Here is a 114,036-nt window from a genome sequence, read left to right as displayed (position 1 = left end):
AGCGCGGGCTACAACTTCGTGCGCTGGTTCGCGGCGGCCGCCGCGCCCTACCTCGCGCCGAAGATCGAGGAGTGGACCGACCTGCGCATGCCGTTCGTGGTGGCGGCGGTCACGGCCGTCCTCGGCGCCCTGGTGGTCGTCGTACGGCGCCGGGCCCTCACCCACCGGGCCGAGGAGCTCGAGCCGCGGCACGCGAGCGAGGACGGGGTGGCCGTCTTCGCCAACTGACGCCTCGCGGGCCCCGGTTGGTGAGCTTGCTCACCCGGTGGGCGCGGAACCGTTCAGTCCAGCGGGACGGACCTGCGGGAGGGATCCCGCAGGTCCGTCCCGTTCGTCAGCCAGCGCTCCTGGAGGGCCTGGGCGCCGTGCACGCGCTTCCAGGCGGCCTCGTTCGGCGTCATCGGCAGCAGGGGCAGGAAGCGCACCGGGTCCATCGGCGCGTCGAGTTCGAGGTCCTCGACCAGGCCGCCCGGCTCGGCCACCAGCACCGAGGTGAACGGAGCCCCGGGCCACAGCGGCCCGCCCACGTCGAGGGAGGCACCGGGAGCCACGACCAGACCTTCGACCTGCGGGGACGCACCGAGCACGGCGAGCGGGCGGAGCACCTTGTCGGTGTCGGCGCCGGCGCCCGCGCGCACCGAGAGGACCAGCTCGGCGCGCGGGCCCGCGACCGGGTCGGCGACCATCGCCGTGGGGTCCGTCATGGGGTGCGCGGACATGCCGAGGGTGGCGTACCGGACGATGTCCCCCTCGTGGAAGCGGAGCACCTCGATGCGGTCGGTGCCGAGGAAGGTGACCGCCGCGCGCGCGTCCGGCTCGCCCAGCGCGGTGCGCAACCGGGCCTCGACCAGAGGAAGAACATCAGCCATGCGGCGAGCATAGAACTCGTCAGTGCCGGGCAAAGCAGCGCCTTGACACTTCGGACGACTGCTACTCTTGCCCGGTGGTTCGGGGCAGCACGTGTAAGCGTCGCGATCTAGCCCCGACGCCGATGGAACTCCCTTACGAGGGACCGGCCGGAGGAGGTGGGGCTGTCATGGATCGAAGTCGACCGTGCAGTACCACTCGCTCTTCCGCCCGCTGAATAGCCGATCTCGCTCTGGCTGGCTGCCACCCCTCACGTTCGCGTGTGCGTGCCTGGCGCATCTCCCCGGAAGAGCACTTCGTTTCGTTTCACCCGATCTGTCTGATCTGCATCAGAAGTCGAATCCAGCAGCGAAGCCCCTCACCGCGACGGAGCGGTGCTCCCCGCTTTGTGGACGTGCCAAACATTCGCAGCACGGACGTCCTCATTCCGGGTAGTTCCACCCGTCGGCGGAAGGCCTCGCCGCCCGATGCGAAGGAGCCTGCCCATGTCGATGATCCGCGACCTGCGCGCCGTCGTCCGCCCGTCCCGTCCCTCGCTGCGCAAGAGCGCCGTACGCCCGGACGGCGGCACCTACGACACCACGCGCGACCCCGCGACCCCGTCGGCCGTGGTCGACTGCGCGGTCTACCGCGACGGCGCCCGCGTCGAGACCGACGCCCCGCTGGCCCCGCAGGACGCGATGCGCCGGGTGCGGCGCGACGGCGGCTTCGTCTGGATCGGCCTGCACGAGCCGACGGAGGCCGAATTCGCGGGCATCGCCTCGGAGTTCGGGCTGCACCCGCTGGCCGTCGAGGACGCCGTCCAGGCCCACCAGCGGCCCAAGCTGGAGCGCTACGACGACTCGCTGTTCACCGTGTTCAAGACGGTCCACTACGTCGAGCACGACGAACTCACCGCCACCAGCGAGGTCGTGGAGACCGGCGAGGTCATGTGCTTCACCGGGCGGGACTTCTTCATCACCGTCCGGCACGGCGGACAGGGCTCCCTGCGCGCGCTGCGCCACCGCCTCCAGGACGACCCCGAGCTGCTCGCCAAGGGCCCGTCGGCCGTGCTGCACGCCATCGCCGACCACGTGGTCGACGGCTACATCGCGGTCGCCGACGCCCTCCAGGACGACATCGACGCCGTGGAGACGGACGTCTTCTCACCCGGCCGCAAGGGCACCCCGCGCGGCACCGACGCCGGGCGCATCTACCAACTCAAGCGCGAGATCCTGGAGTTCAAGCGCGCGGTGTCGCCGCTGCTGCGGCCCATGCAGCTGCTGAGCGAGCGGCCGATGCGGCTGGTCGACCCCGACATCCAGAAGTACTTCCGCGACGTCGCCGACCACCTCGCGCGCGTGCAGGAGCAGGTCGTCGGCTTCGACGAGCTGCTGAACTCCATCCTCCAGGCCAACCTCGCGCAGGCGTCCGTCGCGCAGAACGAGGACATGCGCAAGATCACGTCCTGGGCCGCCATCATCGCCGTACCGACGATGGTGTGCGGGGTCTACGGCATGAACTTCGAGCACATGCCCGAGCTGCACTGGCGCTACGGCTACCCCGTGATCATGTCCTTCACGGTGGCCATCTGCCTGGGCATCCACCGCACCCTCAAGCGCAACGGCTGGCTGTAGGGCCGCCTGGATAGGCTGGGGCCATGACCAACGAGCTGCTCGACCAGGCCCTCGTCGAGGAGGCCACCAAGAAGTCCGGCCTCGTCTGGGTCCGGCCCGAGGGCGCCGCGGCCGCGCGTGCGCTGTGGCACGTGTGGCACGAGGGCGCGGCGTGCCTGGTCGGCGACGGGCCCGGCGAGCAGCCGCTGTCCGGGCTGGCCGACGGCGGACGGGCCGAGGTGACCGTGCGCAGCAAGGACAAGGGCGGCCGGCTGGTCTCCTGGACCGCGCGGGTCGTCCAGCTCGCACCCGGCGGCGAGGCCTGGGACGCTGCGGTCGCCGAGCTCAAGGGGAAGCGGCTCAACGCTCCCGACGGCGAGGCGATGACCGGACGCTGGGCCCGGGAGTGCCGCGTCCTGCGCCTGGAGCCGACGGGCACCACGCTGCCACTGCCCGAGGACAGCCTGGCCGCCGTTCCGGCACCCACCCCGGCCACGACCCGCCGGCCGGCCCCGGCGGGGCTGCCACGGCTGCTGGCGCGGCGCAGGAAGCGGACGTAGCCCCTCCCCTGCCCGCGGGGCGGGCGGCACGCGGGCCGAGGTCCGGTCAGGAGGTCGGCAGTTGGTGGCCGTAGTCCACCGTCTCGCCCTCGGCCGGTTCCGCCAGCGCGAAGTCCTCGCCCCAGGCCGAGAAGGTCAGCGTGCCCGCGCCGCCCGCGCGCACCAGGCGCAGCGGGTACGGCAGGCCCTTCAGGGACACGTCCAGGGTGCCGCCGGAGCCCTTGTCGCCCGTGATGCGGATGGTGCGCACGCCGCCCTGCTCGTGGTGGCCGTCCTTCGCCAGCGTGCCGTGCAGGGTGAGCAGACCGTCGAGGAGGACGTCCTTGTCCGTGAACCCGCTGAACTTCTTGTACGAGGGGTCACCCGTCGGCACCTTCACGTACTTGCCGTCGAGCTTGTCCGCGGCGGCCGCGTCGGTGCCCTGGTCGTCGCCCTTGCCGTCCGCGTGCTTCCAGAAGCCCGCGTCGGCCTTCAGGTACAGCTGCTCGCCGATCCGCAGCAGCTGGAAGGTGGCCCCCTGGGAGGTGACCGAGCCGGTGCCGCCGCCGGACTTCAGGCGCATGTCGAGCCGGTACGTGCGGCCGCTGGTGACCACCGTCCCCGCCAGCCGCACCGCGTCGGCCGAGCCGGCGGCCGCCTTGGTCCTCGCCTGGATCCGCTCGGCCGGCAGCTTGCCGACCCCGTTGGTGCCCGCGTCCGGGTCCTCGCTGCACCCCGTCACCAGCGGGCCTGCCGCGACCAGGACGCACACGGCGCCCAGTGCGGTCCGACGGGTACGGCCGTGGCGCATCGCAGTCACAGACGCAGCTGCCTTTCCATGGGGATCTCCTCAGCGGCGTACGGCAGCGTACCGGGGTCGCGGGGCCCCGACGGAGCCGGTCCGTCCGGACCCCTCACCAGGGCGTATCCGATCGGGACGGGCTAGCCTGAAGCCCGCACGAACGGGCAATTGGGATAACGGCCCCCTCGTCCGCACCCGCCCCCTCACCCCCTCCCGCACCCGGCCCCCGTCCCCACCGCCCCACCCCGCCCCCGCACCCCGGCAAGCGAAGGAAGCATCGTCATGGCAGCCGGCGCCCCCCGGATCTTCGTCTCGCACCTCTCCGGTGTCGCCGTCTTCGACCCGACCGGCGACCAGGTGGGACGGGTGCGCGACCTGGTCGTCATGCTGCGCGTCGGTCGCCGGCCGCCCAGGGTGCTCGGGCTGGTCGTCGAACTGGCCACGCGCCGCCGGATCTTCCTGCCCATGACCCGGGTGACCGGCATCGAGTCCGGCCAGGTCATCACCACCGGCGTGCTCAACGTCCGCCGCTTCGAGCAACGGCCCACGGAACGCCTGGTCTTCGGCGAGCTGCTGGACCGGCGCGTGACCCTCGCCGACACCGGCGAGGAGGTCACCGTGCTCGACCTGTCGGTGCAGCAACTGCCCGCCCGCCGGGACTGGGAGATCGACCGGGTGTTCGTGCGCAAGGGCCGCAAGGGCGGCGCCTTCCGCCGCGCCAAGGGCGAGACGCTGACCGTGGAGTGGTCGGCCGTCACCGGCTTCTCCGTGGACGAGCACGGACAGGGCGCGGAGAACCTGCTCGCCACCTTCGAGCAGCTGCGCCCCGCCGACCTGGCCAACGTCCTGCACCACCTGTCCCCCAAGCGGCGCGCCGAGGTCGCCGCGGCCCTCGACGACGACCGGCTGGCCGACGTCCTGGAGGAGCTGCCGGAGGACGACCAGATCGAGATCCTCGGCAAGCTGAAGGAGGAGCGCGCGGCGGACGTCCTGGAGGCCATGGACCCGGACGACGCGGCCGACCTGCTCGCCGAGCTGCCGGAGGCCGACAAGGAGCGGCTGCTGAGCCTGATGCAGCCCGACGACGCGGCCGACATGCGGCGCCTGATGTCGTACGAGGAGCACACGGCCGGCGGTCTGATGACGACCGAGCCGATCGTGCTGCGCCCGGACGCCACCGTCGCCGACGCCCTGGCACGGGTGCGCAACCGCGACCTGTCCCCCGCGCTCGCCGCCCAGGTCTACGTGTGCAGGCCGCCCGACGAGACGCCGACCGGCAAGTACCTCGGCACCGTGCACTTCCAGCGGCTGCTGCGGGACCCGCCGTACACCCTGGTCGGCTCGATCATCGACGACGACCTCCAGCCGCTGGACCCGGACGCGGCCTTGCCCGTCGTCGCCGGGTTCTTCGCGACGTACGACATGGTCGCGGCGCCCGTCGTCGACGAGGCGGGCTCGCTGCTGGGCGCGGTGACGGTGGACGACGTGCTGGACCACATGCTGCCGGAGGACTGGCGGGAGACGGAGTTCCATCTGGAGGAGGAACCCGCGGACACCGGGGACGCCACGGACACCGGGGACGGCACGGATGCGCGGGACGCTGCTGACGCCGCCGGCGCGGCAGCCGAGGAGGAGAGGGTCGGCGTGGAGCGCGCCGACGGGCGTGGCGAAGGGGGTGGTCCGCGTGGTGCCTGAGCGCGAGGGCGGGCGCGAGGGGCGCGCGACGGCGTCCGGCGGCCGCGAGCGTGCGCCGTCCGGGGCGACCGCCACCACGCGGCCGCGGGCCCGGCTGGACCAGCCGCGTCCGCCGCGGCGGCGGCTGGTGCCCGAGTGGGACCCCGAGGCGTTCGGGCGGCTCTCGGAGCGCATCGCGCGCTTCCTGGGCACGGGACGGTTCATCGTCTGGATGACGGTGGTGATCATCCTGTGGGTCGTGTGGAACGTGTCCGCACCGCAGGCCCTGCGCTTCGACCAGTACCCTTTCATCTTCCTGACGCTGATGCTGTCCCTGCAGGCGTCCTACGCGGCGCCGCTCATCCTGCTCGCGCAGAACCGGCAGGACGACCGCGACCGGGTCAACCTCGAACAGGACCGCAAGCAGAACGAGCGGTCGATCGCGGACACCGAGTACCTCACCCGCGAGATCGCCGCCCTGCGCATCGGACTGGGCGAGGTGGCGACGCGCGACTGGATGCGCTCGGAACTGCAGGACCTGCTGAAGGAGCTGGAGGACCGGCGCGACGGTCACGGACGTGCCGTATTCCCGGCAGAACGGTCGGCCGTACGTGACGCAGACGACCGCTGAGGGGCATCCCTAAGGCCCCTCCGGTCGCCGTACCATCGTCCCTATGGCTAGCGAAGACGCGGTGCGCGAAGCACTGGCGACGGTGAACGACCCCGAGATCAACCGGCCCATCACCGAACTCGGGATGGTCAAATCGGTGGAGATCGGTGCGGACGGGGCGGTCGCGGTCACCGTGTACCTGACGGTCTCCGGCTGCCCCATGCGCGACACGATCACCCGGCGCGTGACCGAGGCGGTCTCCCGCGTCGAGGGCGTCACCGGCGTCGACGTCACGCTCGACGTGATGAGCGACGAGCAGCGCAAGGAGCTGGCGACGGCCCTGCGCGGCGGCCAGACCGAGCGCGAGGTGCCCTTCGCCAAGCCCGGCAGCCTCACCCGCGTCTACGCGGTCGCCTCCGGCAAGGGCGGCGTCGGCAAGTCCTCGGTCACGGTGAACCTGGCGGCGGCCATGGCGGCCGACGGCCTGAAGGTGGGCGTCGTCGACGCCGACATCTACGGCCACTCGGTGCCGCGGATGCTGGGCGCCGACGGCCGCCCGACCCAGGTCGAGAACATGATCATGCCGCCGTCGGCGAACGGCGTGAAGGTCATCTCGATCGGCATGTTCACCCCGGGCAACGCGCCGGTCGTCTGGCGCGGCCCGATGCTGCACCGCGCGCTCCAGCAGTTCCTGGCGGACGTGTACTGGGGCGACCTGGACGTGCTGCTCCTGGACCTGCCGCCCGGCACCGGCGACATCGCGATCTCCGTGGCGCAGCTCGTCCCGAACGCCGAGATCCTGGTCGTCACGACGCCCCAGCAGGCGGCGGCCGAGGTGGCCGAGCGGGCCGGTTCCATCGCCGTGCAGACCCACCAGAAGATCGTCGGCGTGGTCGAGAACATGTCGGGCCTGCCCTGTCCGCACTGCGGCGAGATGGTCGACGTCTTCGGCACGGGCGGCGGCCAGACGGTCGCCGACGGCCTCACCCGCACCACGGGCGCCACGGTCCCGGTCCTCGGCAGCATCCCCATCGACGTCCGCCTGCGCGAGGGCGGCGACGAGGGGAAGCCGGTCGTCCTGACCGACCCGGACAGCCCGGCGGGCTCGGCCCTGCGCGGCATCGCGGGCAAGCTGGGCGGCCGCCAGCGCGGCCTGTCGGGGCTGTCGTTGGGGATCACCCCGAAGAACAAGTTCTAGCCGCCACGCGCTGCGGCCGACGAAGGGGCGCCGGGATCGACCGGCGCCCCTTTTTCGCTTCTTCCCGCTTCTCCTGCGTCTTCCCGCGCTGTCCGGCCCCTCAGGCGTACGACGTGATGTCCTTGATCATCGCGAAGCCGAGGCCGTACGCGCTCATGCCCCGTCCGTACGCCCCCACGTGTACGCCCTCCTGCGTGGATCCGGCGAGCACCCAGCCGAACTCGGACTCGCGGTAGTGGAACGGCGTCGGCACCCCGTCCACCGGCAGCGAGAGCGTGGACCACTCCGGGCCGCCGAGGTCGTCGGCCAGTTCCCACGCCGTCTCCGTCTGCTGGTCCAGCCAGTCGTCCCGCAGGCTGTGGTCCATCTGGCCGGGCCAGGTGTAGGACAGCAGCCCCACGCCCGCCAGCCAGGCCGCCGACGACACGGTCGTGGCCTCCAGCAGGCCCGTGCCGTCCGCGCTGCGCCGGGACGGGTTCGCCGCGACGGTCACGACCACCGCGAACTTCCCCCGGTCCTCGCCCGCCGTCTCGTGGCGCACCGAGGGCTCGTCGCCGTGTCCGACGGACCCGTGCTCGACGGCACCGTCGGCCGCCGTCCCCACCTGCATCAGCCAGCGCGGCCCCGTGAAGGCCTCGTCGAGGCCGTACCAGGGGAAGGGCGCCTCGAGGTAGCCGTCGACCGTGCGCCGGGCGGAGGGGACGTGCTGTGCGCCCTCCGCGGCCGGCGCCTGTGCGACTGCCCGACTCGTCGTCTCCATGTGCCCCGACGCCTCCTTGCTCCGGGCGGACCGGTCCGGCCCGCCCCCCTTCGGGCGGCTCTACTCCTTGAAGTACGGTCCGCACAACAACTCGGCAGCATATCCACCTCGCCCCGGACAGCCGGGAAAGCGCCCGGCGCGTGGGCCTTCCGGATGCCCGCTGCGGGCCGTGCGAGGGGTCCCGGGGGTATGAAACGCGTCACGTACGCCCCCTGACCCGGCGTCCGGGAGGGGGCGTACGAGGGAAGCGCGCGGGTGCGGGCGGCGCGGCCGGTGGTGCCGGGCGGCGTCAGGTGGCGTCGGGGTCGAACGCCGGACGCTCGTCGCGGCCCGGGTCCTCGGGCTTCTTCGACATGTCGATGCGGCCGCCTGCGGGGCCGGGGGTGCCGGCGGCGCCGGGGTCTGAGTCCCGGCTGTGCACGGCGTCCGTGACCTCGGCCATCTCCTTCTTCAGGTCGAAGCCGTTGCGGATCTCCTTCAGCCCCAGCTCGTCGTTCTCCAGCTGCTTGCGCAGGAACGTCTTGGGGTTGAGGTCCTCGAACTCGAAGTCCTTGAACTCCGGCCCGAGTTCCTGCCGGATGTCGTGCTTGGCGCTCTCGGAGAACTCACGGATCTTCCGGATCGTGCGCATCACGTCCTGGATGACCTTGGGGAGCTTGTCCGGACCGAAGACGAGCACGGCCAGGACGACGATCGTCACCAGCTCGAGCGGTCCTATGTCATTGAACACCTGAAGCTCCTTGCGAAGTCCGCGGTCCTCGGCCCTCGGGGTGTGCTGCGGGTCGTCCGTGGGTCCGGGCCGGGTCCACGGTACCTGTCGCACCTGTCCGACCGGTACCGCCCCGTGGGCTCCGCGTGCGCCGGTCCCGACGGTTTTCCGCGTTGTTTGCCCCGGGGGCCGTGTTCCGACCACCGGCCTGTGGGATTGCTGTCACTTCGAGGAGCCCAGGACCAGCGAGAGGGTCCGCTGCGCGCCGTCGCGTTCGACGGTGAGCTCCAGGCGGTCGCCGGGGCGGTGGGCGCGGGTCCTGACGATCAGTTCCTCACCCGAGTGGACGCGCTGCCCGTCGACCTCGGTGATGACGTCACCGGCGCGCAGACCGGCCCGGGCACCGGGGCCGCCCGGGGTGACCGGGGAGGCGTCGCCGTCGGCGGCGGTGCCGACGCGGGCGCCGTCGCCGGACCAGCCCATGTCGAGGGTGATCCCGATGACCGGGTGGGTCGCGCGACCGGTGTTGATCAGCTCCTCGGCGACGCGCTTGCCCTGGTTCACGGGGATGGCGAAACCCAGCCCGATGGACCCCGCCTGGCCCGTGTCCGTGCCGGTGCCGGCCCCGGCCGACCGGATGGCGGAGTTGATGCCGATGACCCGGCCCCGGCGGTCCAGCAGGGGGCCGCCGGAGTTGCCGGGGTTGATGGGCGCGTCGGTCTGCAGGGCGTCCACGTACGACACGTCGCTCGCGTCGGCGCCGTCGCCGCCGGCGGTGATGGGCCGCTCCTTGGCGCTGATGATGCCCGAGGTGACCGTGCCCTCCAGGTCGAAGGGGGCGCCGATGGCGACGACGGGGTCGCCGACCCGGACCTCGTCGGAGTTGCCCAGCGGCAGGGGGGTGAGGCCCTTGACCCCGGTGACCCGGACGACGGCGAGGTCGTAGCCGCTGTCCCGGCCGACGACCTTGGCCGTGGCGGTCTGGCCGCCGTTGAAGACCACCGTTATGGCGCCGTCGCCGCCGGCGGGCTGGACGACGTGGTTGTTGGTGAGGATGTGGCCCTGCGTGTCGAGCACGAAGCCGGTGCCGGTGCCGGACTCCGCGCTGCCGGTGACGTGCAGGGTCACCACGCTGGGCAGGGCCCGCGCGGCGATCCCCGCGACGCTGTCGGGGGCGCGTCCGCTGGGCGCGGCGCTGGGCTGCGGCAGCTCGACCGCGCCGATACCGCCGTTGCGCTCCAGCTGCGCCCCGACGACACCCCCGGCGAGCCCGGAGACCAGTGCGAGCAGCAGCGCCCCGCCGACCAGCCCCCGCCGCACCCGCCTGCGCCGCTGCACGTCACTGACCACTCCGGCCCCGGCCTGCTGGAGGGGCCCAGCGGCAGCCTTGGCCCAGGGGTCGTAGCGGTGCCAGGGGTCGACGGGGGGTGCGGGAGGGTCGGACGGGGAGGCGGGGCCGGGGGCTGCGGGTGACCCGGACGGGGAGGTGGGGCTGGGCGCAGCGAGGGGCTCGGACCCGGAGGCCGGCGCCACGGGAGGCTCGGACGCGGAGGCCGGTGCCACGAGGCACTCGGACCCGGAGGCCGGTGCCGCGAAGGGCTCGGACGCGGAGGCGGGCCCAGGCACCGCGGGAGCCTCGGCCGGAAAGGTGGGCCCCGGGGCCGCTACGGCGGTGTCTCCCGCGTCCGCGGCCACGGCGGCGCCCGCCGGGTGCTGGACCGGCGGTGCGGGCGCCCAGGGCCCCGGCCGGCCGTAGGGCGGGGTGCTGTAGGCGTCGGGGTCGTGGAGGGGCTTGGGCCGCGCGGGGTCGGGCTGCGGGCCGGACGGGCGCTGCGGCCGAGCCTGTGCCCGGGGCTGCGGCTCGGGAAGCGCGAAGTCCTCGTCCGCGCCGGCGGCGCTCCCGCCGCCCTCCTCGGGCCGCGCCAGTTCGAAGTCCCCCGCGTCCCCGCCCTCGTCATCACCCGCGCGGGCGTCGCGGATCCCCGTGCCCCCCGCCCGCTCGCCGCCCACCGGCTCGCCGCTCTCCCCCTGCTCGGGTCCGTTGCGCCGCTCGCCCTCGTCCATGCTCTCCCCGCAGCCGGCCGCGGCGGCGCTCCTCGGGGCGGTGGCCGCGGCTAGTCGACAGCCGACTCCGCGCCCGGCCGGAACGGCGTGGGCGCGGTCCACCGTGGATTACATCAGGTCCGCGGGGTCAGCGCGCGGTCCGCGCGGAGGCGGGCGGCGCCGCACCGGGGGGCGCGGAGCCCGCGAACGACGAGGAGGGCGCCGAGGGCACCGAGGGCGCCGGGGACGGCACGTCGGGGCCGACGGTCGCGGCGAACAGGTCGGACGACGCCGGCTGCGGGGCGGGCGTCCAGGACGCGAGCGTGACGGGTGCGGCCACGCCCAGCGGGCGTATCAGCGGGGACATGGCCGCCGCGCCGGCCACCACGGGCGTGGTGAACCGCTGCCGGGGGGTCGACGGGGCCGGCACACCGGGGAGCAGTGGCGCGGACACCTCGGTCGGGGCGACCGGGGTGTCGCCGAGCAGGCCCTGCCCGGTCTGCGCGAACAGCGGGCCGGGGCCGCGGCGGCGCTGGCCCTCGGGGGCCGTGGCCGTGCCGGACGCGGTGGTGCGGGCCGGTGTGACGTTGCTGCCGGCGCCGGGGCCGCCGCGGCTGTCCGCGGTCGTGTCGAAGGGGCTGCCGCCGGTCATGCCGCCCAGGGCGATCGCGGCCAGCGAGACCGCTCCGGCGGCCACGAAGGCGATGCGCATCCCCCGGGAGCGCTCGGTCTCGCCGCGGCCCACGGGGTGGATGCGGAAGCCGCGCTCGCCGGGGTCGGGGCCCAGCACGGAGCCCTGGTCGCGCGCCGGGGCGTAGGCGAGGTCGAAGGGTTCGCCCCGTCTCACCCCGAACACCCCGAGGGCCGGGGAGGAGCCGGCGCCGGGGAGGCGGGCGCCGATCCCTCCCCCGCCGAACGGCGTGCCGTCGCCGTCCGGGTCACTGCCCGCGGGGAGGCCCTGGAGGCGGGCCAGGAAGCTCTCGGAGGGCGCCGGCGGGGCGACGGCCGCGAAGACGTCCTTCAGACGGCGCTGCGCGTCCACCTCCGCCTTGCACTTCGGGCAGGTGGCCACGTGCGCCAGTACGCGCTCGCGCGCGTCATGACCGAGCTCGCCGTCCACCAGGGCGGAGAGTCGGTCTCCCAGGTGCTGCTCTGCGAGGTGTCCCTCGGCAGGGTCGGGCCGTGTTCCACTCACGCGGGCGCGCCCCCTCCCCTCAGAGCGGGCACGCGGGGCACGAAGGAGCGGCGCCCGGCGCGGGCCTCGGGCGAGCGGTGCGCGAGGGCCTTGCGCAGCTGGGAGCGCCCGCGGTGGATCCGCGAGCGGACCGTGCCGAGCTTGACGCCGAGGGTCGCCGCGATCTCCTCGTAGGACAGGCCCTCGATGTCGCACAGGACGACGGCCGCGCGGAACTCGGGCGCGAGGGTGTCGAGGGCCTGCTGGACGTCGGCGTCGAAGTGCGCGTCGTTGAAGACCTGCTGCGGGGTCGGCTCCTTGCTGGCGAGCCGCTCGGCGGCGTCCTCGCCCAGGGCGTCGAAGCGGATGCGCTGCTTGCGGCGGACCATGTCCAGGAAGAGGTTGGTGGTGATCCGGTGCAGCCAGCCCTCGAAGGTGCCGGGCGAGTAGGTCGACAGGGAGCGGAAGACCCGGACGAAGACCTCCTGCGTGAGGTCCTCGGCGTCGTGCTGGTTGCCCGTCAGCCGGTAGGCGAGGCGGTAGACACGGGCGCTGTGCGTGCTGACGATCTCCTCCCAGGTGGGCGGAGTCCAGGCCTGCCCGTCCGCGTCGGTGGCGAAGGTCGCGGTCGGGATCCTGCCGGAGGCAGGGCCGGCGGGGCCGGCGGCGTGGCTCGGGTCAGCAGCGGTGTCGGTCACGGATCTCGGCCTGCCCGCCGATCCGAGGAGGCGCCTCAACGCTCCCCCGCGATCCACAGGCGTGGCCGCACCTCCCCTGTCAGCTCTGGTGGTGTCCAGCGGAGCCCCTACCATAGCCACCTCGCCCGTTAGGACCGGATAAGCGGTTTTACGAGAATTTGATCTGGGCTGACACGGCTCATGCGGCTGCGTCAGCAGTTGCTCGCCGGCCCGCTCCTCGTCGTGATCCAACTGTGTCCCCCCGCGGTCGTTCCCACCCCTTCAAACGCCCGGTCCCATCTGCGGGTTCCCGACGCCAACGGATACAGTCACGCCGAGGCAACCGCGGGGACAGGAGAGGGTCATTACCGGCAACCGGCAGACGAGCTGGGCGTTCGCCGACGCCTATGTCGCCGAGGACGACGCGCTGCGCTGGGCCCGCGACCGGGCCCGTGAGGCAGGGCTGCGCTCGGTGACGCCCAGCACGGGCGCCGCGCTGCGTCTGCTCGCCGCCTCCGTGGACGCCAAGGCCGTCGCGGAGATCGGTACGGGCACCGGGGTCTCCGGCATCCACCTGCTGCACGGGATGCGCCCGGACGGCGTGCTGACGACCGTGGACCCCGAGCCGGAGCACCAGCAGTTCGCCCGGCAGGCGTTCCGCGCCTCGGGCTTCGCCAGCAACCGGTCCCGCTTCATCCCGGGCCGCGCCCTGGACGTGCTGCCCCGTCTCGCCGACGCCGGCTACGACCTCGTCTTCTGCGACGGCGACCGGCTGGAGCTCCTGGACTACCTCGCTGAATCGTTGCGCCTGCTGCGGCCGGGCGGCCTCGTGGTGTTCGAGGGCGTGTTCGCCAACGGGCGCACGGTGGACTCGGGGCCGCAGCCCACCGAGGTCATACGCATCCGGGAGCTGCTGCGCACGGTGCGCGAGAGCCAGGAGCTGGTGCCGTCGCTGCTGCCGGTCGGCGACGGGCTGCTGTGCGCGGTCAAGCGCTGAGCCCTCCCCCGGAAAACACAACCGCCCCGGCAGCACACTGGCTGCCGGGGCGGATGAGGGTCGAAAGGGTTGAAGGCGTATGGTCGCGTCGCTCGCGCGTCAGCCGACGACCTTCTTGAGGGCGTCGCCGAGGGCGTCGGCCTCGTCCGGCGTCAGCTCGACGACGAGCCGACCGCCGCCTTCGAGCGGAACGCGCATGACGATGCCCCGCCCCTCCTTGGTCACCTCGAGCGGGCCGTCGCCCGTCCGCGGCTTCATGGCCGCCATGCTCGTTCCCCTTCCTGAAACCAGCTCATCGTCAAAGCCGACGGCCCCTGAAGGGGGGCACGCGCAGTCCAGCGGGACCCGCGACACCGGCATCGAACACATTGCTTCCCAGCCATTATCCCGCATCTCAGGACCCGATGACCAACATCGGTCGGCATCGCTTGGGCAACGCGCGCGAGCAAAACCACCCAATTCGGCGATGTGACTGCGATACTGCGCACCCGGCGCCGGGATACGCCGTTCGAGAACGGGTGCCGTTCGTCCAGTCCTCCCGTCACCCCTCCTTTGACGCAGCTCACACGCACGCTCCGGTCCCCGGGCCGGGAACTCCGTCATGCTGTCCTTCAGACGACGACGTACTGAGCGGTACGTCAGTGCCGCCACACGGAGGGACTCCCATGGCCGACACCGTGCTCCACGAGGTGAGCGACGGACTCGCGACGATCACCCTGAACCGCCCCGAGGCGATGAACGCGCTGAACGTCGCGGCCAAGGTGGCCCTGCGGGACGCGCTGCGCTCCGCCGCGGAGGACAGCTCCGTACGGGCCGTGCTGCTGACCGCGGCCGGGGACCGGGCGTTCTGCGTGGGCCAGGACCTCAAGGAGCACATCGGGCTGCTGGCGGCCGACCGGGAGTCCGGGTCGGGGCAGACGATGAGCACGGTGCGCGAGCACTACAACCCGATCGTGCGGGCCCTGACCGAGATGGCCAAGCCCGTGGTCGCGGCGGTGAACGGCGTGGCCGCCGGGGCCGGGTTCGGCTTCGCGCTCGCCGCGGACTACCGGGTGGTCGCGGACACGGCGGCCTTCACCACCTCGTTCGCGGGGGTGGCCCTGACCGCCGACTCGGGCGTCTCCTGGACCCTGCCCCGGGTGGTGGGTCCCTCGCGCGCGACCGACCTGCTGCTGTTCCCGCGCTCGATCACGGCGCAGGAGGCGTACGAGCTGGGCATCGCCAACCGGCTGGTGCCGGCCGCGGAGCTGCGCGCGGAGGCCGAGAAGGTCGCACGGAAGCTGGCCGAGGGGCCGACGGTGGCGTACGCGGCGCTGAAGGAGTCGGTGCGCTTCGGCCTGTCGCACTCCCTCTCCGAGACGCTGGAGAAGGAGGACGAGCTGCAGACGCGGGCCGGGCGGTCCGAGGACCACGCGATCGCCGTCCAGGCCTTCGTGAACAAGGAGAAGCCGAAGTACCTGGGCCGGTAGGCCCTCCCCGCGGGCGTCGCTAGCGGCGCCCGCGGGCCACGCAGGTCTCCAGGTGGTCGTCCACCAGGCCGCAGGCCTGCATCAGGGCGTAGGCCGTGGTGGGGCCGACGAAGCGCAGGCCGCGCTTCTTCAGGGCCTTGGACAGGGCCGTGGACTCCGGGGTGATCGCGGGGACGTCCGCCAGGGTCTTCGGGGCCGGGCGGCCCGCGGGGTCGGGCGCGTGGGACCAGATCAGCTCGTCGAGCTCGCCCGGCGCCCAGTCGGCGAGCACGCGCGCGTTGGCGAGCGTGGCGTCGATCTTGGCGCCGTTGCGGATGATGCCCGGGTCGGCGAGGAGCCGCGCGCGGTCCTCGTCGGTGAAGCCGGCCACCGCCTCGATCTTGAAGTCGGCGAAGGCGGCGCGGAACCCGGCGCGGCGGCGCAGGATCGTGATCCAGGACAGGCCGGACTGGAACGCCTCCAGGCTGACCCGCTCGAACAGGGCGTCGTCGCCGTGGACCGGGCGGCCCCACTCCTCGTCGTGGTACGTCACGTAGTCGGGCGCGGACAGCGCCCACGGGCAGCGGGCCGCGCCGTCCGGGCCGGTCAGGGCGGCTCCCTCGCTCACCGGTCCTCCTGCGGGGCGGTCTTCTCGGTGGACACGACGGGTGCGGCGTGGGCCGCCGGGGCCTGCGCGCCCGCGAGGGCGGACTCCAGGTCGGCGATCCGGGCGTCCCGCTCGGCGAGTTCCGCGGCGAGGCGGTTGAGGGCGTCGTCGACGTCCGCCATGCGGTAGCCGCGGGCGGCGAGCGGGAAGCGCAGGGCGTCGACGTCCGCACGGGTGACCGGGCGGTCGGGGGGCAGCGGGTCGTGCAGCCGCTGCGGCGCGCTCTCCGGCAGCGGGCCGCTGCCCTCGCCGCCGCCCACCACGGCGAGGGTGACCGCGGCGACCACGACGGCGAGCGCGACGACCAGGAAGAAGAACATAACCATCGGTGCGTCCCCACGCTCGGTTGCTCGAACGATGTGTCCGAAGACGGAAGTCTTGAGGGTCCGATCGTGCCATGCGGGTGTGACGGTTAGGGTCGCAGGCGGCGGAAGTCAGGCACGTACCGGGAGAGGTCACAGCGGATGCTCAGGCTGGGCAGGCGGGAATTCGGCACCCACGAGCCGGTCGTCATGGCCATCGTGAACCGGACGCCGGACTCCTTCTACGACCGGGGTGCCACGTTCCACGACGAGCCGGCCCTCGCGCGCGTGGAGCAGGCCGTGGCGGAGGGCGCGGCGATCATCGACATCGGCGGGGTGAAGGCCGGGCCGGGCGAGGAGGTCTCCGCCGAGGAGGAGGCGCGGCGCACCGTCGGCTTCGTGGCGGAGGTGCGGCGCAGGTTCCCGGACGTGGTGATCAGCGTGGACACCTGGCGGGCGTCGGTCGGGGAGGCGGTCTGCGAGGCCGGGGCGGACCTGCTGAACGACGCGTGGGGCGGGGTGGACCCGGGCCTCGCCGAGGTCGCCGCGCGCCACGGCGTGGGGCTGGTGTGCACGCACGCGGGGGGCGCCGAGCCGCGGACCCGGCCGCACCGGGTGACGTACGACGACGTCATGGCCGACGTCCTGCGGGTGACCGTGGAGCTGGCCGAGCGGGCGGTGGCCCTCGGGGTGCCGCGGGAGTCCGTGCTGATCGACCCCGGGCACGACTTCGGGAAGAACACCCGGCACAGCCTGGAGGCGACGCGCCGGCTCGGCGAGATGGTGGAGACCGGCTGGCCGGTGCTGGTGTCGCTGTCGAACAAGGACTTCGTCGGGGAGACGCTGGACCGGCCGGTGAAGGAGCGGGTGATCGGGACGCTGGCGACCACGGCGGTGTCGGCGTGGCTGGGCGCCCAGGTGTACCGGGTGCACGAGGTGGCCGAGACCCGGCAGGTGCTGGACATGGTGGCGTCGATCGCGGGCCACCGGGCACCGGCCGTGGCCCGCCGCGGCCTGGCCTGAGCCGCGGCGGGGACGAGCGAGGCGGACCCCTAGCGGCCCGCCTCCTTGGAGACCAGGGCCACCGCCTCTTCCACGTCGTCCGTGAGGTGGAAGAGCAGCAGGTCCTTGTCCGAGGCCTTGCCCTGGGCGATCAGGGTGTTCTTCAGCCAGTCCACCAGCCCGCCCCAGTAGGCGCTGCCGAACAGCACGATCGGGAAGCGGGTGACCTTCTGGGTCTGGACGAGGGTCAGCGCCTCGAAGAGCTCGTCGAGCGTGCCGAGTCCGCCGGGCAGGACCACGAAGCCCTGCGCGTACTTGACGAACATCATCTTGCGCACGAAGAAGTAGCGGAAGTTGAGCCCGATGTCGACGTAGGGGTTGAGCCCCTGCTCGAAGGGGAGCTCGATGCCGAGGCCCACGGAGGTGCCGCCGGCCTCGGAGGCGCCCTTGTTGGCGGCCTCCATGGCGCCGGGCCCGCCGCCGGTGATCACGGCCCAGCCGGCCTCGACCAGCCCCCGGCCGAGGCGGACGCCGGCCTCGTACTCCGGTGAGTCGGCCGGGGTCCGTGCGGAGCCGAACACACTGATCGCGGGCGGGAGTTCGGCGAGCGTGCCGAAGCCCTCGATGAACTCCGACTGGATGCGCAGGACGCGCCAGGGGTCGGTGTGCACCCAGTCGGTGGGGGCGCGCTCGTCCAGCAGCCGCTGGTCCGTCGTACTGGCGGTCACCTGGCCCCGCCGTCGGAGGACCGGTCCGAGGCGCTGCTCGTCCGGCGGCTGCTTCTTCCCCTCGGGATTGCCGGTAGGCATGTCCGCTCCCTCCGCTTTCGGGGTCTCCCCGCCCTGCGCCGAAGCCGACGGACGGGGAAGGCTGTTCCGCCCCAGCGTAGATCGCACCGGGTTACGGGCGGGGGACTTCGGCGTGTCGGGCCCGGACCCCGGTCAGCCAGTGCCGCAGGCGCTCCTCCGCGGCGAGGATCTTGGCCGTGTCGACGCGTTCGTCCCGCTTGTGCGCCAGGTGCGGGTTGCCGGGGCCGTAGTTGACCGCCGGAATGCCGAGCGCGGAGAAGCGGGAGACGTCCGTCCAGCCGAACTTGGGCTGCGGGGTGCCGCCGACGGCCTCGATGAACGCGGCCGCGGCCGGGTGGGACAGGCCTGGCAGCGCGCCGGGGCTGTGGTCGTCGACGGTGAACTCCTCGACGCCGCAGTCGGCGAAGACCTCGCGCACGTGCCGGACGGCCTCCTCCTCGCTGCGGTCGGGCGCGTAGCGGAAGTTGACGGTGACGACGCACTCGTCCGGGATGACGTTGCCGGCCACGCCGCCGGAGATGCCGACGGCGTTGAGGCCCTCGCGGTACTCCAGTCCGTCGATGACGGGCCGGCGCGGCTCGTAGGAGGCGAGGCGGGCGAGGATCGGGGCGGCGGCGTGGACGGCGTTGGAGCCCATCCAGCCGCGCGCGGAGTGGGCGCGCTCGCCCTGGGTGCGCAGCTTGACCCGCAGGGTGCCCTGGCAGCCGCCCTCCACCTGGCCGTCGGAGGGTTCGAGGAGCACCGCGAAGTCGCCGGCCAGCCACTCGGGACGGGCCTCGGCGACGTGCCGCAGGCCGTTCAGCTCGGCGGCGACCTCCTCGTTGTCGTAGAAGACGAAGGTCAGGTCGCGGTCGGGGGCGGGGACGGTGGCCGCGATGCGCAGCTGGACGGCGACGCCGGACTTCATGTCGCAGGTGCCGCAGCCCCACAGCACGCCGTCCTCGTCGAGCCGCGAGGGGACGTTGTCCGCGATGGGGACGGTGTCGATGTGGCCGGCGAGGATGACCCGCTGCGCACGGCCCAGCGTGGTGCGGGCGATCACGTTGTTGCCGTACCGGTCGACCGTGAGGTGCGGCAGGGCGCGCAGGGCGGCCTCGATCGCGTCCGCGAGCGGCTTCTCGGTGCCGCTCTCCGACGGGAAGTCGACGAGCCGCGCGGTGAGGGCGGCGGCGTCCAGCGTGAGGTCAAGCGGGGTGTCGGCCATGCCGCCGACCCTAACGCGCGGCGCGGTCGCCGTGCCGTCCCACCTGCCTCCGGGGACTCCTCCGTTTCCGTACTCTCCAGTACCTTGTACGCGTGCCAGCGCCGTCCCCCTCCTCCCAGCGTCGTGGCCGCCCCCTCCGGTTCGGGGCGGGCCTGGTCGTCCTGCTCGCCGTCGCGGGGTACCTCGTGGTGCAGTACGTCACCGCCGGTACCGGCGCCCCCGGGTGCAGAGTCGTTTCGAACAGCGGGAACGCGTCGTACGAGTTCACCCCGGAGCAGGCGGTGAACGCGGCCACGATCTCCGCCGTCGGCACCGACCGGGGCATGCCCGAGCGCGCCGTGACCATCGCGCTCGCCACCGCCCTGCAGGAGTCCGGCCTGCGCAACCTCGCGCACGGCGACCGGGATTCGCTGGGCCTGTTCCAGCAGCGGCCCTCACAGGGCTGGGGCACCGCGCGGCAGGTCACCGACCCGGCGTACGCGGCGAACGCCTTCTACGCGCACCTGGCGAAGGTCCCGGACTACACCGAGCTGCCCCTGACCGTCGCCGCGCAGCGCGTACAGCGCAGCGGCTTCCCGGAGGCGTACGCCAAGCACGAGCCGGACGCCATGCTGCTGGCCGCCGCGCTCACCGGGCGGTCGGCGGCCAGCCTGACCTGCGCGGGCCGCCCGGGGGCGACGACGGCCACCGGTCCGGACGCGGTACGGGCCGCGCTGGTGCGGGACTTCGGGCGCGCGGTGGTCCAGCAGGCGGGCGCCGAGGTCGACCCTGCCGGGGACGTGTCCCCGGCGCCCTCGGCGCGGGCGGACGGACCCCGCGCGCACGGCGGCGGGCGGACGGTGACCCTTCCGGTGACCGCGGGGACCGGCGGCGACGGGCGCGGCATGCGGGAGCGGGGCTGGCAGCTGGCCCACTGGGCGGTGGCCAACGCCTCGGCGCTGCACATCGAACGGGTGTCGTACGCCGGACGGGAGTGGGTCGCCGGGAACACCGACAGCCGGTGGCGCACGACCGGGGGCAACGAGGCGAGCGGGACCGGTGGGGCGCGGGGTTCGGGCGCCGACTCGGTGCGGATCGTCACCGGCGCCTAGGGGGTGTCTTGTCGATCAGGCCGGATCAGGGAGCGGCGTCTGGCGCCGTGCATCGCAAGGCGGAGGAGGGCGGCGATGTGGAGCGGTGGGGGCCCCTCCCGCTCGAGCGGAGCCGAGAGCGGGGGAAACCGACGACAACGCGGCGAGGTGCGGCGCCAGACGCCGCGAGCCCGGCGTGATCGGCAAGACACCCCCTAGGGCGGGCCCCGGGGACCCGTGCAGGCGTGCGGACCGTCCCCCGGCGGGGTGCCGGCGGGCGTTCTCCCGGCACTCCCGCGGAGTATTTCCCGGCCGGGCACCCGCGAACCCCGAATCCCTTGCGGGCAAAGGGCCGCGGGGGTTCGGCGGACTTTCACACCGGATGCCCTTTGTCCCTTTTTATCCGCAGGCGATAATGCGACGCATTGCCAACTCTTTACGTCGCCCGTCCGCAACTTCGCGGGGAGTCGAGCGGTAGTCACGGCGCACGACTCACCGTTTTCTCCCGTCGAAGGAGCATTATGTCCCTCCCCCTGACCCGTCGGATCGCCCGTGCCGCGCTGCTCGTCGCTGCGGGAGCGGCCGCCGGGGTCGGTGCGGCCGGTTCCGCCAGCGCGGCACCGGACCTGCCCGCGACGCCGAACCTGGGCGGGCTGACCGCGCTGGACGCGGCGAGCGCCGGCAACACGGTGGACGGAGCGGCGCAGAACGTCACCGGGCTCGCCGGCGACACCGGCAGCAAGGCCGTGAAGCAGGCGGTGCCGGCCGTCGGCAAGACGGGCGGCAAGGCCGTGAAGAAGGCGGCCCCGGCCGCGCAGAAGGCGGCCGGCGAGGCCGCCGGGTCCGCGGGCGAGGTCCTCGGCGACACCGCGTCCGGCGCCACCAAGGGCGGCCTGCCCACCGACGCCCTCACCCACGGCGGGCTGCCCGGTGCGGGCACGCTGCCGGTGCAGGGCCTGCCGCTCGGCTGATCCGCGGCGGCCGCGGCCGATGACGACGGGGCCCGGGGGACGTCTCCCCCGGGCCCCGTCGCGCGTCCTGCCGCCGGGCCGCGCGTCCTACCGTCCGACCAGGCGGGCGGTGGCGGCGCCGACCCGCTCGTCCGTCGCCGTCAGGGCCACGCGGACGAACCGCTCGCCCGCCGGGCCGTAGAAGTCGCCCGGGGCCACGAGGATGCCCAGGTCCGCGAGGTGGTCGACGGTGGCCCAGCAGGACTCGTCCCGGGTGGCCCACAGGTACAGGCTGGCCTCGCTGTGCTCGATGCGGAAGCCGTGGGCGAGGAGCGCCTCGCGCAGGGCGGTGCGGCGGGCGGCGTAGCGCTCGCGCTGCTCGTGCACGTGGGTGTCGTCGGACAGGGCCGCGACGACGGCCGCCTGGGTGGGCGCCGAGGTCATCATGCCGCCGTGCTTGCGGATCTCCAGCAGCGGGCCGAGCACGGCCGGGTCGCCCACCAGGAACGCGGCCCGGTAACCGGCCAGGTTCGAGCGCTTGGAGAGCGAGTGGACGGCCACGAGGCCGTCGTGGGAGCCGCCGTTGACGTCGGGGTGCAGCACGGAGACCGGGTCGGCCTCCCAGCCCAGCTCGAGGTAGCACTCGTCGGAGACCACCAGCACCCCGTGTTCCCGGGCCCAGGCCACCGTCCGGGTCAGCTCCTCCTTGCCCAGCACCCGGCCCGTGGGGTTGGACGGGGAGTTGAGCCACAGCAGCTTCAGGCCGGCCGGGTCGAGCTCCGTCGGGTCGTCGTAGGCGACGTACTCGGCGCGGGCCAGGCGCGCGCCGACCTCGTACGTCGGGTAGGCCAGCCGCGGGTGGGCCACCGTGTCGCCGGGGCCGAGGCCCAGCTGGGTCGGGAGCCAGGCGACCAGTTCCTTGGAGCCCACGATCGGCAGGACGTGCCGGTGGGTGACGCCGCGGGCGCCCAGGCGGCGCTCCGCCCAGCCCGTGATCGCGTCGCGCAGCGCCGGGGTGCCCCAGACCGTCGGGTAGCCCGGGGAGTCCGCGGCGTCGACGAGCGCCTTCTGGATCAGGTCGGGGACCGGGTCGACGGGCGTGCCGACGGAGAGGTCGACGATGCCGTCGTGGTGCGCGGCGGCCTTCTTCTTGTAGGGCTCGAGCTTGTCCCAGGGGAAGGTCGGAAGGCGGTCGGAGACTGCGGACACGGGGATCTGGCTCACTTTCTGGTACGGCACCGGTGCGCCGCCGGACGGCGCCGGTACGGCAAACGCCTCGGTCCCGTGCGGCGGGCTGATCGCGGGGGATCAGGCCGTACGGGACCGAGGCGGCGCCGGATGCGGACCGCTGACGCGGTGTTACTCGGCCTGGGGCGGCAGCGCGGCGACGAACGGGTGGTCCCGCTCGATCAGGCCGAGCTTGCTGGCGCCGCCCGGGGAGCCGAGGTCGTCGAAGAACTCGACGTTCGCCTTGTAGTAGTCCTTCCACTCCTCCGGCACGTCGTCCTCGTAGAAGATCGCCTCGACCGGGCAGACCGGCTCACAGGCACCGCAGTCGACGCATTCGTCCGGGTGGATGTACAAGGACCGCTGGCCCTCGTAGATGCAGTCGACCGGGCACTCCTCGATGCACGCCTTGTCCTTCACGTCGACACAAGGCTGCGCGATGACGTAGGTCACGCTGTCGTTCCTCCTCGATAGGGCGCTGGCGGGCCTCCCACAGGCTCCGCCGCCTGGCGCGCGGGAGCGCGGCGTCGTCGATGCCCGCCCCTAGTATCTCCGTTCCTGGGCATGATCCGAACAGGAGGGGTGGACCGACCTGTGGAAATCTCGGCCGCCGGGCGCCTCGAAGTCCGCATCACCGCCGCTGACGTGGGCAAACGTGTCTCCGTTCGGCGGCTGAACGACGAGGGCGCCGAGGGCGCGAAATTCACCGACACGGTGGGTGTTCTCACATCATGGAACGACGGTGTGCTGGTGATCACACGCCGGGACGGGGAGGGGGTCCGCATCCCGGAACGTTCGCTGGTCGCCGGGAAGGTCGTCCCGGCCGCCCCGGCGCGTCGCCGGGGACCCGCCGCCTCCTACGAGGAGCTGGCGCGGGTCTCCGCGCGCGCCTGGCCGCCGGTGGAGCGCGAGCGGCTCGGGGACTGGGAGCTGCGGGCCGCCTCCGGGTTCACCCGGCGGGCCAACTCGGTGCTGCCATTGGGCGATCCCGGGCTGCCGCTGGACGGGGCGCTGGACGCCGTGCGGCGGTGGTACGGCGCGCGCGGGCTGCCCGCCTACGTGCAGACCGCGACCGGCGCCGAGGGCACCCAGGAGCTGCTGTGCGCGGAACTGGAGCGGCGCGGGTGGGTGCGCGAGGTGACGGCCGAGCTGTGGGTCGGGGCCCTGGCACCGGTGGCCGACACGGGTGACGCTGGGGGTGTCGTGCTGTCCCGGACGGCCGACGAGGCCTGGCTGTCGCGCTACGGGCGCAAGGGGGTGAGCGAGGTGGCGCTGCGGGTACTGGGCGGTGGGCCCTCGGTGTGGTTCGCCTCGGTGCCGGGCGCCGGGGGCGCCGCGCCGGCCGCGATCGGGCGGTGCGTCGTGGACGGGCGGTGGGCCGGGTTCGCCGCGGTCGAGGTCGACCCGGCGCACCGGCGCCGCGGTCTGGCCACGGCGGTGATGGCCGCGCTGGCCGGGCGGGCCCTCCAGGAGGGCGCCTCGGCGGCCTGGCTCCAGGTCGAGACGGACAACGCCGGGGCGCGGGCGCTGTACGACCGGACGGGCTTCGCCGCGCACCACGCCTACCACCACTACCGGGAGCCCGGTCATGCACTCCCCTGAGCCGCCGTCGCCCGAGCGCGCCGCGGAGCTGCGGCGCCGGTTCGCCGACGAGGCGCGGTCCGAACGGCCCGACCTGTCCGTGCTGTGCCTGCTGATCGGCGCGCAGGCCGACGGGACGCTGGACGACGCCGGCCTGGACGCGGCCCAGCTGGAGCTGGACCGGCTGGCCGGTGAGGTGCCGTTCCGGCCGGGCGGTCCGCGCTCCTGGGCGGCGGCCCTGCGGGACCTGCTCGGCGAGCGGTACGGGTACCGGGGTTCCGCCGCGGACTACCAGCGGCTGGAGTCGTCGCTGCTGCACTCGGTGCTGCTGCGGCGGCGGGGCCTGCCGATCCTGCTGTCGGTGGTGTGGCTGGAGGTCGCCCGGCGGGCCGGGGCCCCGGTGTACGGGGTCGCGCTGCCCGGCCACTTCGTCGTGGGGTTCGGGCCGCAGGAGGAGCAGGTGCTGGCCGACCCGTTCGACGGGGGCCGGGTGCTGTCCGGGGCGGACGCGGACGTGCTGGTGGTCGGGGCGACGGGGGCGCCGCTGGAGCCGTCGATGCTGGTGCCCGCCGCGCCGCTGGAGGTGGTGCTGCGGGTGCTGAACAACATCCGGGCGTGGGCGGCGGCCCGGCCCGAGCGCTCGGACGTGGCGCTGTGGGCGGTGGAGCTGGCGCTGCTGGTGCCGTCGCACCCGGCCCGCCTGCGGTACGAGCGGGGGCAGTTGCTGGTGCAGCGGGGCGCCTTCGTCACGGGCGCCGAGGAGATGGAGGAGTACGCGCAGCTGGTCGAGGTGGTGGACGAGGGTCTGGCGGACCGGGTGCGGACGGAGGCGCTGGCGGCGCGGGCGCTGATGAACTGAGCGGCGCGCCCGTCCGCGGCCGGCCGGCGCCGTGCGCCTCCGCGGCGCGCGGGCCCGCCCGCGTTCGCCCGGCGGGCTACAGCCAGCCCTTCTCCCGCGCTATGCGGACCGCCTCGGCGCGGTTGCGGGCCCCGAGCTTCTGGATCGCCGTGGACAGGTAGTTGCGGACCGTGCCCTGGGACAGGTGCAGGGACGCGGCCAGTTCGGCGTTGGTGGAGCCGTCCGCCGCCGCGCGCAGCACCTCGCGCTCGCGGTCGGTCAGCGGGTTGGCGCCCTCGGCGAGGGCGGCCGCGGCCAGGGTGGGGTCGATGACGCGTTCGCCGGCCAGCACCTTGCGCACGGCCTGGGCGAGTTCGGCGGCGGGGGCGTCCTTGACCAGGAAGGCGTCGGCGCCGGACTCCATCGCGCTGCGCAGGTAGCCGGGGCGGCCGAAGGTGGTGAGCACGACCAGTTTCAACGCGGGGAACTCGCGGTGCAGTTGCGCGGCCGCCTCGATGCCCGTCGCGCCCGGCATCTCGATGTCCAGCAGGGCCACGTCCAGGTCGTGCTCCCGCGCCGCCGCGAGGACCTCGTCACCGCGGGCCACCTGGGCGACCACCTCGATGTCGTCCTCCAGGCCGAGCAGCGCGGCGAGCGCCTCGCGGACCATCGACTGGTCCTCCGCCAGCAGGACCTTGATCGTGCGCGTCATGGGGCGGATCCTACGCGCGCCGCGCTCCCCGCCGGGACGCGGGCGACGACCCGGAAGCCCTTCCGGGCCCCGCCCGCCTCCAGGGTGCCGCCCGCCTTCTCCAGGCGCTCGGTGAGGCCCGTGAGGCCGTTCCCGGGACCGGTGCCCGAGCCGCCGGAGCCGTCGTCCTCGACGGACAGCTCCAGCACCGGCCCGTCCAGGGTCTGGCGCCGGACCAGTCCGACCACGCAGCGGCGGGCCCCGCTGTGCCGCACGACGTTGGTGACCGCCTCGCGCAGCGCCCAGGCGAGGGCGGACTCGCTGTGCTCGGGGACGCCGTCGAGGTCGGGTTCGACGGGGAGTTCGGGGGTGACCCCGGCCGCGGTCAGGGCGACCTGCGCACCGGCGAGTTCGGTGGCGAGGCGGGCGCGCCGGTAGCCGGTGACGGCCTCGCGCACGTCCACCAGGGCCTGCCGGCTGACCTGTTCGATGTCGGCGACCTGCTGGGCCGCCTTGTCGGGGTGGTCGGGGAGCATCCGGCCCGCCAGCTCGCTCTTGAGCGTGATCAGGGACAGGGAGTGGCCCAGCAGGTCGTGCAGGTCCCGGGCCAGCCGCAGCCGCTCCTCGTTGGCGGCGAGGTGGGCGACGGTGGCGCGGGCCTCGCGCAACTCGATGGTGGTCCGGATCAGTTCGCGCACGCCGGTCATGGAGAACCCGGCCAGCAGCGCCGGCAGCAGCAGCCCGGCCAGGTACTCCGTGCCGTCGGGCACGACCAGGGCGAGCCCGGTCAGCAGCAGGGAGGTGCCGGGGACGGTCCAGCGGGCGTACCGCATCGGCAGGGCGGCGCCGGAGGCCACGGAGACGTACACGAACAGCACCAGCCACTCCCGGCCCAGCGTGAGGCTGAGCAGGGCGGACTGGGCGGCGAGGACGGCCAGCGAGGCCAGCACCACCGTGTTGGTCTCCCCGCGCCCGGCGCGGAAGACCAGCGCGAAGTACCAGGCCACGAAGGCCAGCAGGCCCAGTGCGCCGAGGACGCGGACCGGGTCGGAGTGACCGCCGTGCAGCAGGTCGCTCACGGGTGCGCTGAGGTAGGCGAGCCAGATGCCCGTCCACAGCAGCTTCATCACGCGCTGCCTGTGGTTCTGCGGGCGCTGCCCGATGCCGATGCCGCTCACGCCTTCAGCGTGTCCTTCCGGTACAGCCAGGCCGCGCCGCCCGTGAACAGCACGAAGAACGCGGCGAGGAGGGCGATGTCCGTCATGTGCGGGGCCCGGCTCTGTTCGATGGCCTGCCCCAGGGCAGCGTATGCGTGCGTGGGCACCCACCTGGTGATGTCCTGGAGCCAGCCCGGGAAGGTCGTGGTGGGCATCCACAGGCCGCCCAGGATGGACAGGCCGAAGTACGTGATCATGGTGATCGGGCGGACCGCGTCGCCGCTGGCGAGGTAGCCGAGCGCCACGCCGAGCGCGGCGAAGACCAGGCTGCCCGCCCAGATCGACCCGGTGAGCGCGAGCCACTGCCAGGCGTCCAGCCGTACGTCCTTGACGGTCGCGGCGACCGCGAACACCACCACGATGGACGGCAGGCTCACCACGGCCGCGCTCGCGGTCTTCGCGAGGACGTAGCCGCGGCCCGGCAGGGTGGTCAGCCGCAGCTGCCGCACCCAGCCGCTCTCGCGCTCCTTGGCGATGCGCTCGCTGTTGCCCATCAGGACGGCCGTCAGGGCGCCGAAGGAGGCCATCGAGACCATCATGTAGGTCGGGAGGGTCAGGCCCGTCCCGTCGATCTTCTCCGTGGCGTCGGCGCTGCCCGCGATCAGCAGGAACAGCACGGACGGGTAGATCACCGAGAAGAACAGGAACTTGCGGTTGCGCAGGGCGCGGGTCAGCTCCAGCTTGATCAGGCTGTTCACTTCTGCTTCGCCTCCTCGGCGGCGGTGATGGCGACGAAGGCCTGCTCCAGACCGAGCCCGGCGACCTCGAGGTTGCGGGGGTAGAGGCCGAGGCCGTAGACGGCGTGGACGGTCGCGTCCGCGTCGGAGGACTGGATGCGGACCGTGTGGGGCCCGGGGCCCGCGGCGGGGCCGCCGTGGGACACCGTCAGGGAGGTCAGGAACGGCAGTTCGCGCAGGGCGGCCTCGTCGACGGCGCCCTCGAGGTCGAAGGAGACGCGGCGCGCGCCCGCCTTGGCCTTGATCTCGGCGGCGGTGCCGTCGGCGAGCAGCCGGCCCCGGTGCAGCACCAGCACCCGGTCGGCGACCGCGTCGGCCTCCTCCAGGTAGTGGGTCGCGAACAGCACAGTGCGGCCCTGCTCGGCCTGTTCGCGCATGGTGGCCCAGAACGCCTGGCGGGTGGTCACGTCCATGCCGGTGGTCGGCTCGTCCAGGACGATCAGGTCGCTGTCCCCCGCGGTGGCGAGCGCGAAGCGGACCCGCTGCGCCTGGCCGCCGGAGAGCTTGTCGACCTTGCGGTCGGCGATCTGCGCGACGCCGGCCCGGGCGAGGACGTCGGACACGGGGTGGGGCCGCGGGTGCAGGGCGCAGGCGAGCCGGACCAGTTCGCCGACCGTCACCTCGTCCATCAGCCCGCCGCTCTGCAGCATGGCGCCCACCCGCCCGGCGACGATCGCCTCGCGGGGGCTGGTGCCGAAGACGCGCACCGTGCCGGTGTCGGCGGGGCGCAGTCCGAGGAGCAGGTCGAGGGTGGTGGACTTGCCGGCGCCGTTCGGGCCGAGCAGCGCCACGGTCTCCCCGGGGTGCAGGGTGAGGCTCAGTCCGTCGACGGCGCGTACGTCGCCGTAATGCTTCGTCACCTGGTCGAAGGCGACCGCGGGCCGTGCCGTGTCCCCCGTCGCCGCCGTGGTCGCCTGTGTCGTCGTCATGCGGCCATCGTGGCCGGGCGGGGCGGTGGCCCGGCAGTGTCGGCGGTCCTGACCACCGCATGACAGATGTCATGCGGTGGTCGGGGACGGACCGCCGGTCAGCTCGGGTCGGTCTCGATGACCGCGACCCGGTCGGTGGTGCTCTTCAGCGCCGGGCGCAGGGCGCTGATCACGTCCTGGACCGTGACGGGCGTCTTCTGCCCGGTGCCCCGGGTGATGAGCACGCCGTCGAAGGTGCTGCCGTACAGCTCCTTCAGGGCGGCCTCGTCGTAGCTGTCGACGAGCTTGCCGTTGACCGCCTTGACCCGGAGGAACTTCCACAGGGACTTCTCGGGGCTGAAGGCGATCTCGTGCGGGCCGCTCTTGACCGTGACCTTCGCGGACATCGCCGGCTCGGCGAACTCCTTCATCATGCGGTCGACCTCGGCGTTGGACACCGTCGGCTGCTTGCTGGTGGTCGGGACCCGCACGGTGGTGGGGGCACCGGTCTCCACCTGGGTGCGGTAGGCCTCCTCGACCGCCGTGGCGGCCCGCGTGGTGTCGATGCCCTGGCCGGCCTTGCCGTAGACGGGGACGGCCTTGCCCGACTCGAACGTGATCGTGCCGTCGCTCGCGCTGCCGGCGCCGCCCGCGGCGGTCGCCAGGGCCGCGTCGAGCTTCTCCTCGTCGACCGGCATCTCCGGCTCGACCACGCGCTTCTGGCCGAACAGCGTGCCGATCACGGAGACCGGGTTGTAGTCGCTGCGGGCCGCGTCGTCCACGGTGGCCTGCAGGTCGAACTGGAGGCCCGCCTGGTCCGGCTTGAGGGTGACCGTCTGCCCGTCGACGGACAGCTTCAGGGCCTGGTTCACCCGCTGGTCGAAGGCGTCGTCGAGCTTCTTGACGGCGTCGTCGCGGGTGCCGCCGCCGATGTCGACGCCCAGCACGGTGGTGCCCTTGGGCACGTCGGAGTGGTTCATCAGCAGGCCCGCGCCGTAGGCGCCGGCCGCCGCGAGCACGACCAGCCCGCCGAGCAGGACCAGCTTGCTGCGGCCCTTCTTCTTGGCCTTCTTGGCCGCGGGCGCGGGCTTGCCCTGCGCGGGCGGCGCGGTGCGCTGCGACGGGGTGTGCGGCACCGGCCCGTCGGCGGGCCCGCCGGGCGGGAAGGGACCGCCGCGGTCGGCCGGGGGCACGACCGGGATGCCGCTGGTGACGGTCTGGCCGGAGACGTTGTCGGGGCGCGGGAAGCTTCCGGTGGCTCCGGGGTCGGCCGGCTTCTGCGGGGTGAGGACCGCGGTGTCGTCGCTCAGCCCGCCGCCGGGCAGCCGGGCGCCGGGGGCGGCCGGGGCGCCGGGGTGCGGGCCGGGGCCCGCGGGGCCGGGCGCGCTGTTCGGGCCCGGACCGTGGGCGCCGGGCACGCCGGTGCCGTTCGGGCCGCCCACGACCGGCAGCGCCGCCGTGGCGTCGCCGTTCATGGGGCCGGTCATGGGGCCGGTGGTGGGCCCGGCCGGGCCGGTGCCGTAGGGGGCGCCGGGGGCCGCCTGGCCGCCCTGGCCGGCCTGGCCGCCGTAGTCGCTGAAGTTCTCGTAGCCGTGCGGGCCCTGGGGGCCGCCCTGGCCGTTCTGACTGTTCGGGCCGGTCGGGCCGCCCTGGACGCCGTTCGGGGCGCCGGAGCCCTGCCCGGCGGCGTCGACGAACGGGCCGCCCTGCGGCGGCTGTCCGCCGTGCGGGGCGCCCTGCGCGGTGCCGTCGGCGAAGTACGGCAGGCCGTCCGTGCGTGCCTCGCCGCCGTCCTGGCCGGGACGGGGGCCGCTCTGCGCGGCCGCGTTGAGCGCCTCGGTGACGTCGAAGGAGCCGGTGCCGCCGCCGTGCCCGGGAGCCACGGGGCCCCCGGTGGCGCCGGGCAGACCCGCGCCGTTGGTGGCGCCGGGACGCGGCGCGCCCGGTGCTCCCATGGAGCCGACCACGCCACCGGGCCGTGCGGCACCGGGCCGCGCGGACGCGCCGGGACCGCCGGGCGCCGCGGGGGTGCCCTGAGCCGCACCGGTGGCCGCGCCGCTGCCCGCGCCGGAGCCGGCGGCCGAACCGCTCGGTGTCCCGGCGCCGTTGGCCGCGGCACCGCCCGGACCGCCCTTGGCGGGGGCCGACTTGCGGGGCGCGAACCAGTCGCTGGTCTTGTCCTCGCCCGCCGCCGCGCCCTCGGCCGGCGCCTGCGCGGCGGGCCGGTCCTGGTCGGCGGGGGCCGGGGCGGGCGCGGGCTGCGCGTCGGCGCCGGTGTCCTCCGCCGTGGGCTCCGCCCCCGTGACGGGCTTGCGCACGACGACCGGCGGAATCGGCCGGGATCCGGGGATGTTGATGCGGATCCGGGTCGTCAGCGTGGTCTCGGTCTTGCGTTCCTCCGGCTGCGTCGCCGAGCGCCCCGCGTCCGTACCGCCGGCGGGGACCACGGGGGTCCCGTACGGCGGCGTACCCGAGGGGTATGCGGCTCCGCCGCGCCCGTTGGGCCCGGAGGACGGAGTGTCAGTTTCACGACTCAAGGCAGGTTCTCCAGATTGGCTCCGCCGCCCGCCACGACCTCACGGGCAGCTCGGCGGCGCGCACCACCATACTGGCCACTTCTGGCGTGTATCCCACTACCGCCGGGGAAACCATCACCGGATACGCACGCCCGCTCGGTGGCGAAGTGGTACGTCACTTGCCAAGTCGGACGTCCTGGTCGGCCGGTTGCCCGACAGGGGCGAGCGTGGCACAGATCACAGCCAGCGCCATGCCTCCGAGCAGGAAGAGGTAGGAGCCGCCGCCCGCGCCGAACAGGAAGTCCCCTTCCGGCCGCGCGGTGGTGAGCAGGATGACGGCGACCATCCAGCCGGCCGCCGGGGCGACGGCCCCGCCACGGCTGCGGGCCAGCCGGGCCCCGCCGAGGAACAGGCCGGCCGCGCCCGCGAGGGCGAGCAGCAGACCGCCGGGGGACCAGCCGGCCTGCACCAGCGCACCGGCGGCGCCGGTGACCGCGCCGAGCAGCAGCAGCCCCAGGTAGCCGACCGCCCGGCCGGCGGAGGGGGGCCGCAGGGGCTGGGCGAGCAGGGAGCCCCGGCCGGTCATCGGGCCACCGCCTCGACACCGGCGAAGAGGTCGCTCTCGCGCTCCCTGGGGCGCTCGCCGCGCACCAGCTCGTAGTACTCGGTGGTGAACAGCGGTTGGGCGAGTTCGTTGGAGAGCGCGAAGTACGGCGCGTCGGGGGCCACGTCGATCTGGGTGGCGTGCGCGCGCATCGCGGCGGCCTTCGCCCCGGCGTACGCGGTGCCGTCGATCGCGGTGGTGATCCGGTCGTCGTCGACGACACCGGGGAGGTCGTCCACGGCGGCCACCCGGTCGAAGGGCAGCCCCGGCAGGTCCGCGCGCAGCCGGGCGAACGCGTCCTCGGCGACGGAGCGCGGGACGCGGTTCCAGTAGACCTTGGGGACGGTCCAGCCCGCCCCGGCGGCCAGTTCGACGGCGCGCATGGCGACGCGGTGGGCCTGGATGTGGTCGGGGTGGCCGTAGCCGCCGTGGTCGTCGTAGGTGACGACGACCTGGGGGCGGGTGCGCAGGACGACCTCGGCGAGCGACGCGGCGGCGGTGTCGACGTCGGCCTGCCAGAAGCAGCCCGGGTCGTCGTTGTCGGGCAGGCCCATCATCCCGGAGTCGCCGTAACGTCCGGCGCCGCCGAGCAGGCCGGAGTCGGTGACGCCGAGTTCGCGCAGGGCGGCGGTCAGTTCGCCCAGCCGGTGCTCCCCCAGCGCGGCGCCGGTGAGGTGCCGCAGCGCGGGCGGGATCACCTCGCCGCGCTCGCCCAGGGTGCAGGTGACCAGGGTCACCTGGGCACCCTCGGCGGCGTACCGCGCCATGGTCGCGCCGTTGTTGATCGACTCGTCGTCGGGGTGCGCGTGCACCAGCAGCAGACGACGCGCGGGCAGTTCCGTCATGGAACCACCCTACGAGCCGGGCATACTCCTGCCGCGCAGGGGCAGACGGGACGACGCGACGCGACTCCGCGCCGGCGTCAGAACTTGATGCTGCCGATCATGCTCGCCACGCTCGTCGTCAGGTCGCTGATCGTGGGCGCCACCGTCGACGAGGCGAGGTAGAAGCCGAGCAGGATGCAGACAACCGCGTGACCGCCCTTCAGGCCTGACTTCTTGACCAGCAAGAAGACGATGATCGCCAGCAGCACCACCGCCGAAATCGAGAGTGCCACGGCGGCTCACCTCCAAGAACCCGGGTACGTGGGGGACAGAGCGAGGGACCTTGTACATCCATACAGCAGCCGGCAGGTTCATACCCACGCAGCGCTATTGATCATAACTACGGGTGCGCGCGCATCGGTCGGCGCACGGACGCGCAAGGGGGCGCATGGCCAATCATGGCCAATAGGGTCGGGGCATGACGACCGAGTCCGACTCCTTCCCCCGACGGCACGCCCGCACCCAGCGTTTCACCCTCGGCGCGCCGCGTTCGTTCACCGTCGCCCCCGACGGCTCCCGTGTCGTGTTCCTGCGCTCGCACTCCGGCACGGACCGGGCGAACGCCCTGTGGGTCCTGGATCCCGCGGACGGCGCTGAGCGCCCGGCCGCCGACCCGTACGCCCTGCTCGGCGGGGCCGCCGAGGACCTCTCCGCCGAGGAGCGGGCGCGCCGCGAGCGCAGCCGCGAGGGGGGCGCGGGCATCGTCGCCTACGCCACCGACCGTGCCGTGGAGCTGGCCTCTTTCGCCTTGTCGGGCCGACTGTTCGCCGCCGACCTGCGGGCCGGGACGGCCCGTGAACTGCCCGCCGCCGCACCGGTGATCGACCCCCGCCCCTCCCCCGACGGCCGGCACGTCGCGTACGTCTCCGGGGGCGCCCTGCGCGTGGTGGGCGCCGACGGCGAGGGCGACCGCGTGCTGGCCGGACCGGACCAGGAGCCCGTCCCGGCGGGTGGGGGCACGGTCTCCTACGGCCTGGCCGAGTTCGTCGCGGCCGAGGAGATGGACCGTTCGCGCGGCTTCTGGTGGTCCCCGCGGTCCGACCGGCTGCTGGTGGCACGGGTGGACGACACGCCGGTGCGCCGGTGGTGGATCGCGGACCCGGCCCACCCGGAACGTGACCCACAGCACGTCCCCTATCCGGCGGCCGGCACCCCCAACGCGGACGTCCGGCTGCTCGTCGTCGGGCTCGACGGGGCGCGCACGGAGGTCGTCTGGGACCGGCAGCGCTACCCGTACCTGGCGCGAGTGCACTGGTCAGCGGCGGGTGCCCCGCTGCTGCTCGTGCAGGCCCGCGACCAGCGCAGCCAGCTCTACCTGGCGGTGGACGCGGACACCGGGGCGACCCGGATGGTGCACGCCGACGAAGATCCAGTTTGGCTTGATCTTTTCGCGGGGGTGCCCTGCTGGAGTCCCTCGGGGAATCTGGTGCGGATCGCCGACGAGGGGGGCGTCCGGGTGCTCGCGGTGGGTGAACGGCCGCTGACCGGCGCGCAGTTGCACGTGCGCGCCGTGCTCGACGTGGGCGCGGACGACGTGCTCGTCACGGCTTCGGCCGGGCCGGACGCGGAGCGGCCCGAGACCGGCGAGGTGCACGTGTACCGCGTGAACGAGCTGGGCTGGGAGCGCGTGTCGCAGGAGCCGGGCGTGCACGCGGCGGTGCGCTCCGGACGGGTCACGGTCCTGGTGTCGGCGGCGCTGGACCGGCCCGGCAGCCGGGTGCGGGTGCTGCGGGACGGCAAGCCGGCCGCCACGGTGGCCTCCCATGCGGTGGATCCCGGCCTCACTCCGCGCGTCACGCTCACCGAGGGGGGCGCACGCCGCATCCCGTGCGCCGTGCTTATGCCTACGGACTACCCCGGTGACACCTCCCTGCCGGTTCTGCTCGACCCCTACGGCGGGCCGCACGGCCCGCGCGTCGTCGCGGCCCACAACGCCCACCTGACCTCGCAGTGGTTCGCCGACCAGGGCTTCGCGGTGGTCGTCGCCGACGGCCGGGGCACCCCGGGCCGCTCCCCCGGCTGGGAGAAGGCGGTGCACCGCGACTTCACGGTGTCCCTGGACGACCAGGTCGAGGCGCTGCAGGACCTCGCCGAGCGCTACCCGCTGGACCTGTCCCGGGTGGCGATCCGCGGCTGGTCGTACGGCGGTTACCTGGCCGCGCTCGCGGTCCTGCGCCGCCCCGACGTCTTCCACGCCGGCGTCGCGGGCGCCCCGGTGACCGACTGGCGGCTGTACGACACCCACTACACCGAGCGGTACCTGGGCGACCCGGCCACCGACGCGGCGGCGTACGCGCGCAGTTCGCTGGTGACCGACGACGGGCTGTCCGACGCGGCCGAGCCGCACCGTCCGCTGATGATCGTGCACGGCCTGGCGGACGACAACGTGGTGGTCGCGCACTCCCTGCGCCTGTCCTCGGCCCTGCTCGCCGCGGGCCGCCCGCACGAGGTGCTCCCGCTGTCCGGCGTCACCCACATGACCCCGCAGGAACAGGTCGCGGAGAACCTGCTGCTGCTCCAGGTGGACTTCCTCAGGCGCGCGCTGGGCCTGTCCGCGGGCTGACCACGGGCACGGCACGGGCCGGGGGCGACATGGCGTGCCCCCGGCCCGTTACGGCACCCGCACGGCCGTACGCCGTCCAGCCTGACGGGTCCGTATATCGGTGCCGGGTCGGCTGAGTTGCCTGCGTGTTAAGCACCGGGTCGTCCGCCCGGGCCACCTCCTACGCCGGCCGTCCGGGCCCGTCCGCCGGGGGCAGGAAGCGGTCGCCCCCCGGGTTCGTCTCCGGGGGCACCACCTGCTTCTCCTCGGCGAAGTGGCACGCCGAGGGGTGGGCCGCCGGGCCCGCCGCTCCCCGGAACGCCTCCGGCACCGCGAGCAGCGGCACTTCCTCGGCGCACCGCGGCTGCGCCTTGAAGCAGCGGGTGCGGAAGCGGCAGCCGGACGGGATGTTCGTCGGGGACGGCACGTCGCCGGCGAGGATGATCCGCTCCCGGTGCTCGCGGGCCTCGGGGTCGGGCACCGGCACCGCGGACAGCAGCGCCTGGGTGTAGGGGTGGGTGGGGTGGTCGTAGATCTGCTCGTCGGTGCCGATCTCCACGATCCGGCCGAGGTACATCACCCCGACCCGGTCGGAGATGTGCCGGACGATCGACAGGTCGTGCGCGATGAAGACGTAGGAGAGGTCGAACTCCTTCTGCAGCCCGGCCAGCAGGTTGATCACCTGCGCCTGCACCGAGACGTCCAGCGCGGAGACCGGCTCGTCGGCGACGATCACCTCGGGGCGCAGGGCGAGGCCCCGGGCGATGCCGATGCGCTGGCGCTGGCCGCCGGAGAACTGGTGCGGATAGCGGTTGATGTACTCGGGGTTGAGCCCCACGACGTCCAGCAGCTCCTGCACCCGCCGGCGCCGGTCGCCCTTGGGCGCCACCTCGGGGTGGATCTCGTAGGGCTCCCCGATGATGTCGCCCACGGTCATCCGGGGGTTGAGGGAGGTGTACGGGTCCTGGAAGACCATCTGGATGTTGCGGCGGACGGCCTTGAGGGCGCGGCCGGACAGCTGGGTGACGTCCTCGCCCTTGTACCGGATCACACCGGCCGTCGGCCGCTCCAGGTGGACCAGCATCTTGGCCACCGTGGACTTGCCGCAGCCCGACTCGCCGACGATGCCGAGGGTCTCGCCCCGGCCGAGGGCGAAGTCGACGCCGTCGACGGCCTTCACGGCGCCGATCTGCTTCTTGAACAGGACGCCCTGCGTCAGCGGGTAGTGCTTGACGAGCCCGTCGACCTCCAGAATCGGCTCAGGCATGCAGGCACTCCCTCCAGAAGTGGCAGGCGCTGCCCCGGGTCGCGGAGACCTCGTACAGCGGCGGCACGTCCGTGCGGCACACGTCCTGCGCCATCGGGCAGCGCGGGTGGAAGGGGCAGCCCGGCGGGATGCGCATCAGGTTGGGCGGCAGGCCCTTGATGGCGTACAGCTCCTGGCCCTTCTGGTCCAGGCGCGGGATGGAGTCGAGCAGGCCCCGGGTGTAGGGGTGGGCCGGCGCCTTGTAGATGTCGTGGACCGGCGCCGACTCCACGATCCGGCCCGCGTACATCACGGCGATGCGGTCGGCGACGTCCGCGACGACGCCGAGGTCGTGGGTGATGAGGATGAGGCCCATCCGGTACTCGCGCTGCAACTCCGCGAGCAGGTCCATGACCTGGGCCTGGACGGTGACGTCGAGCGCGGTGGTCGGTTCGTCGGCGATGATGAGCGCGGGCTCCAGGGCCAGCGCCATCGCGATCATGATGCGCTGGCGCATGCCGCCGGAGAACTGGTGCGGGTACTGCCTGACCCGCTCCCTGGCCGCCGGGATGCGCACCCGGTCCATCAGCTCGACGGCCTTGGCGCGGGCGTCCTTGCGGGACATGCCCCGGTGCACGACGAACATCTCGCCGAGCTGGTCGCCCACGGACAGCACGGGGTTGAGCGAGGACAGCGCGTCCTGGAAGATCATCGCCATCTCGGCGCCGCGCACCGAGCGCCGCTCTTCCTTCTTCAGCGTGAGCAGGTCGCGGCCCTTGAACAGGATCTCGCCGCCGGTGATCCGCCCCGGCGGCATGTCGAGGATGCCCATCACGGCCTGCGCGGTGACCGACTTGCCGGAGCCGGACTCGCCGAGCACGGCCAGGGTCTCGCCCGCGTCGACGGCGTAGCTGACCCCGTTGACGGCCTTGGCGATCCCGTCCCGGGTGCGGAACTCCACGTGCAGGTCGCGCACTTCGAGCAGCATGGCGCCGTCACCTCAGCTTCGGGTCGAGGGCGTCGCGCACCGCGTCGCCGAGCATGATGAACGCCAGGACGGTGACGGCCAGGGCGCCCGAGGGCCACAGCAGGGCGTGCGGGGCGTTGCGGACGTACGGCGAGGCGGCCGAGATGTCGATGCCCCAGGAGACGCTGGGCGGCTTCAGGCCGACGCCGAGGTAGGACAGGGTCGCCTCCAGCGCGATGTAGGTGCCGAGCGCGATGGTCGCCACGACGATCACGGGGGCCACCGCGTTGGGCGCGATGTGCCGCAGCAGCAGCCGGGAGTTGGAGGCGCCGAGGGCGCGGGCGGCCTGGACGTAGTCGTTCTGCTGGGCGGTGATGACCGAGCCGCGGGCGATGCGGGAGATCTGCGGCCAGCCAAGCAGCACCATGAACCCGATGACCGGCCAGACGGTGTTGCTGGTGACCACCGACAGCAGCACCAGACCGCCGAGGACGACGGGGATCGCGAAGAAGATGTCGGTGATCCGGGACAGCAGCGAGTCCCAGGACCCGCTGAAGAACCCGGCGAGCCCGCCCAGCACGCTGCCGAGCAGCGCCACGCCGAGCGTCGCCAGCACGCCGACCGTGACGGACGTACGGGCGCCGTACACGGTGCGCGTGTAGACGTTGCACCCCTGGCCGTTGTACCCGAAGGGCGCGCCCGGCCCGGAGCCCTGCTGGGCCTTGGCGAGGTCGCACTTCAGCGGGCTGCCGGAGGTGATGGCCCCGGGCCACAGGGAGATGAAGACCAGGAAGAGGATGACGAGGGCGGAGATGATGAAGACGGGGTTGCGCCGCAGGTCGCGCCAGGCGTCGGACCACAGCGAGCGCGGCTTCTCGGCCGGCCCGGTGCCGTCCGGTCCGCCGGGGGTCTTCTCCAGGCTGACGGCCTCGCTGGCGCCCAGGTCCATGGCGCCGCCCATGCCGGTCCCGGCGATCGCGCCCTCCGGCTCGTACGGCTGCTCAGGCATAGCGGATCCTCGGATCGAGAACGGCGTACAGGAGGTCGACGACCAGGTTCGCCGCCAGGAAGACCAGCACCAGGACGGTCACGAAGCCGACGACCGTCTGGGTGTTCTGGCGGAGGATGCCCTGGTAGAGCTGGTAGCCGACGCCGTGGATGTTGAAGATGCGCTCGGTGACGATCGCGCCGCCCATGAGCGCGCCCACGTCGGTGCCGATGAACGTGACCACGGGGATCAGGGAGTTGCGCAGCAGGTGCCGGGTGACGACCCGGTGGCGCGGCAGGCCCTTGGCGATGGCCGTGCGCACGTAGTCGGACCGCTTGTTCTCCGCGATCGAGGTGCGGGTCAGGCGGGTGACGTAGGCGAGGGAGACGGAGGCCAGGACCAGGCCGGGCAGGATCAGCTCGCCGAAGGTCGCCTCCGGCGAGACCGACGGTTTGATCCAGCCCCACTTCACCCCCAGCAGCAGCTGGAGCAGCAGGCCGGTGACGAAGGTGGGCACGGAGATGACGACCAGGGTCAGCAGCAGGACGCCGGTGTCCTCCGGGCTGCCGCGGCGCAGCCCGGTGATGACGCCCAGGGTGATCCCGATGACGATCTCGAAGAGGATCGCCACGATGGTCAGCCGGATGGTGACCGGGAACGCCGTCGCCATCAGCTCGGTGACCTCCTGGCCGTTGAAGGCCGTGCCGAAGTCGCCGGTGAAGACGTTGCCCATGTAGGTCAGGTATTGCTGCCACACGGGCTTGTCGAGGCCGAACTCCTTCTTGAGCTGGGCGGCGGTGGCGGGGTCGCACTGGCGCTCGCCGCACAGGCCCGCGATGGGGTCGCCCATCACGTTGACCATCAGGAAGATCAGCAGCGTCGCCCCGATGAACACGGGGATCATCTGGAGCAGCCGCCGGACGACGTAGCGCCCCATGGCGGATCAGCCGACCTTGATCTCGTTGTAGACGGGGACCGAGAACGGGTTGAGCTTGACGTTGGACAGCCGCTGCGAGTAGCCGGCGCTGCCGTTCTGGTACCACAGCGGGATGGCGGCCATGTTGTCGCGCACGACCTCCTCGGCCTTCTGGAAGGTCTGCACGGCCTTGCCCGTGTCGGTCTCGGAGTTGGCCTGGTTGACGAGCTGGTCGAACTGCTTGTTGGACCACTTGCCGTCGTTGGAGGAGGCGTTGGTGTAGTAGAGCGGCTGGAGGAAGTTCTGGATCAGCGGGTAGTCCATCTGCCAGCCGGCCCGGAACGGGCCGCTCATCTTGCGCTCGGTGATCTGGTTGCGGAAGTCGGCGAAGGTGCCGATCGGGTTGCCGACGCACGCCTTGGTGTTGCCGAGCGCGTTGTTGATGGAGTTGCAGACGGCGTCCACCCACTGCTGGTGGGAGCCGGTGTCGGCGTTGTACGAGATCTTGACCTGGCCGCCGGGCAGGCCGCCGCCCTCCTGGATGAGCTTCTTGGCCTCGGAGGGGTTGTAGTCGCAGGCGTCGCCGCACAGGCCGTCCTGGAAGCCGCCGTCCTTGCCGAGCACCGGTGAGGTCCAGTCGGTGGCCGGGGTGCGGGTCTTCTGGAAGATCGTCTCGGTGATCTGCTTGCGGTTGATCGCCATGGACAGGCCCTTGCGGACCTTCTCCGAGTCCGCCTTGTTCCACTGCGGGTCGTAGAACGGGAACGCCAGGGTCTGGATGATGCCGGCCGGGGTGTTCAGGTAGCGGTCGCCCAGGTCGTTCTTGGCGTTCTTCAGCTGGGCGGCGGGCACGTCGTCGACGAGGTCGAGGTTGCCGGCGAGCAGGTCGGTGTAAGCGGTGTTGTTGTCGGTGTACACCTTGAGGGTGACGCCGCCGTTGTCGGCCTTGTCGTCGCCGGGGTAGTCCGCCCAGGTGCGCAGCTCCATCTGGGAGCCCTTGGTGTAGGACTGGATGGTGTACGGCCCGTTGCCGACGGGCTTGCTCAGCCAGCCGGCGTGGTCGCTGAAGAACGCCTGGGGCAGCGGGGCGAAGGCGACGTAGCCGAGGGTGTCGGGGAACGTCGAGAACTTCTGGGTGAGCTTGACGGTGAAGGTGCGGTCACCGGTGACCTTCAGCCCGGAGAGGGTGGTGGCGGTCTGCTTGCCGCTGTCCGGGTGGACCTTGTCGTAGCCCTCGATGTAGCCGAAGAAGTAGGCGTTCTTCTGGTTGTTCTTCAGGCTGGCGCCGTAGTTCCAGGCGTCGACGAAGGACTTGGCGGTGACCTTCTCGCCGTTGCTGAACGTCCAGCCGTCCTTGACGGTGATGGTGAAGTTCTGCGAGTCGGTGGTGTCGATCTTCTCGGCGAGCATGTCCTCGGCCGCGCCGGTCTCCGGGTTGTACCGCTTCAGCCCGCGGAAGAGCATGTCGAGCACCTTGCCGCCCTGCACCTCGTTGGTGTTGGCCGGCTCCAGCGGGTTCTGCGGGTCGCCCCAGGAGGCGCTGAGCACCGCGCCGCTGTCGCTGCCGCCGGAGCCGCCCCCGCCCCCACAACCCGTCGCCACCAGGGCGACCGCCGCCGCGCCCGCGGCCCACCTGGCGTGCCTGGCTCCGCGCATGGATGCCTCCTCTTGGGTCCACCGATCTCCACCGTTGCGTTATCGGCCAATATCGGCGCAAAAGGGGTGCCGCGCATGCGCGCCTCGGCCATTCGGCGGTCACATGGAGGACAAGGGGAGCGAGCAGGGCCGGAGAACACGCCGTGGGGCCGGGGAGTGTTCCCCGGCCCCACGGCCGTGCCGTCCGCGCGCCCGCGCGCGGTCCGGTGCGTTACTGCGTCGCGTCGTCCTCGAGGGCCGCGAGGGCCGGGTCGAGGACGATGTCCTCACCGCGGTCCTCGGTCGTCGGGTCCTCCGGGAAGTGGCACGCCGTCAGGTGGCCGCCCCGGTTGCCGGAGAGCTGGACCAGCGGGGGCTCCTCCGTCGCGCACTTGTCCTGCGCCTTCCAGCACCGGGTGCGGAAGCGGCAGCCGGACGGTGGCTGGATCGGGGAGGGCACGTCGCCCGAGAGCCGGATGCGCTCACGGCCGTCGTCCTCGCCGTCGATCTCCACCTCGGGGACCGCGGACAGCAGGGCGTGGGTGTAGGGGTGCCGGGGACGGTTGTAGATGGAGTCCCGGTCGCCGACCTCGACCACCTTGCCCAGGTACATGACCGCGATGCGCTGCGAGAAGTGCCGGACGATCGCCAGGTCGTGCGCGATGAACACGAAGGCGATGCCCAGCTCGTCCTGGACCTTCTGCAGCAGGTTCACGACCTGCGCCTGGATCGACACGTCCAGCGCGGAGACCGGTTCGTCGGCGATGATCAGCTTGGGGTTGAGGGCGAGCGCCCGGGCGACCCCGATGCGCTGCCGCTGGCCGCCGGAGAACTCGTGCGGGAAGCGGTTGTAGTGCTCGGGGTTGAGGCCCACCAGCTCCAGCAGCTCGCGGACCCTCTTCTCGCGACCACCGGCCGGGTCGATCCCGTTGACCTCCATCGGCGACTTGATGATCGTGCCGACGGTCTGCCGCGGGTTCAGCGAGGAGTACGGGTCCTGGAAGATCATCTGGATCTCGGACCGCACCGGCGCCAGCTCCCGCCGCGAGGCGTGCGTGATGTCCTGCCCGGCGTAGGTGATCCGGCCGGCGGTCGGCTCCAGGAGCCGGGTGATCAGCCGGCCCGTCGTCGACTTGCCGCAGCCGGACTCGCCCACCAGGCCGACGCTCTCGCCGACGCCGACCGAGAGGTTCACGCCGTCGACGGCCTGGACCGCGCCGACCTTGCGCCGGATCGGGAAGCCGCCGTAGATGGGGAAGTGCTTGGTCAGCCCCTCGACCTTCAGCAGTGTCTCGGTCGACGGAGAAGAGGCGTCGGCGGAGCCCTGCTGTGCGGGGAGGGTGAGGTTGTCGCTCATGTCTCGGATCTCCCTAGCGCAGCCGGGGCTGGATCTTGTCGATGAAGATGGTCTGCTTCTGCTCCGCCGTCAGGTGGCACGCCGCGGCACGTCCCTCGCCCAGCGACGGCCGGCTGTCGGTGCACAGGGTGCCCGGGACCTCCGACCGGAAGGCGCAGCGCGGGTGGAAGGGGCACCCCGACGGCGGGTTGAGCAGCGAGGGCGGCGAACCCGGGATGGGGGTGAGCGCCTGGTGGATGTCGCTGTTCAGCCGCGGCATCGAGCTGAGCAGGCCCCAGGTGTACGGGTGCCGGGGCGCGCCCAGCACCTCCTTCACGCTGCCCCGCTCCACGGCCCGGCCCGCGTACATCACCAGCAGGTCGTCGGCCATCTTGGAGATGACGCCGAGGTCGTGGGTGATGAAGACGATCGCGGAGCCGAACTCCTGCTGGAGGTCCTTGAGCAGGTCGAGGATCTGGGCCTGCACGGTCACGTCGAGCGCGGTGGTCGGCTCGTCGGCGATCAGCAGGTCGGGGTCGCACATCAGCGCCATGGCGATCATGGCGCGCTGGCGCATGCCGCCGGAGAACTGGTGCGGGTAGTCGTCGAAGCGGACCTTGGGCTGCGGGATGCCGACCTTGGTCAGCATCTCGATCGCGCGGTCCTTCGCCTCCTTCTTGGAGGCGCCCTTGTGCTTCATGAAGGGCTCGGACAGCTGCCGGCCCACCGTGTAGTACGGGGACAGCGCGGTCAGCGGGTCCTGGAAGATCATCGCCATCTTGTTGCCGCGGAGCTTCTCCAGCTCCCGCTCGCGGGCGGTGATCAGCTCCTGGCCGTCCAGCACGATCTCACCGTCGATGGTGGCGAACTGCGGGTTGTGCAGACCGAGGATGGTCAGGTTCGTCACCGACTTGCCGGAGCCCGACTCGCCGACGATGCCGAGGGTCCTGCCCCGCTCCAGGTCGAAGGAGAGCCCGTCGACCGCCTTGACGATGCCGTCCTCGGTCCTGAACTGGACGCGCAGGTCGCGCACGGAGAGGAAGGCCCCGGCGTCGGCCGAGGTGGGAGCCCCCGATTCCTTGGTGAGAGTGGTCACAGAGAGCTCCTAGGACAGCCGCACGCGCGGGTCGATGAACGCGTAGCACGCATCGACGATGATGTTGAACAGAAGGATCATGGCGGCCGAGAACAGCATCACGCCCAGCAGCAGGGGCAGGTCGCTGAACTTCACCGCGTCCACGGCCAGGTGTCCGAGGCCCGGCAGGCCGAACGTGTACTCGGTGATGATCGCGCCGCCCAGCAGCGAGCCGATGTCGATGCCGAAGATGGTCACGATCGGGATGAGCGAGCCCCGCCAGGCGTAGCGGAAGAACACGTAGCTCCGCGACATGCCCTTGGCCCGGGCGGTCCGCACATGCTCCTCCTGGAGCTGCTCGATCATCGACGAGCGCGCCATACGAGTGTACTGAGCAGCGAAGATCGTCGAGAGCACGGCCCAGGGGATGAGCAGCCCGGTGAACCAGTCCGCAGGGTTGGCGGTGAAGGGCGTGTACTCCGGCTGGTCGAACAGGTGCAGCTGGAAGACCAGGAAGGCCATGGCGAGCGGGCCAAGGAAGTAGATCTGCATGGAGCTGAGGACCATCGCGCCGGCCGTGAAGCTCTTGTCGATGACCGTGCCGCGCTTCCAGGCCGCGAGCAGACCCGAGCCGAGACCGACGAACAGGAAGAGGACGGCGGAACCGAGGGCCAGCGAGACCGTGGTCGGCAGGCGGTCGATGAGGGTCGACCAGACGTTTTCGTTGGTGTGGTACGAGTAGCCGAAGCACGGGGCGGGGCAGGGGCCCTGGGCGAAGTCGTCCCGGCCCGCGAAGAGGCCCTGGAGGAAGATCCAGAACTGCTCCGGGATCGACTTGTCGATCCCCAGCGTCTTGTGGATGTTGGCCAGGGCGTCCGGTGTACAGGTCTTGCCGCACATCAGCAGCGCCGGATCGCGTGGCATGCCGAAGAAGAGCAGGAACGCGACCACGGTCAACAGGACCAGGATCACGACGGCGCCGAGTGACCGGCGGAAGATGAAGCGCAGCATCAGGAGGCAGCTTTCGGGCGTGGGAAGGCTGTGCGGTCAGGGGGCGCCCCGCCGGACGGCGGGGCGCCCACAAGCACCGTGGGAGGTGGAGGCGGTTACTTCACGAACAGCCTGCGCGGGTCGACGCCACCGAGGACGTCGTCGTACACGAGGCCGCCGACCTTCGAACCGGCGATCTGGGTCTGCTTGTAGTAGCCCGTCGGGATGTTGGAGACGACATCCTTGACGATGTACTCGCTGACCTTGTTCCACTCCTCAGCGGCCTTGACCGGGTCCGTGATCTTGTTGACCCGGTCGATGTCCGCGTTGACCTTCTGGTCGTTGATGTGCGCGTAGTTGGCGGCGCCGTCCTGGATGACGCGGCCGTCGTACAGCGGCGGGACGACCGTCGAGGCGCTCGGCCAGTCGGCACCCCACGCGGTGTGGTAGATGTCGAAGTTGTTCTTGACCTTGCCGATCTGGTCGTAGTACGTCTCGGCCGGGATCTCCTGGCGCTGGACGTTGAAGCCGGCCTTCTGCAGACCCGCCGCCATGGCGGTGGAGTACTGCTGGCCCTCCGGGGTGTTGATGTAGCCGAAGGTCAGCTTCATGCCGACCTTGCCGGCCTCCTTCAGCAGCGCCTTGGCCTTCACCGGGTCACCGGCCGGCTTCTTCTTCTTGCCGAACGGGTCGAAGCTCGGGTTGTAGCCGGAGACGGTCGGGCTGATCAGACCGCCGGCGACCTCCATGGCCTGGGCACCGCCGTAGGCGCGGACGAAGGGCGTGATGGGCAGCGCGTAGGCGATGGCCTCGCGGACCTTCTTGTCCTTCATCTCCGGCTGGGACATGTTGATGTCCATCTGGCCGACGTAGGGCTGGTAGCCGGAGACCACGCGGGTCTTCAGCTTCGGGTCGGCGAGCACCTTGGACAGGTTGCCGGCGTCGACCTGGTTGTTGAAGCTGATCGACGTGGCGTTGACGCCCGAGTCGTCGAGCAGCGTCTTGGTGGAGTCCTCGTACTGCTTGTTGAAGAGGAAGTTGAACTGGTTGACGTACTGGTGGCGGATCGGGTCCGTCTTCGGGTCCCAGTTCGTGTTCTTGACCAGCGTCATGGACTTGCCCGACTTGAAGTCCGCGATCTTGTAGGGACCGGCGGTCATCGGGGCCTTGTCGTACTTCTCCTTGGTGTCCTTCTTCTGCGACACCACGGAGTAGCCCGCCATGGCGAGCGCGTACGGCAGGTCCGGCTTCGGCTCCTTGAACTTGAAGACGATCGTCTTGTCGTCCGGGGTCGCGAGGACGGTGTCCGGCAGGTGCTTGCCGCCGTACGGACCGCCCTTGAGGAGGCCGCGGTACTCGGTGCCCGGGGTGTTGGCCATCCACTGCTGAATGTACGTCGGGCCGTTGGAGATGAACGGCGCGAAGAGGCGCTCGAAGGTGTGGCGGACGTCAGCCGAGGTGATCGGCGTGCCGTCGGCCCACTTGATGCCGTCCTTCAGCTGGTACGTCCAGGTCTTGCCGCCGTCGGTGGTGGTGCCGCTGTCGGTGGCGAGGTCACCGACGACCTCGTGCTTGGCGCCGTCGTCGCTGGTCGCCTTGTAGCCGGTCAGACCGCGGTGGATGATCGAGGAGAGGGAACCCTCGTCGGAGACGTAGATCTGCGCCGGGTCGAGGTGGGCGTAGGTGTCCCGCTGCAGGACGGTCACCGTGCCGCCCGCCTTGGCGCCGGGAACCTCGGGAGCCGGACCGACCGAGTCCTGAGCCTTGCCGAACTCGATGGAGGACTGCTGCCGCTTGGCGTTCTCCGTGTCCTTCTCGTTGCTGGCCCCGCCCTTGCTGCCACCGGAGCTGCAGCCGGTGAGCGCAAGCGCTCCGGCCGCGAGCACGGAGATGGCGGCGTACGTGTGGCGTCCACCCTTACCCATCACTCGGTTTCCCACCCATCCATGTGTCACAACTGCGATGAAATGAAGCGTCGTCCGCGACGGCGAGGTCGCCGCCGCGGGCTGGTTCGGGCAGGATGCCCATCCCGTCGGTCAGCGAGCCGTCTTGGGGTCGAAGGCGTCGCGGACCGAGTCCCCGAGCAGGTTGAACGCCACGATGAAGATGATCATGGAGATACCCGGGAAGAACATGTACGTGATGTCGTTCTGCATCACGAGTTCGGTGGACGCCTTGGAGAACATCTGTCCCCAGTCGGGCGTCGGCTCGACGAGACCCACGCCGAGGAACGAGAGGCCGGCTTCGGCCGTGACGAAGGCCGGGAGCATGTACGTGGACTGCACGAGGATCGGCGTGACCACGTTGGGCAGGACTTCCTTGCGGATGATCCGCCACGGTGAGGCCCCGCTCACCCTGGCCGCTTCGATGAACTCGCGGCCGGCGAGCGAGAGCGCGGTGCCCCGGAGGATACGGGCCAGGCTCATCCAGCCCAGGACCCACTGCACGGCGATCAGCGCGACCACCCGGACGTAGACCGGCGTCTCGTCCTTGGGGTCGACGAAGAGCGAGACCACGACGGGCATGCTGGCGATGAAGAACAGCTGCGCGGGAAAGGCGAGGAGGAAGTCGACGACGCGGCTGACGGCGAAGTCGACCTTGCCGCCCATGTAGCCCGCCATGACACCGAGGAGGACACCGGTGAGGACGGTGGCGACGGTGACGGCCACCGAGATGCCGAGCGAGTTGCGGATGCCGTAGAGCAGCTTGGTGAAGACGTCGTACCCGTTGCCGGGCTCGAGACCGAACCAGAAGTCCCCGCTGATGCCGCCGTTGGGCTGCAGGGGGACACCCGCGCTGTCGAACAGGTCCGGGCGCTCGTCGGCGAACACCGTGTACGGGTCCTTGCCGTAGAGCTTCGATATCAGGGGCGCCAGCAGGCCCACGACGAAGAAGAAGACCACGACACAGGCCGAGATCACGCCGACGCGGTCCCGCTTGAAGCGGATCCACATCAACTGGCCGGGGGAACGACCGACGAGTTCCTTGCCCTTGTCGGTCTCGGCGGCCGTCGACGCCACCTCGGGGTCCAAGGCGACCGCAGACCCGGGGCCCTCGGCCTTGGTTGGACTGGTCATGTGTGTTCTTCCCCCGCGGGGTAGGAGAGTTGAGCGCAGCACAGATACCGGCAGGCTCTGTGGTTTGGGGGAACTGTCGCCAAAACGTTCAACGCGCGTCAAGGGCGGAAGACATAGGGATCTCCCTACGGTCCACATTTTGAGCAAAAATTGCGAAGACTGACACCTACGCGCGCTTGACATCCGAGATAAGTAACCGTCAAACCGGGCATAACGTAGGCAATTTGCGTTCACATGTCCGAAACACGATCGGCCGGTCACCGATTTCCGGACGGTTACTCATCAGTCGTCCGTCGAGTGTCCGTCGAGCCCTCCCGTCCCGCCCCCGGGGTACGCCGACGACCCGGCCCTCTCCCAGGGAGAGAACCGGGTCGTACGACTCGTTGCGGGGGCCTCGGCTCAGCCGTGCTTGGCGCGGCTCGCCGCGCGGGCGCGCTCACGCTGGTCCAGCGCGACCTTGCGGATGCGCACGGCCTCCGGGGTCACCTCGACGCACTCGTCGTCGCGGCAGAACTCCAGGGACTGCTCCAGCGACAGCTTGCGCGGCGGCACGATCGACTCGGCCACGTCGGCCGTGGACGACCGCATGTTGGTGAGCTTCTTCTCCTTGGTGATGTTCACGTCCATGTCGTCGGCACGTGAGTTCTCACCGACGATCATGCCCTCGTACACCTCGGTGCCGGGCTCCACGAAGAGCACGCCGCGCTCCTGGAGGTTCGTCATCGCGAACGCCGTGACGGCACCCGAGCGGTCCGCGACCAGCGAGCCGTTGTTGCGGGTGGTCAGCGTGCCGAACCAGGGCTCGTGGCCCTCGTGGATGGAGTGGCCGATGCCCGTGCCGCGGGTCTGGGTGAGGAACTCCGTGCGGAAGCCGATCAGGCCGCGCGAGGGCACGACGAACTCCATGCGGACCCAGCCGGAGCCGTGGTTGGACATGTTGTCCATCCGGCCCTTGCGCACGCCCATGAGCTGCGTGACCGCGCCCATGTGCTCCTCGGGCACGTCGATCGTCATGCGCTCGACCGGCTCGTAGACCTTGCCGTCGACGTCCTTGGTGACGACCTGCGGCTTGCCGACCGTCAGCTCGTAGCCCTCCCGGCGCATGGTTTCGACCAGGATGGCGAGGGCCAGCTCACCGCGGCCCTGGACCTCCCAGGCGTCCGGGCGGTCGGTGTCCAGCACGCGCAGCGAGACGTTGCCGATCAGCTCGCGGTCGAGGCGGTCCTTGACCTGGCGGGCGGTGACCTTGCGGTCCTTGACGGCCGCCTTGGCGTCCGCGCCCTTGCCGGTGCCGCCGCGGCCGACCAGCGGGGAGGTGTTGGTGCCGATGGTCATCGAGATGGCCGGCTCGTCCACCGTGATCAGCGGCAGCGCCACCGGGTTCTCGGGGTCGGCCAGCGTCTCGCCGATCATGATCTCCGGGATGCCGGCGACGGCGCAGATGTCACCGGGGCCGGCCTTCTCGGCGGGCTTGCGGGTGAGCGCCTCGGTCATCATCAGCTCGGAGATCCGCACGTTCTGCACGGAGCCGTCGCGCTTCATCCAGGCGACGGTCTGCCCCTTCTTCAGCTCGCCCTGGTGCACGCGCAGCAGCGCGATGCGGCCGAGGAAGTTGTCGGCGTCCAGGTTGGTGACGTGCGCCTGGAGCGGGGCGTCCTCCTCGTAGGTGGGCGCGGGGATGTGCTCCAGGATCGTCGAGAAGAACGGCTCCAGGCTGTCCGAGTCACCGGGGACGGTGCCGTCGGCGGGCTTGGTCAGGGAGGCGACGCCGTCCCGGCCGCACGCGTAGACGATCGGGAACTCGATCTGCTCCTCGTCGGCGTCCAGGTCGAGGAAGAGGTCGTACGTCTCGTTGACGACCTCGTCGATCCGGGCGTCGGGACGGTCCGTCTTGTTGATGCACAGGATGATCGGCAGCCGCTGGCTGAGCGCCTTGCGCAGCACGAACCGGGTCTGCGGCAGCGGGCCCTCGGACGCGTCCACGAGCAGCACGACACCGTCGACCATCGACAGACCGCGCTCGACCTCGCCACCGAAGTCGGCGTGGCCGGGGGTGTCGATGATGTTGATCGTGATGGGCTCCCCGCCGTCCTTGGGGTGGTACTTCACCGCCGTGTTCTTGGCGAGGATCGTGATGCCCTTCTCACGCTCCAGGTCGTTCGAGTCCATCATGCGGTCGTCGACCGAGTCGAGCTGGTGGGCGGCGAAGGCACCGGCCTGCTTCAGCATGCCGTCGACGATGGTCGTCTTGCCGTGGTCGACGTGCGCGACGATGGCGACGTTGCGGATGTCGTGACGTGTTGCGGTCACTGCCATGAGGTGGCGTACTCCCGGAGTGTGAGGAAAGCCCGGCGCGTACGTCTGTGGGGCGCGGGCCCTGCCGGGCTGAACGTGCCACGGCCTCACCCCATGGTACGGGGCGATCGCGCCAGGGGCTTCCGGGCCCGGTGAGGCCGGGGCGGGGCCGCCCCGCAGGACGGCTCCGCACGGGCCGGTACGACCGGCCCCGAGCACCCCTCGACCTGGGCGCTCCCTGCTCCTGCCCTATTTCTGCGACGGGCTCGCCGCGTCCCGCACCGCGCCCTTCTTCAGGAAGCCCATGTCCTCGTACACCGGCGTCCCGAACCCGAAGGCGCCCGCGTTCACCAGGTCCTTCCGGGCGGCCACCAGCTGCGGCCGCTGGTACAGGGGAATCGATCCTGCGGCCGCCCAGATCCGGCTGTCCGCCTTGCGCAGCAGGTCCCGCGCCTCGTCCTCGTCCAGGGTGGCGACGGCCCGGTCGAACAACTGGTCCACCTGGTCGGTGCCGACCCGCGTGTAGTTCTGCTCCACGGTGAGCGACCCGTCCGCGGCGGGCACGGGCTTGGCGTAGATCGGCCGCGCGTCGGTCGCGGGGAAGGCGCTCGCGGGCCACGAGTACAGGGCGAGGTCGTACTGCCCGGACGCGATGTGGTCCTTGAAGTAGCTCGCCTCGGACACCTTGGTGATCTGGGTGCGGATCCCGACCTTCACCAGCATCGAGGAGATCCGCTCGGCGACCGCCCGCAGCGTCTCGGAGCCCTCGCCCGAGGGCAGCACGAACCGCAGGTTCAGCGCCTTGCCGTCCTTGGCGAGCACCCCCGAGGCCGAGCCGGCCGGCGCGGCGGTGCCCTTGGGCGCGTAGGCGCCGGCCATGCCGCCCTGGCTCAGCTCCCGGCCGACCCACGGCCGGCCGTCCTGGGCGAGGTGCCGCCCGTCGTGCCCGCTGCGCTGGTCCTTGCCGTCCCCGGCGCTCGCGCGCCGCCCCTTGTCGTCCTCCCCGACGATGTACGTCCCCTCGTCGTCCCCGTCGGAGTCGTCCTTCTTGCCGGCCTTCGGGGAACTGCTGCTCTTCGCGCCCCGGTCGGACTTCTCGCCCTCTCCCCCGGCCGCCTTCTCCGTCTTCTCCTCGTCGACCCGGCCGCCGGGCACCCAGCCGGCGTCCCCGAGCAGGGCCCGCGCCTCGGCCGTGTCCTGGCCGCCGAGCGCGCCGCTGTTGTCGGCGTAGGCCGCCTGGCCGGACAGGGCGAGGTGGCTGCCGACCGGCTCGGCGGGCAGACCCAGGGGCCTGAGCACCAGCTTCGCCAGCTCCTTGCGGTCCAGGGCCCGGGCCACGGCGCGGCGCACCCGCTCGTCGGCGAGCGGGCCCTCGGAGCCGTTCAGGGCGAGCTGGGTGTACGCGGGCTCCAGCGAGCGGCGCACCTCCAGGTCGCGCGAGGCGTCCTTGGCGGCCGCCGCGCGGGAGGCCTTGCCGTCGGTGCTCTCCTCGTCGCTGTCGCCGTCGTCGCTCTTCTTCTCGCCGTCGGACTTGTCGCCGTGGGTCTTCTGGTCGCCGTCGGTCTTCTTGTCGTCGTCCGTCTTGTCGCCGTCGGTCTTCTTCTCGTCGGGCTGCTGCTCGTCGTCCGGCTGCTGCTCGTCGTCGGTCGTCCCGCTCTCCTCGCTCGGGTCGGCCTTCCCGCTGTGCTCGCTCTTCCCGCTCTTCCTCGCCGCACCCGTCCCCTCGGCGGCCCCCGGCGCCGACGCGTCCGCGCCCGCCGACCCCTTCGCCGCCGTCTCGATGCGGCGGGCGTCGGCCGGGTCGACCTCGGCGAGGTCCAGCTTCCCGGCGGCCAAGGCGGACGCCCGGTCCTCGCGGGGCACGGCCGTCAGGACGATCTCGGACAGCTTCGCCGGCCGCCCCCACCAGCGCGGGTTGCGGGCGAGGGTGACCGTCTTGGCCTTGCGGTCGACCTTCTGGAGTGCGAACGGCCCGGCCGTCACCTTCAGCTTGCGGCGCGCCCCGTCGTTGAACGCGTCGGGCGTGCCCATGACGTCCTTGGGGTACAGCGGCGAGAACAGCGAGCGCCAGTCGGCGTAGGGGCGCGCGAAGGTGACCCGGACCTCCAGGTCGTTGCGGCCGCGCTCGACCTTCTCGATGCGGTCGTAGCCGGCGTTGCGGGCGGTCCAGTAGGCGCTGTCCTTGCCGGACAGGGCGCGCCACTGGGCGGCGAAGTCGGCGGCGCCGATCTCGCGGCCGTCGCTCCAGACGGCCTGCTGGTCGAGCCGGTACAGGACGACCTGCTTCGGCTCGGTGTCCACGACCTTGGCGGACTCCAGGTAGTCGGCGTCCCGCCGGGGCCGTCCGGCCGCGTCGAGGCGGTACATCGCCGGCAGCACGGCCTGGGCGACCCGGTTGGTGGCGGCGTCGGCGTCGGCCTGGAAGGAGTTGAAGGTCTCGGGCACGTCGTCGACGGCCCAGTGCAGCGTGCCGCCGTCGGCGACCCGGGCGCGGCCGGCCGTGGCGATGTCCTGGGCGGCGAGGGGCTTCCCGGCCTCGTCGTCGGAGCCGCAGGCGGCCAGCAGGGGGACCGCGAGGACGGTCGCGGTCAGAAAGGTGACCGAGCGCATGACCGCGCGCGGTCCGAGGCCGTCGTGGGACATCTCTGCTACCTCCGGCTCCGCGGTGTTCGGGACTTCCCGGGCGTGCTGCCGGGTCTATTGATCAGGTGGGTGATCACTTTTGGCGGTATATGGAGCTGATCAGATCTATCGGCGTACGTCGGCGAGTGAAGAGGAAAGGGTTCAGCGGACGGCGGCGACACGGCGGGGCGGGGCCGAACGCCACCCGTGCGGCGCAACGCCCTTCGGCCCCGCAGGCGCAGTATCCGGTCGGCGCACACCCGTACGCCCCCTAATTCGCTGCACGTCCCTTCCCAGCGGCCGGTGTGACGCGCGACACTCGCAGGCGCATGAACGCCCCCCGTCCAGGGCCTCGGGCCCGCGGAAATGAGGTGCACGTCATGTCCGTGAACGACGACCTGGCTTCGATCCAGCGCTGCATGGACGAGCTGCTCCGGTCGGTCGGCCGACTGGAGAAACAGGTCGGTGGCGGCGGTCTGGAGATCCGCCGCGTCCGCACCGACGCCCAGCACCTGCGCGAGAGCGTCGCCCTGCTCCGGCAGGCCGCCGCGACCTCGGTCGTGGCCGCCGTCCCGGAGCTCGTGACCATCCCCGACACCCCCTACGACACCACCCTGTGGACGGACTCGGACGACGAGGGACTCGGCGCCCGCGACCGTCGCGCCCCCTGAGCCGACCGGAGTCACCCGTGGCCACTGGTACGGAACCACCTGCCACCGAACCCGCTCGGGCGCGGGGCGGTGTCCGCGGCGCCACGCGCGCCGCGATCGCCGCCCCCCACCTGCGCACCGACCGCTGGTGGCTGGCGCCCGCCGCCACCACCGCCGGTCTGCTGGCCTTCGTCGTCTACTCGACCTGGCGGGCCTTCGCGGACTCGGACTACTACGCGGCGCCCTACGTGTCGCCGTTCTACTCGCCGTGCCTGGCCGAGCGGTGCAGGCCGATGCACGCCGGGCCCAACTGGGAGGTCCTCGGCGGCTGGTGGGGCATCTCCCCGGCGATCATCATCCTGGTCTTCCCGCTGGGCTTCCGCCTGACCTGCTACTACTACCGCAAGGCCTACTACCGGGGCTTCTGGGCCTCGCCCCCGGCCTGCGCGGTGGCCGAGCCGCACCGGACGTACACCGGCGAGACCCGCTTCCCGCTGGTCCTGCAGAACCTGCACCGGTACTTCTTCTACGCGGCGGTCGTCGTCGCCGGGATCCTCACCTACGACACCGCGCTCGCCTTCCGCGACGAGCACTACGCCTGGGGCCACATGGGGCTCGGCACCCTGGTGTTCCTGCTCAACATCGTGCTGATCTGGGCGTACACCCTGTCCTGCCACTCCTGCCGGCACATCGTCGGCGGCAAGCTCAAGCACTTCTCCCGGCACCCCGTGCGCTACCGGATGTGGCAGTTCGTGGGCCGGCTGAACGCCCGGCACATGCTGCTCGCCTGGGCGTCGCTGGTCAGCGTGGCGCTCGCCGACCTCTACGTCTGGCTCGTCGCGTCCGGGGCGTTCGACGATCCACGTTTCTTCTAGTGAGCAACTCCCGTGAGCACAGTGCGCGTTCCCGTCCGTCACCCGTGTGTCCGGTGCGTCTAGTGAGTGGGGCCTGCTGATGTCCGTGGTCGACCGCCAGGAGTGGGACGTCGTCGTGGTCGGGGCCGGCGGTGCCGGTCTGCGGGCCGCCATCGAGGCCCGCGAGCGGGGCTGCCGTACGGCGGTGGTCTGCAAGTCGCTGTTCGGCAAGGCGCACACGGTGATGGCCGAGGGCGGCATCGCCGCCGCCATGGCCAACGCCAACGAACACGACAACTGGCAGGTCCACTTCCGCGACACCCTGCGCGGCGGGAAGTTCCTCAACCAGTGGCGGATGGCCGAACTGCACGCCCAGGAGGCCCCGGACCGGGTGTGGGAGCTGGAGACGTGGGGCGCGCTGTTCGACCGCACGAAGGACGGGCGGATCTCCCAGCGCAACTTCGGCGGGCACGAGTACCCGCGCCTCGCGCACGTCGGCGACCGCACGGGACTGGAGCTGATCCGCACCCTCCAGCAGAAGGTCGTCGCCCTCCAGCAGGAGGACTTCCGGGAGACCGGCGACCACGAGGCCCGGCTGAAGGTCTTCCAGGAGTGCACGGTCACCCGGGTGCTCAAGGACGGCGACCGCGTGTCCGGTGTCTTCGGCTACGAGCGGGAGTCCGGCCGCTTCTTCGTCCTCCAGGCGCCGGCCGTCGTGATCGCGACGGGCGGCATCGGCAAGTCCTTCAAGGTGACGTCCAACTCCTGGGAGTACACCGGCGACGGGCACGCGCTGGCGCTGCTCGCGGGCGCCCCGCTGCTGAACATGGAGTTCGTGCAGTTCCACCCGACCGGCATGGTCTGGCCGCCGTCGGTCAAGGGCATCCTCGTCACCGAGTCGGTGCGCGGCGACGGCGGGGTGCTGCGCAACTCCGAGGGCGAGCGGTTCATGTTCCGGTACGTCCCCGACGTCTTCAAGGAGAAGTACGCCGAGGCGGAGGAGGAGGCCGACCGCTGGTACGACGACCCGGACCACAACCGGCGGCCGCCCGAGCTGCTCCCCCGCGACGAGGTCGCCCGCGCCATCAACGCCGAGGTCAAGGCCGGGCGGGGCTCCCCGCACGGCGGTGTCTTCCTCGACGTGTCCACCCGGATGCCCGCCGAGGTGATCAAGCGGCGGCTGCCGTCGATGTACCACCAGTTCAAGGAGCTGGCCGACGTCGACATCACGGCCGAGGCGATGGAGGTCGGGCCGACCTGCCACTACGTGATGGGCGGCATCGCGGTCGACTCCGACTCGGCGGCCGCCCGCGGGGTGCCGGGCCTGTACGCGGCCGGTGAGGTCGCGGGCGGCATGCACGGCTCCAACCGGCTCGGCGGCAACTCCCTGTCCGACCTGCTGGTCTTCGGCCGGCGGGCGGGCTGGCACGCCGCCGAGTACGCGGCCGGGCTGGCCGCGGCCCGTCCGCGGGCCGACGACGCGCAGGTCGACGCGGCGGCGGCCGAGGCCCTGCGGCCGTTCTCCGCCGAGGCCGAGGCCGAGGTCTCGGTCGAGGCCGAGCACGAGGACTCCGCGGTCGGCGAGCGGCCCCCGGAGAACCCCTACACCCTGCACCAGGAGCTCCAGCAGACCATGAACGACCTGGTCGGCATCATCCGCCGGGAGGGCGAGATGCGGCAGGCCCTGGAGAAGCTCGCCGAGCTGCGGGTGCGGGCGCGCCGGGCCGGCGTCGAGGGGCACCGCCAGTTCAACCCGGGCTGGCACCTCGCCCTGGACCTGCGCAACATGCTGCTGGTCAGCGAGTGCGTGGCGCGGGCCGCGCTGGAGCGCACCGAGTCGCGCGGCGGGCACACCCGCGAGGACCACCCGGCCATGGACCGCGCCTGGCGCCGGATCAACCTGCTGTGCACGCTGACCGACCCGACGGGCGGCCTCGCGGCCACCGGTGCGACGGGCGGCCTCGCCGCCACCGACCCGGTGAGCGGCCGGATCCGCCTCGGCCGCGAGACCACCGAACCCGTCCGCCCGGACCTGCTCGCCCTGTTCGACAAGGAGGAGCTGGTCAAGTACCTCGCCGAGGAGGAGCTGTACGAGTGAGCGGCTACCAGGCTCGATTCAAGGTGTGGCGGGGGGACGTGGACGGCGGCGGCCTGGAGGACTACCGGGTCGAGGTCAACGAGGGCGAGGTGGTGCTGGACATCATCCACCGCCTCCAGGCCACCCAGGCCCCCGACCTGGCCGTCCGCTGGAACTGCAAGGCCGGCAAGTGCGGTTCGTGCTCGGCCGAGGTCAACGGGCGCCCGCGGCTGATGTGCATGACCCGCATGTCGGTCTTCGACCGGGCCGAGACGATCACGGTGACCCCGCTGCGGGCCTTCCCCGTGGTCCGCGACCTGGTGACGGACGTCGGCTTCAACTACCGCAAGGCGCGGGAGGTCCCGGCGTTCGTGCCGCCCGCCGGACTGGGCCCCGGCGAGTACCGCATGATGCAGGAGGACGTGGACCGTCCGCAGGAGTTCCGCAAGTGCATCGAGTGCTTCCTGTGCCAGGACACCTGCCACGTGGTGCGTGACCACGAGGAGAACAAGACGGCCTTCGCGGGACCGCGCTTCCTGATGCGGGTCGCCGAACTCGACATGCACCCGCTGGACGCGGCCGCGGACACCGGCCTGGACCGCGAACGCGCGGCCCAGGAGGTCCACGGCCTGGGCTACTGCAACATCACCAAGTGCTGCACGGAGGTCTGCCCCGAGGGCATCAAGATCACCGACAACGCCCTGATCCCCCTGAAGGAACGCGCCGTCGACCGCAAGTACGACCCCCTGGTGTGGCTCGGCTCGAAGATCAGGAGACGCGGCGCAGGAGGCTGAGCACGCGGGCGGGCCGCACTCCGCGGTCCCTCACCCGGCCCTGTCGTCCGCCCAGCCCTCGCGGTACGCCGTCCAGTCGGCGTCCGTGGCCGCGAAGTCGACGTACAGGGCCACCCCGAAGTGCTCGCGGTCGGCGTCCGTGCGGGAGAGGCCGAGGCGGGCGCCGCGGACGGCGGCCCGGGCGGTCTCCGCATGGTTCCAGTGGCCGAAGCGGTTCTCGTGGTAGAAGGGCAGCCCCATCAGCAGGTCGGTGCCGGGCGGGGTGACCTCCAGCGCGAGCGAGGTCTGCTGGGCGACGTAGCCGCCGTAGGTGCTCTGCAGCGGCTGCATGGTGTCGTACGACATGACGGCGATCTGGTCGACGCGGCGCGCGACCTCACCGAAGAACGCCTGCGACCACCACTTGGGGTGCCCGGCGACCGTGCCCCAGAAGGAGTGGAAGCCGGGCAGCGGGTCGATCTGGTGGGCGGCGACCGACAGGGGGACGTTCCGGGCACGGGTCACGGCGTGCAGCCGCTCCAGCAGGCCGAGGTAGTGGCGGTCGCCCGAGTGCAGCGGCTCCAGGTCGAAGTGGGCGCCCTCGAAGCCGGCGTCGAGGACCTGCCGGGTGGACCGTACGACGTGGTCGCGGGTGCCGGCGTCCGCCAGCCGCATCCCGGTCGGCCCCTCGGTGGCGAGCACGTCCCCGAGCCAGGCCTGCACCCGCACCCCGGGCATCTCCCGGTGCACCGCGCCCACCAGCCAGCGGGCCTTGGGGTACAGCGACGCGGGCAGCGTGCCGTCGTGTTCCAGCGGCCCGGCGTGCACGTACAGGTCCTTGACCCCGGTGCCCGCGAGCCGGTCGGCCAGCGCGGCCACGTCGGCGTCGTCCTTGCGCCCGTCGACCCAGGCGTGCCCGAGCCAGAGGGCGTCCCGGCCCCGGGTGCGGGTGCCGTCGGCAGGGTCACCGGCGTAGTTGACGCGCAGGGCGATCTGGGAGGCGAGGACCGGGAGCAGGACCAGGAGGAGCAGGGCGAGGGCGGTGCGGCGGGTCCGGCGGGGCCAGGTGCGGCGGGGGGTGGTGGGTTCCTCGGCGGGGGGTGCCTCTGCCGGTGGTGCCCCTGCTGCGGCTCCCGTTGCCGCCTCTGCTGTCTCTGGCGCCTCTGTCGACGCCTCCGCCGGTGTGCCTGTCTCCGTCGGCCGGTCCACCCGGTGTCCCCTCCCCTGTCGCCCGGTCCACCGCCCCGCCCGGTGGGCGCGGGCCCGCCGCCGCCCGGCCGTACCCCGGTCGCGGGGCCGTGGCCGCGGTCATACGCTCCCGAATGTGACGTCGCCCCTGTTCCGAGGCCGGCCGCGGCGTGCCGGACCGCACCTGTCCGTGCGGGTGGCGCACGCCGTGCTCGGTGGTGCGGCCGGGTTCGTGTGGCTGGTGTTGCCGGGGATGACGCCGCCCACGGCCGCTCCGGTTGCGATCACCACGCCCTCACCTGTCGGCAGCACGGTGAGCGCGGCCGCCGCGACCGACGGTGACGAGACGTCCGGGGCGGACCTGGTCCTGCCCGTGGCGGTGGTGGGCGCGGCGGGCGCCCTGGCGGGCTACGGCTACCTGCGCCGCAGGCGCCGGGCCACGAGCCGTACGGCGCCGGGTGGGCGGACGGCGGACGCCCCACGGGCGGCGGACGGGGAGGCAGCGGCACCCGGACACGGGGGCGGCGAGGGCTCCGGGGAGGGCGTACCGGGACTGGTCGACGCCGAGAACCGGCTGCTCGCGGTCCGCGAGGAACTCGTCTTCGCGGAGGCGCGCGGGGGCCCGGAGGCGGTGGCCCCCTCGGCCCGGGCCGTGCGAGACGCCGAGGCGGAACTGGCGTCGGCGTTCGCGATGCGGCAGCGGTACGACGAGGGCGTACCGGCGGACACGGCGGAGCGGCGGCACGTGCTGGCCGGGATCGCGGGCCGGTGCGAGGAGGTGATCCGGACGCTGGACGCGGGATCGGCGGACCGGTCGGTCCAAGCGGCAGAGCTGCCACGGGCGTTGGAGGCCGCGGAGGCGCGGTTCCGTGAACTGACCGCCCGTACCCCGGCGGTGGAGGCCACCCTGTCCGCGCTCCACGCCCGGTACGCACCCACCGCCCTCGACGCGGTGACCGGGTACCCGGAACTCGCCAAGGACCGGCTGGTGCTGGCGACCACCGAGCTCAACAGCGCCCGGCAGGCGAGCGACATGGGACGCCCCGCGGAGGCCACCGGGCACCTGCGCGCGGCCAAGGGCGCGATCGCCCGGGCCGGGGTGTTCCTGGCCGAGACCGACCGGTTGGCGCGGGACCTGGACGGGGCGGCCCGGTTGGTCCCGGCGGCGCTGACCGGAGCGGAGGCGGAACTGGCGGCCCACCGCGCGCCCACCCGGCCGGAGGACGCGTCGCACGTGGCCCCGCTGCTGCTGCACGCCGACACGGTCCTGGCCGCCGTACGCGCGGAGGTGACGTCGGGACGGCCGTACGACCCCCTGGACCTGCTGCGGCGTGTCGCACGGGCGACGGAGCCCCTGGCCGCCGGGGACTCCGGGGTGCTGGCGGCCGCGGCGCGCCTGACGGCGGCCGACTCCGTGGCCGCGGCGGAGGCGTTCCTCGCGACGCACCGGGAGGGCGTGCGGGTGACGGCCCGGACGCGTCTGGCGGAGGCGCGGCGTCTGTTCGCGCGCGGGAACGCGGCGACGCAGGCGGACCGGGTCCGCGCGGACGACCTGGCGCGGGAGGCACGGGCGTCGGCGGAGCAGGACGTACGCCTGCGCGGTCACCAGGGGGAGCGGCAGCGTCCCGAGGGTCAAATGGCGTGAATCTCACGCACGTTGTAGCGAAGTGGTGACGACTCCGAGGCGCCCCGTGCACTTCTTTGTATGATGATCTGATCTTGACGCGAGTTGTCCGGTGAGGCGAGTCGGACGCACGGGGGTGAAGAACGCGTGATCAAGCCCGACGAGATCCCTCAGTTCACGGGGAACCTGTTCCAACTGGAGCTCGACCATGCCGCGTTGAAGAAGGACGCGGGAAACGTCCGGGACACGGGCAGTGATGTGCACTCCCAGTTCCAGGGGCTGTCGGCGTTCTACAAGGCGCCCGAGGCGGAGCAGTTGTTCGCGACGACGAAGCCGGTGCAGGACCGGGCGGACGATTTCGCCACGGGTCTGGAGACCGTCTCCGGCGCGCTGTCGTCGTACGCGACGGAGATCCGTCCGCTCGTCGCGAAGCTGGCGGAGCTGAAGACGAAGGCGCAGACGTTCGTCGCCTCGGTCAAGGACGACGACGACTGGGAGTACGACGAGGACAAGGTCGGCGAGCACAACCAGTTGCGCGATGACATCACGGCGACGGTCGCTGCTTTTTGGGCGGCGGAGCGTACGTGCCACAACAAGATCACCGCGATCTGGAACGGCACCCAGATGGTGGCGGGGGACGGCTCTGACCGTAAGGACCAGTACGGGTTCAACGCGGAGGACTTGAAGAACGCGAAGCTTCCCTGGGGTGACCCGGTGGAGGAGAAGCACCACTGGTACGAGGTCGGCCACTGGGTGAAGTCCTTCGTGTGGGACGGGCTGATCGTGGACGGGGTGTGGGGCACGATCAAGGGCCTGGGCACCCTGGTGGGTTTTGGCGGCTGGGAGGCGATGGGTCAGGCGTGGAAGGGCCTCGCGCAACTCGCCACCGGTCTCGCCCTGGCGTCCATCCCCGGTGTCGGTACGGCCTTCTGGCTGCTTCCCGACGACAAGTTGCCGTCCTGGATCCGTGATTCGCGTACGGCGATGAAGGAGACGGGCAAGGCGCTGGTGGCGTGGGACGAGTGGGGGAAGAACCCCGGCCGCGCGGCGGGCGCCGTCACCTTCAACGTCCTGACGACGGTGTTCACGGGTGGCGCGGGCGGTGCCGCGGCGGGCGCGGGCAAGGCCGGCGCGGTGGCGAAGGTCCTCTCGGTGGCGGGCAAGGCGGGCAAGGTCATCGACCCGATGACGTACATCGCCAAGGGCGCGGGTGCGGGCCTGTCGAAGATCGGGGACATCACCAAGGCGTTGAAGGGCGTCGGGAACATCGAGATCCCGAAGCTGCCGGAGACGGCCATCCATCTGCCGGAGGGGACGTCGGTCCTGCCGGACGGGACGGTGCACCTGCCGGAGGGTGCGACGGTGCCGGCGGGGCTGCACGAGTTGCCCGGTGGCGGGTTCAAGGTGCCCGACGACGTGCCGGTGGTGCACGAGGACGCGCTGCCGGTGAAGGCGGAGGGCGGCGAGCCGACCCTGTACGCCGACGGCCACGGCAACATCGTGGACGGCCAGGGCAAGGTCCTGCTCGACGTGGACAAGCCCGGTACACAGGACATCGTGGACCGCCCGGCGGGCCCGGACAGCACGGGCCCGGCCGGGTCGGACGTCCCGCGCGTGGACTCCCCGGCGAAGGTCCCGGCGATGGCGGGCGCGGCCCCGCACACGGTGGACGCGGGCACGCACATCAACCTGGGCGACAGCCTGGGGGACGTGGGCCGGGTCGGCGAGGACGTACCGGTGGCGCCGGGGGTCCACGCGGGCGGAGACATCCCGAACGTACACGCGGGCGGCGACCTGCCGGGCACGCAGGTGGGCGACCACCTGCCCGGCGGCCACGCGGGCGACCACCTGCCCGGCGGCACGGCCGACCACCTCCCGACGGGAACCGCCGGCTCCCACGTCCCCACCAACAGCATCGACACGCACGTCCCGGCGGGCACGGCGGACAACGCGGTGCCGGGGACGGGCGACCACGCCCCCGGCGGCCACACCCACGACGCCACCAACCCGGGCCACGACCTGCCGGGCCACGGCGGCGACACGCACGTGCCCGGCGGCCACGGCACGGAGCCGCCCGCGGGCACGGGCGGGCTGGACGACCTGGGGGATCTGGGCGACGACGGTGTCCGCGCGGGCGACGATGCCGCCCACCACCCGGACACCGGCCACCACGCGGACGACGCCGCCCAGCACCGCGCCGAGTACGAAGCCGCCCGGGACAAGCCCGCCGACCAGCGGACGCCGGAGGAACGCGCGGCCGTGACACGGGAGCACGTGCGGCTGGCCAACGAGGACCCGGTCTGGCGGGCGGAGCACTACGACAAGTGGGGCCCCGGCAAGCGCAACAACGCGGAAGCACTGGTCGACGGCCAGTTGCTGCCGAAACTCGCGGAGAAGCCGGGCGGCGGCTGGATGGCGGCCGACGACCTGCCGTACGCGAATTCGGAGAAGTACCACCTCAACCCCTTGGAAAGGGGAAGGCACACGGTCGGTGCCGAGCACCTCGGTCACCTCGACGATGTTTCGGCCAAGCGGGTGGCCGGCATGGAACTGACCAACGCGGAGAGGGCCTACAAGAACAACGCGACCGATGACCTCGCGAACAAACTCCTCGATGCGCAGGAGCATTACAACAACGTCGTCGGTGAAGGCATCTCCAACAACACCAAACTTGGCGAGGCACTCGGGGAGGAAGCCGCCCGGCGGCACATGCTCCTGCAGGACGAATTCGCTGGGGCGCACGAGATCACCGACCTGCCGGAGACACCCAACGGGTCGAAGAGGTTCGACCAGTTGTGGCGTGACGAGGACGGCAACCTCATCATCGTCGAGGCCAAGGGGCCGAACGCACGGCTCGACTGGCGTCGCGGCAACGGTGTGCTGGACAGCGGCACGATGGTGAAACAGGGAACGCTCGAATACGTCCGCACGATCGTGGCCGACATGGAGGAGCGCGCCCTCTTCTCCCCCAACGACGCCAAGTACGCGGAGGAAATACGCACCGCCATCGACAACAAGAGCCTGCGTTACGTCCTCGTCCAGGCCACGGAAAACACCGGTAAGTATGCTGGGGCCGAGCTCAAGCACTTCAAGATCTTCGACTAAGGAGCAACGCGTTGGTCTCGATCATCGCCCGCCCCCCGTTGCCGACGGGGAACGCGGAAGAAGGCCTCGCCGTCCTCCAGCACAACGCCGAGAAGCTGATCGACGGTCTGGAAGAGCGCTCGACAAGGCTGGGTGACGCCCAGCGCACCACCCTCACCCTGGCCCTGTCCCGGTGCCTCCTGGACCCTCGGGCGGCGATCTACCCGACGTGGGACGCCTGGGTCACCGCAATGCAGGTCGGCTCCGCCGTGTTCGCCGCCGCAACGACGGCGGAGGACCAGGTGCAGTGCCGTATCGCGCACAAGGACCGCACGCTGGGGGCCACCGGACCGCAGTGGTACGTGAACCCGGGGAGCTGGCTCAGTGCCTTCTACCTGGCCGTGGTGTGCCGCGAACGGGACCGGATCACCGCCTTGTGCAACGTGCCGGTCTCCCTCCTCCGGGAGAACGGCGAGCAGTTCCAGCCGTACCACTACGCCTGGATCGAGACCCTCCAGGCCTATTGGCTCGGCAGCTCCGACCTCGGCGCGAAGCTGGTGGCGGCGGTGGATGCCACGGACCCGCAGAACGTTACCGACCCTGAGACGGTGGGCAAGCTGATCTACCCGCCCATGGAGGTGTTCCACAGGTTCGTCCGCGAGGACGCGGCCGGCTTCAACCGGGCGCTCACCCAGGCCGTGCAGTGGCACAAGGAGTACTGGACCGAGGAGGACCGGGCCTTCCAGGCGTCGGGCCTGGTCGCCCTCGCCCCCCTCGCCATGGCGTGCTTCGCGCACGACGCGGGCATGTCCGTCGAGGTCGAATCGGAGTACCTGCCCGCGGTCCTCATCAGCCGCAACTGGTGCGGTGAGTTCCCCACCTGAGGTCCCGCACCGCCCGGGGCACCCGCTGGACCACTGGGCGCCCCGGGTGGCGCGCCGGAGCCGTAGCGCACGACCGTACGCGGACGGGGGCAACTGGCGAGTTCGAGAGCTGGACGGGACACGAGACCTACCGGGCCGGGTTCGACCCGGTGGCCGCGTCCGAGGAGAGCACGTGGTTACTGGCATCACCCGCCATGAGTTCCGCACCGACAACGCGACCGAGCTCATGGCGCCGATCACCAAGAGCACGACGGACGCGCTCGACCACGTGGAGACGTCGGAGGACGACCGCTACGACGCCCTCGACCTGTCCGTCACTCTCGCGAAGTGGCGGTGTCTGACGGACCCGACCGCGGGAGAACTCGCCACGTGGGAGGCATGGGTCACTGCCATGCAGGTGGGCAGCGGGCTGTTCGCCTCCGGTACGGCGACGGAGGGTCCCGTACCGTGCCGCATCGGCAGCACGGGTGAGGTGAAGCACCTCCCGGCGACGGGACCCCAGGACTACCTGCATGCCGGCAACTGGCTGACCAGCTTCTACCTCGCCGTGATCTGCCGCGAGAATGACCGGGTCAATCAGTTGGCGCAGGTACCGGTCTCCTTCCTGCGCGCATCCGGCGCCGAGTTCGACGAGTACATCTACGCCTGGGTGAAGACCCTGCAGGACTTCTGGTTCGGGCGACGGACCACCTGGGACACCCTGGCCACCGCGGTCGACGGCACCGATCCGAGCAACGCGCGGATCGCGGGGCCGGAACTGATGCTGAAGATCCTGTACCCGCCCATCGACCTCTTCCAGCGCTACCTGCGGCGCGAAGCCGAGCAGTTCCACGCCGCCCTGGTCGACGCCCTCACGTGGCACAAGGAGTACTGGACCGCGAACGAGGCCCGCTCCCTCAGCGGCGAGGGCCTCGTGGCGCTCGGCCCGCTCGCCGTCGCCTGCATGGCGTACGACGCCGACCTGCCCGTGGAGGTCGAGTCCGAGTACATCCCCCGGGCGCTCCTGAAGCGCTCCTGGATCGGCGAGTACGACACCTGATGCAGCGGCACGGTGCCCCCGGGCCCCACTCGGCCGAGTGGGCGGAGTCGCTCGGTGAGGACGTCGCTGCGGACGCGGAGCGGATCGAGCGCCGTCCCGGCAAGATCGACTTCATGTTCAGCACGGCGCTGCTCCACCTGCAGGCCCGGTGCACCGTGGACCCCCGGGCCGCGGCGCTCGAGACGTGGGAGGCGACGGTCAGCGCCCTGCAGGTCGGTTCGGCCCTGTTCGCCATGACCGGTGAGACCGAGGGCACCGTCGACTGCCGCATCAACCACAAGGTCCGGCACATCCCTGCCCTCGGCCCCCGTCCGTACGCGGACGCGGGAAACTGGCTGACCACCTTCTGGCTCGCGATCGTCTGCCGCGACCAGAAGCGCATGGCCCGACTCTGCGATATCCCGGTCGAGCGACTGCGTTCCCCCGAAGGGCAGTTCGACGCGTACGTGTACCACTGGGTCGAGACCCTTCAGGCGTACTGGCTCCAGCGACCGGGACTCGTGGAGAAGCTCACGGCCACGCTGCAGACCTCGACCCCCGAAGCGGTGACCGTCGCTCCGCGCGACCTGGTACAGAACATCCTCTATCCGCCGATCAACCTCTTCCACCGCTTCGTCCGCAAGGACGAGGCCGGCTTCAACCAGGCCTTGGTCGAGGCGCTCGAGCTGCACAAGGCGTACTGGACCGCGGACGAGGACCGGGCGAACGACCCCGAAGGCCGCATCGCCCTCGGCCCACTGGCCATCGCCTGCCTCGCATACGACGGCGGCATCCCCATCGAGGTCGAGTCCGCTTACCTCCCCAGGCACCTGCTCCAGCGGGGCTGGCTCGGCGAGTTCGAGATCTGAGCCCGCGATCCCGCCCGTGGTGATCCCCATGACGCGGCCGGAGCCCATGCACGTCCTCCCCCCGTGCGTCTGGACCGACGACGAGCGGGACTTGATGCGGCTCGGGCACGTCAGCCGCGAGAGGGGAGGGAGGGCACGTACGCACGGGCCCGCCGGCCGGCCCTTCGGCCCTGACCCGGGCAGGGCGTCCGGCCGGCGGAGTGGGCGGACCCGGTCACGGCGCCGGAATCTCCTCCAGCCGTTGGCCATCGAACCGTAGCGACCCGACACCGGCCCAGTACCCGCTGGGAACAGGCTCAGAACAGGCTGAGCAACGCCTCCGCAGGATCCGTCAGGCCCGTTTCGCCGTCCGGCAGGGGCAGTTCGAACCACACCGTCTTGCCGCGCGGCGTCCGGCGCGAGCCCCACGCCGCGCTGAGCAGGCCGACGAGCTGGAGGCCGCGGCCGCCCTCGTCCGTGTCGCGGGCGCGGCGCCGGCGAGGCTGGACCAGGCCGGAGTCCCAGACCTCGCAGACCAGGGTGCGGTCGAGCAGCAGGCGGAGCCGTATCTCGCCCTCCCCGTAGCGCAGGGCGTTGGTGACCAGCTCGCTGACCAGCAGCTCCGTGGTGTCGACCAGCGGCTCCAGGTCCCAGCTGAGCAACTGCCCGCGCGCGTACTCCCGCGCCCGCCCGACGCTGCGCGGCTCGCGCGGCAGGGTCCAGTCGCCGACCGAGTCGGTGGGCAGCCCCTGCACCCGTGCCATCAGCAGCGCGATGTCGTCCTCGCCGTGGTGCGTGTCGAGGGTGTTCAGGACGTGGTCGCAGACGTCCTCCAGCGGCCGAGAGGGGTCCGTCAGCGCCCCCACGAAGGCCTGGAGCCCCTCGTCCAGGGGGTGGTCGCGGGACTCGACCAGGCCGTCCGTGTAGAGCGCCAGCAGCGCGCCCTCGGGGAGTTCGACCTCGACCTCCTCGAACGGCTCCCCGCCGACGCCGAGCGGCATCCCGGGCGGCACGTCCAGCATCAGCGCGGCCTCGCCCGGCTCGACCAGGACGGGCGGCAGGTGGCCCGCGTTGGCGAACGTGCAGCGCCGCGTCACCGAGTCGTAGACGGCGTACACGCACGTCGCCAGGTACACCTCGGACAGGTCCGCCTCGCGCGGGCGGCGGGCCGCGCGGGTCGCCTGCTGCACCCCGCCGGGCGTGCCGAGCCCGCGGGCGATCTCGTCCAACGCGGAGAGCACCTCCGCCGGTTCGAGGTCGAGCAGCGCCAGGGTGCGTACGGCGGTGCGGAGTTCGCCCATGGCGACCGCGGCGCGCAGTCCGCGCCCCATGACGTCGCCGACCACCAACGCCGTACGGTGGCCGGGAAGTTCGATGACGTCGAACCAGTCGCCGCCGACCTCGCTGGGCCGGCCCGTGGAGGCGCTGCCGGGCAGGTAGCGGCAGGCGATGTCCAGGCCTGAGGCGACCGGGTCGCCCGGGGGCAGCAGGGACCGCTGGAGGATCAGCGCCCGCTCGTGCTCCCGGCGGTACAGGCGGGCGTTGTCGATGCACACGGCGGCCCGCGCCGCGAGTTCCACGGCGAGGTCCCGGTCCCGCTCGCCGAACGGCTCACTGCCCTTGGTCCGTGAGAACTGCGCGAGTCCTACGACCGTGTCGTGGGCGACCATCGGCACGGCCAGGGTGGACTGCACCAGGCCGCCCTCCTCGCCGGGGATGTGCTGCGGGCGCGCGGTGCGCAGGGCGTCCGCGCAAGGCGAGTTGAAGGGGAAGTGGTGCACCGCGCCGACGGCGACCGGGGCGACCGTACTGGCGAAGGGGGCGTCGGAGACGGCGGAGGAGAAGGCGACCCGGCGCAGTTCGGCGCTGCCGTCGGCGAGGCCGGGCGGGGTCTCGTCGCCGACCAGCAGACCCTGGTAGAGGTCGACGGTGGCCAGGTCGCAGAAGCCGGGGACGACCACGTCGAGGAGTTCGCGGGCGGTCGTCTCCAGGTCGAGGGAGTTGCCGATGCGGGCGCCGGCCTCGTTGAGCAGGGCGAGGTTGCGCCGTGCCGCGGCGGCCTCGCGGGCGGCGGCACGGCGGGCGGTGATGTCGGTGCCGAGCCAGGCGATGCCGATGGGGCGGCCGCTGCCGCTGTGCACGCGGTAGAGGTTGATCGACCAGTGGCGGCGCTCGTCGGACTCGGGCAGGTAGCCGGTGACGTGCATGTCCGTGATGGAGTCGCCGGTCTGCAGCACCCGGCGCAGCACGGCGGTGACCCGCTCGGCCTCGGGCCGGGGCAGGTAGTCCTGAACGCCCTTGCCGCGGTGGTCGTCGGAGGTGCCGCCGAAGAGGGACGCGAACCGCTCGTTGGCGCGCCGCACCTTGAGGTCGGAGTCGATGAGCAGGAAGCCGAACGGAGATTGTCCGAAAATGGCCTGCGAGGCGGCGAGGTCGGTCTCGATGCTGCGCAGCGTGCGGACGTCCACGACGATGCAGACGGCGGCCTTCTCGCCGTCCTGGGTCCGCGTCGGCATGACGTAGACCTCGGCGAGCCCGTCCTGCCCCCGGTCGCCGTCCGGGCCCTCGGGCATCCGGAAGGGGACGACCCCGGTCCACTCGCGGCCGTCGAGGATCTCGGCCATCTTGCGCTGGCCGCGCTCGCGCAGGTCGGGGTCGACGAACGCCTCGATGGGGTCCCTTCCGACGGCCCGCTCCGCCGGGATCCCGAAGATCTGCTCGGCGCGCAGGCTCCACTGGTCGACCAGCCCGTCGGGGCCGATGGAGAAGGAGGCGACCCTGATGTAGTCGTAGATCGAACCGGGCGGACTGCTCTGCCACATGGCGTCACCGGGCGCGGCCTCGCCGTCTCCGGGACCACGCTCGGCGTCGGCGGCGAACGCGTCGGCGGCACCGGCGAACGCACCGGCGGCCTCCGTCCTCGCGCCGCCCGACGGGTCCTCGGACTCCGTGGCCTTCGCTGGTATCTCGCTCACGCGAACCGTCCCCTCCAGCTCACCGCGTCCGGCACCGGTCACCGGCGGCGGCTGCCCGCAGTATCCAGCACTACGGCGCCGCGCGACACGGTGTTCACGATCACAGCACGGTCCAGGCGTTTTTTGGTCCGTGCCGTGAGAACACTTCCAGTCTTCTAACCAGCGGACACGCCCTCGAACCGCCCCCTCGGGGAGTTGTCTGCGGCCGGATCCCTGCGGTGGACAGGACGTCACGCTCCGTACACCGTGCGCCCGCCGATTCCCCGTCGATCCGGAGACCGGGTACGACGGCATCAGTAGAAACGTACGGGCGTCCCGGTACGGGTTTCCCGGCGGGGCCCCCTCATCCCGCCGCCCGGCTCAGTCCACCCGGTCCGGCAGCGCCAGTTCGAACCACACCGTCTTGCCGTCGGTTCCGGGGCGGCTGCCCCAGCGGCGCGAGGCGGACGCCACCAGTTGCAGGCCGCGGCCGCTCTCGTCGTCCGGCCGGGCCACCCGTTCGCGCGGCAGCTCGGGGAGCGGGTCGGACACCTCCACCAGCAGGACCCCGCCGATCCCCGCGGGGCGCATCAGCCGGACGCCGATCGGGCCGGTGGCGTGCCGCAGGGAGTTGGTGACCAACTCGCTGACCAGCAGCGCCGCGACGTCGCTGACCGGCTCCAGGCCCCAGCCGCGCAACTGCCCCCGTACCGCGGCCCGTGCTGTGCGCACCGCTCCCGGGTCGGCGGGGAAGGTCCACTCGGCGCGGACGCCTTCGGTGTCGATCACGCCGATCACTTCCCAGGCCAACGAAGGTCACCCCTGTCCGTTTTCGCGGGGTTAATGGCCACATACCCGATATCCCGGGGCAAGTACCGCACCATCGGGCGCACGGGGTCACGAACGGCGTACGGCGGCTGCCGGGCGCTCCGTGCTGCCTCCGGGCCACCGCCGACGAGCCCCCGGCCCCCGGCGGGCCGTTTACGAGCCGTGCGCTTCCGCTGCCCACTGGGCGAGCGTCGCCCGTACGGCCGGGACGTCCTGGTCCAGCCAGTCGACGTCCCAGACCTCAGCCGGGGTCAGCCAGCGCAGCGCGTCGTGGTCCTGGAGGGGGGCGGGGGCGGCGGAGCCGGGGCGCAGCCGGGCGGTCCAGACGTGCAGCACGTACGGCGGCCGCAGCGCCCACTCCCCCGGGACGGGTGCCAACGGCTCGGTGTCGACGCCCAGTTCCTCGCGCAGCTCGCGCACCAGGGCGCCCTCTGGCCGCTCACCCGGCTCGACCTTGCCGCCGGGCAGCTCCCAGCGGCCGGCGAGGTCGGGGGGTGCGCTGCGGCGGGCGGCGAGCAGGCGGCCACCGTCGAACAGGGCGGCTCCGACCACCACGATCCGTTCCGTCACAGGCGGGAGCCTACGGGATGCCGAAGGGGCCGAAGCTGCCGAAAGGGCCGCCCGATGGGATGCCAGGGGGCCAAGGGGCCGCCCAACCGGACACCCGAGGGGGTCAGTTCCGGGCACCGCCGCTGCGTCCGTTTCCCGCGGTACGGGTGCCGTCGCCGTGATGGGCGCCGTCGCCGTTGCGTGTGCCGTCGCCGTTGCGGCTCTGGCCGATGCGCTCGACCCAATAGAGCTGCTTGTGTCCGCGGTCGTCGAGGCTGTCCGCGATCTTCTGGGCCTCGGCCCGGGTCGCGTACCGGCCCACGCGGTAGCGGTTGCCGTTGTCGTCCTGGCGTATGACGAGCCACGGCAGAGGGATCGTGCCGTCGTTCATAGGACCCCCCGCCTCCTTCCCGCGCGGGACCGCCCAGGTCCCGTCCGCGGTCCGCCCCGTGCCCCGCCGTCCAAGGAAACCGCACACCGCATATGCCCGAGCGTACGCCTTACCTTTACTCAGCGAACACGGATTTTCACAAAGAGGTACGCAACCAGCCAAGACGGAGGGGGCGCACGAGATCGAACGCGCCGTCCGCCCGGCGCGCGACCTCCGGTCGGCGGGCGGCGGGCACACGGCGGGGGCATCGCGGCGACCTGCGAGAACGACCGGAAACGACCGGATACGGGACTGGAGCGGACCGATCGGGACCCGGATCTGGCCGGGTGCGGCGGGGCCGGGGCGCGCGCGATCGCACGCCGTCGGACTATTCACACCCGGGCCGGCCAGCGGCCCCCGACAGCGCACCGTCGGCCGCAGCGGCCTGCGCCCGCGCCCTGAACCCCCTGCCCCGCCCCCGCCCTCGCCCCCCGCTCCCGCCCCCGCTGCCGCCGGCGGCTACCGCACCGGCAGGTGGTACGAGACCTGGTACCGATCCGCCGGAATGACCACGTCGGCCGTCTCCACCGCGCGGCCGGAGGCGTAGTACGTGCGCTGCACGACGAGGACGACGTGGCCCGGGACGCCGCCCAGGGCGAGGAGTTCCTCGGCGAGGCCGGGACGGGCGCCGACCTCCTCGGTGACGTTGTCGACGATGACGTCGATGGCCCGCATGCGCTCGACGACGCCCATGCCGCCGAGGGGCCCTTCCTCGGGCAGCATCACGGGCGTGCGGCCGGTGACGGCGAGGGGCTCCCAGGAGGTGGAGAGCATCATGGTCTCCCCCGCCTCCCGGAACACGTACTTGGTGCGCATGACCCGGTCGCCCGGCTGGATGCCCAGCCGCTCGGCGATCACTACGCTCGCCTCGACCTGCTCGCTGCGGGACTCCCAGGTCCCGCGGGCCTCCGCGTCGGCCTGCTCCTGCCGGAACGGCGTGGCCCCGCCGGTCGGTCGGTAGCCGGAGCGGTGGACGCGGCGGGGCACCGGCCGCTCGCGCACGTACGTCCCGGATCCGGAGCGTCCCTCCACCAGGCCCTCGGCCATCAGGACCTTGCGGGCCTCCAGGGCGACGGTGTCCGAGACGCCGTACTCCTCGCGGATCCTGGCCTGGGACGGGAGGCGGGTGTGGGGTGGCAGTGAACCGTCGACGATCTTCTTGCGGAGATCACCTGCGACGCGCAGGTACGCCGGCTGCTCACCGAATGTCACTGGCCGCTCCCATCAGGTTGTACAGACAGCAACAGCGTGGCAACCGTGGGTTCGCCCGTGCAAGCAAAGGCCAGGGAATCACTCGAAGTGATGACATCTGCGGGAGAGGTCTTTGCGCAGGCACTTTCTCCCCGCTGCGGCCGCGCTTACACGCTGGCGCCCTCGCCGCCCGCGTCCGAGCCGGCGCCGCCGTCCTCGGAACCGTCCCGCGACCCGTCGCCGGAGCCGTCGTCGTAGGTGGGCGGGGTGGTGGCCAGCCCCAGGGCCCGGCGGGCGGCGACGGTGGTGTCGCCGTCGACGTACTCGTACCCGGCGTCGTAGTGCTCGTAGTACGCGTCCGCGTCGTCGGCCGCGGCCGCCTTTCCCCACTCCTTCTGCGCGGCCTTCATGTCCTTGACCAGGGCGGCGACGGGGGCCTGTGCCGCGGCCGGCCAGGTGTGGGCGCGCAGGGCGGTGACCTGCGCGCCCAGGGTTTCGTGGACGTCCTGCGCCCAGCCCTGGTTGGTGCCGAGGTCCTCCTCGGCGTAGTCGTCGGGCTCCTGGTAGAGGACCTCGTCGAGCGCGTTCATCGCGTGCAGGAAGGCCAGTTGGTCGGCGTCGAGCGTCGAGGCGTCGGCGCGCAGCGAGGTGGTGAGGGCGCCCGACCCGTCCTCGTCCGCGAAGGTGCAGGTGATCTCGCGGTCGCCGAACTCCCAGGTGTCGCTGGTGGGGGTCAGGTAGTAGACGCTGATGGTGTCGGGCAGGGCCCACGGGTCCGTCGCGTACGCGGTCTGCAGGTCCCAGCAGCGGTCCTCGGCGAGGTCCGCGACCTTGCTGTCGCCGGGGTAGGTGTCCCCGGTGACCGGTACGACCGCGAACACCTCGGCGTCGTGGACGCCGGAGCAGGGGACGGTGTCGACGTCGTAGACCTCGGAGTCGAAGTCGCCCCCCGGCACGTCGAAGCAGTCGCCCTTCTCCAGCGACAGGCTCGCGTTGCCGCTCAAGCCCTCCTTGAAGCCGTCCCACACCGCGGAGGCGGCGCCGGTGCTCAGCGACACGATCCACAGGGCGAGGCCGAGGGACGACAGCACCGCCCCGACGATCGCCAGGGGCTTGCCGCGCTCGCCCTTCCTGCGGATCTGCACGAGGGCGACGATGCCGAGGACCAGGCCGACCGCCGGCAGGAAGCACATGACGCCGAGCACCAACGCGGCGATGGCCACGCCGTTCACGGGCGCCTGCCGGTTGTACGGCGTGTAGCCCTGCCCCCAGCCCGGGTACGGCGCCCCGTACGGGCCCTGCGGGTACGGGCCGTAGGGGCCGCCGGGCGGCTGCGCGCCGGGCGAACTGGGTGCCTGCGGAGCCCGGAACGGGTCCTGCGGCTCGTGCGGCCCGGGGGGCGGGGGTATGGACACGGCTACCGTGCTCCTGCTTTCCAACAGTGGGACCCCGGCGCACACGGGAACGGACGTACGACGCGCGGCCGGGGGAAGGACGACTGGGCGCATGGTAAGCGCGTGAGCGCCCGCGCCGGAACGCGGACCGGGAACCGGACGATCCGGGCGGCGGCGGACGGTATCTGGAGGACCGTCAGGATGTCAGTGACATCGGGTTGGATGGGCCCGTGACCGTCCACGAGATAGCCGGCCGACTCCCTTCCCCCGCCGAGCTGCGGAACCTGTGCCGCTCGCTGGCGATGCTCGACGCGATCCTGAGCCCGGACCTGGAAAGCCGGTACCACTCCTTCGACGCCCGCTGGGCCGACGGCGAGGAGATGGCGTCGATGCGCGACGGCTCGGGGGACGAGTACTCCATCGTGTTCTCGGCGGCCGGGGCCTGCGTTCGCGGGTTCGCCCACGAGGCACCCATGAGCCCCTACCACAACGATGCCGAGCCCTGGCCGGGAGTGATCGACGACGTTCCGGAGGTCTTCAGGCCCTTCGTGGAGGAACCGGCGTTCACCGACGAGGACGACGTCCCCGTCGTGACGGCCTGCCTGTGCCGGGAGGTGACGGATGACCGGTGGCGGCACGGCGTGATCGACTTCCCCGCCGACTGCTCCGACCCCGACGGGGCAACGGGCCTGTTCGGGCTCCTGGTCGACCGCTCACCGGAGGCGTTCCAGCGCTTCGCCGAGGACTACTACGAGGTCCCCATGGACCTGGAAGCGGTGTGCGCCGTCTACGCCTTGCGACCGCTCGACCAGGAGCTCGTGGCATCGCTGAACGGTGAGGTCGCCCTCGCAGACCTGGCCGACGACCTCGCCCAGATCGGCTACCCGCAGCCGGCCCGGGACGAGGCGTGAGCAGGGGCCACACCCTGTCGGCCACCGGACGGCCGGCACCCGACCGTCACCCGGTCCTCCCCGCGGTCGCCGTCCGACCGTCCTACGGTGTCGCGCGTGTCTCCGCGAGTCGTTGTTGCTCCTCCTCCACGATGCGGCGCGCGAGGCCGTCGTCGGAGACGTCGACCGCGTCCGGGGTGGCGTCGGCCGTGTCGCTGCGGCGGGCGTAGGCGTCGAAGAGTCGGTCCTTGTCGGCGAGGATCCGCAGCATCCGGTCGTCGACGCTGTCCGGGGTCAGCAGCCGGTGCACCTGGACCGGGCGGACCTGGCCCATGCGGTGGGCACGGGCCACGGCCTGGTGCTCCAGGGTCGGCTTGACCTGCGGCTCGCACAGCACGACCACGGACGCGGCCTGCAGGTTGAGGCCGACACCGCCCGCCTGGATCTGGGAGAGCAGCACGGCGTGCCCGTCGGCGGCCGTGAACGCGTCGACCATCTGCTGCCGCCGGGCGGCCGGCACGGAGCCGGATATCGGCCCGAAGAGCGCCGTGCCCGGTTCCGCCGGCGGGTCGTCCGGCGTCCCGTCCAGTGGTGTGCCGCCCGGCTCGGGCTCGGCGAGGGCCTCCCGTACGGCTTCCAGCACGTCGCGGAAGTACGAGAACACCACGACCTTCAGGCCGTTGGCGGCCGCCTCCGCGACCAGTTCGCGCAACCGCTCCAGCTTGGCGGACTTCGCGGGATCGGCGTAGGCGGCCCGGCGCATCGCCATGAAGTTCCCCCTGGCGACCGCCGCGCGGTACGCCTCCTCGTCGGCCGCGCTGAACTCCTCCCACTCGTCGACCACCAGCAGCGCGGGCAGCTCGGTGAGCACGTCCTGCTGGTTGCGGCGCAGGTACGCGGGCGCGACCGCCGTGCGGAACGCGTGCGGGCCCGCCACCGCGTCGCTGACGCGGATCGCGGGCAGCAGCCCGGGCTGGAGGAGGCGGACCAGGGCGCGGAACTCCTCGACGCGGTTCTCCATCGGCGTACCCGTGAGGAACAGCACGCGGTCGCAGCGCTCCGTCCACGCGGCGACCGTACGGGCGCGGCGGGTCTCGGGGTTCTTGACGTAGTGCGCCTCGTCGACGACGAGCAGGGCGGGGACGCGGGCCGGGTCCGGGGCCAGCGTGTGCAGGACGTCGAAGGTGGTGACCGCCACGCCCCCGCCCTCGCGCCAGCGCGCGTACGCGTCCTGCCGGTCCGGCCCGTGCACCGGGACGGCCTTGAGGGTGCTGCGGGCGCGGATCTCGCGGGTCCAGTTGATGAGGACGCCGGCCGGGCAGACCACCAGGAAGTGGGTGCGCCCGCCGGCCGCGAGGTGGGCCAGCGCGGCGATCGCCTGGACGGTCTTGCCGAGCCCCATCTCATCGCCCAGGACCACCCGCCGCTGGGCGAGCGCGAACCGGGCGCCGAAGGACTGGTAGCCGCGCAGGGAGACCCGGCGGTGGGTGTCGTCCAGCGGCTGGGCGCGCACCCGCTCGGCGATCTCGGACGGCACGAACCCTTCGGCGGCCGCCGCGTCCGTACGGTGTGCGGAGACCTCGGCGAGCAGGCTGTAGTACTCGGCGGAGCGGACCTCGAAGTCGACCCACGCCTCGATCTCGGAGGCCGGTTGGCGCAGCAGGTCCGCGCCGGCCTGGGCGAGCCGCAGTCGGACCTCCAGGGCGGCGGCCTCCGCGGTCAGCGCGCGCAGCTCCACCGCGGCGGCCAGCGCGGCCTCCCTGCGCTCCCGTCCGGCGAGCGCGAGCCGCAGCCTGCTGACGGTTGGGCGGACCGCGGGCAGCAGCTCGGTCAGCCGGCGTTCGTAGCGCTCGGCGGTGTCGACGGCGCGGCGCAGCTCGGGTCCGGCCTCGACGAGCCGGTACAGCGCGCCGACCAGGGCGGCCGTGCGCGGCTCGGGATGGTCGACGTCGATGCGCACGGAGACGGTCTGCTCCACCGCGCGGGCGATCTGCCGGGCCGCGGCCAGCGCCTGGTCGGCGGTCTGGGCGCCGACGCCGGGGATCTGCCGCAGCTCGTGGCGCTCGGCCTCGTGCACCGCGCGCACCGACCCCAGCCCCGCCGCCTCCAGCGCGCCGAGCCGCAGCCTGCCCTCGGTGACGTCCTTCAGCCGGGCGAGCGGGATCGACTCCAGCTCCTGGGCGACCAGTTCGTCCCGCAGCGGGGCGAGCGCGGACCGTACGGCGTCCAGGGCACGCTGGTGGTCGGCGCGCAGGGTGCGGGCGGCGTCGTACAGCGCCACGCCCTGCGCGTGCAGGTCGCGAGCCCGTCGGCCGACGGGCGCCGCCGCGGCCCCGGCCTGCTCGCTCTCCCCCATGACACCCCCGTACGCACCCGCAGTTCGGCTCGAACTGCCCATGCTCGCACCTGCCGCTGACAACGGGCCCGCGGCGGCCGTGGTCAGTCGTCGAAGGCGGTGGCGCGGCTGCGGTCCTCCCAGGCGGCGATCTCGGCGCGGACGGCGTCCAGTTTGCCGAGGACCGCGGTGACGCCGTCGTCGCCGAGCGGCAGGTGGAGCGGGGTGTCGTCGGCGTCGAGGGCGGCGAGGACGACGGCGGCGGCCTTGGCGGGGTCGCCGGGCTGGCTGCCGTGCCCGCCGGAGACGGCGTCGCGGGTCGCGCGCACCGAGGCGTACACGCCGCTGTCCTCGCTGACGCCGGCCCGCGCGGTCTCGAACAGCGAGGTCCGGAAGGCGCCGGGTTCGACGACGAGCACCTTGATGCCGAACTCCCGTACCTCGTCGGCCAGTCCCTCGGACAGGCCCTCCAGGGCGAACTTGGTCCCGCTGTACGCCGAGAAGCCGGCGAAGGACATCTGCCCGCCCATGCTGCTCATCTGCACGATCGCCCCCGACCGGCGCTCGCGCAGGTGCGGCAGCACCGCGCGCGTGAGCGCGGCGGGCCCGAAGACGTGCAGGTCGAACAGCTCGCGCAGTTCGGCGTCGGTGGTCTCCTCGAAGGCGCCGACGTGGGTGCGGCCGGCGTTGTTGACGAGGACGTCGAGCCGTCCGTGCCGGTCGATGACGTCCCGTACGGCCGCCTCGGCCGCCGCCACGTCGGTGACGTCGAGCCGCAGGGCCTCCACCTGGTCGGGGTGCGCGGCGACGAGGTCGTCCAGCGCCTCGGGCCGCCGGGCCGCACCGACGACCACGTCACCGGCGGCGACGGCCGCCTCGGTGATCGCCCGCCCGAACCCGCTGCTCGCGCCGGTGACCAGCCAGACCTTGTGCATGGGAACTCCTCCTGGATCGCGGTTACGGCACCAGACTGCGCCGGAAAGGAGTTGTGGGTCCAAGACCCATGGTGATAACCGATGGGCATGACCACGGACGTGCACGTACGGGACCTGCGCTACTTCGTCGCGGTCGCCGAGGACCTGCACTTCACGCGCGCGACGGAACGGCTGTACGTCTCCCAGCCCGCGCTGAGCAAGCAGGTACGCGCGCTCGAACGGCAGCTGGGCACCGCGCTGTTCCGCCGCGACCGGCACGGGGTGGAGCTGACCCCGGCGGGAACGGCGCTGCTGGCGCACGCGCGGCGGGTGCTGGCCGCGTGGGAGGACGGCTGGGCGGAGGTGGAGCGGGCGAAGACGGCGCAGCGCAGCACCCTGACGGTGGGCATGAGCACCAGCCCGGGCCGGGGCGGCCTGCTGCCGTCGATCCGCTCCCGCTTCACGGCGGCCCACCCGGAGGCGGAGCTGCGGCTGCGCCAGGTCGGCTGGCAGGACCCGACGGCGGGCCTGGCGGACGGCACGTCGGACGTCGCCTTCGTGTGGCTGCCGCTGCCCGACGAACGGCGCTACGACTGGACGGTGCTCGCCGAGGAACCCCGCCTGGTCGCCCTGCCCGAGACGCACCCGCTGGCCGCGCGCGCCGAGATCGCCTTCGCGGACCTGGCCGACGAGCCGTTCCTCGCGCTGCCGCCCAGCGCGGGCGTCCTGCGCGACCACTGGCTGGCCCTGCCCGAACGCGCCGGCCGCCCGCCCCGCATCGGCGCGGAGATCGCCGGCACGGAGGAGACGTACGAGGCCCTGGTCGCCGGCCTGGGCATCTGCCTGATCGCCGCGGGCAACGCCTCCCTGATCACCCTGGGCGGCGTCGTGACCCGCCCGGTCCCCGACCTCCCCCCGACCCGCTACGCCCTGGCGTGGCGCCGCACGGACGGGGAGCGGCCGCTGGTGAGGGGGTATGCGGGGGCGTGCCGCGAGGCGGTGACGCCGTCGGGGGCCGGGTGACGCGGTGCCGCGCACCGCAGAGGCCGGGCCATGCCCGCGAACCGCCGTTCAGAGCGGCCAAGCCGTCAGCAGGTCGGCCGGGCCGTAGGCGGCGTCGAGTCCCGGACAGTCGATCCCGCTGCGCGAGACCGCCATGACCGGGAGGGGTTCGGCGGTGAGGGCGGCCCGGTGCCGGTGGAGGGCCGCCGCATCGTGCCGGTCGAAGGGCGACTGTTCCAGCCACTTGATGGAACCCACGAAGAGGAGCTCCTTGGCGATGGGTGCCCGGTCCGCCCCGACGATGTCGATCTCGACGTCGTTGGTGCGGGTCCAGTAGCCGCCCACCGCCGGCGCCGCGGGCAGCCGGTCGTCGGGCAGTGTCCGGGCGAGCGCCTCACGGACCAACGGTTCGATCGCCCGGCCGCGCCAACTGGTCCAGTTGTGCCGAACCCGCGCCAGCGTCAGGTCGCCGCGGCCCCGTTCGATCTCCTCGATGGACGGGCCGATCAGGTGCAGCCAGAACCGCAGGTAGGGATCGGCCACCCGGTAGCGGCGGTCCTTCGACGGACGCGGTGACACGGGCAGTTCGGCTGCGACGATCCGCTTCTCCGTGAGCAGCTCCAGCGCTCGCTGCAACGGCGTGGCCCCGATCCCACCGGCCGCGCGGGCGATGTTAGTGAAGGTCCGCTCGCCGCTGCCGATGGCGGCGAGCACCGTCCGTGCCTGGGCCTGCGGCGGGAACTCGGCGGCCAGCGAGCGCTCGGCCGACACCAGCAGGGCCGAGACGGGGTCGTTCAGCGCCTCACCGAGGAAGTCCCAGAGGCCGGCCCCGTGCGGCCACTCCGCGCAGATCAGCGGCAGCCCGCCGGTGACCAGCGCGGCGTCAAAGGCGTCAGCGGGCTCCAGCCCGAGCATCCGCCCGACCTCGGCGGGGTTCAGCGGTCCGAGCACCATCTCCCGGCCGCGCTGGTGGAAGGGGCGCCCGTAGCTGTTCAGGGCTTCCATCATCGACAGATCGGAGCCGATGAGGACCAGCAGCACCGGCTTGGCTTCCAGCACCCGGTCCCACGCCCGCTGCAGCATCCCCTCGAAGGCACCCCCGTCGTCCATCAGGTACGGCACCTCATCGATGACCAGCACACTCGCCCGGTCGGCGGGCAGTGCCGCGGCCAGCACCTCGAACGCGGCGTCCCAGCTCTCCGGCCGTGCGGCGGCCACCAACCCCGCCAGGGGCAGCGTCGACGCCTCGGCGTCCCGGGCCAGCCGCGCCAGATCGTCCCGAGGGGACGAACCCGTCGCCGCGTAGAACAGGAACGGCGCTCCAGACCGCTCCGCGAACCGCTCGACCAAGCGCGACTTGCCCACCCGGCGCCGTCCCCGCAACATGACACACCGCCCGGGCCGCTCCCCACCGACGGCCGCCGCCACTTTCCGCAGCTCCCGCTCGAGCGTGGCCAGCTCTTGCCGACGACCTACGAAATCCACCACCGCGACCCAATCTCAGATAATGTTACTAACGCGCATGTTAGTAACATGCAGATTAGCATCGTGCGCCGAGTGGCTCGGCTGAGACGGCGCATCCCTGCGGGTGGCTGCGGACTGCCCGGGTAGGCGGCCGGGGCGGCGGAGAAACGCATGGCACACCGAAGAGAACGGGCGCGAAACTGCGCGTCATGACCTCCCCCATCGAGGCACTCGTCCAGCAACTCGACGGCAAGGCCGAAGAGTCCTACGACGCCCGCGCGGAGCTGATCTGGATCGGCGCCGACGCCCTACCCGCCGTCATCACCGGCCTGCCCTCCCTCGGCACCTTCGGTCAGCTGACCGCCATCGAGGTCTTCGAAGAGGTCGGGGATCCCCGTTGCGGCCCCGCTCTCATCGGCCTGCTGGACAGCGACAACCCGACCGTTCGCGAATGGGCAGCCATGGCCCTGGCGAGCCTGGAGATCCACGGCGCCGTCGAGCCCCTGCGCCGTGCGTACCGCGCGTGCCTGGAACGGGCGATCCCACCGGACGCGACCGAATCCGTCGGCATCCGCTGGGCGCTGACCGAACTCGGTGCCCGCACCCCTGTCGTCCCACCGCTCACCGCGCATCTGCGCGCCACCACCGCGGACGACGCCCCCGGCTGGCCCTCGGCCCGCATCACCGAGATCATCAACGACCTCGCCGACCATGCCCAGGTGATCCTCTACTCCCAGTTCTGGCGGGTGGACGCCGGTCGCACGTACGGCATCCCCGGGCCTGGGCTGGAGTGGGAACTCGACTGGACCGCACCTTGGGACCACCTGGTCGAAGAGTCCCGTGCCTGGTCCCTGCTGGAAGCCTCCGAAGCTCCCGCCGGTGACGACGTCTTCGTCGCGCTCACCTGGATCGACCGTACGGACCTGTAGCCGGAGTGGTAACCGATGCTGCTCCAGGACCCTGAGTAGATCGGCTACGGCTACGTGATCGGCCTGCTGGAGAGCGGCAACACGACCGACCGCGAGTGGGCGGCGGGTGGGCACTGCAAGGAGGCGTGGACGACGATGGCTGACCTTGTCGTTCGACCTCGACTCGGCTGGAGGTCAATGAGGAGCGGGCAGCGCTGCCAAGCCCGAACCCATCGCTACTGTCTTCGCATGACCACGAACGGAGATCGCCAGTTCCCCGCCGCGCTTGCCGCTGCCATGGCGGTCCGGCTCGAGTGCATCGGCGAGGACGGTGTCGACTTCGAACCCTACGAGTCCTTCCTGTCTGCCGAAGAGACCACCGAGTGGTTCCGCGCGTGGACGGGCAACGGCGAGCTGAACGGCGACAGCTTCCGCGTATTCGGCCAGGATGGCACCGGTGGGTACGCAGCGTTCTGGCTGGTTCGTCCAGGTCGGGAACTGGTGGAGCAGCCCGTTGTCTTTCTGGGGTCCGAAGGAGAGACAGGCGTTGCCGCTCGCGACCTGGGTGCCTTCCTGTGGCTGCTGGCTGACGGCTTCGGCCCGTGGGAAGCAGCCACCTCATACGAGCCCGAGCCGGATTGGGCTCCCCAGGCCAATGGCGACCTGGCGGCTATCGCGGAGCAATTCGCTCCAGACCGCCGCGCGTCGGCCACGGCGATCATCGCGCAGGCCACACAGGAGTTCCCTGATTTCGACGACACCATCATGAAGCTCTGTCGTTGAGCCGGCCCACCCACCTGTGGCCGGACTCCGAGGAACGGACCCGGGCCACGGTCGGCAAGGCGTACGCGCACCAGTCCGCCGATGTCAGCCGCAGGTCGACGAAGCGGCGTAGCCGCTCCCCCGCGCGCTGACCGGCGACAACACACTGCCGACTCCGTGCGGAACGCAAAGGCCGCCCGACCCGCTCAATCGCAGGTCAGACGTCCTTTCGCCGGCCGTGTCAGACGTTGAAGCGGAACTCCACCACGTCGCCGTCCTGCATCACGTACTCCTTGCCCTCCATGCGGGCCTTGCCCTTCGCTCGGGCCTCGGTGACCGAGCCGGTCTCGACCAGGTCGGGGAAGGAGATGACCTCCGCCTTGATGAAGCCCTTCTGGAAGTCGGTGTGGATGACTCCCGCGGCCTCGGGGGCCGTCGCGCCCTTCTTGATGGTCCAGGCGCGGGACTCCTTGGGGCCGGCCGTGAGGTAGGTCTGCAGGCCCAGGGTGTTGAAGCCGACGCGCGCGAGGGTCGCGAGGCCGGGCTCGTGCTGGCCGACCGACTCCAGCAGCTCCAGCGCCTCCTCCTCGTCCAGCTCGGCGAGGTCCGCCTCCAGCTTGGCGTTCAGGAAGATCGCCTCGGCGGGGGCGACCAGGGCGCGCTGCTCGTTCTTGAAGTCCTCGTCGACCAGCTCGTCCTCGTCGACGTTGAACACGTAGAGGAAGGGCTTCGTGGTCAGCAGGTGCAGGTCGTGCAGGAGCTCGGCCCGCTCGCTGCCCTGGAGGATGCCGTGGCCGAAGAGCGTGTCGCCCTTCTCCAAAATCTCCTTGGCCTCCTCGACGGCCTTGACCTTGGGCGCCACGTCCTTCTTGATCCGCGACTCCTTCTGGAGGCGGGGCAGCACCTTCTCGATCGTCTGCAGGTCGGCCAGGATCAGCTCGGTGTTGATCGTCTCGATGTCGTCCTTCGGCGAGACCTTGCCGTCGACGTGGACGACGTTCTCGTCCTTGAAGGCGCGGATGACCTGGCAGATCGCGTCGGACTCACGGATGTTCGCCAGGAACTTGTTGCCCAGGCCCTCGCCCTCCGAGGCGCCGCGCACGATGCCCGCGATGTCCACGAAGTCGACCGTCGCCGGCAGAACCCGCTCCGACTTGAAGATCTCCGCGAGCTTGGCCAGGCGCGGGTCCGGGACGCCGACCACGCCGACGTTCGGCTCGATCGTGGCGAACGGGTAGTTGGCCGCCAGCACGTCGTTCTTGGTCAGGGCGTTGAACAGGGTCGACTTGCCGACATTCGGCAGACCGACGATTCCGATCGTGAGCGACACGTTGCGACTTCCCGTATGTGGTGAGGGCCAGGGGGCCAGGGGACCGGCCGATCCACCAGTCTACGGCGTGCGCGCGCCCGGACCGGCGGAGCTGTCGAACGCTTGGCCACTGTCCCTCCCACGGCGTGTCCCGCGCCCGATTCGGCACATAAGCAGACCTAGGTTGGAGCAGTGGAGCAATACGGAACGCGCCCCTCACAGCAGCACGGAACACGGTCCGGCACCTCGCCCCTGCCACCCCAGTCGGCCCGCGCGGCCGGGGGCGGAGGCAAGGGCGGGAGCAGGAACAGAGGCAGAACCGGGGGTGGGGGTGAGGCGTCGCCTCGGCCGTCGGGCTCGCTGGGGCGTCCGCGTGACGCCGCGCGGGCGGATGCGGCCGGCCGGTCGGACGGCTCCCCGCGCGTCGACGGGGGCGAGGCCTCGGGTGGCTCGCCTTCCGGTCGCTCCCCCGGTTCCCGCCGGCCCCGCCCGGCCCGGCGGACTCCCCGCTCCCCGGGTGCGTCCGCTTCCCGGCGCAGCGGGACGCCCGGCGCCTCCGGGGCCGCTCCCCGTGCCGGCAAGCCCCCGCGGCCCCGGCCCGGCGGGCCGCCCCGGCAGCCGGCCGACGGCGTACGGCCCCCCGCGCCCGCCGCCCCGGAACCCTCCCCGCGCCGGCCGCCCCACGCCCGGCTCACCGCGCTCGGGCTCGGGGTCCTCACCCTGGCGCTGATGCTGGGGCTCGGGTTCCTCGACCGGTGGCTGGGCGGGGCGTCGCTGACGGCGTACGGCGTGCTGTTCCTGCCCGTGTCCGTGCTGACCGCGCTGTGGGTGCGGCCGGGCGACCTGCTGGTCGCGCCGGTCGTCCTGCCGATCGCCTTCGCCGTGGGGCTGTTCCCCGTGGCCGACGGCGACGGGGGCCCCGGGTCGTACGCGATGGGCTTGCTCACCGCGCTCGCCACGCAGGCCGTGTGGCTGTACGCCGGGACGCTGGTCGCCGCCCTGCTGGTGCTCGCCCGCCGGGTGGTCCTGGTCGCCCACCGGCGGGCCCGGAGCCGCCGTCAGCCGGCGGCCTCCTGAGCAACCGGCCCGCGCGAGGTGGCCGTCGGCCGACGGCCCCCTGAGCAAGCGGCCCGCGCGAGGTGGCCGTCGGCCGGCGACCTCCTGGGCGTCCTGCCCACGCGGGGTGGCCGGCGGCCTCCTGAGCGTCCTGCCCGCGCGGGATGGCCGGCGGTCTCTGAGCGTCCTGCCCGCGCGAGGTGGCCGCCGACCGCGCCGAGCGGGCCCGTGGGTTCACCCCTCGCTCTGCCCCTCCCCCTGCGCCGCCCGCATCGCCGCGCCCACGATCCCCGCGTTGTTCTGCAGCTCGGCCGGGACGATCTCCGCCCGGATGCCCTCGACGTGGGGCAGGAACTTGGCGGCCTTGCGGCTGACCCCGCCGCCGATGATGAACAGCTCGGGCGAGAAGAGCATCTCGACGTGGGCGAGGTACTTCTGGACGCGGTGCGCCCAGTGCTCCCAGCTGAGGTCCTCGTCCTCCTTGGCCTTGCTGGAGGCGCGCTTCTCCGCGTCGTGGCCGTGCAGCTCGAGGTGGCCGAGCTCGGTGTTGGGCACGAGGACGCCGTCGGTGAAGACGGCGCTGCCGATGCCGGTGCCGAAGGTGAGCAGGATGACGGTGCCCTTGCGGCCCTTGCCCGCGCCGAAGCTCATCTCGGCGATGCCCGCCGCGTCGGCGTCGTTGACGACCGTCACCGGCAGGCCGCCGAGCCGGTCGGCGAACAACGCGCGCGCGTCCGTGTCGACCCAGCTCTTGTCGACGTTGGCGGCGGTGCGGACCGTGGCCCCGCCGGTGACCACGCCCGGGAAGGTCAGCCCGACCGGTCCCGTCCAGCCGAAGTGCTCGACGACCTGCTGTACGCCGTCGGCCACGCCGTCGGGCGTGGCCGGGTGCGGGGTGAGCACCTTGAAGCGCTCGGCCGCGAGGTCGCCCTTGTCCAGGTCCACAGGGGCGCCCTTGATCCCTGACCCGCCGATGTCCACACCGAAGATCTGCATGGCTCCACGTTACGACGGCCCACCGACGGTCACGGCAGCCCCCGGTTCACTCCGCGGAGTTCGGCTCCGCCACGCCCGCCCCGCCGCGCTCGGCCACCAGGGACGCCGCCTCCGCGCGCAGGTCGCGGCGCAGCTCCTTGGGGAGCGAGAAGGTGATCGACTCCTCGGCCGCCTTGACGATCTCCACGTCGCCGTACCCGCGCGCGGCGAGGAACTCCAGGACCTGCTCGACGAGGATCTCCGGCACGGACGCGCCCGAGGTGACGCCGACCGTGGTCACGCCCTCCAGCCAGGCCTCGTCGATCTCGTCGGCGAAGTCGACCAGGTACGCGTCGCGCGCGCCCGCGAGCTTGGCGACCTCGACCAGGCGCTTGGAGTTGGAGGAGTTGCGGGAGCCGACCACGATGACCAGCTCGGCCTCCGCGCCCATCTGCTTGACGGCGAGCTGACGGTTCTGCGTGGCGTAGCAGATGTCGTCGCTGGGCGGGGAGATGAGCTGCGGGAACTTCTCCTTCAGGGCGTCGACCGTCTCCATGGTCTCGTCCACGGAGAGCGTGGTCTGGGACAGCCAGACGACCTTGGAGGGGTCGCGGACCTCGACCTTGGCGACGTCCTCGGGGCCGTCGACGAGCTGGATGTGGTCGGGGGCCTCGCCGGACGTGCCGATGACCTCCTCGTGGCCCTCGTGCCCGATGAGCAGGATGTCGAAGTCGTCGTTGGCGAAGCGCACGGCCTCCTTGTGCACCTTCGTCACCAGCGGGCAGGTCGCGTCGATGGTGGCGAGCCGGCCGCGCGCGGCCTCCTCGTGGACGACGGGGGCGACGCCGTGCGCGGAGAACATCACGATGCTGCCGGGCGGCACCTCCTCCGTGCGCTCGACGAAGACGGCGCCCTTCCTCTCGAGGGTCTGCACGACGTACTTGTTGTGCACGATCTCGTGCCGGACGTAGACGGGGGCCCCGTACTGTTCGAGGGCCTTCTCGACGGCGATCACGGCGCGGTCCACACCGGCGCAGTAGCCACGGGGGGCGGCGAGCAGGACACGGCGGCCAGGCGAAGCGGTCATGGGTCCCATCGTAAGGCCGCGCCCCGGGGCCCGAAGATCTCCTGCCCCGGGCTGTCGGTGCCTGCCGTTACGCTCGCCGCATGGCTGTGAACACGTCCGCGGACGCCCCGCTGCCCGTCGGTGCGGTGTCGCGGCTCATCGGGGGGTGGATCGACCGGCTCGGCGCGATCTGGGTCGAGGGGCAGATCACCCAGTTGTCGCGGCGTCCGGGCGCGGGCGTCGTGTTCCTGACGCTGCGCGACCCGTCGTACGACATCTCCGTGAGCGTCACCTGCTACCGGCAGGTGTTCGACGCCGTCGCCGACATCGTGGGCGAGGGCGCGCGCGTGGTGCTGCACGCGAAGCCGGAGTGGTACGCCCCGCGCGGCCAGCTGTCGCTGCGGGCCGCCGAGATCCGGCCGGTGGGGATGGGCGAGCTGCTCGCGCGCCTGGAGCAGCTGAAGAAGTCGCTGGCCGCGGAGGGCCTGTTCGCGCCGGAGCGCAAGAAGCCGCTGCCGTTCCTGCCGCAGCTCGTCGGGCTGGTCTGCGGCCGGGCCTCGGCCGCCGAGCGGGACGTGCTGGAGAACGCCCGGCACCGCTGGCCCGCCGTCCGCTTCGAGGTGCGCAACGTCGCCGTGCAGGGCGTGCACGCGGTCCCGCAGGTCGTGCAGGCCGTGAAGGAGCTGGACGCGCTGGACGACGTGGACGTGATCATCGTCGCGCGCGGCGGGGGCAGCGTGGAGGACCTGCTGCCGTTCTCGGACGAGCAGCTGGTGCGTGCGGTCGCCGAGTGCCGTACGCCGGTGGTCTCGGCCATCGGTCACGAGCCCGACAGCCCGCTCCTGGACCACGTGGCGGACCTGCGCGCGTCCACGCCGACCGACGCGGCCAAGAAGGTCGTGCCGGACGTCGGCGAGGAGATGCAGCGCGTGCGCGCGCTGCGGGACCGGGCGCGGCGGTGCGTCGGGGCACTGGTGGACCGGGAGGAGCGCGGGCTCGCCCACGCGCTCGCGCGCCCGGCGATACAGGATCCGCACCGGATGATCGACGAGCGGGCCGACCAGGTCGCCTCCCTCGCCGACCGCGGCCGACGCTGCCTGGGGCACCTGCTGGACCGCGCGGAGTCGGAGCTGACGCACACGCACGCGCGCGTGGTGGCGCTGTCCCCGGCGATGACGCTGCGGCGCGGGTACGCGGTCCTGCAGCGGGCGGACGGGCACGTGGTGCGCGGTCCGGGCGAGGTGACGGCGGACGAGGCGCTGCGCGCCCGGGTCGCCGACGGCGAGTTCACGGTACGGGTCGACGGGTGAGCGAGCCGATGAGGGACACGACGGACAGGGCGGATGACGGACGGGACGGGTCGATGACCGGCAAGGTGGACGAGGCGCTCGGCTACGAGCAGGCGCGCGACGAACTGATCGAGGTCGTGCGGCGGCTGGAGGCGGGCGGGACGACCCTCGAAGAGTCCCTGGCGCTGTGGGAGCGCGGCGAGGAGCTGGCCAAGGTGTGCCGGCGCTGGCTGGAGGGAGCCCGGGCTCGGCTGGACGCGGCCCTCGCGGAGGAGGAAGCCGCGGAGGGGACGGACGAGGACGAGTAGCGGAGCGGGGGTGTGCGGAGCGCCCCCGTCCGGGCCGGCTTCCGGCCCGCTCAAGGCCGCCTCGGCCTGCTCCGGCCTGCCTGTGAAGCCGATCACCACACCCCCACCTTAGTTGAAGGTTGAACTTCTTCGGCGTATCGTCGCAGCCGTCCACCGGTCCGGCGATCCCGCGCCGGACGCACCACCGAGGAAAGTTCCCGCATGTCTCTCGTTCTTGACCCCGCCGCCCAGGACCTGCTGTTCCGCGAGGCCCGCACCGCGAACACCTTCACCGACGAGCCGGTGACCGACGAGCAGGTGCAGGCGATCTACGACCTGGTCAAGTACGGCCCCACCGCCTTCAACCAGACGCCGCTGCGCATCACCCTGGTCCGCTCCGCCGAGGCCCGCGAGCGCCTGGTCGCGCACATGGCCGAGGGCAACCGGGCCAAGACGGCCACCGCGCCCCTGGTCGCGATCCTCTCCGCGGACAACGAGTTCCACGAGGAGCTGCCGACCCTGTTCCCGGCGTTCCCGCAGGCCAAGGACGCGTTCTTCGGCGAGCGCGTCGTCCGTGAGAACTCCGCCGCGCTGAACGCCGCCCTGCAGGCCGGGTACTTCATCGTCGGCGTCCGGGCGGCCGGGCTCGCCGCCGGCCCGATGACCGGCGTGGACCTCGAGGGCGTCCGCAAGGAGTTCCTGGACGACGACCACACCCCGCTGATGGTCGTCAACATCGGCCGCCCCGGGGAGAACGCCTCCTACCCGCGCTCCCCGCGCCTGGCGTACGAGCAGGTCGTCACGACCGTCTGAGCCACACCCGGCACCGCGAAGGCCCCCGGCAGGACGCCGGGGGCCTTCGTCGTGCACGGGCTCGGGCACGGGCGCACGAGGTCGCCCGGCAAGACGCCTCACGCCATCCTGAGCGCGCCCACCATCGTCTTCAGCTGGGCGAACGACCCCGTCCCCGCCACCACCGTGGTCGAGCCGTCGGGGCCCTTCAGGACGAGCGCGTCGTAGCGGCCGCCGGTGTAGCGGGTCCAGGTGCGGCCGGAGATCTCCTCGGTGACCTCGGTCGCCTTCGCGCCCTGGCTCGCGTCCTTGATGAACGCGCCGGGCTTCTGAGTCGACTGCTCGACCGTCACGTACTCCCCGTCGGGGGCGCGGAACCCGAGGTGCCAGGCGTCGGACTTCGCGGCGTCGAAGCGGACCGAGGTGGCCTTCCAGCTCGTCGGCAGCCCCTCCGGCGCGGCCACCGGGTAGGCGGCGGCGCGGCGCGCGGTGAGCAGCTCGATGCGGTAGTCGACCCGCTTGATGTCGGGTTCCTTGTCCTCGTGCGGGAGGAACACATAGATCACCGCTGCCGCGATCATGATCACCCCGAGGGAGAGGACCATGTCCCGGACCGTCTTCTGCTTGCCCTTCGAACCTGCCACGCCCCTATCGTCGCAGGTGCCGGTCGCGCTCATCCGTGGGGTCCCCTGCTCATTTTGTCGGACTGACGATAGAGTCGGAAGGCGAAAACCCTCATCCGGCCGTCGTCGTATCAGAAAGGTGCGCTCCGATGACCGAGAATCATCATCTGCCGTCCGAACTTGACGTTCCGTCCGAGGCCCCGGACCGCAACCTCGCCCTGGAGCTCGTCCGGGTGACCGAGGCAGCCGCCATGGCCGCCGGCCGCTGGGTCGGGCGCGGCGACAAGAACGGCGCCGACGGTGCCGCGGTGCGCGCCATGCGGACCCTCGTCTCCACCGTGTCGATGAACGGCGTCGTCGTCATCGGTGAGGGCGAGAAGGACGAGGCGCCCATGCTGTTCAACGGCGAGCAGGTCGGGGACGGCACCGGGCCCGAGGTCGACATCGCCGTCGACCCGATCGACGGCACCACGCTGACCGCGAAGGGCATGCCCAACGCCATCGCGGTGCTGGCCGCCGCCGAGCGCGGCGCGATGTTCGACCCGTCCGCCGTCTTCTACATGGACAAGCTGGTCACCGGCCCGGAGGCCGCCGACTTCGTCGACATCGACGCGCCGGTCGCGGTGAACATCCGCCGCATCGCCAAGGCCAAGCGGTCCACGCCCGAGGACGTCACCGTCGTCATCCTGGACCGGCCGCGCCACGAGGGCCTGATCAAGGAGGTCCGGGACGCCGGCGCGCGGATCAAGCTGATCTCGGACGGCGACGTGGCCGGGTCGGTCTACGCGCTGCGCGAGGGCACCGGCGTGGACCTGCTGCTCGGCATCGGCGGCACCCCGGAGGGCATCATCTCGGCCTGCGCCGTGAAGTGCCTGGGCGGCACGATCCAGGGCAAGCTGTGGCCCAAGGACGACGAGGAGCGGCAGCGGGCGATCGACGCGGGCCACGACCTGGACCGGGTGCTCACCACGGACGACCTGGTGTCCGGGGAGAACGTCTTCTTCGTCGCGACCGGCATCACCGACGGCGAGCTGCTGCGGGGTGTGCGCTACCGCTCGGAGACCGCGCTGACCGAGTCGCTCGTGATGCGGTCCAAGTCGGGCACGGTACGGAAGATCGACTCCGAGCACCGGCTGCGGAAGCTGCGGGCGTACAGCACGATCGACTTCGACCGGGCCAAGTGACGCGGCGCGGCTGACGCGCGTCGGCTGACGCGGTACGGCCGCCGCCGTCCCAGAAGGGGCGCCCCGGTGCGGAGGGGCGCCCTTTCTGCATGCTCGCCGGGCCGGGACCCGGGGGTCAGCCCGCCGCGGCTATGCGGCCCGTCGCGCGCGCGGCCTTCTTCAGCTCCATGTCACGGCGTCGGCGCCGGGCCAGCACCACGCGGCGCTCCGCCGCCGTCAGGCCGCCCCACACGCCGTACGGCTCGGGCTGGAGCAGTGCGTGTTCGCGGCACTCGACCATCACAGGACAGCGCGCGCAGACCCGCTTGGCCGCCTCCTCGCGGGACAGCCGGGCGGCGGTCGGCTCCTTGGAGGGGGCGAAGAACAGGCCGGCCTCGTCGCGTCGGCACACCGCCTCGGTGTGCCAGGGGGCGTCCTGGTCCCTGTCTCGCGCTGGCACCCGCTGGGCCGGAACGGCAGCTACCTGCAGGGACGAATGCGGCGGTTGCAGCACGGTCTACTCCTGACGACGGCTTCGCGAGCTGGAAGGTGCCGAGGGATGCAGGGGGGCGGCCGGCGTGCCGGGCCCCGCGAACTCCCACGGCACCCTCCAAGAGACGATGCAGCAAGCCCTACCCGCTGTGCGCGCGCCTATGCACTGAGTTCCGAACCGCTGGATTTCGCGCGGTCCTGCTCGATCACGTCGCCCGGCGGCCGGCCCCCGCCCGCGGTCAAGTCCGCCGGGCGGGGCCGCCGTTCACGTCCGTCAACGCTCCAGGTGCCGGTGCAAAGTCCGGTCCACCTTGCGGTGCACGCGGTCCAGGATGTCGGCGACGAGCCGGCCGCGCCGGGGCCGGCCCTCGATGCTGCCGAGGACCGCCCAGCCGTCGAGGTAGACCACCGGGGCGTCGGGCTCGGCCGCGTCCAGGGTGTCCACCTCGAAGGAGCCGAGCACGCCGCCGCCGGTGCCGCGCAGCGACACGTTCTCCGGCACGCGCACCTCGACGCTGCCGAAGACGGAGATCGCCTTGATGACGACCTGCTGGTACTCGAACAGGGCCTCGCTGAGGTCGATCTCGACGCTGCCGAAGACCGCGTACGCGTGGATGCGGCGGCCCGCGCGCCAACGGCCCTTGCGGACCGCGCTGCTGAAGACGGCGACGACGTTGTCGTCGGGGTCGACGGGGATGGCGCCCGCGGTGGGGCGGCTCGGGGCGGAGACGGTCACCCGGCGCGCGTGGGCGGCCGGGAGGTCCCGGATGAAGGCCTCCAGCTCGCCGACGGTCTTGGCGCCGAGCACGCCCTCGACGCGCTCGGCGTGCTCGTCGGCGGTGAGCCGGCCCTCGGCCAGTGCGTCGCGCAGGATGTCGGCGATACGGTCACGGTCGGCGTCCGAGGCGCGCAGTTCGGCAGCCGGAGCGGGAGCGGTCTGCTTCTGAAGGTCCACGGCAGCAGCGTAGCGAAACACGATAGATCGCGATACCCCCGGCTGAGCCTTACCTCACAGGTTCGGGGCTGTGGACAGGTTCTAGGCTGGGAAGGCCCGCCAACGTCGGCGGGTCGTCGTCTGTCGAGTGAGGAATGGCCTGCGATGGCTGAGTTCGCCTATACCGATCTGCTCCCCCAGGGCGAGGACACCACCCCGTACCGGCTGGTGACCTCCGAGGGTGTCTCCACCGTCGAGGGGCCGGACGGGCGGACGTTCCTCAAGGTGGAGCCGGAGGCGCTGCGCAAGCTGGCCGAGGAGGCCGTCCACGACATCCAGCACTACCTGCGCCCCGCCCACCTCGCCCAGCTGCGCCGCATCATCGACGACCCGGAGGCCTCCGCCAACGACAAGTTCGTCGCGCTGGACCTGCTGAAGAACGCCAACATCGCGGCCGCGGGCGTGCTGCCCATGTGCCAGGACACCGGCACGGCGATCGTGATGGGCAAGCGCGGACAGCACGTGCTCACCGCCGGCGAGGACGAGAAGCACCTGTCGCACGGCATCCACGACGCCTACACCAGGCTCAACCTGCGCTACTCGCAGATGGCCCCGCTCACCATGTGGGAGGAGAGGAACACCGGCTCCAACCTCCCCGCGCAGATCGAGCTGTACGCCACCGACGGCGGCGCCTACAAGTTCCTGTTCATGGCGAAGGGCGGCGGCTCGGCCAACAAGTCGTTCCTGTACCAGGAGACCAAGGCCGTCCTGAACGAGGCCTCCATGATGAAGTTCCTGGAGGAGAAGATCCGTTCGCTGGGCACGGCCGCCTGCCCGCCGTACCACCTGGCGATCGTGGTGGGCGGCACGTCCGCCGAGTACGCGCTGAAGACCGCCAAGTACGCCTCCGCGCACTACCTGGACACCCTGCCGACCGAGGGCTCGCCGCTCGGCCACGGCTTCCGGGACGAGGAGCTGGAGCAGAAGGTCTTCGAGCTGACCCAGAAGATCGGGATTGGCGCGCAGTTCGGCGGCAAGTACTTCTGCCACGACGTGCGCGTGGTGCGCCTGCCCCGGCACGGCGCGTCCTGCCCGGTCGCCATCGCGGTGTCCTGCTCCGCCGACCGCCAGGCCGTCGCGAAGATCACGGCCGAGGGCGTCTTCCTGGAGCAGCTGGAGACCGACCCGGCGCGCTTCCTGCCGGACACCACCGACGAGCACCTGGACGAGTCGTCCGACGTCGTGAAGATCGACCTGAACCAGCCGATGGACAGCATCCTGGCCGAGCTGGCCAAGTACCCGGTCAAGACGCGGCTCTCGCTCACCGGCTCGCTGGTCGTCGCGCGCGACATCGCGCACGCCAAGATCAAGGAGCGGCTGGACGCGGGCGAGGGCATGCCGCAGTACCTGAAGGACCACCCGGTGTACTACGCCGGTCCCGCGAAGACCCCCGAGGGGTACGCGTCCGGGTCCTTCGGGCCGACCACGGCGGGCCGGATGGACTCCTACGTCGAGCAGTTCCAGGCCGCCGGCGGCTCCAAGGTGATGCTGGCCAAGGGCAACCGCTCGCAGCAGGTCACGGACGCGTGCGCGACGCACGGCGGGTTCTACCTGGGCTCGATCGGCGGGCCGGCCGCGCGCCTGGCGCAGGACTGCATCAAGAAGGTCGAGGTCCTCGAGTACGAGGAGCTGGGCATGGAGGCGGTCTGGAAGATCGAGGTCGAGGACTTCCCGGCGTTCATCGTCGTCGACGACAAGGGCAACGACTTCTTCAAGGACCCGGCCCCGCAGCCGACGTTCACGTCGATCCCGGTCCGCGGCCCCGGCCTGGCCTGACGCGCGCGTGCGGCGGGCACGGCCCGGGGAACCCCGGCCGCGCCCGCCCCGCACCCCCGCAGCGCCCCGGCCGGGGCTCGGGGCGTCACCCGGGTGGGCCCGCGGCGGAACATCCGCGTCCTCCCGATCGCTGTACCGGTCATGAGCGAATACCGGATCGAACACGACTCCATGGGTGAGGTACGCGTCCCCGCCGAGGCCAAGTGGCGGGCCCAGACCCAGCGGGCCGTCGAGAACTTCCCGATCTCCGGGCAGCGCATCGAGCGCGCCCACATCGAGGCGCTCGCGCGCATCAAGGGCGCCGCCGCCAAGGTGAACGCCGAGCTCGGGGTGCTCGACGAGGACGTCGCGCGGGCGATCCAGGAGGCCGCCGCCGAGGTCGCCGAGGGACGGTGGGACGAGCACTTCCCGGTGGACGTCTTCCAGACCGGTTCGGGCACCTCGTCGAACATGAACACCAACGAGGTGATCGCCACCCTCGCCACCGAGCGACTCGGGCGGCCGGTGCACCCCAACGACCACGTCAACGCCTCCCAGTCGTCCAACGACGTCTTCCCGTCGTCGATCCACATCGCCGCCACCGCCGCCGTCACCCGCGACCTCGTCCCGGCCCTGGAGCACCTCGCCGCCGCGCTGGAGCGCAAGTCCGAGGAGTTCGCCGACGTCGTCAAGTCCGGGCGCACGCACCTGATGGACGCCACGCCCGTGACCCTGGGCCAGGAGTTCGGCGGGTACGCGGCCCAGGTGCGCTACGGCGTGGAGCGGCTGCGCGCCTCCCTGCCCCGGCTGGCCGAACTGCCGCTGGGCGGCACCGCCGTGGGTACCGGCATCAACACCCCGCGCGGCTTCTCGGCCGCCGTCATCGAGGAGGTGGCCCGCGCCACCGGGCTGCCGCTGACCGAGGCGCGCGACCACTTCGAGGCGCAGGGCGCCCGGGACGGCATCGTCGAGACCAGCGGACAGCTGCGGACGATCGCGGTCGGCCTCACCAAGATCGCCAACGACCTGCGCTGGATGGCCTCCGGGCCGCGCACCGGCCTCGCCGAGATCGCGCTGCCCGATCTCCAGCCGGGTTCGTCGATCATGCCCGGCAAGGTCAACCCGGTGATCCCCGAGGCGGTGCTGATGGTCGCCGCGCAGGTCGTCGGCAACGACGCGACCGTGGCCACGGCGGGCGCGGCCGGCAACTTCGAGCTGAACGTGATGCTGCCGGTCATCGCCAGGAACGTGCTGGAATCGGTCCGGCTGCTCGCCAACGTCTCCCGCCTGCTGGCCGACCGCACCGTGGACGGCATCGTCGCCCACCGCGAACGGGCCCGGGAGTACGCCGAGTCGTCGCCGTCGGTGGTCACCCCGCTCAACCGGTACATCGGGTACGAGGAGGCCGCGAAGGTGGCGAAGAAGGCGCTGGCCGAGCGCAGGACGATCCGTCAGGTCGTGCTGGAGGGCGGGTACGTGGAGCGCGGCGACCTGACCGAGGAGCAGCTCGACGAGGCGCTGGACGTGCTGCGGATGACCCGCCCCTGAGCCGGGCAGGGGCCGGGCGGTTCCGGTGCCGGGCGGCCGGAACCGTGACGGAGTCCACGGCGTCGTTCGTGGCGGGCACCTAGTATCTGTTCATGGCGGACGGTGGAGCGGTGGGACGGGTGGAGCGCGCGGGGACGGGCGGGACGGTCGGGACGCCCTTCTGGGAGCCCGGGAGCCACATCCTGTGGCGGTACCGGGAGAACGCCGGCGCGCGCCTCCACATCGCCCGGCCCGTCACCGTCGTCCGGGACGACGAGGAGCTGCTGGCCGTCTGGCTGGCGCCGGGCACCGCGTGCGTCAAGCCGGTGCTGGCGGACGGCACCCCGCTGCACCAGGAGCCGCTGGCCACCCGGTACACCAAGCCGCGCACCGTCCAGCTCGACCGCTGGTTCGGCACCGGTGTGCTCAAGCTCGCCCGGCCCGGTGAGCCGTGGTCGGTGTGGCTGTTCTGGGAACCGGGCTGGCGCTTCAAGAACTGGTATGTCAACCTCGAGGAGCCGTTGGCCCGTTGGGACGGCGGCGTGGACTCCGAGGACCACTTCCTGGACATCTCCGTGCACCCTGACCGCAGTTGGCACTGGCGCGACGAGGACGAGTTCGCGCAGGCCCAGCGGGACGGGCTGATGGACGCCGAGGGTGCCGCGCAGGTGCGCCGGGCGGGCCGGCGAGTGGTGGAGGTGATCCGCGCCTGGGGGCCGCCGTTCTCGGACGGCTGGCAGGACTGGCGCCCGGATCCGTCCTGGAGCGTCCCGACCCTGCCGGACGACTGGGACCGCACCCCCGCGCACGTGTCCACATGAGACCCTTGATGCGCCCCCGGGCATCAACCGTAGGATCGTCCTCCGCAAGGGCGCATGACACCAACTGCGGGGACGGGCGCCGAGTCTGACCGAACGTCACCGAGGGGCGGCAGGACGTGAGCGAGGGGTACGAGGGCACCACCGGTACGGGCCGCACCCGCCGCACGTGCCGCACCCGCGGCCCCAGAACGACCACCGAGCTCGCCGGAAATCCGTTCCTGGGACACGTATTGCGGGTATCGGCACTTCGGCGGGCGCAGCCGCACGTATGCGCAGCCCCGGACGGATGGATTCGACACGCGTGACGGAGCACCCCACGTCCTACGAACGCCCACAGGGCGTCGACCCCACGGACCCCCGCGGGGCGCTCCTGCGTACCCCGGCGCCGGGAGCCGGTGCCGCGGCACTGCCGGCCGCCGCCGCGCAGGCCCGCGCCGAGGGGACCCCGGGCACCACGACCCCGTCGGGCACGCCCGGCCCGTCCGGCAACGGCGCGGGCGGTCAGCCGGGCGGCCACGGGCCGGGAGCGGCCGGGTCGGACCCCGAGCACTCCCAGCCCGCCGCCGCCGAGCCCGGCACCCACCGCCCGCGTCCCGTGCCGGAGTCCATCCCGGTGCAGCCGGGGGCCGAGGAGCGCGGTCCGGTGTCCGCCCGGGACCGCCGCAGCGGCCAGAACCCGCCACTCGGCAGCCGGCCCACGCCGATGCGGCGGGACGGCGACCGGCTGCGCTTCGTGGGCGCCGCCACCCGGCGGATCGCCCGCGGCATGGACCTCGACGAGATCGTGATGGGGCTGTGCCGGGCGACCGTGCCGACCTTCTCCGACGCGATCCTCGTCTACCTGCGCGACCCGCTGCCGGTCGGCGACGAGCGGCCCGTGGGCCCCGTGGTGCTGCGGCTGCGCCGCACCGACCGCATCCCGCAGGAGCGTGACTCCGAGCCCGGCTTCGCCCAGGCCGTGCTCCCGCCGGAGACCCCTGAGCTGTCCGAACTGTCGTCGGCCATAGCCGAGTTGTGCGAGGTCCGGCCCGGCGGGGCGCTCGCGGAGGTGCTGCGCGGGGTGCGCCCGGTGTTCGCCGACGCCCCCGCCGCCCGCGCCGCGCTGCCCGAACTCCTCGGCGAGGAGGGCCAGTCGGTCGTCCCGTGCGGACAGCGAGCGATCCTCGCACCATTGCGCGGCCGCCGCCGGGTGATCGGCGCGGCGGTGTTCATCCGCGGGCCCGAGCGGATCACCTTCGAGGGCGACGACCTGCTGGTGGCCGCCCAACTGGCCACTCACAGCGCCCTCGGCATCGACAAGGCCGTCCTGTACGACCGTGAGGCGTACATCGCCGACGAGCTCCAGCGCACCATGCTGCCCGAGACCCTGCCCCGCCCCACGGGCGTGCGGCTGGCCTCGCGGTACCTGCCCGCCGCCGAGACCGCGCGGGTGGGCGGCGACTGGTACGACGCGATCCCGCTGCCGGGCAGCCGGGTGGCGCTCGTGGTGGGCGACGTCATGGGCCACTCCATGACCTCCGCCGCGATCATGGGCCAGCTGCGCACGACGGCCCAGACGCTCGCCGGGCTCGACCTGCCGCCGCAGGAGGTGCTGCACCACCTCGACGAGCAGGCCCAGCGGCTCGGCACGGACCGCATGGCGACCTGCCTGTACGCCGTCTACGACCCGGTCGCGCACCGCATCACCATCGCCAACGCCGGTCATCCGCCGCCCGTCCTGCTGCACCTGGGCGGCCGGGCCGAGGTGCTGCGGGTGCCGCCGGGCGCGCCGATCGGCGTGGGCGGCGTCGACTTCGAGGCCGTCGAGCTGGACGCGCCGGCCGGAGCGACCCTGCTGCTGTACACCGACGGGCTGGTGGAGTCCCGGCTGCGGGACGTGGCCAGCGGCATAGAGCAGCTGCGCGAGAAGCTGGCCGCGACCGCGCAGCTGACCGGCCCCGACCACCCGCCGCCGCTGGAAGCCCTGTGCGACGAGGTGCTCGACATGCTCGGGCCCGGCGACCGGGACGACGACATCGCGCTGCTCGCGGCCCGGTTCGACGGGATCGCGCCGAGCGACGTGGCGTACTGGCTGCTGGAGCCGGAGGTCTCCGCGCCCCGCGAAGCCCGGCGGCTGGCCCGGCGGGCGCTGTCCCGGTGGGGCCTGGAGGACCTGACGGACTCGGTGGAGCTGCTGGTCAGCGAGGTGGTCACCAACGCGGTGCGCTACGCCACGCGGCCGGTGACGCTGCGGCTGCTGCGGACCGACGTGCTGCGCTGCGAGGTCGGCGACGACGTCCCGCAGCTGCCGCGGCTGCGGCAGGCCCGGGCGACGGACGAGGGCGGCCGCGGGCTGTACCTCGTCAACCGGCTCACCCGGCGCTGGGGCGCCACGCGGCTGAGCGCGGGCAAGGTGGTCTGGTTCGAGGTCACCCGGCCGTAGCGACCGCAGCGGCCGTCGGGGGTCCCGCGGGCCGCGGACCGGCCCGGCACGGCCCCGGGTGAGGCGTCAGGGGCGCCCGGTGGTGGTCACCGGGCGCCCCTGACGCGTCCCTACTGCTGCTCCCCGAACCGCGGGTCGAGCGGGTTCGCCGGCGGGGTGCTGATCTCGCTGGTCGGGGGCTCCGTCGTGGGTTCCTCCGTCGTCGGCGTCTGCGACGGCGTCCGGGACGGCGGGGCCTGGGTCGTCGGGGTCTGCGACGGCGTCTTCGTGGTCGGGGCCTGGGTGGTCGGCGGCTCCTGCGTCGGCGTGTGCGTCACCGTCGGGCTCGGGGCGGCCGTGACCGTCGGCCGGACCGCCGCGCCCTGGTCGGTCTCCAGGTCGAACCTGCTGACCTTGGTGGAGACGCCGAAGGTGTACGCCGCCCAGATCTGCGCCGGGTAGCCGCCGCCGTTGATCCGGCCCTTGCCGGGGATCTGTCCGGTCGCGCCGGTCAGGGTGACCTGGGGGTGCGGCGGCTTGGCGGACTCGCCGAACAGGCCGACCGAGGTGACCAGGTCGGGCGTGTAACCGGTGAACCAGGCCGACTTGTTGTTGTCGGAGGTACCGGTCTTGCCCGCGACCTTCTGGCCCCTGCGGTCGGGGTTGTCCCGCACCGAGGTGCGCGCCGTGCCGTCGTCGACCACGCCGGTGAGCACCGAGGTCACCGTGTCGGCGGCCTCGCGGCTGACGACCTGGCCGCCGATCGGATCGGTGAGCTCCAGCGTCTGGGTGCTGTTCTGCACGGACTTGATCAGGGCCGGGGTGACCTTGCGGCCGTGGTTGTCGAGGGTGGCGTAGACGCCGGCCATCTGCAGCGGGCTCGCGCCCATGGTGCCCAGGGTCTGCGCGGGCACCGCCTTCAGGCCCTCGGTGTCCATGCCGAGGTCGTTCGCGACCTTCAGCACGTGGTCCATGCCGACGTCGACGCCCATCTGCGCGAAGACGGAGTTGACCGACTTGTTCATCGCCGTCTGCACGGTGATGTCGCCGTAGTCGGCGTCGTCCTCGTTCTCCGGGGCGAAGCCGATGTCGCTGCCGACGACCGGGCGCTTGCTGGTGCCGTCGTAGATCGTGTCGGCGGTGATCGGCTTGCCGCCCTGCGTCTGGGCGCCCTTGTCGAGGGCGGCGGCGAGGATCACCGGCTTGAAGGTGGACGCGGGCTGGTAGTCGGTGCGGGTGGCGTTGTTGGTGTAGTGCTTGAGGTAGTCCACACCGCCGTACATGGCCACGACCGCGCCGGTCTTCGGGTCGACCGAGGCGGCGCCGGCCTGGACGTCGCCGTCCACCGAGCGCTTCTTCGGGTCCAGCTTGCCGGTCAGCTGCTCCTTGACGGACGCCTCCAGCGCCTTCTGCTTCTTCTTCTCTATGTTGAGGGTGATCGTCCAGCCGCCGCGGCCGACCAGGTCCTCGGCGTCCTCCAGGGAGTCTGCCCTGCCCTGCTTGACGAGCTGGCGCTCCAGTTCGGCCTTGGCGGCGTTCACCAGGTAGCCGACCTGGCCGGCCTTGCCGGGTGCCTCCTTGGGCTCCTTGGGCACCGGGAACGTCATCGCCTCGCGCTTGGTCTTGTCCAGCCAGCCCTCCTCGACCATGTTGTCGAGGACGTAGTTCCAGCGGGCCTGCACCAGCCGCTTGCCGGTGTCGCTGGCCGCGGCCCAGTCGTACTGGCTCGGCGCCTGCAGCAGCGCGGCCAGGTAGGCGCCCTGCTGGACGGTGAGCTTGCTCGCGTCGACGCGGTAGTAGGCCTGGGCGGCGGCCTGGATGCCGTAGGCGCCGCGGCCGTAGTAGCTGGTGTTGATGTAGCCGGCCAGGATGTAGTCCTTGGACTTCTCCCGGTCCAGCTTCAGCGAGATGACCAGTTCCTTCAGCTTGCGCGTGACGGTCTGTTCCTGGGTCAGGTAGTAGTTCTTGACGTACTGCTGGGTGATCGTCGAGCCGCCCTGCGCGCCCTTGCCGGCCACGGTGTTGAGGATGCCGCGCGCGGTGCCCTTCAGGTCGACGCCGGCGTCCTGGTAGAAGGTCTTGTTCTCGGCGGCGACGAAGGTGCGCCGGACGGGCTTGGGTATCTGGGCGAGGTCGACGTTCTCGCGGTTGAGGTCGCCGTCGCGGGTGAGGATGCTGCCGTCGCTGTACTTGTAGACGTTGCTCTGCTTGAGCGCGTCGGCGTTCCCCTTCGGGATGTCGATCATCATGTACATCAAGACGAAGGCGCCGATGCCGAGCAGGCACACACCGAGGAAGGTCCCGAGGACCTTCTTCCAGGTGAACATCCTGCGTATGAGGCCCTTGTCCTTCGTGCCGCCCCGGCCGCGCTGCTGGGCGGCCCGGCGGGCCGCCGCGCGGCCGCCCGCCGCCGGTGCGGTGGCGGGGGCGGAGGACGGCGCGCCGGGCGCGGTGGCCGCGCTCTCCTGCGCCGAGCGGTTGCGGGGCGCCGCGCGGCGGCCACCACGCTGCCGCGCTCGTCTGTCGTCCGCTCGTCCCATGAGTCCGCTCGCTCCGCTTCCTACTCGGTCGTCACACCCGTGCTCCGGGGGCAGGTCAGCTCAGAAAGCTAACACCGCTCTCTATGACAAAGGGTTCTCGATCCGGGCTTTTTCGGGCGTGACAATCAGCACGCCCCCCGGGGAACCCGCGTCCCGCCCCACCGGAACCGACGTCCGGGAGGCGCCGAGGGTTGCCATCGCGCGGAAAAGTGATATCACTTAGCTAGAAGAACGCTCGCGCTCGTCCAGGAAACGGGGGACCCATCCATGTCCGCGCACGACCCCTCACGCACCGCCCCGACCACCGCCACCACGGCGGAATCCACCGATCTGCCCGACATGCCCGCTCCCCGGGTGCACGAGTTCACCGCGCACAGCATCGGCGGCGGCCTCGCGCTGCTGCTCGGCCTGCTCGGACTGCTGGCGGGCGCCGCGATGGTCGCCGCCGGGGCGGTCGCCACGGCCACCGGCGTCAAGGCCGCGCTGATCGTGCTCGGCGTCCTGGTCGGCCTCGCCGCGTTCCTCGCCATGTGCGGGCTGAACATGGTGGCGCCGGGCGAGGCCCGGGTGGTGCAGCTCTTCGGGCGCTACCGCGGGACGATCCGCGAGGACGGCCTGCGCTGGGTGAACCCCTTCACCTCCCGCACCAAGGTCTCGACCCGGGTGCGCAACCACGAGACCGCCGTGCTGAAGGTCAACGACGCCTACGGCAACCCGATCGAGCTCGCCGCGGTCGTGGTGTGGAAGGTGCGCGACACCGCGCAGGCCACCTTCGAGGTGGACGACTTCCTGGAGTTCGTCTCCACCCAGACCGAGGCCGCCGTCCGGCACATCGCCATCGAGTACCCCTACGACTCCCACGACGAGGACGGGCTCTCGCTGCGCGGCAACGCCGAGGAGATCACCGAGAAGCTCGCCGTCGAGCTGCACGCGCGCGTGGAGGCGGCCGGTGTGCAGATCATCGAGTCCCGCTTCACGCACCTCGCGTACGCTCCGGAGATCGCCTCGGCGATGCTCCAGCGGCAGCAGGCCGGGGCCGTGGTCGCCGCCCGGCGGGAGATCGTCGACGGCGCGGTGGGCATGGTCGAGGCGGCGCTCGCCCGGATCTCCGAGCGGGACATCGTGGAAGTGGACGAGGAGCGGAAGGCGTCGATGGTGTCCAACCTGATGGTGGTGCTGTGCGGGGACCGGGCGCCGCAGCCGGTGCTGAACACCGGGACGCTGTACCAGTGACCGACTCCGTCGGGGGGCCCGCCCCCAAGCGGCAGCCGCAGCAGCGCAAGCAGGTGCTGCTGCGGCTGGACCCGTCGGTGTACGACGCGCTGGCCCGGTGGGCGTCGGACGAGCTGCGGTCGGCGAACGCCCAGATCGAGTTCCTGCTGCGCCGGGCCCTGGCCGAGGCGGGCCGCCTCCCCGGCGGCACGGGCCCGCTTCCCCGGCGCGGCCGGCCACCGCGGGACGCGACACCGCCCGAGTGACCCGGGCCGCGACGGCCCCCGCCGGGCCGCGGACGCTCCGCCGCGATCCACCGCCCCGCCCACCGCACTCGCGGCTCCCACCCGTCCACCGCTCCACCGCACGGCTCCGGCCATGTAGCAGAACCGTGACAATCGCCCCCCACCTGCGGGGCCGCACCCCCCGCCACCACCTCTGCACGCGGCGTATACACCCCGCGTATACACCGCGTGTACAGTCATCGGCATGTCCATCGGTCACACCCTCCTAGGGCTCCTGGAGTCCGGGCCCCGCCACGGCTACGACCTCAAGCGGGCCTTCGACGAGAAGTTCGGTCACGACCGGCCGCTGCACTACGGCCAGGTCTACTCCACGATGTCCCGCCTGCTGAAGCACGGCTTCGTCGAGGTCGACGGCATCGAGGCGGGCGGCGGACCCGAGCGCAAGCGGTACGCCATCACCGACGCCGGGATCACCGACGTCGAGCAGTGGCTCGCGACGCCGGAGAAGCCCGAGCCCTACCTCCAGTCGACGCTCTACACCAAGGTCGTCCTGGCGCTGCTCACCCACCGCGACGCGGCCGACATCCTCGACACCCAGCGCGCCGAGCACCTGCGCAGCATGCGGATCCTCACCGACCGCAAGCGCAGGGGCGACCTCGCCGACCAGCTGATCTGCGACCACGCCCTGTTCCACCTGGAGGCCGACCTGCGCTGGCTGGAACTGACCGCCGCCCGGCTCGAGAAGCTGCGCGAGGCGGTGGTGGCCCCGTGATCGCCCCCGCCGGTTCCCTGCTGGCCGCCCACGACCTGCGCAAGGCCTACGGGCCGACCGTCGCGCTGGACGGCGCCGAGTTCTCCATCCACCCGGGCGAGGTCGTCGCCGTCATGGGGCCGTCCGGCTCCGGCAAGTCGACGCTGCTGCACTGCCTGGCCGGCATCGTGCCGCCCGACTCCGGCTCGATCACCTACGACGGACGGGAGATGGCGACGATGTCCGACGCCCAGCGCAGCGCGCTGCGGCGCAGCGAGTTCGGGTTCGTCTTCCAGTTCGGCCAGCTGGTGCCCGAGTTGACGTGCGTGGAGAACGTGGCGCTGCCGCTGCGGCTGAACGGCAGCTCCCGCAAGGAGGCCGAGCGGGCCGCGCTCGGCTGGATGGAGCGGCTGGAGGTCGACGACCTGCGCGGCAAGCGGCCCGGTGAGGTCTCCGGCGGCCAGGGGCAGCGGGTCGCGGTGGCGCGGGCGCTGGTCACCGGGCCCCGGGTGCTGTTCGCCGACGAGCCGACCGGCGCGCTCGACTCGCTCAACGGCGAGCGCGTGATGGAACTGCTGACCGACGCCGCCCGCTCCACGAACGCCGCCGTCGTGCTCGTCACGCACGAGGCGCGGGTCGCCGCCTACTCCGACCGCGAGATCGTCGTACGTGACGGCAGGTCACGGGACATGGAGCGGGCCGTATGAGCCCCGGCGGGTGGGCCCGGGACCTGGGGATGGGCCTGCGGTTCGCCTTCTCCGGGGGGCGCGAGGGGTGGCTGCGGGTCACGCTGACGGCCGTCGGCGTGGGGCTCGGGGTCGCGCTGCTGCTGCTGTCCACCGCCCTGCCGAACGCCCTCTCGGTGCGCGACCACCGCGAGAAGGCCCGCTCCGACTACACGTACGCCCCCACGCCCCCGCCGCGGGGCGACGACACACTCGTGATCGCGGACACCAACACCACGTTCCGCGAGAAGGACGTGCGGGGGCGGCTCGTGGAGCCGGAGGGCCCGAAGGCGCCGCTGCCGCCCGGTGTGGACCGGTACCCGGCGCGCGGCGAGATGGTGGTCTCACCGGCACTGGAAAGGTTGCTCCGCTCCGACGACGCGGCCCTGCTGCGCCAGCGGCTGCCGTACGAGGTGGTCGGCACGATCCACGAGAGCGGGCTGATCGGGTCGCACGAACTCGCCTACTACGCGGGGGCGTCGGGGCTGGCGGACCGGATCGACGGCTCGCAGGTGGCGCGGCTGAAGGAGTTCGGCAGCCCCAACCCGGTCGCCGAGCGGGCCGATCCGGTGCTGGTGCTGCTCAACCTGGTCGTGATCGTCGTGCTGTTGATGCCGGTCGCGGTGTTCATCGCGGCGGCCGTGCGGGTCGGCGGCGAGCGGCGCGACCGGCGGCTCGCGGCACTGCGGCTGGTCGGCTCCGACAGCGCGATGACCCGGCGCATCGCGGCGGGCGAGGCGCTCGCCGGGGCGCTGCTCGGGCTGGTGCTGGGCGCCGGGTTCTTCTGGGTCGGCCGGGAGGTGGCGGGCTCGGTGGAGGTCATGGGGGTGAGCGTGTTCCCCAGCTACCTCAACCCCTCGCCGCTGCTGGCCGCGCTGGTCGCGGTCGCCGTCCCGGCGGCCGCCGTGCTGGTCACCCTGTTCGCGCTGCGCGGGGTGGTCATCGAGCCGCTCGGCGTGGTCCGTACGGCCAAGCCCGCGCGGCGCCGGCTGTGGTGGCGGCTGCTGCTGCCGGTGGCCGGCTTCGGGATGCTCGCGCCGATGATCGGCAAGGGCAAAGGCAACGGGGACTTCAACCAGTACCTGGTGACCGGCGGCGTGCTGCTGCTCCTGGTCGGCGTGACCGCGCTGCTGCCGTGGCTGGTGGAGACGGTCGTCGCCCGGCTGGGCGACGGCGGTGTCGCCTGGCAACTGGCCGTGCGGCGCCTGCAGTTGAGCAGCGGTACGGCGGCCCGGATGGTCAACGGCATCGCGGTGGCGGTGGCCGGCGCGATCGCCCTGCAGATGCTGTTCGCGGGCGTCGACGCCGACTACACCAAGGACACCGGCAAGGACGTCCAGCGGGCGCAGATGCAGCTGTCCGTGCCGGACGGCCGGTCCATGGCCACGGAGAGCGCGCGGTTCACCGCGACCAAGGGCGTACGGCGCGTGATCGCGCTGTCCGAGGGGTACCTCGGGGACGCCGTCTGGGCGGAGGACAGCGGACCGGAGAAGTCCACCCCGGTCACCGTGGGCAGTTGCGCGGCCCTGCGCGAGGTGGCGGCCCTGCCGACGTGCCGCGACGGCGACGCGTTCGCCCTGCGCGGCAGCGAGTACGACACGGACGCCACGACACTGGCCACGCCCGGGCGCGTCCTGCACTTCTCGCCCCGCTCCGACGAGGGGCGGGACGACACCTGGACCGTCCCGGCGGGCGTGCGGCAGGCGGACTCCGTCGTCGACCCGACGGGCATGCGCCGCGGCGGCTTCCTGCTGACCCCGTCCGCGCTGCCCGCGAAGGCCGCCGCGCAGGTCTCGGGACAGCTGTACCTCTCGCTCGACCCGGCGGTGCCGGACGCGGCCGAGTACGTGCGCAACGCCGCGGTGTCGATGGACCCGCTGCAGAACCCGTCGGTGTGGTCGGCGACCGAGCGCTCCCGCCGCTACGACTCGATCCGCACCGGGCTGCTCGTCGGCGCGGTCTGCGTGCTGGCGCTGATCGGGGCGAGCCTGCTGGTGTCCCAGCTGGAGCAGTTGCGCGAGCGGCGCAAGCTGCTGTCGTCCCTGGTCGCCTTCGGCACGCGGCGGCGCACGCTGAGCCTGTCGGTGCTGTGGCAGACGGCGATCCCCATCACGCTGGGCCTGCTGCTGGCGATGGCGGTCGGGCTGACGCTGGGCGCCATCCTGCTGCGGATGGCGGGCACCGCCGTCACGGTGGACTGGACGAGCGTGCTGTCGATGTCCGGGGCCGGCGCCGGGGTGGTCCTCGCGGTGACCCTGCTGAGCCTGCCGCCACTGCTGCGGCTGATGCGCCCGGACGGCCTCCGCACGGAGTGACCGCCCACGTCGGGCCCCGCCCCCGGACCGGGGGCGGGGCCCGACGCGTGAGGTGGCACGGGGCCGACCGGCGGCACGTGCCCGCCCTCAGGCCTCCCCGGACAGCACCCGCACCGGCAGCGGGCGCAGGGCCTCACGCAGGGCTGTGGCGAGTTGCTCGTACTCCGCGGAGCGGGCCGCGCCGGTGCGCATGGCGAGGGCGACCCGGCGGCTGGGGGCCGGGTCGGCGAAGGACGCGGTGAGCAGCCGGCTTGACCGGCCGGCCTCCAGGGTGAGCGCGGTGCGCGGCAGCAGGGTGCAGCCGAGGCCCCCCGCGACCAGCTGGACCAGGGTGGACAGCCCGGCGGCGGTCGTGGTGACCGGGGCGTCCTCGCGCCCGGCCTCCCGGCAGATGTCCAGGGCCTGGTCGCGCAGGCAGTGCCCCTCGTCCAGGAGCAGCAGGGTGAGCTCCTTCAGCGCCTCGCGTGGGATGCCCTCCCGGCCGCCGAGCCGGTGCCCGGGCGGGGTGACGAGCACGAAGTCCTCGTCGTACAGCGGGAGTTCGACGACGCCCGGGACGCCGAGCGGGACGGCGAGCAGCAGCAGGTCGAGGCGGCCGCTGTGCAGGCCGTCGACCAGCGTGGCGGTCTGCTCCTCGTGCACCTGGAGGTCGAGGTGCGGGTAGCGGTCGTGGACGAGGTGGAGGACGGTCGGCAGCAGGTACGGCGCGACGGTCGGGATGACCCCGAGGCGCAGCGCCCCGGTGAACGGCGCCCGCACCGCCTCCGCCTCCTCCAGCAGCGCCCCGACCTCCTCGAGGACCGCCTTGGCCCGCACGGCCAGCCGCTCACCGGCCGGCGAGAGCAGCACCTTGCGCGTCGTACGCTCCAGGAGGGTCACCCCGAGCGCCTCCTCCAGCGCGGAGACGGACCCGGACAGCGCGGGCTGGCTCATGCCGATGGACGCGGCGGCGTCCCGGAAGTGGAGGTGCTCGGCGACGGCCGCGAACGCCCGCAGCTGGGCGAGACTGGGCTGCCGTCTCCTGGCTCCCGCATTACCCACGGTCACTGATAGCCACCTCCGATCAACTCGACCCAGTGTAGCTATTTCCCGAATCAATGCACCGTGTGCCACGATCGGCCACGTCCAACCCTTGGGACACATCCGCGATCCGGATGTTTCCCCGCTGCAAGGAGAGTTAGTGCTCACTGTCGGTGACAAGTTCCCCGAGTTCGAACTGACCGCCTGCGTCTCGCTGGAGAAGGGCAAGGAGTTCGAGGAGATCCACCACAAGTCCTACGAGGGCAAGTGGCTCGTGGTCTTCGCGTGGCCGAAGGACTTCACCTTCGTGTGCCCGACCGAGATCGCCGCGTTCGGGAAGCTGAACGACGAGTTCGCCGACCGCGACGCCCAGATCCTCGGCTTCTCCGGTGACTCCGAGTTCGTCCACCACGCCTGGCGCAAGGACCACCCGGACCTGACCGACCTGCCGTTCCCGATGATGGCGGACTCCAAGCACGAGCTGATGCGCGCCCTCGGCATCGAGGGTGAGGACGGCTTCGCCCAGCGCGCCGTCTTCGTCGTCGACCCGAACCGCGAGATCCAGTTCACGATGGTCACCGCGGGCTCCGTCGGCCGCAACCCCAAGGAGGTCCTGCGGGTCCTCGACGCCCTGCAGACCGACGAGCTGTGCCCCTGCAACTGGAGCAAGGGCGACGAGACCCTCGACCCGGTCGCGCTGCTGGCGGGTGAGTGAGGCATGTCCCTCGACTCCCTGAAGGCCCGGGTCCCGGACCACGCCAAGGACCTGAAGCTCAACCTGGGCTCGGTCATCGGCAACTCCGACCTGCTGGCGCAGCAGTTGTGGGGCACCGTGCTGGCGACCGCGATCGCCGCGCGCTCCACCGTCGTCCTGCGTGAGCTGGCGCCGGAGGCGAAGGCCAACCTCTCGCCGGAGGCGTACACGGCGGCCAAGGCCGCCGCCGCCGTCATGTCGATGAACAACGTCTTCTACCGCACCCGGCACCTGCTGTCGGACCACGAGTACGGCACCCTGCGGGCCGGCCTGCGGATGAACGTCATCGGCAACCCGGGCGTCGACAAGGTCGACTTCGAACTGTGGTCGTTCGCCGTGTCCGCGATCAACGGCTGCGGGATGTGCCTCGACTCGCACGAGCAGGTGCTGCGCAAGGCGGGCCTGGAGCGCGACGTGATCCAGGAAGCCTTCAAGATCGCCTCCGTGGTGCAGGCCGTCGCCGTCACGCTGGAGGCGGAGGCCGTCCTGGCCGACGTCGAGTAGACGCCGGCCCACCGAGGACCACCCCCGGGACCCCGCTCACGCCTCGTGGGCGGGGTCCTTCGCGTCCGGGGAGTCCTTCACGTCCACCGCCACGCCGCCGTCCCCGGCCGCGGTGCTGCCGGGCACCTCGTCGACCGGGAGGACCGGCTCGGCGGGCTGGTGCGGCACCGGGGGTTCCTGCCCGGCGCCGGGGACCGCGCCCTGGGCGCCGGCCACGGCCGGGACCGCCTCGGCCTGTTCGTCGTCCACCTCGCCGCGCGCGTAGGCGTGCAGGTAGCTCACGACCGTGTTCGTCACCGCCACCAGCGGTACGGCCACCACGGCGCCGCCGATGCCGGCGATCATGCCGCCCGCGGCCACCGTGAGCACCACCGCCAACGGGTGCACCCGCACGGCGCGGCCGAGGATGAAGGGCTGCAGGATGTGGCCCTCGATCTGCTGGACCGCCAGCACCACCGCGAGGGTCATCACCGCGGTGAACACACCCTGCGTCACCAGCGCCACGACCACCGCGAGCGCGCCGGAGGCGACCGCGCCGACGAGCGGGATGAAAGAGAACAGGAAGATGAACACCGCGAGGGGCACGGCCATCGGCACGTCGAGGAAGTAGATGCCGATCCCGATGAAGATCGCGTCGATCAGGGCCACCAGGACCGTCCCCCGCACGTACGCGGTGAGCGTGGTCCAGGCCCGCGGGCCGGCGCCGGCCACGCCCGGACGGGCCGCGGCCGGGACGAGCTTGAGGGTCCACTCCCAGATGCGCTTGCCGTCGTAGAGCAGGAAGAGCGTCGAGAAGAAGGCCAGCAGTATGCCGGTCAGGGCCTCGACGACGACGGTGACGCCCTCCAGGCCGGCCGACGTTATCTCGTCGGTGTTGGCGCCGACCGCGTCGCGCAGGTTCTTGGCGATGCCGTTGATCTGCTTGTCGGTGACGTGGAACGGGCTGTTGAGCAGCCAGCGGCGCAGGTCGTCGATGCCGTCCTGGACCTGGTCGGAGAGGTTGTCGATGTTCTCCATGACCTGCCAGGTCACGAACCAGCCCATCAGCCCGATGACCACGAAGCCGAGTATCGCGGTGAGCGCCGTGGCCAGCCCGCGGGGCACGCCCTTGCGCCGCAGCCGGGCCACGGTCGGTTCGAGGAGCGCGGTCAGCAGCAGCGCCACCACGAAGGCCAGCACGACCAGTTGGACGGCGCTGATGACCCGCATGAGGATCCAGACGGTGCCGGCGAGCACCAGCAGCCGCCAGCCGGCCTCGGCGGCGACCCGTACGCCCCAGGGCACGGCCTGTGCCGGGTCGGGGCGGACCGCGGGCGGCGTGGGCGCGGCGGACCTGCGGGCGGCCGCCGGGGGCGCCGCTTCGGGTTCGGGCTCGACCCCGCTCTCGCGGCGGACCTCGGCGCGGCGCTCGTCGAGCCGCTCACCCATTTCGCTCAGACCCGCTCCCAGGCGGCCGAGCCACCCTGGCAATCGTGACATGATCCGTCCTCTTCCCCCGAGTCCCGGGTCCAGTCCACCACTCCCCCCAGGAGTCGTTCCGGTGTACGACCGTACAGGGCGATAGCCCCTCCCCCTAGGACGGGGGAGGGGCTGTCGGAGGTCGAAAGCGGACCTGCGGGCCGGGGGCGGCCGGCGGTCCGGGGGCCGGCGGGCCTAGTACCAGTGGTTGGCCTGCCAGAAGTTCCAGGCGTCGCACGGGCTGCCGTAGCGGCTGTCCATGTAGTTCAGGCCCCACTTGATCTGGGTGGCCGGGTTGGTCTGCCAGTCGGCGCCGACCGAGGACATCTTGGAGCCGGGCAGGGCCTGGAAGAGGCCGTAGGCGCCGGAGGAGGCGTTGACCGCGCGGTAGTTCCAGCTGGACTCGTGGTCCACGATGTTGCTGAAGCACTGGAACTGGCCGCTGGGCACCATCTGACGGGCCATGGCCTGGATCTGGGACACCGAGTAGGAGCTCAGGACCGGGAAGTCACCCGCGCTGCGGCTGGCCTTGACCTTGGCCTCCGCGCGCTCCTTGGCGGCCTTCTCGGCCTCCTGGGCGGCTTCCTTCTTCGCGATGGCGGTCTCGGCCGCGGCCTTGCGGGCCGCTTCCTCGGCGTCCTTCTTGGCCGTCTCGTCGGCAGCGATGGCCTGGAAGGTGGCCTGCTGCGTCAGGGACGCGGTCTGCACCTGGGCCTGCTGGCCCGCGGGGATGTCCGCGAGCAGCGTCGCGTCGCTCGCCGTCGCCTCTGCGTCGTTGGGCTGCGCGGTGCTGCCCGAGGCAACGCCGACGACGCTTCCGACAGCGGTGACCGCCGTGGCCGAGGCCACTGCGAATCCCCGGACCGAGATCCGGCTCACACGGTTTCCTTCCAGCATCGCCCGCTTCGGTGACCCTCGCGGACGCAATCGTGCCCCTGACACTGGCCTCCCAACTGCGGGTCACGGAGGCACGGGCCCGGTGGACGGCTCCCCGAGGGGAGCGCCGTGTGGTGCGCGGGCGGCATACGACATCGCTATGCAGTTGGAGGTGCTGACGTGGTCCTGTACCGCTGGGGGTACAGCTGTGTCGTATGCGGGGCCTGACAGGAATGAGACTCTGCCGTACCCCGACGCCGCGAGGCAATTCCGAGTTGCGTGTGAAAGCTCACATCCCGTTTGGCTCCCGGGATTTCACCGAACGCCCGCATGCGGAGGCGCCGCCCCGCTAGGCTTTCGGCCTTTGCGGGACGGCGCCAACACACCGTCCGGATCAGGTAGTTGCCGGGTTCCTCCCGGATCCGTCAGATGTTCACGTCTTCGAGCATTTCCGTCACCAGTGCGGCGATCTGGGACCTCTCGGACCGGTTGAGGGTGACGTGGGCGAAGAGCGGATGCCCCTTCAGCTTCTCCACCACGGCGACCACGCCGTCGTAACGCCCCACCCGCAGATTGTCCCGTTGCGCCACGTCGTGGGTCAGCACGACCCGCGAATTGGCGCCGATCCGGGACAGAACGGTCAGCAGCACGTTCCGTTCGAGTGACTGCGCCTCGTCGACGATCACGAAGGCGTCGTGCAGGGAACGGCCGCGGATGTGGGTCAGCGGCAGCACCTCCAGCATGCCGCGGGCGGTGACCTCCTCGATGACCTCGCGGCTGGTGACCGCGGACAGCGTGTCGAAGACCGCCTGCGCCCAGGGGCTCATCTTCTCCGCCTCGGTGCCGGGCAGGTAACCGAGCTCCTGCCCGCCCACCGCGTACAGCGGACGGAAGACCATCACCTTCTGGTGCTGGCGGCGCTCCAGCACCGCCTCCAGCCCGGCGCACAGCGCCAGCGCCGACTTGCCGGTGCCGGCCCGGCCACCCATCGACACGATCCCGACGTCCGGGTCGAGCAGCAGGTCGAGCGCGATGCGCTGCTCGGCGCTGCGGCCCTTGATGCCGAACGCCTCACGGTCGCCGCGCACCAGCCGGACGTTGCCCTCGGGGGTCACCCGGCCGAGCGCCTTGCCCCGCTCCGACTGGATGGTCAGACCGGTGTGCACGGGGAGTTCGGCGGCCTCCGGGGCGTAGACGTGCCCCTCCTCGAACAGGACGTCCACCTGCTCGCCGGGCAGCGTCAGCTCGGACATGCCGGTCCAGCCGGAGTTCTCCGTGATGGCGAGCTCGGCTCGGTACTCCTCGGCCAGCAGGCCGACGGAGGACGCCTTGATCCTGAGCGGCAGGTCCTTCGACACGACGGTGACGTCGAACCCCTCCGCCTGCAGGTTGCGGGCGACCGCGAGGATGCGGGAGTCGTTGTCCCCCAGGCGGTAGCCGCTGGGCAGCACGCTGGGGTCCGAGTGGTTGAGCTCGACACGGACGGTCCCGCCCAGCTCCCCGATGGGGATGGGGGCGTCGAGACGGCCGTACTTCACCCGGTAGTCGTCGAGCAGGCGCAGGGCCTGCCGGGCGAAGTAACCGAGTTCGGGATGGTGCCGCTTGGCCTCCAGCTCCGTCACCACGACGATGGGCAGCACGACCTCGTGCTCGTCGAAGCGGGTGAGGGCGTGCGGGTCGGCCAGCAGGACGCTGGTGTCGAGAACGTAGGTGCGCCGGTCTGGCTTGTGGCGCTTTGTGCTGGTCACCACGGAAGGACGTACCCCCTCGGATGAGGTCGGGGAGCGACGAAGTGGAAGCCGGGCCGGGAGGGTGGGGGCATCCAGGCCGGTCGGCGGCCCTCGCACACGGCGGGCCGAGAACCGGTCCTCCGCGGCTGCTTCCGTGCCGTGACCGCACGGTGGGGCTGGTGCAAAGGGCCTCCCGGGCGGACGGCCCCGAGCCGTCCGCTGAGATCCGACACCCGTGGTTCGGGTGTCGACCTGTCTGGGTTATGCCCTCGAACGGGCGCCGCCATGCAACGGCCCGGGGCGGCGCACCGGTGAACTCCTCGTTAAGGGCCCGGCACGAGGGGTGGACGGGGGGCCCGTGGGGGCTGTGTGGCGCGGCGGCGGTGACGGCTGGGATGGCGAGTGCGAACGGGAGCGCGGGGACCGGGTGGACCCGCTGGACCTGCCGTGGGTTGTTCCGCGCCACGCGGGGCGCACCCTCCCCGGACGGCTCGTCAGCCGCCGAAGCGGCGGTGGCGGGCCGCGTAGTCGCGCAGGGCGCGCAGGAAGTCGACCTTGCGGAAGGCCGGCCAGAAGACCTCGCAGAAGTAGTACTCGGAGTGCGCGGTCTGCCACAGCATGAATCCGGACAGCCGCTGCTCGCCGCTGGTGCGGATCACCAGGTCGGGGTCGGGCTGGGCGCCCGTGTAGAGGTGGCGGCCGATCATGTCGATGTCGACGGACTCGGCGAGCTCCTCGATCGGGGTCCCCCGCTCGGCCGCGTCCAGCAGCATCGAGCGCACCGCGTCGGCGATCTCCTGGCGGCCGCCGTAGCCGATGGCGACGTTGACCAGTATCCCGTCGACGTCCGCGGTGGCCTCCTCCGCCTCCTTGAGCGTGCGCTGCATGCCGGAGGGGAGCAGGTCGGGCGTGCCGACGTGGTGCACGCGCCAGCGCCCGTCGGCGGCGAGGGTGCGCACGACGTCCTCGATGATGCCGAGGAGGGGGACGAGCTCGTCCTCGGGCCGGTCGAAGTTGTCCGTGGAGAGCAGCCAGAGGGTGACGACCTCGACGTCCGTCTCGGTGCACCAGCCGAGGAACTCCTCGATCTTCTCCGCGCCGGCCCGGTGACCGTGCATCGTGCTGGAACCGGAGGCCTTCGCCCAGCGGCGGTTGCCGTCCATGATGACGCCGATGTGCTGGGGCACCTGAGCGTGGTCCAGGTGGCCTTCCACCCGGCGTGCGTAGAGCCTGACCAGCAGGCCGCGCAGCTTGTCGCGCAGGTTCACGTGATTGTCTGCCCCTCCGTGCGGAAGTGGTTCCCCGCGGGCCGCAGCCTACCTCTGCCCGGCGGCGGGAGCCGGGAACGGGTCGAGGGGCCTGGCCAGCGGAAAGCCGGTGGTGCGGGAAGCGGAGGCCGCTGTCCCCGGACATGGGTACCGCCGGGGCGGACAAAAAAACGGGCCGGTCCGTGGGGGGGAGACGGACCGGCCCGAGGGGGGGTTTCCACCATAACCCTTCGTAAGTGATGCTGCGTGCATCGGCGCCCCACAACTACTCTCCGCAGTCGAACGACGACGCGGAAGGGCCCACGGAAGGGTGCATTCAGGGGGTTCTGGTGGCCGGAAAAGGGCGGAATGCCAGGGCAATCGGGTGCAAGAGGGCGATTTTCGACAGACACGCCGACCGGCCCCCGGCCGTCCCTCCGATGGGCGACCCCCGCCGCGAACGTCCGCTTGACGGGCGCGCCACCGCGCAGCCCCCTCCACTGCGCGGTGACGCACGCGCAGCTTTGCTTACGCGAACCTTGGTCTGAACTTACGTGAGCCTGACATGTGACGCGAGGGGTTACTGATAACGATGTGGAAAACGTGTGGAGATGACGGGGGGATATGAGACGGCTTGCGCCGAGGTGCCCGGATCAGGAGGCGCCTTCCGGCCACTTCACGGCGCGGGCCTGCGCGCCTCGACGAGGTGGCGGGTGCTGTGCGCCACGAAAGGCCCCTCGGACGCGATGCGTTCGTGCAGCGCGCGCAGCCGGGGCTCGTACGCCTCCACGGTGAAGCCCGGCACCATCCACACGACCTTGCGCAGGAAGTGCACGACCGCGGCGATGTCGTGGAACTCCATGCGCAGGCGCTCCGCGCGCAGTTCGACGACCTCCAGCCCGGCCGCTTCCGCGTCGGCGCGCTCCCGGTCGGGGTGCCGGGCGCCGCGGACCGCGTCCGGCTGCGGGCCGAGGAAGTACTCGACCAGCTCGAAGGCGCTGCGCGGGCCGACGTGCTGGGCGAAGTAGGTGCCGCCGGGTTCGAGGACCCGGGCGATCTCCGTCCAGCGGGGCCGTACGGGGTGCCGGCTCGAGACGAGGTCGAACGTGCCGTCCGCGAACGGCAGCGGCCGGTCCTCGGCGACGGCGACCACGGCGACACCGCGCGGGCGCAGCAGGGCGGTGGCCTTCGCGACGTTCGGGGGCCAGCCCTCGGCGGCCACGGTGAGCACGGGGCGTCGTACGGCCCGTTCGAGGGCGAAGTCCAGGACCTCCCCTCCCCCGGTGTCGAGGTCCAGGGCGGCCCGGGCACCGGCGAGCCGGCCGGCCAGGGAGACGGCGTACCCCCACGAGGGCCGCGCCTCGGTGGCCCGCCCCTGGAACCAGGAGAAGTCCCAGCCTTCGGTGGGGACGGCGGTGCCTTCGGCGAGGAGGGAGGCATAGGTGGGGCGGGGGGTGTCGGGGGTGGGGCTGGGGCTGGGGCTGGGGGGCATGTCGGGG

101 protein-coding genes (1 of these 101 cut by a window edge) are annotated in these 114,036 nt (G+C 72.3%); 44 read left to right on the top strand and 57 right to left on the bottom strand.

Annotated features, from left to right (window positions below; all coding sequences use genetic code 11):
• A protein-coding gene (locus E4U91_RS22725; RefSeq protein ID WP_137308546.1) for an MFS transporter crosses the window boundary here: on the top strand, positions 1-228 show its 3' portion. The gene continues 1,020 nt to the left of window position 1, outside the view; only the last 228 of its 1,248 coding nucleotides appear in the window; its start codon lies off the left edge, out of view; the stop codon is at positions 226-228.
• 53 nt (positions 229-281) lie between these two features.
• On the opposite strand, the gene E4U91_RS22720 is transcribed toward E4U91_RS22725, so the two are convergent.
• A complete protein-coding gene (locus tag E4U91_RS22720; RefSeq protein ID WP_137308545.1) occupies positions 282-869 on the bottom strand; it encodes a suppressor of fused domain protein in 588 nt (195 codons plus the stop codon).
• A 483-nt stretch (positions 870-1,352) separates the two neighbouring features.
• Here E4U91_RS22720 and E4U91_RS22715 point away from each other — a divergent pair, with 483 nt between their 5' ends.
• Both E4U91_RS22715 and E4U91_RS22710 read left to right on the top strand, forming a co-directional pair.
• Positions 1,353-2,483: a magnesium and cobalt transport protein CorA gene (locus tag E4U91_RS22715; protein WP_137308544.1), complete on the top strand. Its 1,131-nt coding sequence runs from the start codon at positions 1,353-1,355 to the stop codon at positions 2,481-2,483.
• A gap of 23 nt (positions 2,484-2,506) precedes the next feature.
• Positions 2,507-3,022, top strand: a complete 516-nt coding sequence (locus tag E4U91_RS22710; protein WP_137308543.1) for a hypothetical protein — start codon at positions 2,507-2,509, stop codon at positions 3,020-3,022.
• A gap of 46 nt (positions 3,023-3,068) precedes the next feature.
• Here the strand turns inward: E4U91_RS22710 and E4U91_RS22705 are convergent, their stop codons facing one another.
• Entirely contained in the window at positions 3,069-3,812 is a 744-nt protein-coding gene (locus tag E4U91_RS22705) for a hypothetical protein (protein WP_137310961.1), read from the bottom strand.
• 273 nt (positions 3,813-4,085) lie between these two features.
• On the opposite strand from E4U91_RS22705, the gene E4U91_RS22700 reads away from it, so the two are divergent.
• Genes E4U91_RS22700 through E4U91_RS22690 form a run of 3 tightly spaced genes read left to right on the top strand, consistent with a single transcriptional unit; the run spans position 4,086 to position 7,285 of the window.
• Positions 4,086-5,498 (top strand): magnesium transporter MgtE N-terminal domain-containing protein, encoded by a 1,413-nt coding sequence (locus E4U91_RS22700; RefSeq protein WP_137308542.1) that lies wholly within the window; start codon positions 4,086-4,088, stop codon positions 5,496-5,498.
• Positions 5,488-6,108 carry a DUF1003 domain-containing protein gene (locus E4U91_RS22695; RefSeq protein WP_404765901.1) on the top strand — a complete coding sequence of 207 codons (621 nt, stop codon included), beginning with the start codon at positions 5,488-5,490 and terminating at the stop codon, positions 6,106-6,108. Before E4U91_RS22700 ends, E4U91_RS22695 begins: the two co-directional genes overlap by 11 nt.
• Before the next feature lie 43 nt (positions 6,109-6,151).
• Positions 6,152-7,285: an Mrp/NBP35 family ATP-binding protein gene (locus tag E4U91_RS22690; RefSeq protein ID WP_137308540.1), complete on the top strand. Its 1,134-nt coding sequence runs from the start codon at positions 6,152-6,154 to the stop codon at positions 7,283-7,285.
• 100 nt (positions 7,286-7,385) lie between these two features.
• On the opposite strand, the gene E4U91_RS22685 is transcribed toward E4U91_RS22690, so the two are convergent.
• From E4U91_RS22685 to sigE, 5 genes are all read right to left on the bottom strand, one after another.
• The gene (locus E4U91_RS22685) at positions 7,386-8,045 is read right to left on the bottom strand and encodes a hypothetical protein (protein WP_137308539.1); all 660 of its coding nucleotides are present in this window, start codon (positions 8,043-8,045) and stop codon (positions 7,386-7,388) included.
• A 289-nt stretch (positions 8,046-8,334) separates the two neighbouring features.
• Complete coding sequence (locus E4U91_RS22680; RefSeq protein ID WP_137308538.1) at positions 8,335-8,775, bottom strand: sec-independent translocase; 441 nt, start codon at positions 8,773-8,775, stop codon at positions 8,335-8,337.
• A 201-nt stretch (positions 8,776-8,976) separates the two neighbouring features.
• A complete protein-coding gene (locus E4U91_RS22675; RefSeq protein ID WP_174867849.1) occupies positions 8,977-10,818 on the bottom strand; it encodes a S1C family serine protease in 1,842 nt (613 codons plus the stop codon).
• A gap of 127 nt (positions 10,819-10,945) precedes the next feature.
• Positions 10,946-11,992, bottom strand: a complete 1,047-nt coding sequence (locus tag E4U91_RS22670) for an anti-sigma factor family protein (RefSeq protein ID WP_137308537.1) — start codon at positions 11,990-11,992, stop codon at positions 10,946-10,948.
• Entirely contained in the window at positions 11,989-12,783 is a 795-nt protein-coding gene (gene sigE, locus E4U91_RS22665) for an RNA polymerase sigma factor SigE (RefSeq protein ID WP_174867848.1), read from the bottom strand. Before sigE ends, E4U91_RS22670 begins: the two co-directional genes overlap by 4 nt.
• 163 nt (positions 12,784-12,946) lie before the next feature.
• On the opposite strand from sigE, the gene E4U91_RS22660 reads away from it, so the two are divergent.
• Positions 12,947-13,645, top strand: a complete 699-nt coding sequence (locus tag E4U91_RS22660) for an O-methyltransferase (RefSeq protein WP_137308535.1) — start codon at positions 12,947-12,949, stop codon at positions 13,643-13,645.
• A gap of 99 nt (positions 13,646-13,744) precedes the next feature.
• Here the strand turns inward: E4U91_RS22660 and E4U91_RS38450 are convergent, their stop codons facing one another.
• On the bottom strand, positions 13,745-13,912 hold the full coding sequence (locus E4U91_RS38450) for a DUF3117 domain-containing protein (protein ID WP_003966491.1): 168 nt from the start codon (positions 13,910-13,912) through the stop codon (positions 13,745-13,747).
• 398 nt (positions 13,913-14,310) lie between these two features.
• On the opposite strand from E4U91_RS38450, the gene chcB reads away from it, so the two are divergent.
• Entirely contained in the window at positions 14,311-15,114 is an 804-nt protein-coding gene (gene chcB / locus E4U91_RS22650) for a 2-cyclohexenylcarbonyl CoA isomerase (RefSeq protein ID WP_137308533.1), read from the top strand.
• Positions 15,115-15,133: 19 nt separating this feature from the next.
• Here the strand turns inward: chcB and E4U91_RS22645 are convergent, their stop codons facing one another.
• Together E4U91_RS22645 and E4U91_RS22640 are read right to left on the bottom strand one after the other, a co-directional pair.
• A complete protein-coding gene (locus E4U91_RS22645) occupies positions 15,134-15,721 on the bottom strand; it encodes a DNA-3-methyladenine glycosylase I (RefSeq protein ID WP_137308532.1) in 588 nt (195 codons plus the stop codon).
• On the bottom strand, positions 15,718-16,080 hold the full coding sequence (locus E4U91_RS22640) for a DivIVA domain-containing protein (protein WP_174867943.1): 363 nt from the start codon (positions 16,078-16,080) through the stop codon (positions 15,718-15,720). The genes E4U91_RS22645 and E4U91_RS22640 overlap by 4 nt, the downstream gene beginning before the upstream one ends.
• Positions 16,081-16,224: 144 nt before the next feature.
• Between E4U91_RS22640 and folP the strand changes: the two genes are divergently transcribed.
• Complete coding sequence (folP, locus tag E4U91_RS22635; RefSeq protein WP_137308530.1) at positions 16,225-17,085, top strand: dihydropteroate synthase; 861 nt, start codon at positions 16,225-16,227, stop codon at positions 17,083-17,085.
• A 29-nt stretch (positions 17,086-17,114) separates the two neighbouring features.
• Here folP and E4U91_RS22630 read toward each other — a convergent pair whose 3' ends face one another.
• Positions 17,115-17,873, bottom strand: a complete 759-nt coding sequence (locus tag E4U91_RS22630) for an LOG family protein (protein WP_137308529.1) — start codon at positions 17,871-17,873, stop codon at positions 17,115-17,117.
• A gap of 91 nt (positions 17,874-17,964) precedes the next feature.
• Positions 17,965-19,077: a succinyl-diaminopimelate desuccinylase gene (dapE, locus tag E4U91_RS22625; RefSeq protein WP_137308528.1), complete on the bottom strand. Its 1,113-nt coding sequence runs from the start codon at positions 19,075-19,077 to the stop codon at positions 17,965-17,967.
• Between the two features lie 92 nt (positions 19,078-19,169).
• On the opposite strand from dapE, the gene E4U91_RS22620 reads away from it, so the two are divergent.
• Together E4U91_RS22620 and E4U91_RS22615 are read left to right on the top strand one after the other, a co-directional pair.
• On the top strand, positions 19,170-20,168 hold the full coding sequence (locus E4U91_RS22620; protein ID WP_137308527.1) for a VldE C-terminal domain-containing protein: 999 nt from the start codon (positions 19,170-19,172) through the stop codon (positions 20,166-20,168).
• 500 nt (positions 20,169-20,668) lie between these two features.
• The gene (locus E4U91_RS22615; protein ID WP_137301968.1) at positions 20,669-21,118 is read left to right on the top strand and encodes an ATP-binding protein; all 450 of its coding nucleotides are present in this window, start codon (positions 20,669-20,671) and stop codon (positions 21,116-21,118) included.
• A gap of 87 nt (positions 21,119-21,205) precedes the next feature.
• On the opposite strand, the gene E4U91_RS22610 is transcribed toward E4U91_RS22615, so the two are convergent.
• Together E4U91_RS22610 and fdxA are read right to left on the bottom strand one after the other, a co-directional pair.
• Positions 21,206-22,306: a bifunctional succinyldiaminopimelate transaminase/glutamate-prephenate aminotransferase gene (locus E4U91_RS22610; protein ID WP_137308526.1), complete on the bottom strand. Its 1,101-nt coding sequence runs from the start codon at positions 22,304-22,306 to the stop codon at positions 21,206-21,208.
• Between the two features lie 150 nt (positions 22,307-22,456).
• Positions 22,457-22,777 (bottom strand): ferredoxin, encoded by a 321-nt coding sequence (gene fdxA / locus E4U91_RS22605; protein WP_067236684.1) that lies wholly within the window; start codon positions 22,775-22,777, stop codon positions 22,457-22,459.
• A gap of 141 nt (positions 22,778-22,918) precedes the next feature.
• Here fdxA and E4U91_RS22600 point away from each other — a divergent pair, with 141 nt between their 5' ends.
• Both E4U91_RS22600 and E4U91_RS22595 read left to right on the top strand, forming a co-directional pair.
• On the top strand, positions 22,919-23,926 hold the full coding sequence (locus E4U91_RS22600; RefSeq protein WP_137308525.1) for a GNAT family N-acetyltransferase: 1,008 nt from the start codon (positions 22,919-22,921) through the stop codon (positions 23,924-23,926).
• Positions 23,913-24,764: a transglutaminase-like and tetratricopeptide repeat-containing protein gene (locus E4U91_RS22595; RefSeq protein ID WP_137308524.1), complete on the top strand. Its 852-nt coding sequence runs from the start codon at positions 23,913-23,915 to the stop codon at positions 24,762-24,764. The genes E4U91_RS22600 and E4U91_RS22595 overlap by 14 nt, the downstream gene beginning before the upstream one ends.
• 76 nt (positions 24,765-24,840) lie before the next feature.
• Here the strand turns inward: E4U91_RS22595 and E4U91_RS22590 are convergent, their stop codons facing one another.
• From E4U91_RS22590 to E4U91_RS22555, 8 genes are all read right to left on the bottom strand, one after another.
• A complete protein-coding gene (locus tag E4U91_RS22590) occupies positions 24,841-25,455 on the bottom strand; it encodes a response regulator transcription factor (protein WP_137308523.1) in 615 nt (204 codons plus the stop codon).
• Positions 25,452-26,612 carry a sensor histidine kinase gene (locus E4U91_RS22585; protein WP_137308522.1) on the bottom strand — a complete coding sequence of 387 codons (1,161 nt, stop codon included), beginning with the start codon at positions 26,610-26,612 and terminating at the stop codon, positions 25,452-25,454. Before E4U91_RS22585 ends, E4U91_RS22590 begins: the two co-directional genes overlap by 4 nt.
• A complete protein-coding gene (locus E4U91_RS22580) occupies positions 26,609-27,349 on the bottom strand; it encodes an ABC transporter permease (RefSeq protein WP_137308521.1) in 741 nt (246 codons plus the stop codon). Before E4U91_RS22580 ends, E4U91_RS22585 begins: the two co-directional genes overlap by 4 nt.
• Complete coding sequence (locus E4U91_RS22575) at positions 27,346-28,317, bottom strand: ABC transporter ATP-binding protein (RefSeq protein WP_137308520.1); 972 nt, start codon at positions 28,315-28,317, stop codon at positions 27,346-27,348. The genes E4U91_RS22580 and E4U91_RS22575 overlap by 4 nt, the downstream gene beginning before the upstream one ends.
• Before the next feature lie 98 nt (positions 28,318-28,415).
• Positions 28,416-30,833 carry a TrbL/VirB6 family protein gene (locus tag E4U91_RS22570; RefSeq protein WP_174867847.1) on the bottom strand — a complete coding sequence of 806 codons (2,418 nt, stop codon included), beginning with the start codon at positions 30,831-30,833 and terminating at the stop codon, positions 28,416-28,418.
• A gap of 154 nt (positions 30,834-30,987) precedes the next feature.
• Positions 30,988-31,398 carry a DUF6113 family protein gene (locus E4U91_RS22565; RefSeq protein WP_137308518.1) on the bottom strand — a complete coding sequence of 137 codons (411 nt, stop codon included), beginning with the start codon at positions 31,396-31,398 and terminating at the stop codon, positions 30,988-30,990.
• Positions 31,395-32,261 (bottom strand): N-acetyl-1-D-myo-inositol-2-amino-2-deoxy-alpha-D-glucopyranoside deacetylase, encoded by an 867-nt coding sequence (gene mshB, locus E4U91_RS22560; protein ID WP_137308517.1) that lies wholly within the window; start codon positions 32,259-32,261, stop codon positions 31,395-31,397. Before mshB ends, E4U91_RS22565 begins: the two co-directional genes overlap by 4 nt.
• 77 nt (positions 32,262-32,338) lie before the next feature.
• The gene (locus E4U91_RS22555) at positions 32,339-32,533 is read right to left on the bottom strand and encodes a hypothetical protein (RefSeq protein WP_067236661.1); all 195 of its coding nucleotides are present in this window, start codon (positions 32,531-32,533) and stop codon (positions 32,339-32,341) included.
• Between the two features lie 185 nt (positions 32,534-32,718).
• On the opposite strand from E4U91_RS22555, the gene E4U91_RS22550 reads away from it, so the two are divergent.
• Entirely contained in the window at positions 32,719-34,863 is a 2,145-nt protein-coding gene (locus E4U91_RS22550; RefSeq protein ID WP_137308516.1) for a S9 family peptidase, read from the top strand.
• A gap of 160 nt (positions 34,864-35,023) precedes the next feature.
• On the opposite strand, the gene E4U91_RS22545 is transcribed toward E4U91_RS22550, so the two are convergent.
• From E4U91_RS22545 to E4U91_RS22490, 12 genes are all read right to left on the bottom strand, one after another.
• Complete coding sequence (locus tag E4U91_RS22545) at positions 35,024-36,109, bottom strand: ABC transporter ATP-binding protein (RefSeq protein ID WP_137308515.1); 1,086 nt, start codon at positions 36,107-36,109, stop codon at positions 35,024-35,026.
• Positions 36,102-37,076: an ABC transporter ATP-binding protein gene (locus E4U91_RS22540; protein WP_137308514.1), complete on the bottom strand. Its 975-nt coding sequence runs from the start codon at positions 37,074-37,076 to the stop codon at positions 36,102-36,104. The genes E4U91_RS22545 and E4U91_RS22540 overlap by 8 nt, the downstream gene beginning before the upstream one ends.
• A 7-nt stretch (positions 37,077-37,083) precedes the next feature.
• Positions 37,084-38,064, bottom strand: coding sequence for an ABC transporter permease (locus E4U91_RS22535; RefSeq protein WP_137308513.1), 981 nt, complete (start codon positions 38,062-38,064; stop codon positions 37,084-37,086).
• Positions 38,057-38,980: an ABC transporter permease gene (locus E4U91_RS22530; protein WP_137308512.1), complete on the bottom strand. Its 924-nt coding sequence runs from the start codon at positions 38,978-38,980 to the stop codon at positions 38,057-38,059. Before E4U91_RS22530 ends, E4U91_RS22535 begins: the two co-directional genes overlap by 8 nt.
• A 6-nt stretch (positions 38,981-38,986) precedes the next feature.
• Positions 38,987-40,615, bottom strand: coding sequence for a peptide ABC transporter substrate-binding protein (locus E4U91_RS22525; RefSeq protein WP_137308511.1), 1,629 nt, complete (start codon positions 40,613-40,615; stop codon positions 38,987-38,989).
• Positions 40,616-40,826: 211 nt separating this feature from the next.
• Complete coding sequence (locus tag E4U91_RS22520; protein ID WP_137308510.1) at positions 40,827-41,951, bottom strand: ABC transporter ATP-binding protein; 1,125 nt, start codon at positions 41,949-41,951, stop codon at positions 40,827-40,829.
• Between the two features lie 13 nt (positions 41,952-41,964).
• On the bottom strand, positions 41,965-43,026 hold the full coding sequence (locus E4U91_RS22515; RefSeq protein ID WP_137308509.1) for an ABC transporter ATP-binding protein: 1,062 nt from the start codon (positions 43,024-43,026) through the stop codon (positions 41,965-41,967).
• Between the two features lie 9 nt (positions 43,027-43,035).
• Entirely contained in the window at positions 43,036-44,016 is a 981-nt protein-coding gene (locus E4U91_RS22510) for an ABC transporter permease (RefSeq protein WP_137308508.1), read from the bottom strand.
• Between the two features lie 95 nt (positions 44,017-44,111).
• Positions 44,112-45,920, bottom strand: a complete 1,809-nt coding sequence (locus tag E4U91_RS22505) for an ABC transporter substrate-binding protein (protein WP_137308507.1) — start codon at positions 45,918-45,920, stop codon at positions 44,112-44,114.
• Between the two features lie 111 nt (positions 45,921-46,031).
• On the bottom strand, positions 46,032-47,072 hold the full coding sequence (locus tag E4U91_RS22500; RefSeq protein ID WP_137308506.1) for an ABC transporter permease: 1,041 nt from the start codon (positions 47,070-47,072) through the stop codon (positions 46,032-46,034).
• 399 nt (positions 47,073-47,471) lie between these two features.
• The gene (gene typA / locus E4U91_RS22495; RefSeq protein ID WP_137308505.1) at positions 47,472-49,388 is read right to left on the bottom strand and encodes a translational GTPase TypA; all 1,917 of its coding nucleotides are present in this window, start codon (positions 49,386-49,388) and stop codon (positions 47,472-47,474) included.
• A 228-nt stretch (positions 49,389-49,616) separates the two neighbouring features.
• The gene (locus E4U91_RS22490; RefSeq protein ID WP_137308504.1) at positions 49,617-52,010 is read right to left on the bottom strand and encodes an ABC transporter family substrate-binding protein; all 2,394 of its coding nucleotides are present in this window, start codon (positions 52,008-52,010) and stop codon (positions 49,617-49,619) included.
• A 359-nt stretch (positions 52,011-52,369) separates the two neighbouring features.
• On the opposite strand from E4U91_RS22490, the gene E4U91_RS22485 reads away from it, so the two are divergent.
• The 4 genes from E4U91_RS22485 to E4U91_RS22470 all read left to right on the top strand — a co-directional run bounded on the left by E4U91_RS22485 (position 52,370) and on the right by E4U91_RS22470 (position 56,364).
• The gene (locus E4U91_RS22485; protein WP_137308503.1) at positions 52,370-52,660 is read left to right on the top strand and encodes a hypothetical protein; all 291 of its coding nucleotides are present in this window, start codon (positions 52,370-52,372) and stop codon (positions 52,658-52,660) included.
• A gap of 17 nt (positions 52,661-52,677) precedes the next feature.
• Positions 52,678-53,514, top strand: a complete 837-nt coding sequence (locus E4U91_RS22480; RefSeq protein WP_137308502.1) for a hypothetical protein — start codon at positions 52,678-52,680, stop codon at positions 53,512-53,514.
• 79 nt (positions 53,515-53,593) lie between these two features.
• Complete coding sequence (locus tag E4U91_RS22475) at positions 53,594-55,591, top strand: fumarate reductase/succinate dehydrogenase flavoprotein subunit (RefSeq protein WP_137308501.1); 1,998 nt, start codon at positions 53,594-53,596, stop codon at positions 55,589-55,591.
• Complete coding sequence (locus E4U91_RS22470) at positions 55,588-56,364, top strand: succinate dehydrogenase/fumarate reductase iron-sulfur subunit (protein WP_137308500.1); 777 nt, start codon at positions 55,588-55,590, stop codon at positions 56,362-56,364. Before E4U91_RS22475 ends, E4U91_RS22470 begins: the two co-directional genes overlap by 4 nt.
• Positions 56,365-56,394: 30 nt before the next feature.
• Here E4U91_RS22470 and E4U91_RS22465 read toward each other — a convergent pair whose 3' ends face one another.
• On the bottom strand, positions 56,395-57,552 hold the full coding sequence (locus E4U91_RS22465) for a glycoside hydrolase family 18 protein (RefSeq protein WP_241678663.1): 1,158 nt from the start codon (positions 57,550-57,552) through the stop codon (positions 56,395-56,397).
• Between the two features lie 115 nt (positions 57,553-57,667).
• On the opposite strand from E4U91_RS22465, the gene E4U91_RS22460 reads away from it, so the two are divergent.
• The 5 genes from E4U91_RS22460 (at position 57,668) to E4U91_RS22440 (ending at position 65,010) form a co-directional block, all read left to right on the top strand.
• A complete protein-coding gene (locus E4U91_RS22460; protein ID WP_241678662.1) occupies positions 57,668-59,176 on the top strand; it encodes a hypothetical protein in 1,509 nt (502 codons plus the stop codon).
• Positions 59,177-59,302: 126 nt separating this feature from the next.
• Positions 59,303-62,260 carry a hypothetical protein gene (locus tag E4U91_RS22455; protein WP_137308499.1) on the top strand — a complete coding sequence of 986 codons (2,958 nt, stop codon included), beginning with the start codon at positions 59,303-59,305 and terminating at the stop codon, positions 62,258-62,260.
• An 11-nt stretch (positions 62,261-62,271) separates the two neighbouring features.
• Positions 62,272-63,123 carry an immunity 49 family protein gene (locus E4U91_RS22450; RefSeq protein ID WP_137308498.1) on the top strand — a complete coding sequence of 284 codons (852 nt, stop codon included), beginning with the start codon at positions 62,272-62,274 and terminating at the stop codon, positions 63,121-63,123.
• A 172-nt stretch (positions 63,124-63,295) separates the two neighbouring features.
• Positions 63,296-64,162 carry an immunity 49 family protein gene (locus E4U91_RS22445; RefSeq protein ID WP_241678661.1) on the top strand — a complete coding sequence of 289 codons (867 nt, stop codon included), beginning with the start codon at positions 63,296-63,298 and terminating at the stop codon, positions 64,160-64,162.
• Complete coding sequence (locus tag E4U91_RS22440) at positions 64,162-65,010, top strand: immunity 49 family protein (RefSeq protein WP_137308497.1); 849 nt, start codon at positions 64,162-64,164, stop codon at positions 65,008-65,010. The genes E4U91_RS22445 and E4U91_RS22440 overlap by 1 nt, the downstream gene beginning before the upstream one ends.
• Positions 65,011-65,306: 296 nt before the next feature.
• Here E4U91_RS22440 and E4U91_RS22430 read toward each other — a convergent pair whose 3' ends face one another.
• From E4U91_RS22430 to E4U91_RS22405, 6 genes are all read right to left on the bottom strand, one after another.
• Positions 65,307-67,964, bottom strand: a complete 2,658-nt coding sequence (locus tag E4U91_RS22430) for a SpoIIE family protein phosphatase (RefSeq protein WP_137308495.1) — start codon at positions 67,962-67,964, stop codon at positions 65,307-65,309.
• Positions 67,965-68,324: 360 nt separating this feature from the next.
• Positions 68,325-68,741: an ATP-binding protein gene (locus tag E4U91_RS22425; protein WP_241678878.1), complete on the bottom strand. Its 417-nt coding sequence runs from the start codon at positions 68,739-68,741 to the stop codon at positions 68,325-68,327.
• Between the two features lie 183 nt (positions 68,742-68,924).
• Positions 68,925-69,341: a (deoxy)nucleoside triphosphate pyrophosphohydrolase gene (locus tag E4U91_RS22420; protein WP_137308493.1), complete on the bottom strand. Its 417-nt coding sequence runs from the start codon at positions 69,339-69,341 to the stop codon at positions 68,925-68,927.
• Positions 69,342-69,444: 103 nt separating this feature from the next.
• On the bottom strand, positions 69,445-69,711 hold the full coding sequence (locus E4U91_RS22415; protein WP_241678660.1) for an SPOR domain-containing protein: 267 nt from the start codon (positions 69,709-69,711) through the stop codon (positions 69,445-69,447).
• Between the two features lie 498 nt (positions 69,712-70,209).
• Positions 70,210-70,962 (bottom strand): GntR family transcriptional regulator, encoded by a 753-nt coding sequence (locus E4U91_RS22410; protein ID WP_137308492.1) that lies wholly within the window; start codon positions 70,960-70,962, stop codon positions 70,210-70,212.
• A 146-nt stretch (positions 70,963-71,108) separates the two neighbouring features.
• Positions 71,109-72,356, bottom strand: coding sequence for a DUF4190 domain-containing protein (locus E4U91_RS22405; protein ID WP_137308491.1), 1,248 nt, complete (start codon positions 72,354-72,356; stop codon positions 71,109-71,111).
• Between the two features lie 209 nt (positions 72,357-72,565).
• Here E4U91_RS22405 and E4U91_RS22400 point away from each other — a divergent pair, with 209 nt between their 5' ends.
• Positions 72,566-73,246 carry a hypothetical protein gene (locus E4U91_RS22400; protein WP_137308490.1) on the top strand — a complete coding sequence of 227 codons (681 nt, stop codon included), beginning with the start codon at positions 72,566-72,568 and terminating at the stop codon, positions 73,244-73,246.
• 82 nt (positions 73,247-73,328) lie between these two features.
• On the opposite strand, the gene E4U91_RS22395 is transcribed toward E4U91_RS22400, so the two are convergent.
• Complete coding sequence (locus E4U91_RS22395; RefSeq protein ID WP_137308489.1) at positions 73,329-75,581, bottom strand: DEAD/DEAH box helicase; 2,253 nt, start codon at positions 75,579-75,581, stop codon at positions 73,329-73,331.
• An 83-nt stretch (positions 75,582-75,664) separates the two neighbouring features.
• Positions 75,665-76,495 (bottom strand): oxidoreductase, encoded by an 831-nt coding sequence (locus E4U91_RS22390; protein ID WP_137308488.1) that lies wholly within the window; start codon positions 76,493-76,495, stop codon positions 75,665-75,667.
• Positions 76,496-76,576: 81 nt separating this feature from the next.
• Here E4U91_RS22390 and E4U91_RS22385 point away from each other — a divergent pair, with 81 nt between their 5' ends.
• Positions 76,577-77,497 carry a LysR family transcriptional regulator gene (locus E4U91_RS22385; protein ID WP_137308487.1) on the top strand — a complete coding sequence of 307 codons (921 nt, stop codon included), beginning with the start codon at positions 76,577-76,579 and terminating at the stop codon, positions 77,495-77,497.
• A gap of 48 nt (positions 77,498-77,545) precedes the next feature.
• On the opposite strand, the gene E4U91_RS22380 is transcribed toward E4U91_RS22385, so the two are convergent.
• Positions 77,546-78,964 carry an ATP-binding protein gene (locus E4U91_RS22380; RefSeq protein WP_137308486.1) on the bottom strand — a complete coding sequence of 473 codons (1,419 nt, stop codon included), beginning with the start codon at positions 78,962-78,964 and terminating at the stop codon, positions 77,546-77,548.
• Between the two features lie 185 nt (positions 78,965-79,149).
• Between E4U91_RS22380 and E4U91_RS22375 the strand changes: the two genes are divergently transcribed.
• From E4U91_RS22375 to E4U91_RS39620, 3 genes are all read left to right on the top strand, one after another.
• Positions 79,150-79,869, top strand: a complete 720-nt coding sequence (locus E4U91_RS22375; protein WP_137308485.1) for a HEAT repeat domain-containing protein — start codon at positions 79,150-79,152, stop codon at positions 79,867-79,869.
• Between the two features lie 228 nt (positions 79,870-80,097).
• Complete coding sequence (locus E4U91_RS22370) at positions 80,098-80,631, top strand: SMI1/KNR4 family protein (RefSeq protein WP_137308484.1); 534 nt, start codon at positions 80,098-80,100, stop codon at positions 80,629-80,631.
• Complete coding sequence (locus E4U91_RS39620; protein WP_277755335.1) at positions 80,628-80,762, top strand: hypothetical protein; 135 nt, start codon at positions 80,628-80,630, stop codon at positions 80,760-80,762. Before E4U91_RS22370 ends, E4U91_RS39620 begins: the two co-directional genes overlap by 4 nt.
• 89 nt (positions 80,763-80,851) lie before the next feature.
• Here the strand turns inward: E4U91_RS39620 and ychF are convergent, their stop codons facing one another.
• On the bottom strand, positions 80,852-81,940 hold the full coding sequence (gene ychF / locus E4U91_RS22360) for a redox-regulated ATPase YchF (RefSeq protein ID WP_137308483.1): 1,089 nt from the start codon (positions 81,938-81,940) through the stop codon (positions 80,852-80,854).
• Between the two features lie 708 nt (positions 81,941-82,648).
• Here ychF and E4U91_RS39780 point away from each other — a divergent pair.
• Positions 82,649-82,996, top strand: coding sequence for a DUF6542 domain-containing protein (locus tag E4U91_RS39780; RefSeq protein ID WP_338326676.1), 348 nt, complete (start codon positions 82,649-82,651; stop codon positions 82,994-82,996).
• 213 nt (positions 82,997-83,209) lie between these two features.
• Here the strand turns inward: E4U91_RS39780 and ppgK are convergent, their stop codons facing one another.
• Both ppgK and E4U91_RS22345 read right to left on the bottom strand, forming a co-directional pair.
• Positions 83,210-83,971: a polyphosphate--glucose phosphotransferase gene (gene ppgK, locus E4U91_RS22350; RefSeq protein WP_137308481.1), complete on the bottom strand. Its 762-nt coding sequence runs from the start codon at positions 83,969-83,971 to the stop codon at positions 83,210-83,212.
• 46 nt (positions 83,972-84,017) lie between these two features.
• Positions 84,018-85,046 (bottom strand): 4-hydroxy-3-methylbut-2-enyl diphosphate reductase, encoded by a 1,029-nt coding sequence (locus E4U91_RS22345; protein WP_137308480.1) that lies wholly within the window; start codon positions 85,044-85,046, stop codon positions 84,018-84,020.
• Positions 85,047-85,117: 71 nt separating this feature from the next.
• Here E4U91_RS22345 and xseA point away from each other — a divergent pair, with 71 nt between their 5' ends.
• The 3 genes from xseA (at position 85,118) to E4U91_RS22330 (ending at position 87,405) form a co-directional block, all read left to right on the top strand.
• Positions 85,118-86,326 (top strand): exodeoxyribonuclease VII large subunit, encoded by a 1,209-nt coding sequence (xseA, locus tag E4U91_RS22340; RefSeq protein WP_137308479.1) that lies wholly within the window; start codon positions 85,118-85,120, stop codon positions 86,324-86,326.
• Between the two features lie 53 nt (positions 86,327-86,379).
• Positions 86,380-86,613 carry an exodeoxyribonuclease VII small subunit gene (locus E4U91_RS22335; RefSeq protein WP_137308478.1) on the top strand — a complete coding sequence of 78 codons (234 nt, stop codon included), beginning with the start codon at positions 86,380-86,382 and terminating at the stop codon, positions 86,611-86,613.
• Positions 86,614-86,814: 201 nt separating this feature from the next.
• A complete protein-coding gene (locus E4U91_RS22330; RefSeq protein WP_137308477.1) occupies positions 86,815-87,405 on the top strand; it encodes a malonic semialdehyde reductase in 591 nt (196 codons plus the stop codon).
• Between the two features lie 98 nt (positions 87,406-87,503).
• On the opposite strand, the gene E4U91_RS22325 is transcribed toward E4U91_RS22330, so the two are convergent.
• On the bottom strand, positions 87,504-88,028 hold the full coding sequence (locus tag E4U91_RS22325) for a DUF4245 domain-containing protein (RefSeq protein ID WP_137308476.1): 525 nt from the start codon (positions 88,026-88,028) through the stop codon (positions 87,504-87,506).
• A gap of 128 nt (positions 88,029-88,156) precedes the next feature.
• Between E4U91_RS22325 and glpX the strand changes: the two genes are divergently transcribed.
• Positions 88,157-89,191 carry a class II fructose-bisphosphatase gene (glpX, locus tag E4U91_RS22320; RefSeq protein ID WP_137308475.1) on the top strand — a complete coding sequence of 345 codons (1,035 nt, stop codon included), beginning with the start codon at positions 88,157-88,159 and terminating at the stop codon, positions 89,189-89,191.
• Between the two features lie 115 nt (positions 89,192-89,306).
• Here glpX and E4U91_RS22315 read toward each other — a convergent pair whose 3' ends face one another.
• On the bottom strand, positions 89,307-89,684 hold the full coding sequence (locus E4U91_RS22315) for a WhiB family transcriptional regulator (RefSeq protein WP_067242391.1): 378 nt from the start codon (positions 89,682-89,684) through the stop codon (positions 89,307-89,309).
• A 252-nt stretch (positions 89,685-89,936) separates the two neighbouring features.
• The gene (locus tag E4U91_RS22310) at positions 89,937-90,617 is read right to left on the bottom strand and encodes a DUF1707 SHOCT-like domain-containing protein (protein WP_137308474.1); all 681 of its coding nucleotides are present in this window, start codon (positions 90,615-90,617) and stop codon (positions 89,937-89,939) included.
• Between the two features lie 144 nt (positions 90,618-90,761).
• Between E4U91_RS22310 and E4U91_RS22305 the strand changes: the two genes are divergently transcribed.
• From E4U91_RS22305 to E4U91_RS22290, 4 genes are all read left to right on the top strand, one after another.
• On the top strand, positions 90,762-92,432 hold the full coding sequence (locus tag E4U91_RS22305) for a fumarate hydratase (RefSeq protein ID WP_137308473.1): 1,671 nt from the start codon (positions 90,762-90,764) through the stop codon (positions 92,430-92,432).
• 141 nt (positions 92,433-92,573) lie between these two features.
• Positions 92,574-93,959, top strand: a complete 1,386-nt coding sequence (locus tag E4U91_RS22300) for a class II fumarate hydratase (RefSeq protein WP_137308472.1) — start codon at positions 92,574-92,576, stop codon at positions 93,957-93,959.
• Positions 93,960-94,051: 92 nt separating this feature from the next.
• Entirely contained in the window at positions 94,052-94,759 is a 708-nt protein-coding gene (gene fomD, locus E4U91_RS22295; protein WP_137308471.1) for a cytidylyl-2-hydroxypropylphosphonate hydrolase, read from the top strand.
• 301 nt (positions 94,760-95,060) lie between these two features.
• Positions 95,061-97,181 (top strand): SpoIIE family protein phosphatase, encoded by a 2,121-nt coding sequence (locus E4U91_RS22290; protein WP_388117714.1) that lies wholly within the window; start codon positions 95,061-95,063, stop codon positions 97,179-97,181.
• Positions 97,182-97,291: 110 nt separating this feature from the next.
• On the opposite strand, the gene E4U91_RS22285 is transcribed toward E4U91_RS22290, so the two are convergent.
• On the bottom strand, positions 97,292-99,700 hold the full coding sequence (locus tag E4U91_RS22285; protein WP_137308469.1) for a transglycosylase domain-containing protein: 2,409 nt from the start codon (positions 99,698-99,700) through the stop codon (positions 97,292-97,294).
• Between the two features lie 267 nt (positions 99,701-99,967).
• Here E4U91_RS22285 and E4U91_RS22280 point away from each other — a divergent pair, with 267 nt between their 5' ends.
• From E4U91_RS22280 to E4U91_RS22260, 5 genes are all read left to right on the top strand, one after another.
• Positions 99,968-100,933 (top strand): SPFH domain-containing protein, encoded by a 966-nt coding sequence (locus E4U91_RS22280; protein ID WP_137308468.1) that lies wholly within the window; start codon positions 99,968-99,970, stop codon positions 100,931-100,933.
• On the top strand, positions 100,930-101,178 hold the full coding sequence (locus tag E4U91_RS22275; protein ID WP_137308467.1) for a type II toxin-antitoxin system antitoxin: 249 nt from the start codon (positions 100,930-100,932) through the stop codon (positions 101,176-101,178). The genes E4U91_RS22280 and E4U91_RS22275 overlap by 4 nt, the downstream gene beginning before the upstream one ends.
• Positions 101,179-101,401: 223 nt before the next feature.
• A complete protein-coding gene (locus tag E4U91_RS22270) occupies positions 101,402-101,929 on the top strand; it encodes a PadR family transcriptional regulator (protein WP_137308466.1) in 528 nt (175 codons plus the stop codon).
• On the top strand, positions 101,926-102,615 hold the full coding sequence (locus E4U91_RS22265; RefSeq protein WP_137308465.1) for an ABC transporter ATP-binding protein: 690 nt from the start codon (positions 101,926-101,928) through the stop codon (positions 102,613-102,615). Before E4U91_RS22270 ends, E4U91_RS22265 begins: the two co-directional genes overlap by 4 nt.
• The gene (locus E4U91_RS22260) at positions 102,612-104,948 is read left to right on the top strand and encodes an ABC transporter permease (RefSeq protein WP_137308464.1); all 2,337 of its coding nucleotides are present in this window, start codon (positions 102,612-102,614) and stop codon (positions 104,946-104,948) included. Before E4U91_RS22265 ends, E4U91_RS22260 begins: the two co-directional genes overlap by 4 nt.
• Before the next feature lie 87 nt (positions 104,949-105,035).
• Here E4U91_RS22260 and E4U91_RS22255 read toward each other — a convergent pair whose 3' ends face one another.
• Positions 105,036-105,995, bottom strand: a complete 960-nt coding sequence (locus E4U91_RS22255) for a LysR substrate-binding domain-containing protein (RefSeq protein WP_241678659.1) — start codon at positions 105,993-105,995, stop codon at positions 105,036-105,038.
• A 133-nt stretch (positions 105,996-106,128) separates the two neighbouring features.
• Between E4U91_RS22255 and E4U91_RS22250 the strand changes: the two genes are divergently transcribed.
• Together E4U91_RS22250 and E4U91_RS22245 are read left to right on the top strand one after the other, a co-directional pair.
• On the top strand, positions 106,129-106,683 hold the full coding sequence (locus tag E4U91_RS22250; RefSeq protein ID WP_067239809.1) for a peroxiredoxin: 555 nt from the start codon (positions 106,129-106,131) through the stop codon (positions 106,681-106,683).
• A gap of 3 nt (positions 106,684-106,686) precedes the next feature.
• Positions 106,687-107,226, top strand: a complete 540-nt coding sequence (locus E4U91_RS22245) for an alkyl hydroperoxide reductase (RefSeq protein WP_137308462.1) — start codon at positions 106,687-106,689, stop codon at positions 107,224-107,226.
• Positions 107,227-107,262: 36 nt separating this feature from the next.
• On the opposite strand, the gene E4U91_RS22240 is transcribed toward E4U91_RS22245, so the two are convergent.
• The 5 genes from E4U91_RS22240 to E4U91_RS22220 form a co-directional block, all read right to left on the bottom strand.
• On the bottom strand, positions 107,263-108,705 hold the full coding sequence (locus tag E4U91_RS22240) for an AI-2E family transporter (RefSeq protein WP_241678658.1): 1,443 nt from the start codon (positions 108,703-108,705) through the stop codon (positions 107,263-107,265).
• A 174-nt stretch (positions 108,706-108,879) separates the two neighbouring features.
• Positions 108,880-109,563: an aggregation-promoting factor C-terminal-like domain-containing protein gene (locus E4U91_RS22235; RefSeq protein WP_137308461.1), complete on the bottom strand. Its 684-nt coding sequence runs from the start codon at positions 109,561-109,563 to the stop codon at positions 108,880-108,882.
• A gap of 422 nt (positions 109,564-109,985) precedes the next feature.
• Positions 109,986-111,311 (bottom strand): PhoH family protein, encoded by a 1,326-nt coding sequence (locus E4U91_RS22230; RefSeq protein WP_137308460.1) that lies wholly within the window; start codon positions 111,309-111,311, stop codon positions 109,986-109,988.
• Between the two features lie 473 nt (positions 111,312-111,784).
• Positions 111,785-112,558 carry an isoprenyl transferase gene (locus E4U91_RS22225; protein ID WP_137308459.1) on the bottom strand — a complete coding sequence of 258 codons (774 nt, stop codon included), beginning with the start codon at positions 112,556-112,558 and terminating at the stop codon, positions 111,785-111,787.
• A 655-nt stretch (positions 112,559-113,213) separates the two neighbouring features.
• The gene (locus E4U91_RS22220) at positions 113,214-114,029 is read right to left on the bottom strand and encodes a methyltransferase domain-containing protein (protein WP_137308458.1); all 816 of its coding nucleotides are present in this window, start codon (positions 114,027-114,029) and stop codon (positions 113,214-113,216) included.
• Between the last annotated feature and the right edge of the window lie 7 nt (positions 114,030-114,036).

It is taken from the genome of Streptomyces lasalocidi (assembly GCF_005280215.1).
In the GTDB taxonomy this organism is placed as follows: domain Bacteria; phylum Actinomycetota; class Actinomycetes; order Streptomycetales; family Streptomycetaceae; genus Streptomyces; species Streptomyces longwoodensis.
This window is presented reverse-complemented; position numbering and strand designations above follow the sequence as displayed.

What these genes read in the sequence shown, in the direction of transcription:
- E4U91_RS22720 (WP_137308545.1), bottom strand. Translation starts at nt 869, where the DNA reads ATGGCTGATGTTCTTCCTCTGGTCGAGGCCCGGTTGCGCACCGCGCTG.
- E4U91_RS22715 (WP_137308544.1), top strand. Translation starts at nt 1,353, where the DNA reads ATGTCGATGATCCGCGACCTGCGCGCCGTCGTCCGCCCGTCCCGTCCC.
- E4U91_RS22710 (WP_137308543.1), top strand. Translation starts at nt 2,507, where the DNA reads ATGACCAACGAGCTGCTCGACCAGGCCCTCGTCGAGGAGGCCACCAAG.
- E4U91_RS22705 (WP_137310961.1), bottom strand. Translation starts at nt 3,812, where the DNA reads ATGCGCCACGGCCGTACCCGTCGGACCGCACTGGGCGCCGTGTGCGTC.
- E4U91_RS22700 (WP_137308542.1), top strand. Translation starts at nt 4,086, where the DNA reads ATGGCAGCCGGCGCCCCCCGGATCTTCGTCTCGCACCTCTCCGGTGTC.
- E4U91_RS22690 (WP_137308540.1), top strand. Translation starts at nt 6,152, where the DNA reads ATGGCTAGCGAAGACGCGGTGCGCGAAGCACTGGCGACGGTGAACGAC.
- E4U91_RS22685 (WP_137308539.1), bottom strand. Translation starts at nt 8,045, where the DNA reads ATGGAGACGACGAGTCGGGCAGTCGCACAGGCGCCGGCCGCGGAGGGC.
- E4U91_RS22675 (WP_174867849.1), bottom strand. Translation starts at nt 10,818, where the DNA reads ATGGACGAGGGCGAGCGGCGCAACGGACCCGAGCAGGGGGAGAGCGGC.
- sigE (WP_174867848.1), bottom strand. Translation starts at nt 12,783, where the DNA reads ATGGTAGGGGCTCCGCTGGACACCACCAGAGCTGACAGGGGAGGTGCG.
- E4U91_RS38450 (WP_003966491.1), bottom strand. Translation starts at nt 13,912, where the DNA reads ATGGCGGCCATGAAGCCGCGGACGGGCGACGGCCCGCTCGAGGTGACC.
- chcB (WP_137308533.1), top strand. Translation starts at nt 14,311, where the DNA reads ATGGCCGACACCGTGCTCCACGAGGTGAGCGACGGACTCGCGACGATC.
- E4U91_RS22640 (WP_174867943.1), bottom strand. Translation starts at nt 16,080, where the DNA reads ATGTTCTTCTTCCTGGTCGTCGCGCTCGCCGTCGTGGTCGCCGCGGTC.
- folP (WP_137308530.1), top strand. Translation starts at nt 16,225, where the DNA reads ATGCTCAGGCTGGGCAGGCGGGAATTCGGCACCCACGAGCCGGTCGTC.
- E4U91_RS22630 (WP_137308529.1), bottom strand. Translation starts at nt 17,873, where the DNA reads ATGCCTACCGGCAATCCCGAGGGGAAGAAGCAGCCGCCGGACGAGCAG.
- dapE (WP_137308528.1), bottom strand. Translation starts at nt 19,077, where the DNA reads ATGGCCGACACCCCGCTTGACCTCACGCTGGACGCCGCCGCCCTCACC.
- E4U91_RS22615 (WP_137301968.1), top strand. Translation starts at nt 20,669, where the DNA reads ATGTCCCTCCCCCTGACCCGTCGGATCGCCCGTGCCGCGCTGCTCGTC.
- E4U91_RS22595 (WP_137308524.1), top strand. Translation starts at nt 23,913, where the DNA reads ATGCACTCCCCTGAGCCGCCGTCGCCCGAGCGCGCCGCGGAGCTGCGG.
- E4U91_RS22590 (WP_137308523.1), bottom strand. Translation starts at nt 25,455, where the DNA reads ATGACGCGCACGATCAAGGTCCTGCTGGCGGAGGACCAGTCGATGGTC.
- E4U91_RS22575 (WP_137308520.1), bottom strand. Translation starts at nt 28,317, where the DNA reads ATGACGACGACACAGGCGACCACGGCGGCGACGGGGGACACGGCACGG.
- E4U91_RS22565 (WP_137308518.1), bottom strand. Translation starts at nt 31,398, where the DNA reads ATGACCGGCCGGGGCTCCCTGCTCGCCCAGCCCCTGCGGCCCCCCTCC.
- mshB (WP_137308517.1), bottom strand. Translation starts at nt 32,261, where the DNA reads ATGACGGAACTGCCCGCGCGTCGTCTGCTGCTGGTGCACGCGCACCCC.
- E4U91_RS22550 (WP_137308516.1), top strand. Translation starts at nt 32,719, where the DNA reads ATGACGACCGAGTCCGACTCCTTCCCCCGACGGCACGCCCGCACCCAG.
- E4U91_RS22545 (WP_137308515.1), bottom strand. Translation starts at nt 36,109, where the DNA reads ATGCCTGAGCCGATTCTGGAGGTCGACGGGCTCGTCAAGCACTACCCG.
- E4U91_RS22540 (WP_137308514.1), bottom strand. Translation starts at nt 37,076, where the DNA reads ATGCTGCTCGAAGTGCGCGACCTGCACGTGGAGTTCCGCACCCGGGAC.
- E4U91_RS22535 (WP_137308513.1), bottom strand. Translation starts at nt 38,064, where the DNA reads ATGCCTGAGCAGCCGTACGAGCCGGAGGGCGCGATCGCCGGGACCGGC.
- E4U91_RS22530 (WP_137308512.1), bottom strand. Translation starts at nt 38,980, where the DNA reads ATGGGGCGCTACGTCGTCCGGCGGCTGCTCCAGATGATCCCCGTGTTC.
- E4U91_RS22525 (WP_137308511.1), bottom strand. Translation starts at nt 40,615, where the DNA reads ATGCGCGGAGCCAGGCACGCCAGGTGGGCCGCGGGCGCGGCGGCGGTC.
- E4U91_RS22520 (WP_137308510.1), bottom strand. Translation starts at nt 41,951, where the DNA reads ATGAGCGACAACCTCACCCTCCCCGCACAGCAGGGCTCCGCCGACGCC.
- E4U91_RS22510 (WP_137308508.1), bottom strand. Translation starts at nt 44,016, where the DNA reads ATGCTGCGCTTCATCTTCCGCCGGTCACTCGGCGCCGTCGTGATCCTG.
- E4U91_RS22505 (WP_137308507.1), bottom strand. Translation starts at nt 45,920, where the DNA reads ATGGGTAAGGGTGGACGCCACACGTACGCCGCCATCTCCGTGCTCGCG.
- E4U91_RS22500 (WP_137308506.1), bottom strand. Translation starts at nt 47,072, where the DNA reads ATGACCAGTCCAACCAAGGCCGAGGGCCCCGGGTCTGCGGTCGCCTTG.
- typA (WP_137308505.1), bottom strand. Translation starts at nt 49,388, where the DNA reads ATGGCAGTGACCGCAACACGTCACGACATCCGCAACGTCGCCATCGTC.
- E4U91_RS22490 (WP_137308504.1), bottom strand. Translation starts at nt 52,010, where the DNA reads ATGTCCCACGACGGCCTCGGACCGCGCGCGGTCATGCGCTCGGTCACC.
- E4U91_RS22485 (WP_137308503.1), top strand. Translation starts at nt 52,370, where the DNA reads ATGTCCGTGAACGACGACCTGGCTTCGATCCAGCGCTGCATGGACGAG.
- E4U91_RS22475 (WP_137308501.1), top strand. Translation starts at nt 53,594, where the DNA reads ATGTCCGTGGTCGACCGCCAGGAGTGGGACGTCGTCGTGGTCGGGGCC.
- E4U91_RS22440 (WP_137308497.1), top strand. Translation starts at nt 64,162, where the DNA reads ATGCAGCGGCACGGTGCCCCCGGGCCCCACTCGGCCGAGTGGGCGGAG.
- E4U91_RS22415 (WP_241678660.1), bottom strand. Translation starts at nt 69,711, where the DNA reads ATGAACGACGGCACGATCCCTCTGCCGTGGCTCGTCATACGCCAGGAC.
- E4U91_RS22395 (WP_137308489.1), bottom strand. Translation starts at nt 75,581, where the DNA reads ATGGGGGAGAGCGAGCAGGCCGGGGCCGCGGCGGCGCCCGTCGGCCGA.
- E4U91_RS22390 (WP_137308488.1), bottom strand. Translation starts at nt 76,495, where the DNA reads ATGCACAAGGTCTGGCTGGTCACCGGCGCGAGCAGCGGGTTCGGGCGG.
- E4U91_RS22385 (WP_137308487.1), top strand. Translation starts at nt 76,577, where the DNA reads ATGGGCATGACCACGGACGTGCACGTACGGGACCTGCGCTACTTCGTC.
- E4U91_RS22375 (WP_137308485.1), top strand. Translation starts at nt 79,150, where the DNA reads ATGACCTCCCCCATCGAGGCACTCGTCCAGCAACTCGACGGCAAGGCC.
- E4U91_RS22370 (WP_137308484.1), top strand. Translation starts at nt 80,098, where the DNA reads ATGACCACGAACGGAGATCGCCAGTTCCCCGCCGCGCTTGCCGCTGCC.
- E4U91_RS39780 (WP_338326676.1), top strand. Translation starts at nt 82,649, where the DNA reads ATGCTGGGGCTCGGGTTCCTCGACCGGTGGCTGGGCGGGGCGTCGCTG.
- ppgK (WP_137308481.1), bottom strand. Translation starts at nt 83,971, where the DNA reads ATGCAGATCTTCGGTGTGGACATCGGCGGGTCAGGGATCAAGGGCGCC.
- E4U91_RS22345 (WP_137308480.1), bottom strand. Translation starts at nt 85,046, where the DNA reads ATGGGACCCATGACCGCTTCGCCTGGCCGCCGTGTCCTGCTCGCCGCC.
- xseA (WP_137308479.1), top strand. Translation starts at nt 85,118, where the DNA reads ATGGCTGTGAACACGTCCGCGGACGCCCCGCTGCCCGTCGGTGCGGTG.
- E4U91_RS22335 (WP_137308478.1), top strand. Translation starts at nt 86,380, where the DNA reads ATGACCGGCAAGGTGGACGAGGCGCTCGGCTACGAGCAGGCGCGCGAC.
- E4U91_RS22330 (WP_137308477.1), top strand. Translation starts at nt 86,815, where the DNA reads ATGTCTCTCGTTCTTGACCCCGCCGCCCAGGACCTGCTGTTCCGCGAG.
- glpX (WP_137308475.1), top strand. Translation starts at nt 88,157, where the DNA reads ATGACCGAGAATCATCATCTGCCGTCCGAACTTGACGTTCCGTCCGAG.
- E4U91_RS22305 (WP_137308473.1), top strand. Translation starts at nt 90,762, where the DNA reads ATGGCTGAGTTCGCCTATACCGATCTGCTCCCCCAGGGCGAGGACACC.
- E4U91_RS22300 (WP_137308472.1), top strand. Translation starts at nt 92,574, where the DNA reads ATGAGCGAATACCGGATCGAACACGACTCCATGGGTGAGGTACGCGTC.
- fomD (WP_137308471.1), top strand. Translation starts at nt 94,052, where the DNA reads ATGGCGGACGGTGGAGCGGTGGGACGGGTGGAGCGCGCGGGGACGGGC.
- E4U91_RS22285 (WP_137308469.1), bottom strand. Translation starts at nt 99,700, where the DNA reads ATGGGACGAGCGGACGACAGACGAGCGCGGCAGCGTGGTGGCCGCCGC.
- E4U91_RS22280 (WP_137308468.1), top strand. Translation starts at nt 99,968, where the DNA reads ATGTCCGCGCACGACCCCTCACGCACCGCCCCGACCACCGCCACCACG.
- E4U91_RS22270 (WP_137308466.1), top strand. Translation starts at nt 101,402, where the DNA reads ATGTCCATCGGTCACACCCTCCTAGGGCTCCTGGAGTCCGGGCCCCGC.
- E4U91_RS22260 (WP_137308464.1), top strand. Translation starts at nt 102,612, where the DNA reads ATGAGCCCCGGCGGGTGGGCCCGGGACCTGGGGATGGGCCTGCGGTTC.
- E4U91_RS22245 (WP_137308462.1), top strand. Translation starts at nt 106,687, where the DNA reads ATGTCCCTCGACTCCCTGAAGGCCCGGGTCCCGGACCACGCCAAGGAC.
- E4U91_RS22240 (WP_241678658.1), bottom strand. Translation starts at nt 108,705, where the DNA reads ATGTCACGATTGCCAGGGTGGCTCGGCCGCCTGGGAGCGGGTCTGAGC.
- E4U91_RS22220 (WP_137308458.1), bottom strand. Translation starts at nt 114,029, where the DNA reads ATGCCCCCCAGCCCCAGCCCCAGCCCCACCCCCGACACCCCCCGCCCC.